This window comes from Pseudomonas sp. E1BtOHC1 (assembly GCF_058744285.1).
In genome coordinates this window covers 2491190-2606532 of the sequence record NZ_CP196023.1, presented here as the reverse complement: position 1 = coordinate 2606532, position 115343 = coordinate 2491190, and the positions used below count along the sequence as shown (strand labels likewise).

Genomic DNA, 115343 nt, shown 5'->3' with positions numbered 1-115343 from the left:
CAGCCGGGTGCCGGTTTACATGCCCTGCACCCTAGGTAGAATGGGCGCCCTTCTCATACCAGCCCGAGCGGAACACATGGCGTTGCCGACCTTAAGGATCATTGGTTTCATCATCGGCATCTTCCTCATCACCCTGGCCATCGCCATGGTGGTGCCGATGGCGACACTGGTGATCTTCGAACGCACCGGCGACCTGCCGTCTTTCCTCTGGGCCAGCATGATCACCTTCATCGCCGGCCTGGCCCTGGTGATTCCCGGCCGTCCCGAACATATTCACCTGCGCCCGCGGGACATGTACCTGCTGACGGTCTCCAGCTGGGTGGTGGTGTGTATCTTTGCCGCCCTGCCGTTCCTGCTGACCCAGCACATCAGCTACACCGACTCTTTCTTCGAAAGCATGTCAGGCATCACCGCCACCGGAGCCACCGTGCTCAGCGGCCTGGACAGCATGTCCCCGGGCATCCTGATCTGGCGTTCGATGCTGCACTGGCTGGGGGGCATCGGCTTTATCGGCATGGCGGTGGCGATCCTGCCGTTGCTGCGCATCGGTGGCATGCGCCTGTTTCAGACCGAGTCTTCGGACCGCTCGGAAAAGGTCATGCCGCGCTCGCACATGGTGGCGCGCCTGATTGTCGCCAGCTACGTCGGCATCACCATCTGCGGCAGCCTGGCCTTCTGGTGGGCCGGGATGAGCATCTTCGACGCCATCAACCACGCCATGTCGGCGATCTCCACCGGTGGTTTCTCCACCTCCGACGAGTCCCTGGCTCACTGGAAACAACCGGCGGTGCACTGGGTGGCGGTGGTGGTGATGATCCTCGGCAGCCTGCCCTTCGCCCTCTATGTGGCGACCCTGCGGGGCAACCGTCGGGCGCTGATCAAGGATCAGCAGGTCCAGGGATTGCTGGGCATGCTGCTGGTGACCTGGCTGGTGCTCGGCACCTGGTACTGGTGGACCACCGACCTGCACTGGCTGGATGCCCTGCGCCACGTCGCGCTGAACGTGACCTCGGTGGTCACCACCACCGGATTCGCCCTGGGTGACTACAGCCTGTGGGGCAACTTCTCGCTGATGCTGTTCTTCTACCTGGGGTTCGTAGGCGGCTGTTCGGGATCGACTGCCGGCGGGATCAAGATTTTCCGCTTCCAGGTCGCCTATATCCTGCTCAAGGCCAACCTCAATCAGTTGATCCATCCCCGGGCGGTGATCAAGCAGAAGTACAACGGCCATCGCCTGGACGAAGAAATCGTCCGTTCGATCCTGACCTTCTCGTTCTTCTTCGCCATCACCATCTGCATGATCGCCCTCGCCCTGTCGCTGCTGGGCCTGGACTGGATGACCGCCCTGACCGGCGCTGCCAGCACCGTATCCGGGGTGGGTCCGGGCCTGGGAGAAACCATTGGCCCGGCGGGCAACTTCTCCACCCTGCCCGACGCCGCCAAGTGGATCCTGTCCCTGGGCATGCTCCTGGGCCGGCTGGAAATCATCACGGTGTTCGTGCTGTGCATTCCGGCGTTCTGGCGTCATTGATCGAACCCGGCAACGCCAGCAACCGCGCCCGGTACTCACCGGGCGTGACATCGAACCAGCGGCGGAACGCACGGAAAAAATTGCTCGGATCGGCAAACCCCAGCAGGTAGGCAATCTCCAGCAAGGTCATGCGTGGCTGCGCCAGGTACTGCTCGGCCAGCTCGCGGCGGGTGTCATCGAGCAGGGTCTGGAAGCTGGTGCCCTCCTCCTGCAAGCGGCGTTGCAATGTACGCTGGGACAAGTGCAGGGTCTGCGCCACCATCTCGCGCTTGGGCTCGCCCTGCGGCAGCAGACGGCACAGCACTTGCCGTGCCTTGTGGGTCACCCGGCTCTCGGAGAAACGCGCCAGGTATTCGCCGGCAAAGCGATCGTGCAACAAAGCCATGGCCTCGTTGGCAGTAGGCAGGGGCGCTTCCATGTCGGCTCGCTCGAAAATCAGCGCATCAAAGGGCGCAGCGAACACCAGCGGCGCATGGAACATGTCTTTGTATGGCTGCACATCCTGCGGTTGCGGCCCTTGCAACAGCACTTTGCGCGGCTGCAGGGCGCGCCCTGTCAACCAGCCACACAAGGCCAGGGCGCAGGCCAGCGAGGCCTCGGAGCTTTGCCGGGTGGGGGGCAGATGATCGCCATGCACCGTCAGGATCAGCGCATACCCCTCAGGTAAAAGACGGAAACTCAGGTCAGCACTTTCGGCAATGATCCGTTGATAACGCACCAGGCGCTGAAAACCCTCGGCCAGGGTGCGACTCGACATCAGTGCATAACCGGCCACATGGAAGGACGCCGGGCGAACCACCTTGCCCATGTTCAGGCCAATCGCCGGGTTGCCGGACAACTCGACAGCCCGCTGCCAGAGCCGCGTCATCGAATCCTGGGTGAAACGCGCGTCGGGGTCGTCGAGGGCGCCATAGTCGAGCCCCAACTGCTTGAACAAAGCGCGGCAATCCAGGCCGTCCATCTCCAGGGCCTTGACTATTCCCAAGGCCCAGCTTGCAGAAGTCGTTCGTTCGCTCATGAGGATTTCTTACATGATGAGCCGCATGCTACGGCCAATTTTCCAAGGATACTAAAGTGGCGCCTATTGTCACTGGCCAGCGCCGCCAAGGACTCTAGACTCAAATAAGCTCCCCGCAGAACATCCGCTCACAGAACAACAAGCACAGAGATCGCGGCCATGGAAAACATCCGACAGTTCAATAGCTTCGCCGAGTTCTACCCCTATTACCTGAGTGAACACAGCGACAGCACCTGCCGTCGCCTGCACTTCATCGGCACCAGTCTGGTGATCTTTCTCCTGGCCTTGGCCATCGGCAAAGGCGCCTGGCTGCTACTGCTGGCCTTGCCGGTTGCCGGTTATGGCTTTGCCTGGGTCGGGCATTTCTTCTTCGAGAAAAATCGTCCGGCCACCTTCCAGCATCCGCTGTACAGCCTGCTGGGGGACTTCGTCATGTACCGCGACATGATTCTCGGCAAGGTCCCCTTCTAGGCCCGGCCGGACAACAAGCCGTCCCGCACAGCCACTGCGGTGGCGGGACGCAGGCATACGCTCCAGTCCAGCCCATAACAACAAGAGTCCGGCCGATGAATGTTCACGCGCGCTTCACCCACATGCAGGACGGCACCCAGGAAGACTGGTCGATCATCGCTGCGGATTTCACTGCCTACGCCAAACAACTGCCAGCGCGGATCATCACTCACCTGCAATTGCTGGAGGGCGACTTCGGCGGTTTTCCGGTGGACCGCCTGACCCATTCGCTGCAGACCGCCAGCCGTGCCTGGCATGACGGACGCGATGAGGAGTACGTGATCTGTGCCCTGCTCCATGACATCGGCGACACCCTGGGTTCCTACAACCACCCGGATATCGCCGCGGCCATACTCAAGCCCTTTGTCAGCCCGGAAAACCTGTGGATGGTGGAGAAGCATGGAATCTTCCAGGGTTACTACTTCTTTCATCACCTGGGCATGGACCGCCATCTGCGGGACCAATTCCGCGAACATCCGCTGTACCAGCGCACCGCCGAATTCTGCGCCAAGTACGATGCGGCAGCCTTTGATCCCAACTATGAAAGCCTGCCCCTGAGCTTCTTCGAACCCATGTTGCAACGGCTGTTCGCCCAGCCCCGAACGTCGCTGTACAAGGCCGCGATGGAGCAGTCCAGCCCCACCTGAAGCCTTATCGACAAGCTATCGCTCAGGCCGGCTCCGCCAACTTCATGCGCTCAGCCTTGAGCTGGGCTTCCCGGGCCTGGGCCTCGGCCAGGCGATAGAGCTCGATACTGCCGTCCCAGTGCTCGATCAAAGCCGTGCAGGACTCCACCCAGTCACCGCAGTTGAGGTAATCCACCTCCCCCACCTTGCGGATTTCGGCATGGTGAATGTGGCCACAAACCACCCCGTGCAACTCGCGCTTGACGCACTCGTGGGCAATGGCCTCCTCGAAGTCGCTGATAAAGCTCACCGCAGTCTTGACCTTGTGCTTGAGGTAGGCCGACAGCGACCAGTAACCGTAGCCATAGCGCGCTCGCCAATGATTGAGCCAACGATTGAGGGTCAGGGTGAACTCGTAGGCCGAGTCGCCAAGAAAGGCCAGCCAGCGGTGATATCGCGTGATGACGTCGAACTGGTCACCGTGGATCACCAGCAGATGGCGGCCGTCAGCGGTGACGTGCACGGCTTCGTCCACCAGTTGGATATTGCCCAAAATCAGCTTGGAGTAACGACGCAGGAATTCATCGTGATTGCCGGTGACGTAGATCACCTCGGTGCCGCGCTTGCTCATGGTCAGCAAGCGGCGGATCACATTGGTATGGGCCTGGGGCCAGTACATGCCGCCCCGCAGCTTCCAACCATCGATGATGTCGCCAACCAGGTAGATACGGTCGGCCTGATACCCCTTGAGAAACTGCGCCAGGTGTTCCGCCTGGCAATCCCGGGTGCCCAGATGCACATCGGAAATCCATAAGGTCCGTACCCGTTGCTTGCGGCTGGGTTTGGCGAGTTCGACATGGGTCATGGACGCTCTCCGGGATTTTTTGCGAGCTTGCGCCTCAGCGATTAATAGCCCATGACAAAAATGCGGCAGTGCGATGACAGCGCGAACCCTCCGACCGCCGGTGTAGACTGCGGGTCTGCCAAGGAGACCGTGATGGGATCTATCCTCACCCTGCGCCACTACAGCCACGACCTGATCGCCCACAGCCACGAGCATGCGCAACTGGTGTTCGGCCTTTGCGGCCAGCTCGATTTCGAAGTCGAGGGCCAGGGCAGCCAGGTCCAGCAACAGAGCTTCGTGGTGGTACCGGCCGGTGCCCGGCATGTCTGCGGCAGCCCCAGCGGAAGCCATTGCCTGGTGTTGGACATACCCGGTGAACACTGGGTGCAACAATCTTTGGGCGAACATGCCGAGGCCAGCCGGCGTTTGCTCGATGCCCCCCGACATCGGGTCCTGGGGCCGAGCCAGAGCCGCCTGGTCAACTGGCTGGCGGACAGCCCGGTGGACGACCCCTTGATTGCCCAGCAAGGCGCAGTCCTGCTGCTGGCCAGCCTCAACCATAGCGCCGACAGCCAGCCTGGCGAGCGCCGCCTGCCCTATGCCGCCCTGAATGCCCACATCGATCGTCACGCCGCCCACCCCTTGCAGGTGGCCGACCTGGCCCGTATCGCCGGGCTGTCCGCTGCCCGTCTGCATGCACGGTTCATCGCCGAGTGCGGGGCCAGCCCCATGGAGTATGTGCGGCGCCGGCGCCTGCACATGGCCCTGGAACTGTTGCGCGGATCAGCCTTGCCCATGGGCGAAATAGCCAGTCGCGTGGGTTACAGCTCCCAGAGTGCCTTTGCCGCGGCGATACTGCGCCAGTACGGCCACTCGCCGCGCCAACTGCGTCAAGGGGCAGACGCTAATCCCTCGACAAAAAACGCCAGGATCGCGACAGACCAACAGGTCGTCCGCCCGTAGACTGAGCCCGTTGCCGCCTAAGGCTCTGTACGAAAAGTTTTGAGACGAAGCTCAGGCAAGGCGAAAACGGTCGAGGAACGGCCGGGGTCGCGTTCGACTTTACGGGTTGTAAATGAGCATTCCGATCGGACTCGCGCACGAGACCGTTTTCAACGCAGCATCACCGAGTATCAAGGCTTTTCGTACAAAGCCTAAGGCCATTACTGCCCGTCTTGTGGCTAAGGATAGAGATGACTCCGCGTACCGCCCTTGGCGCCCTGCATATCGGCGCCCTGATGTTCGGCCTCACCGGCGTGTTCGGTAAGCTGGCCGCCGCTTCGCCTGCCGTTATCGTGTTCGGTCGCGCCGCCTTTGCCGTACTCGCCCTGGGCGTCTTCGCCCGTCTGGCCAGCAACACCCCCTGGCAGAAACTCGTCGCTACCGATTGGCGGCGCCTGCTGCTCAGCGGCCTGCTGCTGGCCGGCCACTGGGTGAGCTTCTTCGTCGCGGTAAAAGTTGCCGGGGTGGCCATTGCCACCCTGGGCTTCGCCAGCTTCCCGGCCTTCACGGTGATTCTCGAGGGCCTGATCTTCCGCGAGAGAATCCGCTTCAACGAGATTCTGCTGGTGATCCTGGTGAGCATCGGCCTGGTGCTGGTGACCCCGGACTTCGATCTGGCCAGCCAGGCCACCACCGGCTTGCTCTGGGCCGTGGGGTCGGGCCTGCTGTTCGCCCTGCTGTCACTGAACAACCGCGCCAGCTCCGGACGTATTCCAGCGGTGCAGGCAGCCCTCTGCCAGAACGTGGTGGTAGCCCTGTGCCTGTTACCGGTGGCGGCACCGGAGCTTGGCCAGGTCCGGGCCATGGACTGGCTGTGGATCAGTCTGCTGGGGATCTTCTGCACCGGTCTGGCCCACAGCCTGTTTGTCGCCAGCCTGGCAGTGATCAAGGCACGCACCGCGGCGGTGGTCTTCGCCCTGGAGCCTGTCTATGGGATTACCGTGGCCTGGCTGCTGTTCGGCGAGAATCCGACGCTGCGCATGCTGATGGGCGGGGCCTTGATCATTGTGGCGATCGTGGTGTCGAGCCGACTGTCCGCCGGCTCAGGCAACAAGACCGCGCAGGCGCCGGCCGGCTCTCACTGACGACGATCGTTGTGCCCCAGGTCGCGCTCCGGATCGATCTGATCGCGGACCCGTTGCTTCAGTACCTTGGCCTCGGGAAAACCGCCATCGGCCTTGCGCTCCCAGATCTGCACGCCATCACAGGTGATGCGGAACGTGCCACCGGTAGCAGGCTCCAGGGACACTTTGCCCAGGTCATCGCTGAACGTGCTCAACAACTCCTGGGCCAGCCAGGCAGCTCGCAACAGCCACTGGCATTGGGTGCAATAGGTGATGATCACTTCGGGTTTACGTTCAGTCATGGTACGGCCGACTCCTGAGTTCAAGGGCGTCGCTATAATAGCCGGCTTTATCGCCCGTCCCCGAGAACCACGATGCGCCGCCTGCTGTCCTGCCTGTTCCTCTGCCTGCTGCCCCTGCTTGCTCAATCCAGTGAAGCGCCGCGACCGAAAATCGGTCTGGTGTTGTCGGGAGGCGCCGCCCGCGGCCTGGCGCATGTCGGCGTACTCAAGGCCCTGGAGGAGCAAGGCATCCGCATTGACGCCATTGCCGGTACCAGCATGGGCGCAGTGATCGGCGGACTCTATGCCTCGGGCTACAAGATCGACGAGCTGGAAAAACTGGCCCTGAACATCGACTGGAGGCAGGCGCTGTCCGACGCCCCGCCCCGGGAAGACGTGCCCTTCCGGCGCAAGCAGGACGATCGGGATTTCCTGGTCAAACAGAAACTCAGCTTCCGTGACGACGGCAGCCTGGGCCTGCCCTTGGGGGTGATCCAGGGCCAGAACCTGGCGTTGCTCCTGGAAAGCAAGCTGGCGCACGCCAGCGATACCCGGGATTTCGACAAGCTGCCGATCCCCTTCCGGGCCGTGGCCACGGACATCGCCAGTGGCGAGAAAGTGGTGTTCCGCAAGGGCCATCTGCCCCAGGTGATCCGCGCCAGTATGTCGATCCCGGCGGTCTTCGCGCCGGTGGAACTCGATGGCCGGCTGCTGGTGGACGGCGGCATGACCGACAACATTCCTCTGGATGTGGCCCGGGACATGGGGGTCGACATCGCCATCGTGGTGGACATCGGCACGCCGCTGCGCTCACGCAAGCAACTCAACACCGTGGTGGATGTGCTCAACCAGTCCATCACCCTGATGACCCGGCGCAACTCCGAGGTGCAACTGGCGGCGCTGCACAAGGACGACGTACTGATCCAGCCAGCGCTGTCGAGCTTCGGCGTCACCGACTTCGGCCGTGCCCAGGAGGTGATCGACGCCGGTTATCGCGCCACCCGCATCCTCGATGCCCGCCTGGCACGCCTGCGCCCGGCCCATCCGCTGGATGCAGAGCTGACCGCCGCGCGCCAGCCCAGCCAGCGCACGCCGATCATCAGCGCGATCAAGGTGGAGAACGACTCCAAGGTCAGCGATGACGTGATCCGCTACTACATCCGCCAGCACATCGGTGAACCGCTGGACCTGGGCCGCCTGGAAACCGACATGGGCACCCTGTACGGCCTGGACTTCTTCGAACAGGTGCAATACCGCGTGGTGCACAAAGGCCAGGACAACACCCTGGTGATCAGCGCTCGGGGCAAGCGCAGCGGCACTGACTACTTGCGCCTGGGCCTGAACCTCTCCGATGACATGCGCGGCGACAGCGCCTTCAACATCGGCGCCAGCTATCGCATGAACGGTATCAACAGCCTCGGCGCGGAATGGCTGACCCGGGTGCAGATCGGCGACCAGCAGGAAATCTACAGCGAGTTCTATCAACCCTTGGATGCCGGTTCACGCTACTTCATTGCGCCGTTTATCGCGGCCGAAGCGCAGAATGTCGAGGCGGTGCTGGATAACGACCCGATCGCCGAATACCGCCTGGAGCGCTACGGCCTGGGCCTCAATCTGGGGCGGCAGATCGGCAACAGCGGCGAAGTACGTTTCGGTGTAGGAGAGGCCTGGGGCAAGGCCGATGTACGGATCGGCGACCACAACCTGCCCAGCGAGAACTTCAATGAGGGTTACTACCAGTTGCAGTACTCCTTCGACTCCCTGGACAACGTCTACTTCCCCCACTCCGGTGAAGACATCGGCCTGACCCTGCGCCAGTTCGAACCGAGCCTGGGTTCGGACAATCGCTACCGACAGTGGGAGTTCAAGCTCGACAAGGCCTTGAGCAGCGGCCCCAATACCTTCGTCCTGGGGGGGCGCTATGGCCGGACCCTGGACAACGCCGATGTCGTGACCTCCAGTTTCCTCCTGGGGGGTGCACGGCAGTTGTCCGGTTTCCGTCAGGACGCCTTGTCCGGGCAGAACATCACCCTGGCCCGCGCCGTGTACTTTCGCCGACTCACACCGCGCTCCTACCTGCCACTGGATTTCCCGCTTTACCTGGGCGGCTCACTGGAGCGCGGTCGGGTGTGGAACAACGACAACGCCTTCGACAGCGGTTATATCAATGCCGCGAGCATCTTCCTGGGCTTCGACACGCCGCTGGGGCCATTGAACTTCAGCTACGGCTTCAACGACGACAACCAGAAGGCCTTGTCGCTGAACCTTGGCCAGACCTTCTGACAGGCGCAAAAATGCCGCACCGGACGGCGCAATCAGCAGAATTCAGGGGGACGCGAAGACAGAACGAACCGGGGTCAGGCAACCCCGGCTGAAGGCATCAAGACTTTTCCAGATTAGCCAGGATGCGCCCATGAACGCGCATGCAGACCCGCAGGTCTTCATCGTCGACGCCAATGAACAACTCATGGCGCAAGGCAGTGGCGATGGTCTCGATCTGCTCGATCAAGGGCCGCGCGGAAGGACAGAGGACGATCTTCTTCGCCCGGCGATCTTCCACCACCGATTGGCGCTGAACCAGGCCCTGGGTTTCCAGGCTATCCAGCAGCCGAGCCAGGGTTGGCCCTTCTACGCCAACGCTTTGCGCCAGCTCCCGCTGGGTTGGCGCGTCTTCGAAACGGGCCAGGTGCAGCAGCACCAGCCAACGGGCCTGGGACAGGCCAAGCCCGGCCAGGCGGCGGTCCAGTTCGGCACGCCAGCCGCGAGACATATGCGCCAGCTGCATACCAAAACGGTGTTCATCGGTTAACGGCATAAAACACTCATGATCAGACTGAAAATGAAGAAAAACTAATTATTAGTCAGCTAAGCATGACCCTTGCCCGGAGGCAAGGCCTGTAAGGGACTGAATCGTTACAACATTGACGCACCCCTTCACATTTCAAACTCCGACTGCAGCGCGGCACGCACGCAATACAAAACGCCTTCGGGCACTCGTCCGGCGAACACTTCGCTGATCTCGGCCACGGGCGGCAGTTCGCCCTCGCCGTCGAGGAACGCGTCCTGGATTTCCCCCAGCAGGTCCTCCGGAAGATCCAGCGCCTGGTCCAGGGACAGTTGCTGCTTGCCAATGGCCTCGGCCAGCAAGGTATAGACGTTCTTTTCCGTGCACTGCAGTTGCCCGGCGATCTGCACCGGGGTCATCCCGGCACGGGCCAGGGTAATCAGCTCGTGGCGGATATCGGCGACCACTTTCGGCGCCTCGACACCGCCCCCCAGCACTTCGAGGAACGCCGCGCCATAACGCTCCAGCTTGCGCGCGCCGACACCGCTGACCTCGGCCATTTCCGCCATGGAGCCGGGTTGGCTACGGAGCATCTCCAGCAAGGTCGAGTCGGGGAAAATGACGTAGGGCGGCACCCCATGCTCTTCCGCCAGCTTGCGCCGCAGGGCTCGCAGCGCCTCCCATTGCTCGCGCTCCTCACCGCGTACCAGTTGGCTGGCCTGGCTGGTGCTGCTCTTCGGAGTGCTTTGCGGCTTGAGATCGCGTCGCAGCTCCAGGGTTACCTCACCCTTGAGCAAGGGCCGGCACGTGTCGCTCAGGCGCAGACCGCCGTAACCTTCCAGGTCGATGTCCGCCAGCCCGCGAGCCACCAGTTGGCGGAACAGAGAGCGCCACTCGCCTTCGCTGCGGGCCTTGCCGACCCCGAATACCGACAAGTGCTGATGACCGAAGCTGCGGACCTTTTCCGTATCCTTGCCCAGCAACACGTCCACCAGATGACCGACGCCATAACGCTGACCGGTGCGATAGATGGCCGACAGTGCCTGGCGCGCCGGCTCAGTGGCGTCCCAGGTTTGCACGCCATCGACGCAGTTGTCGCAATGACCGCAAGGCTGGGGCATGTCCTCATCGAAATAGGCCAGCAACGTTTGGCGCCGGCAACGGGTTTCCTCGCACAGGGCCAGCATCGCATCGAGTTTGTGCTGTTCAAGACGCTTGTGGCGTTCGTCGCCTTCGGAGTTCTGCAGCATCTGCTTGAGCATCAGCACGTCTTGCAGTCCATAGGCCATCCAGGCGTCCGCGGGCAGGCCATCACGGCCGGCACGACCGGTTTCCTGGTAGTACGCCTCCAGAGACTTGGGCAGGTCCATGTGGGCCACAAACCGCACGTTGGGTTTGTCGATGCCCATGCCGAAGGCGATGGTCGCCACCATGATCAGGCCTTCCTCATTGAGGAAGCGTTTCTGGTGATAGGCGCGCAATTCGTTGGGCAGGCCGGCGTGATACGGCAGCGCGGTGAAGCCCTGCTCACAGAGGAAGGCCGCCACTTCGTCGACCTTCTTGCGCGACAGGCAATAGACGATCCCGGCATCGCTGCGCCGCTCGTTGAGGAAGGCCTGCAACTGCTTGCGCGGCTGTTCCTTGGGCACGATGCGATAGAAGATGTTGGGTCGGTCGAAGCTGGAAAGAAAACGCTCGGCGTCCTGCAAGTGCAGGCGATTGACGATCTCTTCCCGGGTACGCTTGTCGGCGGTGGCAGTCAGGGCAATGCGCGGCACGTTCGGGAACATTTCCGCCAACTGACCCAGCTGCAGGTATTCGGGACGGAAGTCATGCCCCCACTGGGACACGCAGTGAGCTTCGTCGATGGCGAACAGAGCAATATCAAGGTTCTGCAGGAACGCCAGCATACGCGGCTGGACCAGGCGCTCCGGGGCCAGGTAGAGCATTTTCACCTCGCCGCGACGAATGCGCGCCGCCAGGTCACGCTGCTGCTCGGCGCTCAGGGTCGAGTTCAAGGCTGCAGCCGCAACACCGAGTTCCTCAAGGGTGGCCACCTGATCGTCCATCAGCGCGATCAACGGCGAGACCACCACCGCCAGGCCTTCGCGAAGCAGGGCCGGAACCTGGAAACACAGCGACTTGCCACCGCCGGTGGGCATCAGTACCAAGGCATCACCGCCGCTGGCCACGCGCTCAATGATCGCACCTTGGCGACCACGGAAACTGTCGTAGCCGAAGATGTCCTTGAGGACGCGTTGAGCCTGTTCGAGCATGAAAAACTCCAAAAATCGCCGATTTCCCTGGGTGCAGACTGGCCGAAAAGCCGGCGCGGTTCACCGACAAATGCGTTAGCGGACTTGTCCGCACTTGCTGCCGGGCCTGCAGGGCATCACAAAACGCGCGAGTATACCCGAGCCCTTCCCGGCAGAGGGCGCCGACAATGGACCGCTGGTAACCTTTAGAACCGCTCAAATCTGCCCCGTGGCTGGCTTGAGCGCTCAAGAAAGCCTAGAATTCAGCATCGTTTATTCCCCAAGGTAGCCCGTCAATGTCCTTCGCTGAGCAACTAACCCGCCTGCAAGTCTTCCTCGACGCAGATGATCTGCACGACGAGGCGCTGGACTACGTGGCCGCTCACGGCTACCTGACCGCGCTGTCAATCTGCTCGGAAAGCGTTCCTGATCGTGAATGGATCGACGCCCTGTTCGCCGAAGAGCCGCATTACCGCGACGACGCCGAGCGCGAAGCCATCGAGTCCACCCTGCTGGCCCTCAAGGCGCACATCGCGCGCCAACTGGCCTCCGACGAAGAGTTCGAACTGCCTTGCGAACTCGACCTGGGCGACGACCCGGACGACTCCGACCTGCGCGGCTGGTGCATCGGCTTCATGGAAGGCGTGTTCCTGCGGGAAGCGGCCTGGTTCGAAACCGCAGAGGAAGAAGTCAGCGAGATGCTGCTGCCGATCATGGTGGGTTCCGGCCTGTTCGACGAGCAGCCGGAGTTCTCCGACATCGCCAGCGATGCCAACCTGATGGACGACATGATCGTGCAGATCCCCGAAGCCCTGACCGCGTTGTACCTGCTGTGCAACGCCCCCGACGAAAAGCCGGCGCTGCTCAAGCCTCGCCACCACTGAGTCGGCGCCTATGGCCAAGCCCATAGGCCAACGCCCCCTGGTATTGCGTTACGTTCTGCTGGCCATCGGCTGGCTGAGCGTAGCGCTGGGGGTACTCGGCATCTTCCTTCCGGTATTGCCCACCACCCCTTTCCTGCTGCTGGCGGCCGCCTGTTTCGCCCGTAGCTCTCCGCGCTTCTACCAATGGCTGGTACAACACCCGCGCCTGGGCCCGTGGATCCGCGACTACCTGGATGGCAATGGCATTCCGCTCAAGGGCAAGGTGTATGCGATCGGCCTGATGTGGCTGAGCATTGGGCTCTCGTGCTACCTGGTGCCACTGCCCTGGGCCCGAGGCTTCATGCTGACCAGCGCCGTGCTGGTCAGCATTTACATCCTGCGCCAGAAAACCTTGCAGCGCCCCTGAGCTACCCCTGCAGCCGCTGCCTGGGCAGCGGCCTCAAGGACCATGACGACCATCAGACGGTATCCACCTTCAGCGAGTGATCGTTGAGCATGCCGTTGATGATGGTGGCCGTGTCCGCCCCTCCGGCAATCACCCCGCCCGCCCCCGGCGTGACTCCGTAATGGCTGGCCAGGTCGACTCCCGCCAGGTCAATGGTCTGGGTCGGCGTCGCCCCCGCCACCGCGCTGACATCAATGCTGGTGACCAGGGTTGCGCCACTGCCGGTGACCTTGAAGTGCAGGTAGTCATCCAGGGAAGCGGAAGTCGCATTCTCCCCCTGCAACAGCTGGGACAGGTCCAGCTTGTCGGTGCCCGGCGTAAAGTCGGTCACCACATCGTGCCCATTGTTGCCCTGCAGCCACTGGAAGGTATCGCTGCCACTGCCTCCGGTCAGGGTGTTGTTGCCCATTCCGCCGATCAGCAGGTCATCGCCACCACCGCCATTGAGCACATCGTTCCCAAGGCCGCCGGTAATGACGTTGGCGTTGCCATCACCGGTCAAGGTGTCGTTGTAGTTGGAACCCACCAGGTTCTCGATGCCGGTCAGGGTGTCGGTGCCCGCGCCCAGGGTGTTCTGCGCCCCTACCAGGCCGAGGCTGACCGTCACCGCCGCTGTGGCATGGGCGTAACTGGCGGTATCGATACCCGCGCCGCCATCCAGCAGGTCATTGCCCGGCCCGCTGAACAGCAGATCATTGCCGTTGCCGCCATACAGGGAGTTGTTGCCCGCGCCCGCGGTCAGCACATCGTTGCCATCGCCGCCATTGAGGATGTTGTCGCCACTGCCCGCCACCAGCACATCGTCACCGGAAGTACCGGTCAGGGTGTGTCCATCCTGGTAGGAGATGCTCACCGCCGCCACATCGCTGCCACCATGGCTGTCACTGGCGGTGTAGGTACCGTGGTAATCCGGGGTGACATTCTGCGCCCCGGAGTAATTCACGGTCATGGTCAGCTGGTAGCCTTCCGCGGCCGTGGTGTTGCTGCCGCTGGTGTTGGTGATGTTGACGATATGGATCTGGTAAGGCCCGTCCGCCGCCGCCGTGAAAGTGCCGCCATCGGCGATCGCCGTATAGGCACCGCCGTTGAAGGCGTACTCCATGGTGACGTGGCCGGCTACCAGGTTGTGATCCAGATTCAGGGTTTCCCCCTGCTTGAGATTGACGGTGATCACATCCTCATCGTTGGCATTGGTGTTGGTGACGGCTCCCAGGTAACCGCTGACCAGCACCACCGCGGTCATGGTGGCGGCGTTGGCATTGAACGAGGCGCGATCGATGGTGATGGCCTGGTTGGCGCCATTGTTGCCATTCCCGGCAAAACCGATGGTCTGCTGGCTGGCCGCCGTGAACTCCGCACCCCTGGCAGCCCAGCCGGTGTTGAAGGTGGTGGGCGCCGCGTTCAGAGGATCGCCATTGGCGTCGCTGTCGTTGGCCAGCAGCACATCCCCGGGAATCGCCACACTGCTGGACAGCACGTTGGTGATGACGTGGTCATCCCCGGCGACCGGAGGCGCATTGGGATTGACCTTGACCACCAGAGTCGAGCTCGCCAGATCACCGTCGTTGTCGCTCACCGAATAGCCGAAGGTCTCGGTGATCACCGAGCCTGTGACCTTCTGCGAGCTGTAGCTGAAGTCCCCGGTATCGAGGTTCACCACCAGGGTGCCGCCATTGCTGGTGGCAATGCTCACGCTGTTGTTGACGGTATTGAAGGTGCCGTTGTTGGTAGTGCCGCTGAAGGTCAGCGAACCCTGGTTGCTGTTGCCTTTGGGGTCGTAGGTGTAGGTACCGCCATCCACCACGATCGACTTGATGAACCCACCGTCGGCGCCAAAGCTGCCGCCATCCCCCAACAGGCTGCCGGTGACCGGATAGCCCTGCACCGTGCCGGCCAGCACCGAATTGAGCTGGTTCAGGTCGGTGACCACCACCGCATTGGTGTTGACGTGGGTACTGCCGTCATAGGCCAGCGGATCGAGGTTGGCATTGCTGACTCCAGTGCCCAGGCCGATCGCATAGTTCTTGATGCCATTGGCATCGAGGAAGGCTTTCCAGGCCGTCTCGTCCGCGGTGCCGATTTCCTGGCCCGAGGTCGGTGCGCCATCGGAGAAGAAGTAACCGACATTCTGCGCGCCACTGAGCTGGCCACTGGTGACAAAGGCCAGCTTCGCCGCCGCCACCGCCGCGTCGTAGTTGGTCCCGCCGCCTGCCACTAATGTGGCGACAATCGCCTTGGCCGTGGCCACGTCTACCCATACCGGAGTCCGGTCGGTAGCGGTGCTGCTGAAGGTGACGAGCTGGACTTTGACATCCCCCATGTTGTCGTACTTGTCGAGCAAGGCGCTGATGGCCTGCTTGGCCAGGTCCAGCCGCGTCAGCCCGGAGACACCGGAAGGATCAGCCATGCTGCCGGACACATCGATCACCAGCAGCAGGTTGGAATCTACCTCTACCGCTGTCACCGAGCGCTCGCTGGCCACCGCCTTGGGCACATCATCGACAATGCTCACCAGGATGCTGCCGGTGGTGCTGTTGCCCAGGGCATCGGTGGCCTTGTAGGTGAAGCTCTCGCTCAGGGTATTGGCGCCATCGTTGGCGTTGGGGGTGGTTTTCGGCGCCGACGTCAGGGTGTAGGTATAGGTGCCATTGGGGTTGAGCAGAATCTGCCCGTAACTGCCCGTTGCACTGCCCACCAGGCTGAAGGTGATGCCTCCGGAGCCGCCGGTGACCGATCCCACCAGGGTGCCGTTGGCGGTTTCCGCGGTGGAACCCGGATCGCTGCCGGTCACGGTGCCGGCGGCCAGGTCCTGGCCATCCTTATTCAGGTCCAGGGCTTTCTCATAGACAGTGACGTCCTGATCGGTCACCGCCTTGAGGCCGCTGTCGGTGACATTGATGGTCAGGGTGGTGGTGCTCTCATCACCATCGCTGTCGCGGATGGTGTAGGTGAAAACATCACTGGCTCCGGGCGGGCTCACCGAGTTCGGATTGCTGTGGTACACCGCGTTGCCGGCGGCATCCAGGGTCAGGGTGCCGTAGGTACCGGCGATGCTGCTGCCCAGCCCACCGATGGCCGAAGTGGCGGTATTGCTGCCGGCACGTACGCCGACCACCGCGCCCCCCACAGCTGCGCCATCGGCGCCCAGCACATCATTGCCCAGCACACTGACATTGATGGTGGCGCCTTCCATCCCGCTGGCAGTGTCCGCCACCGCGCCGGGCAGGTCGTCGACGATGTTGACGTCGATCACCCCGGACGCCGTACTGCCGTCGCCGTCGGTGGCCACCACATTGAAGTGTTCGGCAATGCTGTTGGCGCCCAGCGCCGTTGGATGGGCCTCGTTGTCCAGCAGGGTGTAGCTGTAACTGACCACGCCGGTAACGGCGTTGTAACCGGTGATGGTCAGGGTATTGCCCAGCGCCGTCGTTGCCGATTGCGGGAAGCCCGCGGCCACACCGCCACTGACCACATTGATGCCGCCCACGGTCAAGGTTTGCAGGCCGTCCAGGGCGGTCACCGTGAAGGTGCCACTCTGAGTCAGGGCCGGGGTATTGGGGCTGCTGCCATCGCTGAGGTTCTTCTCATAGACCGTCAACTCGCCACCGTTGACGTTAAGGCCGTTCAGGACCACCGGGTCGTCATTGTTATGGATCTGCAACACCAGATTGGCCGTGCTCGGGTCACCATCGGAATCGGTCAGGGTATAGGCAAAGGTTTCTGTGCCGTTGCCATTGCCGTGCAAGGCTTTGAAGTCGGCATCCGAGGTGTTCAGCGTGTAGGTGTAGGAACCGTTGGCATTGAGCACCAGGGTACCGTAGGTGCCAGTGAACGTACCCGCGGTGACTGGGCCGGAAACCACCCGATCCGCGCCTTGTACATCGTTGGTCAAGACGTTGCCAGTCAGGGTCAGTTGGCTCTCCGAGGCCGTGCCGGGGTTACTGTCGTTGACTGCGGTGGGCAGGTCATCCACCACGTTCACATCCAATGACCCCGTGGCGCTGCTGCCATCGGTATCGGTAGCCACCACATTGAAGTGCTCGCTGAGGCTGTTGGCGCCGTTGGCGGTCGGGTGGGCGTCATTGCCGTTGAGGGTGTAGCTGTAGCTGATGACTCCGGTGCCGGCGTTGTAACCGGTGATGGTCAGAGTGTTGCCCAGCGCCGTCGTTGCCGATTGCGGGAAGCCCGCGGCCACACCACCGCTGACCACATTGATGCCGCCCACGGTCAAGCTTTGCACGCCATCCACAGCCGTCACGGTAAACGTGCCGCTCTGGGTCAGGGCCGGGGTATTCGGGCTGCTGCCGGTGGTCAGGTCTTTCTCGTAGACGGTGAGTTCGCCACCGTTGACGTCCAAGCCGTTCAAGGTCACCGGGTCGTCATTGTTATGGATCTGCAGCACCAGATTGGCCGTGCTGGGGTCGCCATCGGAGTCGGTGAGCGTGTAGGCAAAGGTTTCTGTGCCGTTGCCATTGCCGTGCAAGGCTTTGAAGTCGGCATCCGAGGTGTTCAGCGTGTAGGTGTAGGAACCGTTGGCGTTGAGCACCAGGGTGCCGTAGGTGCCGGTAAACGTACCCGCAGTCACTGGCCCGCTGGGTACTCGGTCAGCCCCTTGAGTATCGTTGGTCAGCACGTTGCCCGTCAGGGTGAGTTGGCTCTCAGAGGCCGTACCCGGATTGCTGTCGTTGACCGCCGTGGGCAGGTCATCCACCACATTCACATCCAGAGTCCCGGTGGCACTGCTGCCATCGGTATCGGTAGCCACCACATTGAAGTGTTCGCTGAGGCTGTTGGCGCCGTTGGCGCTCGGATGGGCGTCATTGCCGTTGAGGGTGTAGCTGTAGCTGATAACCCCGGTGCCGGCGTTGTAGCCGGTGATGGTCAAGGTGTTGCCCAGGGCGGTGGTGACGCTTTGCGGGAAGCCCGCCGCGACGCCGCCGCTGACCACATTGATGCCGCCCACAGTCAGGGTTTGCAAACCGTCCAGCGCGGTCACGGTAAACGTGCCGCTTTGGGTCAGAGCCGGAGTATCCGGGCTGCTGCCGGTGGTCAGGTTCTTCTCGTAGACGGTAAGTTCGCCACCGTTGACGTCCAAGCCGTTCAAGGTCACCGGGTCATCATTGTTGTGGATCTGCAGCACCAGATTCGCTGTGCTGGGGTCGCCATCGGAATCGGTGAGCGTGTAGGCAAAGGTTTCTGTGCCATTGCCATTGCCGTGCAAGGCTTTGAAGTCGGCATCCGAGGTGTTCAGCGTATAGGTGTAGGAACCGTTGGCATTGAGCACCAGGGTGCCGTAGGTGCCGGTAAAGGTTCCGGCAGTCACTGGCCCGCTGGGCACTCGGTCAGCCCCTTGAGTATCGTTGGTCAGCACATTGCCGGTCAGGGTCAGCTGGCTCTCCGAGGCCGTGCCGGGGTTACTGTCGTTGACTGCGGTGGGTAGGTCATCCACCACATTCACATCCAGAGTCCCGGTGGCGCTACTGCCATCGGTATCAGTGGCCACTACGTTGAAGTGTTCGCTGAGGCTGTTGGCGCCGTTGGCGCTCGGATGGGCATCGTTACCGTTGAGGGTGTAGCTGTAGCTGACGACCCCGGTGCCGGCGTTGTAGCCGGTGATGGTCAGGGTATTGCCCAGCGCCGTCGTCGCCGATTGCGGGAAGCCCGCGGCCACACCGCCAGTGACCACATTGATGCCGCCCACGGTCAGGGTTTGCACGCCATCCACAGCCGTTACGGTAAACGTGCCGCTCTGGGTCAGGGCCGGGGTATCCGGGCTGCTGCCGGTGGTCAGGTTTTTCTCATAGACGGTGAGTTCGCCACCGTTGACGTCCAAGCCGTTCAAGGTCACCGGATCGTCGTTGTTGTGGATCTGCAGCACCAGATTGGCCGTGCTCGGGTCACCATCGGAATCGGTCAGGGTATAGGCAAAGGTTTCTGTGCCGTTGCCATTGCCATGCAGGGCTTTGAAGTCGGCATCCGAGGTGTTCAGCGTATAGGTATAGGAACCGTTGGCGTTGAGCACCAAGGTGCCGTAGGTGCCAGTGAACGTACCCGCGGTGACTGGGCCGGAAACCACCCGGTCCGCGCCTTGCACATCATTGGTCAAGACGTTGCCAGTCAGGGTCAGTTGGCTCTCCGAAGCCGTGCCCGGATTGCTGTCATTGACTGCGGTGGGCAGGTCATCCACCACGTTCACATCCAATGAGCCGGTGGCGCTACTGCCATCGGTATCGGTGGCCACTACGTTGAAGTGTTCGCTGAGGCTGTTGGCGCCGTTGGCAGTCGGATGGGCGTCATTGCCGTTGAGGGTGTAGCTGTAGCTGATGACCCCGGTGCCGGCGTTGTAGCCAGTGATAGTCAGGGTATTGCCCAGCGCCGTCGTTGCCGATTGCGGGAAGCCCGCGGCCACACCACCACTGACCACATTGATGCCGCCCACAGTCAGGGTTTGCAAACCGTCCAGCGCGGTCACGGTAAACGTGCCGCTCTGGGTCAACGCCGGAGTATCCGGGCCGCTGCCGGTGGTCAGGTTTTTCTCGTAGACGGTAAGTTCGCCACCGTTGACGTCCAAGCCGTTCAAGGTCACTGGGTCGTCATTGTTGTGGACCTGCAGCACCAGATTCGCTGTGCTGGGGTCGCCATCGGAATCGGTGAGCGTGTAGGCGAAGGTTTCTGTGCCATTGCCATTGCCATGCAGGGCTTTGAAGTCGGTATCCGAGGTGTTCAGCGTATAGGTATAGGACCCGTTGGCGTTGAGCACCAGGGTGCCGTAGGTGCCGGTAAACGTACCCGCGGTGACTGGGCCGGAAACCACCCGGTCCGCGCCTTGCACATCATTGGTCAAGACGTTGCCGGTCAGGGTCAACAGGCTTTCCGAGGCCGTGCTGGAGTTGCTGTCGTTGACCGCCGAGGGCAAATCATCCACCACGTTGACATCCAGGGAGCCGCTGGCGCTGCTGCCATCCACATCGCTGACCACTACATTGAAGTGCTCGCTGAGGCTGTTGGCGCCATTGGCACTTGGATGGGCATCGTTGCCATTGAGGGTGTAGCTGTAACTGACGACCCCGGTGCCGGCGTTGTAGCCGGTAATCGTCAGGGTGTTGCCCAGGGCGGTGGTGATGCTTTGCGGGAAGCCCGCCGCCACTCCGCCGGCAACCACGCTGATACCGCCGACGCTCAAACTCTGCACACCGTCCAAAGCCGTCACGGTGAAGCTCCCGCTCTGGGTCAGGGCCGGAGTATCCGGGCTGCTGCCAGTGGTCAGGTTCTTCTCATAGACGGTGAGCTCGCCACCGTTGACGTCCAGGCCATTCAAGGTCACCGGGTCGTCGTTGTTGTGCACCTGCAGCACCAGGTTCGCGGTGCTGGGGTCGCCATCGGCGTCGGTCAGGGTGTAGGTGAAGGTTTCGCTGCCGCTGCCCCCGCCCTTGAGCGCCAGGAAAGCCGGATCACTGGTGTGCACGCTGTAGGTGTAACTACCGTCCGCCGCCAGCACCAGGGTGCCGTAGGTGCCAGTGAAGGTGCCGGCAGTGATGGGGCCGGAAGCCACCCGATCGGCGCCCTGCACATCATTGGCCAGCACATTGCCGCTCAGGGTCAATTGGCTTTCCGAGGCGGTGCCCGCGTTGCTGTCATTGACCGCTGTCGGCACATCGTCCACCACGTTGACGTCCAGGGAGCCGCTGGCGTTGCTGCCGTCCACATCAGTGGCCAGCACACTGAAATGCTCGCTGAGGCTATTGGCGCCATTGGCCGTCGGATGGGCGTCGTTGCCGTTGAGGGTGTAGCTGTAGCTGACCACCCCGGTGCCGGCGTCATAACCGGTGACGGTCAAGGTGTTGCCCAGCCCAGTGGCGATGGATTGCGGGAACCCCGCAATCACCCCGCCGCTGATCACGCTGATGCCCCCCACGTTCAAGCTCTGCAGACCATCAAGGGCGGTCACCGTGAAACTGCCGCTCTGAGTCAAGGCCGGGGTATCCGGACTGCTGCCGGTGGTCAGGTTCTTCTCATAGACAGTGAGCTCGCCGCCGTTGACTTCGAGGCCGTTCAAGGTCACCGGATCGTCGTTGTTATGCACCTGCAGCACCAGGTTCGCCGTGCTGGGGTCGCCATCGGCGTCGGTCAGGGTGTAGGCGAAAGTTTCAGTGCCATTGCCGCCACCGCCCAGCGCCAGGAACGCCGGATCGGTGGGGTGCAGGGTATAGGTGTAGGAACCATCCGCCGCCAGCACCAGGGTGCCGTAGGTGCCAGTGAAGGTGCCTGCGGTAATGGGGCCGGAAGCCACCCGATCCGCGCCTTGCACATCATTGGTCAAGACGTTGCCACTCAGGGTCAACAGGCTTTCCGAGGCCGTGCTGGAGTTGCTGTCGCTGACCGCCGTGGGCAGGTCGTCCACCACGTTCACATCCAGTGAGCCGCTGGCACTGCTGCCATCCACATCAGTGGCCACTACATTGAAATGCTCGCTGAGGCTGTTGGCGCCGTTGGCGCTCGGATGGGCATCGTTGCCATTGAGGGTGTAGCTGTAACTGACCTCTCCGGTGGCCAGGTTGAAGCCGGTAATCGTCAGGGTATTGCCCAGGCCGGTGGTGATCGACTGCGGCACGGCGCTGGCACTGCCGCCGCTGACCAGGGTGATGCCGCCCACGGTCAGGGTTTGCAGACCGTCCAGGGCGGTCACCGTGAAGGTGCCACTCTGGGTCAGGGCCGGGGTATCCGGACTGCTGCCGGTGGTCAGGTTCTTCTCGTAGACGCTGAGCTCGCCCCCCTGGACTTCCAGGCCTCGCAGCAGCACCGGATCATCATTGTTGTGCACCTGCAGCACCAGGTTGGCGGTGCTGGCGTCGCCATCGGCGTCGGTCAGGGTGTAGGCAAAGGTTTCAGTGCCGTTGCCGCCGCCCTTGAGCGCCAGGAAGGCCGGATCAGTGGGGTGAACGGTGTAGGTGTAACTACCATCGGCCGCCAGCACCAGGGTGCCGTAGGTGCCAGTGAAGGTGCCGGCGGTTATGGGGCCGGAAGCCACCCGATCGGCGCCCTGCACATCATTGATCAGTACATTGCCGCTCAGGGTCAGTTGGCTTTCCGAGGCAGTGCCCGCGTTGCTGTCATTGACCGCTGTCGGCACATCGTCGGTGATATTGACGTCAAGGGAGTTGCTGGCCGAGTCACCGTTGCTATCGCTGGCGACCACACTGAAGTGCTCGCTCAGGCTGTTGGTGCCATCGCCCGCGGAATGCAGGTCATTGCCATTGAGGGTGTAGCTGTAGCTGACCACCCCGGTGGCCGCGTTGAAGCCGGTGATGGTCAGGGTATTGCCCAGGCCGGTGGCAATGGATTGCGGAAAGGCCGCCGCCACGCCGCCGCTGACCACATTGATGCCACCGACATTAAGGCTGAACAGCCCATCCGGGGCCGAGACACTGAAGGTGCCACTCTGGGTCAAGGCCGCCGGGTTGCTTGCCGAGCCCTGCTCCAGGTTGGCTTCATTGACCGTCAGCTCGCCGCCCTCCACCGAGAGCCCGCTCAGGCTCACCGGGTTATTGGGTGTCGCGCCATTGAGCTGCACCAGGCCATCGAGGCGTTCAGGGACAAACTCGGGAATGCCGTTGAAGCCGGCTGTCGGAAAGCCGATCACCGGCTCGACCCGGCCCCCGACCTCTTCCAGCAGGACGAAGCTGTGACCGCCGCCCTGAGCACCTGGAGCGCCACCGGTACCGGTGGGCCCCGCCGCCGTGGCTTCGGCGTTTTGGGTCGGGTCATCACCGGCGGCAATGGCCTTTTGCAGTTGTTCCACATCGCTCAGTTGCGCATCAGTGGGCGCCGGCACTTCGGGGGTATCGACATGGGTGGCCTGATGGTCGAGCAGTTGCGCCGTCAGTTGCTGACTGCTGTCGCGGCCCAGGGTCAGGTCCTGGCCATTTTGCAGATGCACCGCCACCGCGCCTTCGGCTCCAGTGACCAACTGCTCACCGACAAACAGCCGGTCCCCTTCCACCAGGGCCCGGCGGGCGCCATCCGCCGCTACCGCATAAACCTGCCCGATCACCTGGGTCACAATGCCGATTAACGTTGCCATGTGCACTCCTCCGATGCCGAGAACAATCGGCATCCGCTTGCTAGCGGCAGTGCAGACGGCGTTGACCCGTGGTTGAACAGACCCTGTGCCTGGCAGCGTCGCTCCCATGGCGAAGCGTGCCAGTCTTGATGTCCCGCCTTCCCTTGCTACCAGTCGGACGGCTGATACCGCAGCGCGCCGGACAAAACGGCCTCGTCCGCGCCTCGGATCGCTCACCAACTACGTTGTGTGGAACAGGTCAAAAAGCGGATTCGCCAAAAAAATGCCGCCAAGACCTGCTTCGCACCTCCGTCCTTGTAACCACTTCCCCGCCCTGAACTACCTGAAATTTGAACGTCCCCAGAAACTGCAGGAAATGCCTCAACACCTGAAAAATCTGGGCCTTCGCTTGGAACAATGTCTTGCTTTGACAAACATGCATAAGTTTTTTTTGGCATAAAACTTATGAGATTTTTTTCTTAGCTATCCTTCTGGATGTTCTTAGCTCTGTTGTAAACAAGATGAGACGGTTAAGTCTCAATTTTTTAGTCATATTTTTGACGAAAACACAGTTTCACTGGATCAGGGAGAGACACCCATGCGCGTTTTCACCCCCCTCAGCGGTGCAATTCTTTTGGCCTCACTCTGTGCCAACCCGGCCCAGGCCATGTCATTGACTGAAGCGATCCAGAGCACTCTGGACAACCACCCTGAACTTCGCGCCAGCCAGAACAACCGGCTGTCTGCCGACGAGGATGTGAAGGTAGCCAAGGGCGGCTTCTACCCCAGCCTGGACCTCAATGCCGGCTACGGCCGAGGCTACAGCGACAACACCACCACCCGCGGCTACGGTGTGGCACGCGGCACTGGCAACCACAACACTGAGACCCTGAACTACACCCAGTCGGAACTGCGCCTGCGGCAGATGCTCTTCGATGGTTTCAACACGGCCAATGAAGTGGGCCGCACCCAGTCGGTGGTCAACTCCCGGGCCTATTACACGCGCGGCACCGCCGAAAGCCTGGCCCTGCGCACCATCGAGGTGTACCTGGAGGTGCTCAAGCGCCGTGAACTGGTGACCCTGGCCAAGAACAACCTGCAGGCCCACCTGCGGGTCAACGACCAGATCGGCCTGCGCAGCCAGCAGGGCGTGGGCAGTACCGCCGACCTCGACCAATCCAAGGCCCGGCGTGCCCTGGCGGAAAACAACTACGACACCGCTCAGGTCGACCTGGCCGATGCCGAGGCCAACTTCTACAGCGCGGTAGGACGCCTGCCCGACGAGCTGGAAAGCCTGCCGTCGATCCGCGGCGAAGTCCCGCAGAACCTCAACGATGCCAAACAGAGCATGCTGCTGAACAACCCCTACCTGAAGTCCGCCCAGGCTGACATCCAGGCGGCGGAGAGTCAGTACGAGGTGGCCAAGTCGCCCTTCTATCCGCGCTTCGACGCCGAGGCCGCAGTCAACGCCAACGACAATGTGCAGGGCGACTTGGGCCACGACAATGAATGGCGGGTCGGGGTGATCATGAACTACAACCTGTTCCGCGGTGGCAGTGACAAGGCCCGCCTGCAGTCCGACGCGCACAAGATCAACCAGGCCATGGACATCCGCAACAACGCGCTGCGCATGCTCAACGAAAACATCACCCTGGCCTGGAACGCCATGCTCAACGCCAAGAAACAGACCCCCACCGCCCGGGAATATGCGGAAACCACCACCCGGGTGCGGGCCGCCTACCAGGACCAGTTCGGCCTCGGCCAACGCACCCTGCTCGACGTTCTGGACAGTGAAAACGAGCTGTACAACGCCAACCGCCGCTACACCGAAGTGCGCTACACCGAAGAGTTCTCCATGTACCGGGTCCTGGCCAACATGGGCGAACTGCTGAGCAAGGAAAAAGTCGTGGTGCCGGCCGAAGCCATCGCCCAGAGCGAAGTGAAAAGCGAGGCGCGCCTGCCGGAAATGAAGTAGTCCCGTGGAGGACTCGATTTGACCAGCCTCGAACCCGGGAGCCCGCACGCCGATCCGCGTGCCAGCTTCGATGACCCGCTGTTGGACGGATTACTGATCCTGTGCCGACTCCACGGCTGCAATGTCAGCCGCGGCAGCCTCAGCGCAGGCCTGCCCCTGGACAAGCAACGCCTGAGCCTGGACCTGCTACCCCGGGCCGCGGCCCGGGCCAGCCTTCAGGCACGCCTGCTGCGCCGGGAACTGGGGGCGATTTCCGCCCTCAACCTGCCGGTGCTGCTGATCCTCCACGACGGTCGTTGTGCGGTGCTCAGGCGCTGGGGCGAGGATGGCCAGGCCCTGCTCCTGCCCAGCGAGGCCGAAGGTGGCGAGCAGTGGGTCAGCCGCGAGGAACTGGCCCGGGAGTACAGCGGCCAGGCCCTGTTCGCCCGCCCCCGTCACGAGCTCGAAGACCTGCGTAGCCCCCTGGTGCCCAGGGTCGATGCCTGGTTTCGCGACACCCTGAAACTCTCCCGCTGGCTTTACAGCGACGCCATTCTCGCCAGCTTCCTGATCAACCTGCTGGGCCTGATGGTGCCGCTGTTCGTGATGCAGACCTACGACCGCGTGGTGCCCAACCAGGCCACCTCGACCCTCTGGGTCCTGACCCTGGGCCTGCTGCTGGGCACCGGCTTCGAACTGGTGTTGCGGGTGGTGCGGGCCCACCTGCTGGACCAGGCCGGGAAAAAGACCGACGTGATCCTCTCCGCCACCCTGTTCGAACGCATCACCGGCATGAACATGAAGGCCCGGCCGGCCACCATTGGCGGCTTCGCCCAAAGCATCCACGACTTCCAGGGCCTGCGCGAATTTCTGACGGCCGTGACCCTGACCAGCCTGATCGACCTGCCCTTTGCCCTGCTGATGCTGGTGGTGATCGGCCTGCTCGGGGGCTGGCTGGTGGTGATCCCGGTACTGGCGTTCCCCATCACCATCGTCTTCGCCATGCTGATCCAGGTGCGCCTGCGGGACACCGTGCAAAAAAGCCTGGCCCTGGGCGCCGAACGCCAGGCGCTGTTGATCGAGACCCTCGGCGGCCTGGAAACCCTCAAGGCCTGCAGCGCCGAAAGCGAACGCCAGCACAAGTGGGAAAGCACCCACGGCGCCCTGACCCGCCTCGACAGCCACGCCCGCAATCTCTCGGCCCTGGCCACCAACGGCACCCTGTTCATTCAGCAGTTGTCCGGCATGGCCACCATTGTCGCCGGGGTCTACAGCATCATCGCCGGCAACCTCAGCGTCGGCGCCCTGGTGGCCAGCTATATGCTCGGCAGCCGAGTCCTGGCGCCATTGGGACAGATCGCCGGGCTGATCACCCGCTACCAACAGGCACAACTGACCATGCGCAGCACCGATGCATTGATGGCCCTGCCCCAGGAACGCGATGCCCGCCAGCGGCCTCTGGAACGCACTCAGTTGCAAGGCGCCCTGGAAATCAGTCGAGTGAGTTTTCGCTACCCGGGGCAAAGCACCCCGGCGCTGAACAACATCAGTTTCAGCCTCAAGCCCGGAGAGCGAGTCGGCATCATCGGCCGCAGCGGCTCGGGGAAAAGTACCCTGGCCCGGCTGTTGATGGGCTTTCTCGCCCCGGAGGAAGGCCAACTGCTGCTGGACGGCCTGGACCTGCGGCAACTGGATGTGGCCGACCTGCGTCAGCAGATCGGCTACGTCGCCCATGACCTGCCACTGCTGGCCGGCAGCCTGCGGGACAACCTGACCCTGGGTGCGCGCTACGTCAGCGACGCCCGAATGCTCGAAGTCGCCGAGCTGACCGGGGTCACCGAGCTGGCCCGCCAGCACCCCCAAGGCTTCGACCGACCGGTGGGTGAACGCGGGCAACTGCTGTCCGGCGGCCAGCGTCAGGCGGTGCTGCTGGCCCGGGCCCTGCTGCTGGACCCGCCGATCCTGCTGTTGGACGAACCCACCAGCGCCATGGACAACAGCAGCGAAGACGCTCTGCGTCAGCGCCTGCACGCCAAGGTCCAGGGCAAGACCCTGCTGCTGGTGACCCACCGCACCTCGATGCTCAGTCTGGTGGACCGCCTGGTGGTTCTGGACGAAGGACGGATTGTCGCCGACGGACCGAAAGACGCGGTTATCGATGCACTGCGCAAGGGCCGTGTCGGCTCTGCAGCCGTCTAGGAGTGCCGAGCATGTCTACACCATCGTCGCCCCGGGGTTACCTGGGCAGTTTTCGCCGCAGCGCGGAAAGCGAATTCATGCCGGAAACCGCCGGAGCCTCCTTGCAGGACTCACCCCGCGGCTCACGGCTGACGGTCTGGATCGCCGCCGCGCTGATCCTCTGTGCCCTGGTATGGGCCAGGTTCGCGGTGCTCCAGGAAGTCACCATGGGCGAAGGCAAGGCCATTCCTTCGAGCAAGGTCCAGGTGATCCAGAATCTGGAAGGCGGCATTGTCACCGAGATCTTCGTCCGTGAGGGGCAGATGGTGGACAAGGGCCAGACCCTGCTGCGCCTGGATGACACACGCTTTCGCTCGAACAAGGGCGAGAGCGAGGCCGATCGCTTTGCCTTGATGGCCCAGGTCGAGCGGCTGTCCGCCGAAGCCGAGGGCAAACCGTTCAGCCCGTCCGCCGAGGTGGTGAGCAAGGCGCCGCAAGTCGCGGAAGACGAACGCTCGCTGTACGACCAGCGCCAGCGGCGCCTGGCCAGCGAACAGCGCACCCTCAGCGAACAACTACGGCAGAAGACCCAGGAACTGGCGGAATTTCGCTCCAAGCAGGGGCAATACAGCTCCAGCCTGGCCCTGCTCAATCAAGAGATGAATATGTCGACGCCGCTGGTGGGCACTGGCGCCGTGTCACCGGTGGAGATCCTGCGACTCAAGCGCAGCGCGGTGGAGATTCGCGGCTCCCTGGACGCCACCACCCTGGCCATTCCACGGGCCGAGTCGGCCATCAACGAGATCAAGAGCAAGATCGACGAATCGGTGCAGACCTTCCGCTCCGATGCCGCCAAGGAACTCAACGCGAAACGCACCGACCTGTCGAAGATCACCGCGTCGGGGATCGCCATCGACGACCGGGTCAACCGCACCACGGTGGTATCGCCCGTGCATGGCGTGATCAAGCAGCTCAAGGTCAACACCATCGGCGGCGTGGTCCAGCCCGGCAGCGACATGGTGGAAATCGTGCCCATGGAAGACAACCTGCTGATCGAAGCCAAGGTCCGGCCCCAGGACGTGGCCTTCCTCCACCCCGGTCAGAAAGCCATGGTCAAGTTCAGCGCCTATGACTACACCATCTACGGCGGCCTGAGTGCCAAGCTGGAACTGATCGGTGCCGACACCATCACCGACGACAAGGGCAACAGCTTCTATCTGATCCAGGTGCGCACCGACAAGAACCACCTGGGAGGCGACGTCAACCCACTGCTGATCATCCCCGGCATGGTGGCCACGGTGGACATCATCACCGGCGAGAAAAGCGTACTGGACTACCTGCTCAAGCCCGTGCTCAAGGCCCGCACCGAAGCCATGCGCGAACGCTGACTGCAGCGTAGGTCGGAAGCGGCTTGCCGGCGCAAGGCCCTCTGACTTTGCAGCAGGCTTGAGAGTGCTTGCGCGGGCAAGCTCGCTCCCACAGACAAGAGGTCAGGGTTTGGCGCCGTGGTTGCGTTGGTAGGTGTCTTCGCCCATCGCCGCGATCTGCCCTTCGATCAGAGCCTCGAAGGGGCGCAGCAAGGGCTCGAAGGAGGCCGGCGCCTCCAGTACCTGCAACGCCTGGACAATGGCTTCCAGGGTCGACAGCGCACCCGGCCCCGGGGCCTTGCGCAAGCGATAGCGCGAGGGCGTCGCAGCGGCCAGGGTCACCCGCGGCAGGGCCGCCAGCAGCGGATTGAGGTGCAACAGCTTGCGGGCCTTGCGCCAGGTGCCGTCGGGCACCACCAGCAGCAGCGGTTCATCCGTTTCGGCATAGGCCTGCAACGGCTGGGCATCGTCCGCCGGAAACAACAGGCGGGCCTGGTAGCCGGGGCGGTTGAGCAGCGCCGGCAGATCCTCGAACACCTCGCCCACCCGCAACTGCGCATTGTTCAGCCCCAAGGCCGCCAGCCGCGCCGTGTTCAAGGCGTGGTTGACCTCGCTGGGATGCTGCAACAACAGCACCCGGGTGCGGCTGGGCAAATCCGGGATCAGCGGGCACAAACAATGGCCTGTGGGACGCAGGCAACGCTCGCAGCGTGCTCTGGACATGGAAATTCCTTATGACTGGTTGAGCTGGGCCTTGAGCAGATCGCGAAAGGTCTGGATCAGGGGTTCACGACCACGGCCACGACGCATGATCATCGAGAAAGGCGCCTGGTAGCCGAAGGTCGCCGGCAGCAACACTCGCAGGTCGCCCTTGTCGGCCCAGGCCTGGGCGTAGTGTTCCGGCAGGTAGCCGATGTAGGCGCCGGATAGCACCAGGATCAACTGCGCCTCCATGCTCTCCACGGTCGCCGCGCTGTGCTTGAAACCATGCCGGGCCAGTTCTGCCTGGCTCCAGTAGCCTCGGCCGACCATGCGCTGTTGGGTGATGACCTGCTCCGGGATGCGCCGCTCGCTGTACAGCGGATGCCGGTTGCTGCAATACAGCCAGTGCTGCTCGCGGTACAGCGGCATGTACACCAGACCGCTCATGCGCGTGGAAAAGGCACCGATGGCCAGGTCCAGGCGGTTGTCCTGGACCCCCAGTTGCAGTTCATGGGGGCTCATCACCGACAGGTGCAGATGCACTGCGGGATGCTCCTGGCTATAGGCACCGATGGCCTCGGCGAACGGCAGGGCCTTGTCGCTGACGGTGGAGTCGATCACCCCCAGGTTCAGGGTGCCGCGCAACTCGCCCTTGAGGGCCGCGGCGTACTGTTCAAAGCCCTCCAGCTCCCCAAGAAGACGCAAGGTTTCCTGGTGGAACAGCTCACCCTTGCTGGTCAGGCTGAACCCGCCACGGCCACGGTGACAGAGCACCAGCCCGAGGGCGCCTTCAAGCTGGCTCATGTAGGTGCTGATGGCCGACGTCGAGAGATTGAGTTCGTGCTGGGCATTGGCGAACCCCTGATGTCGCACCACGCTGACGAAGATGCGCAATAGTTTCAGATCAGGTAAAGCGTTGGCCATGACAGGCTCCGATAACAGGCAAAACGACCACTTCCCTGTGCCAAGAGAGCTTGCTCCCGCCGGGCGGCCAAGCAACCTCGATGACCTCCATGCGCACTTTCAGTCTGACCCTGCAACCCGGATAACGGAGGCTACGCCACCGAGCGGGTGCTCGCTCCCTCGCCAGGCAGGGCCCTGGAAGCAGCGCGGAAGTCTAGCGCGAGCCCGACCATTAGTTTAGAAAAATCTGAACTAAGTATTTGTTCGTAGCGATTCTTTCCCCTCACTACATTTCGCAGAATCGGCTCCACTCGGTTGTACGGGCAGCTTGGGCTGTGCCGCCGACCCCATAAATATAAAACAACGATGAGGCCTATCCCGTGGACAAGATTCTCCACCAACCACTGGGCGGCAACGAAATGCCGCGCTTCGGCGGCATCGCCACCATGATGCGTCTTCCCCATCTGCAATCCGCTGCCGGCCTGGACGCTGCGTTCGTCGGCGTGCCCCTGGACATCGGTACCTCGCTGCGCGCCGGCACCCGTTTCGGCCCACGGGAGATCCGCGCCGAATCGGTGATGATCCGCCCATACAACATGGCCACCGGTGCCGCCCCGTTCGACTCACTGACGGTGGCCGATATCGGTGACGTGGCGATCAACACCTTCAACCTGCTGGATGCGGTGCGCATCATCGAAGAGGCCTACGACGGCATCCTCGAACACAACGTGATCCCCCTGACTCTGGGCGGCGACCACACCATCACCCTGCCGATCCTGCGGGCCATCCACAAGAAACACGGCAAGGTCGGGCTGGTGCACATCGATGCCCATGCGGACGTCAACGACCACATGTTCGGCGAGAAGATCGCCCACGGCACCACCTTCCGCCGTGCGGTGGAAGAAGGCCTGCTGGACTGCGACCGCGTGGTGCAGATCGGCCTGCGTGCCCAGGGCTATACCGCCGAAGACTTCAACTGGAGCCGCAAACAGGGCTTCCGTGTGGTCCAGGCCGAAGAGTGCTGGCACAAGTCCCTGGAACCTTTGATGGCCGAAGTCCGCGAGAAAGTCGGCAATGGTCCGGTGTACCTGAGCTTCGACATCGACGGCATCGACCCGGCCTGGGCTCCGGGCACCGGCACCCCGGAAATCGGCGGCCTGACCACCATCCAGGCCATCGAGATCGTCCGTGGCTGCCAGGGCCTGGACCTGGTGGGCTGCGACCTGGTGGAGGTCTCGCCACCTTATGACACCACCGGCAACACCTCGCTGTTGGGCGCCAACCTGCTGTACGAAATGCTCTGCGTACTGCCTGGCGTAGCCCATCGCTGAGTCCCGGCCATGAGCGAGCACGAGAACGTCCTCAACGCCGCAGCCGAACTGGTATCGGCCTTTGCCCGCAACGACCGCGAAGCCTACTTCGCGGCGTTCAGCAGCGATGCCAGCTTCGTCTTCTACACCCTTGCTCAGCCACTGCTGTCGCGCGATGCCTACCAGGCGTTGTGGGATCAATGGCGCGCCGAGCAGGGTTTCGAGGTGCTTTCGTGCACCTCGAGCAACGCCGTCGTCAGCCTGCAGGGTGACGTCGCCGTGTTTATTCATGACGTGGCCACACAGCTGCGCATGCAAGGGGAGCAACACTTCAGCCAGGAACGCGAAACCATTGTGTTTCGCAAACAACAACAAGGCCTATGGCTGGCCTGTCACGAACATTTGTCCGCTATGCCGGAAGGGCTGCCACCCCCTTAGCCAATGTGATCGGAGCAGATCATGAATAACAACAACAAAGAAAAAAGCCTTAGCAGCATTGAAACCAACGGGGTTGAACAGATCCCGGACCACGAGCGTGACGCCGGCCCCGGCGACCTGTTTCGCTTGATCTTCGGCGGCGCCAACACCTTCGCCACTGCGGTGCTGGGCAGCTTCCCGGTACTCTTCGGCCTGTCGTTCCAGGCCGGGGTCTGGGCCATTGTCCTGGGGGTGACCCTGGGCTCGCTGATCCTGGCCCCCATGGGACTGTTCGGGCCGATCAACGGCACCAACAACGCCGTGTCGTCCGGTGCCCACTTCGGTGTGCACGGACGGATTGTCGGTTCGTTCCTGTCGTTGCTGACCGCCATCGCCTTCTTCTCACTCTCGGTCTGGAGCTCGGGGGACGCGCTGATCGGCGGCGCCAAACGCCTGATCGACCTGCCGGAAACCGATCTGAGCCTGGGCCTGGCCTACGGCCTGTTCGCGATCCTGGTGCTGACGGTGTGCATCTACGGCTTCCGCTTCATGCTGTGGGTCAACCGCATCGCCGTGTGGGCCGCCAGCCTGCTGTTCCTGCTGGGAGTCTTCGCCTTCGCGCCGGCTTTCGATAGCCACTTTGCCGGCACCGTGGCCCTGGGCCAGGCCGGATTCTGGGCCGCCTTTATCGGGGCCGCGCTGGTGGCGATGAGCAACCCGATCTCCTTCGGTGCCTTCCTCGGCGACTGGTCGCGCTATATCCCCCGGGAGACCCCCAAGGGTCGAATCATGCTGGCGGTGATCGCCGCACAGTTCGCCACCCTGATCCCGTTCCTGTTCGGCCTGGCCACAGCCACCATCGTTGCGATCAAGGCGCCGGACTACATCGCCGCCAACAACTACGTCGGCGGCCTGCTGGCGGTGTCGCCGAGCTGGTTCTTCCTGCCGGTGTGCCTGATTGCGGTGATCGGCGGCATGTCCACCGGCACCACTTCGCTGTATGGCACCGGGCTGGACATGTCCAGCGTGTTCCCGAGGGTGCTGTCGCGGGTCAAGGCGACCCTGCTGATCGGGGTGCTGTCGATTGCCTTCATCTTCATCGGGCGCTTTGCGGCGAACCTGGTGCAGAGCGTGTCGACCTTCGCCGTGCTGATCATCACCTGCACCACTCCCTGGATGGTGATCATGCTCATCGGCCTGTGGGTACGTCGCGGCTACTACTGCCCGGACGACCTGCAAGTCTTCACCCGCGGCGAGCGCGGCGGCCGCTACTGGTTCCAGCACGGCTGGAACTGGCGCGGGCTGGGGGCGTGGATTCCCAGTGCACTGGTGGGCCTGTGCTTCGTCAACCTGCCGGGGCAGTTCGTCGGCCCCCTGGGCAACCTCGCCGACGGCATCGACATCAGCCTGCCAGTGACTCTGGGGCTTGCGTCCCTGGTGTACCTGATCCTGCTGAGCCTGTTCCCGGAACCGGCAACGGTGTACGGCCCCAACGACCCACGCAGTCAAACAACCGAGACAGCCCAGCGCCGTTCCCAGCGCCAAACCGCCTGATTACCGCAGGAGCCGGCTTGCCGGCGAACGGGCCTTGAACCTTGCACAAGGTTTGAAGACTCCTTCGCTGAACAGCCGGCTCCCACCCAAGCCCGCTTGACCTGTTTGTTTCACATAAAAAAGATAATCGGAGACACGCCACCATGGCTTTAGATCTATTTGTCGTACTCATCTATGCCGCCGGCATGCTCGTGCTCGGCTATTACGGCATGCGCAAGGCCAAGACCCACGAGGACTACCTGGTGGCCGGACGCAACCTGGGGCCGACCCTGTATATGGGCACCATGGCTGCCACGGTCCTGGGCGGCGCCTCCACCGTCGGCACCGTGCGCCTGGGCTACGTCCACGGCATTTCCGGTTTCTGGCTGTGCGCCGCCCTGGGCGCGGGGATCATTGCCCTGAACCTGCTGCTGGCCAAGCCGCTGCTCAAGCTGCGCATCTTCACCGTCACCCAGGTCCTGGAAAAGCGCTACAACCCCATGGCCCGCCAGGCCAGTGCGGTGATCATGCTGGCTTATGCGCTGATGATCGGGGTGACCTCAATCCTCGCCATCGGCACCGTGCTGCAAGTGCTGTTCGGCCTGCCGTTCTGGATCTCGGTCCTGCTGGGCGGCGGCGTGGTGGTGGTCTATTCGGCGATCGGCGGCATGTGGTCCCTGACCCTGACCGACATCGTCCAGTTCGTGATCAAGACCGTGGGGCTGATGTTCATCCTGCTGCCGATCTGCCTGTACCGCGTGGGTGGCTGGGATGAGCTGGTGGCCAAGCTGCCGGCGTCCAGTTTCAGCTTCACCACCATTGGCTGGGACACCATCATCACCTACTTCATGATCTACTTCTTCGGCATCCTGATCGGCCAGGACATCTGGCAACGGGTGTTCACCGCCAAGACCGAGAAAGTCGCGCAATACGCCGGTACCCTGGCGGGCTTCTACTGCATCCTCTACGGACTGGCCTGTGCCCTGATCGGCATGGCTGCCCACGTCCTGCTGCCGGACCTGGACAACGTCAACAACGCCTTCGCCGCCATCGTCAAAGCCTCGCTGCCGGACGGTATCCGCGGCCTGGTGATCGCCGCCGCCCTGGCCGCGATGATGTCCACCGCCAGCGCCGGCCTGCTGGCCGCCTCCACCACCCTGACCGAAGACCTGCTGCCACGACTGCGGGGCGGCAAACAATCGAGCCTGGGGATCAACCGCCTGTTCACCTTCCTCACCGGCATCGTGGTGCTGGGCATCGCCCTGGTGGTCAACGACGTGATCAGCGCCCTGACCCTGGCCTACAACCTGCTGGTGGGCGGCATGCTGATCCCGCTGATCGGCGCCATCTTCTGGAAACGCGCCACCACCGCCGGCGCCATCGCCAGCATGGGTCTAGGCTTCGTCACCGCCCTGGTGTTCATGTTCAAGGACGGCCTGGATGCCAACACGCCGATTTACTACAGCCTGGCCGTGGGCCTGGTGAGTTTCGTGGTGGTGAGCCTGGTTTCCCGGCGCTCGGCGCCTCTGGCCAACGCGATCTGACCTGAAGTCGGACGCCTGAAGCTTTTCTTCGACGGGTGCGGCGTCGGTGGCCGCATCCGTTTTTTTTCGTCCACGAAAAAGTGCCACAACGCCGGATGGCGTGGCCTGCAGCTCGATCCCGGAAGCCAGCCACTGGACGAGTGGTCACCACCGCCGGAAAAAACCTGTGCTGTAATCTGACTCAGCGACGACTGTTCCTGAACAGTACAAGGATCGCTGGCAGCCTCAGGGCACGCTATCGCTTCACCCTTGGACGGGGTCATAAAACAATAAGAACCTCTCCCCTGCCCCGAGGTGTTTATGGACCGTTTCGACATCCAGCAAAGCATCCGCCACGCCATCGAGACCCAGATGGCCCAGAAGTGGCCAATCCCCCCCTGCCAGGCCCGCGCCCGGAACACCTACTCCCTGGACCTCAAGGCCCTGCTCTACAGCCTGGAATGCGAGTTCAACATTCGCCTTGATCCGGAGCTTGATCTGTACCGGATCAACTCCATCAGCGAGCTCAGTCAGGTGATTCTGGAAAAGACCCGCGCCGACGCTGCCCGCCCCGCCTGACCCGCTAATCCCTCGGGAGCAACGCGATGAATCGGGCCGAAGCGCGCGTGGCCGTGCACCTGCTTATCCGCCGGGGACTGGGTGAACTCATCGACTTCGATGACCACAGCACTCTGCAGGCACTCGGGCTGGACAGGGAGGATATCGAAGCGCTGCTCTGGCGCCTGGAGGACAGGTTCGACCTCTGCATCTCCCCCCGGGAAGAGCAGCGAGCGCTCTGGCGCCTGGGAAAGGTCGGCGACCTGGTGCAATGGTTACTGGAAAAGTCCCGGCAAAATCAGGATTGACCCGATTGTCCCGGGTGGGTGGCCGAGCGACTGCCGGCCAGAAAACACTGACGAGAGCCGGAGTCTGCACTCCGCTCTCGCCTCGAGCTCAACGACGACGTTGCTGACGCCGCCGCAGTTCTTCGTCGGTAGGAATCGGCACCGGTTGCAGCGGTGGCTCGATCAGGCCCAGTGCGACGCCAAGGTCGTGAAGCCAGCTTTGCAGTTTGTCTTTCATAGTGCCCCCTCAGGGTCGTGCCGAGCGGCGATACTGCGCCGCCTCAAGCAGATAATAGTCCTAACTTTTCCCGCGCGCTGCCTCGCAATAGCAATGAACTGTTACTGGATTGAAGCGAATCGGCCAAGGCTATTCAGCCATTGGCCCGCAGCGCCTGTGGCGCCTGCCCGGCGGCCCCCTGCTGCAGTTCGATCCAGGCATTGAGGTTGGCCCCGAGCATGCCCTTACGCCACATCAGCCAGGTGGTGGTCTGGGCGAACGGCTCGGCCAGGGCATGCACTGCCACGCTTTCGCGCCCCGGCAGACTGTCGAGCATCGACTGGGCCATGAGCGCCACCCCGGAACCGGCGATCACACAGGCCAGCATGCCCTGGTAGGACTCGATCTCCATGGCCCGGCCCATCGCCGCGTGATAGTGGGCGAACCAGGACTCCAGGCGCATGCGATAGGCGCAACCCTGGCGAAACGTGAACACCGCACGCCCCTCCACATCCCGGGCGGTGCGCACCGGCGGGTGATCGGCCTCGCTGATCAGCACCAGGGTCTCATCGCACAAGGGCACCCCATCCAGCCCTGCCAATTCAAGGGGGCCATCCACCAGGGCCGCGTCCAGGCGCCCGCTGAGCAGGCCTTCCAGCAGCTCGCCACTGGGCCCGGACTGCACCTGCAGGTTCACCGCCGGATAGGTCCGGTGGTAACGCGCCAGCAGCGCCGGCAGATGAATCGCCGCCGTGCTGTACATGGTGCCCAGGACGAAATCCCCGGCCGGCTGACCGCCTTGTACCGCGGCATGGGCTTCATCGTGCAGAGCGAACAGCCGCGCGGCGTAATCGAGCAGCACCTTGCCCGCCGGCGACAGTTGCAAGCGCTGACGCTCGCGCAGGAACAGCTCGACGCCCAGTTGCTCCTCCAACTGCTTGAGCCGAGTCGAGAGGTTCGACGGCACCCGGTGCAGGCGCTCGGCGGCCCGGGTGATGGAACCTTCCTCGGCCACGGCCTGAAAGATGCGCAGTTGGCTGAACTCCATGACATTCTCCAAAACTGAACAAGTTACTCACTATTATTCATTTTTACAGAAAGTCAATCAGTCCTAGCCTGACGGTCATTGTCCTTGCCGATGGAACCCCCACCATGTCCCCGCTGCTGCGCCTGCTCGCCAGTTTCATTGCCCTGATGATGGCCATGGGCATTGGCCGCTTTGCCTTGACTCCTCAGCTGCCGCACCTGATCGGCGAAGGCCAGGTCGACCTGACCGCCGCCGGCCTGATTGCCGCCGCCAACTACCTGGGCTACTTCTGCGGTGCACTGGACGCCATGTTCGCCCGCCAGCCGAAACAGGTACGGGCACGGCTGCTGGGTGGACTGTGGCTGTGCGTGTTGCTGACCCTGGCCTCATTCTGGGCCCAGGGCTTCTGGCCGCACCTGCTGTTGCGCTTCGGCACGGGCGTGGCCAGTGCCTGGGTGCTGGTGATGATCACCGCCCTGAGCCAGCCCCTGGCGCTGGCGGCGGGCCGGCCACGCCTGGGAGCCCTGGTGTTCGCCGGTCCCGGGCTGGGCATCATGCTCACCGGCCTGCTGGCCCTGGGCTCCAACCTGCTGGGCCAAGGCTCCGCCAACCTGTGGCTGTTGTATGGGCTGGTGGCCCTGCTGATGCTGCTGGTGATCCTGCCGATCCTGCCACAGGCCTCGAAAAACCTCAGTCCGGCCGCCCAGGACTCGAGAGGCAATGAGCAGAGCGTGGGCCGCCTGGGGCTGGTCTATGGCTTGTACGGGGTGGGCTACATCATCCCGGCGACCTTTCTTTCGCAAATGGCCAGCGCGCGCTTTCAAGGTCAGTGGCAAGCCGATCTGTTCTGGCCCGGTTTCGGCCTGGCTGCCGCCCTGGGAGTGGCCCTGGTCAGCCTGCGCCGGCACACCCCGCACAGTACTCGCCAATGGTTGATGGCGACCCTGTGGCTGCAAGCCGCCGGGGTCTTTGCCTGCCTGCTGGACAGCGGCCTGGGGTTGGTCTTGGGCGTGTTGCTGTGCGGCACACCGTTCCTGGCTTGCATGCAGCTGGTGATGCAGCGTTCCCGGGAACTGGCGCCGCAGGCGGCCCAGCGCAACGCCGGTCTGCTCACCGCCTGCTTTGCCGCGGGGCAATTGAGCGGCCCGTTGCTGGCGGCCCTGAGCAGTCACTTCAGCGCCAGCCTGCAGTTGGCGCTGGTGACCGCCGGTTCCGGCTTGCTGATCAGCGGTGGCCTGCTCTGGCAACCGCGACCCGCGACACAGCGCTGCCCGGCGGTCTCCTAGGCAGCGGCGTTATAGAAAGCGCTTGATGCGCCGGCGCAACCATTGCTCGGCGCTGACAAAGGTGATGCCCAACAACACCAGCAGCGCCCCCAGCACGAAGTTGAGGCTCAAGGGTTCACCCAGCAACAACACGCCGAAGGTCACGCCAAACATCGGCGTCATGAAGGAAAACACCGCCAGGTTCGCCGCCAGATAGCGACGCAGCAGCCAGAACCAGGTCAGGTAGCTGAAGAACGACACCACCAGCCCCTGAAACAACACACTGGCCACGGCCACCGGGGTCAGGCTGACCTGGGTCACCTGGCCGCTGAGCACCGCAATCAGCAGCAAGCCGACGAAACCGACGATCAACTGATAGAACAGCGTCAGTGTGGCTGGCGCTTCCGACAGTCGCGAGGCACGTACCACCACCGTGGTCGCGCCCCAGGCCAGCCCCGCCAGCAGTCCCAACACATCGCCCAGGAGCATGCGCCGATCCAGATTGTCCAGGGAGATCCCTCCGGCAAAGGCGATGCTGATGCCAATGAAAGCGAGGATGATCCCCAACCATTGCAACGGCCGCAGCCGCTCACTGGGCAGCAACCAATTGACCCCAAGGGCGGTGAAGATCGGCGCGGTATAGAGAAACACCGACATATGCGCGGCGCTCGTCAGCTTCAGCCCCTCGGCAATGAACAGGAACTCCAGACCGAACAGGGCACCGGCCAGTAAACCGCCGCGCCAGGTACTGGAGACCTGGGACCAGCCCCCTTTCCAGCACATCAGCAGGGCCACCAGCAGCGCCGAAATCCCGGAACGCGCAGCCGCCTGCATCACCGGGGCAATATCCGCCGCCGCCCATTTGATCATCACCTGCTGCACGCCCCAGATCAGGCACAACCCCAGCATCACCTGCAGGGCAAAGCCATCGGCGTTGCGCCGCTCGATGCTCACCGCAGTCCCTCAGATTGATTCATCGACATGACAGCTACCCGCTGTGGAAAGGACAACGCCCCCAGGGACGCGGCCAGCCATCGTGCTGCAAGACGGGCCGCACCGGGAAAGACAAGTAACCCGAGACATAGAGAAGGTGGAGGTTTACACCCGTCCACCCCAGGGCGAAATGAGTATCAGCTTAGCTCGATACGATCCGCGTGAATGACAATCTGGCCCTGTTTATAGAGCGCGCCGATGGCCTTCTTGAAGTTGCCTTTGCTGACCCCGAACAAACTGCTGATCAATGCCGGATCGCTCTTGTCGCTGACCGCCAGAGAGCCATTGTTTTCCCGCAACTTGGCGAGGATCTTCGAGTTCAGGCTGGTGGCTGCTTCTTCACCCACCGGTTGCAGGCTCAGGCTGATCTTGCCATCGGCCCGTACTTCCTTGATGAAGCCTTTCTCTTGCATGCCGGAGCGCAGGAACTTGAACACTTCGTTCTTGTGAATCAGGCCCCAGTGCTTGTTGTTGATGATCGCCTTGAAGCCCATGTCGGTGGACTCGGCCACCAGCAGGTCGACTTCCTGGCCAACCTTGTAGTTGGCCGGAGTCTTGTCCAGGTAGCGGTCCAGGCGGGCCGTGGCGGTGATACGACGGGTGTGCTTGTCCAGGTAGACATGCACCACGCAGTATTCGCCAGCATTCATCTGGCGCTTTTCTTCGGAGTAGGGCAGCAACAGGTCCTTGGGCAATCCCCAATCCAGGAATACCCCGATACTGTTAACTTCGACGACTTTAAGGCTGGCAAACTCACCAACTTGAACTTTCGGCTTTTCGGTAGTTGCGATTAACTTGTCGGCACTGTCCAGATAAACAAAAACATTCAACCAGTCTTCATCTTCACTGGGAATGTCCTTGGGAATATAACGATTGGGCAGCAATATCTCGCCGTCCGCCCCTCCGTCCAGATACAAACCAAAGTTAGTGTGTTTAACCACTTGCAAACTGTTGTAGCGCCCGACTAAAGCCATTTCCAATACCCTCATTGCGTGGGCGGCATTCTACCTGTTTTCCAGGCACAGGTTGGCGCTCCTGAGTCCCGGACCAGAAAAATCCGTGAAGAGCCTTGGTTTTTCTAGCTTCACTGGCGATCAAGCGGCCATTCGTCAGGCAAACAGCGACCTACCGGGTAGGGGCAAACAGCCACCAGCCGGCATTTTCAGAAGCTGGTCTTTATTTAAAACAGCCACTTAGGAAGATGTCAGCGAGATCAACTTAGGAAAAAAGCCAAAAAAGCGACCTTCTGTTTCAGAGGATATTTACCAAGCAATTGTCAAGTATTTCTGATAAGATGCCTGGCCAAATTAATTTTCCAAAAGGTTAAATGGCCGCCATGCGAGTAAAAGCCTCCAACAGCAAAGCAAAACCAGCTCCCGCCGTTGAAACCAGCGAATCGATCAACGAACAAATCGCGGCCTTCCTGAAATCGGGCGGCGAAATCCAGCAAATTGCCAAAGGCGTCAGCGGCCAGACTTTCGGCCCATCCAAGCAGATCAGCCTCGGCAAGAAGTAATTCCCCCGCATTATCCTGGTCCCTTAGCGCTTTGCCCTCAAAGCGCTAGGACTGGCACCCTTCTTCCCTCCCCCTAGTACTAAAAGTCGACCAACGGCCCTTATCCGCTGTCCCTGGCCGCTATCCTTGCCGCTCTCTGGATCAATGGTTTCAGCCAACTCCCTGTTCATCACTGCCGACCTTCCACCCAGCGGCTGAACTGCCGGGGGCCTTCCGGGTTCAGATGCAGGAACCCGCACTCGCAAGGACTCGAATATGGCGCGCCGGTGGCCCCTGCTTATCCTGTTACTGATCCTCAGCCTGCTGCTAGGCGCCTGCAGCCGAGTCGGCCTGGCCTATCGCAACCTGGATGTGATCATCCCCTGGACCCTCAACGACTACCTGGACATGAACAGCGAGCAGAAAAGCTGGTTCAACCAGCGTCTGCAGCAGCACCTGAGTTGGCATTGCAGCACCCAGTTACCCGGTTATCTGGACTGGCTCGATCGCCTGCAACTGATGGTGCAGAACAATCAGGTCAGTGATCAGGACCTGCTGGCACGAACCCGGGAAGCCAAGCAGGCCATCGCCGAGACTGCACGGCAGATCACCCCTTCCGCTGTGGAACTGCTCCAGGGCCTGGACGACGGGCAAGTCAAAGAGATGAACAATGCCTTCGCCAAGGACCAGCAGGAACACCGGGAGCAATACCTCACGCCATCACTGGCGCAGCAGATCCAACAGCGCAGTCAGCGCATGAGCAAGCGCCTGAATGCCTGGCTCGGCCCCCTGAACCCCAGCCAACAACAACGAATAGAGCAATGGTCCGCCTCCCTGGGAGAGCAGAACCAGCAGTGGATCGCCAACCGCGTTCACTGGCAGGCGCAATTCAGCGCCGCGGTGGCGCAACGCCAAGACAGCGATTTCCCACAGCGCATCGAGCAGTTGCTGGTCAACCGCGAGAGTTTATGGACAGACGACTACCGCCAGGCCTACGCCCACACCGAACAGGCCGCACGCAGCCTGTTGGTGGACTTGATGGCCGCCAGCAGCCAGGACCAACGCCAACGCCTGCTGAAGAAAATCGACGGCGTACGCAAGGACTTCACCGCCCTGAAATGCCTGCAGAACGCCCGCCAGGGCTAGCGGCGCGAAACTAGGCGATCTGCGCCCTGGAGGCCACCTCGTCAAAGGTATCCGGATCCAGGGCATCAGCCTGTTCATCCAGCACCTGACGCGGGTGATCGTTGCCCGGAATACTGCTGTCGATCAGACACAGCAGGCTTGAGCCGCGGGGCGTCAGTACAAAGTTCTCGCCGTTGCCGCCCTCTTCCTCGGGCCTGGTTTCTATAAAACCCCGGTCCAGCAACAACTTTTCGTACTGGGTGGCGGTGACTTTCAGCTCATCCAGATTGCCGGTGGGCTCACCTTCCGCCTCCTTGGCCGCCGCATGCTGCTCGGCGTAGGGGCGAGGCGTGAAACTGTGGCCGGCGCCGTTCTGCACTTCGTGCAGCAGTCGTTCAATCAGATCCCAGTTATAAGTGGTCATTGCGGTTCAACCTCGAGACATGAGAATGAAAGGCCTTTCATAGGTTGTGACCGACCGGGTTTTCAGCCGTTCAGGAAATACGCCGCGCCAGCCAGACCCCTGATCGGAAAACCGCTGGGCAGCTTGTCGATCCCGCCCTGCGCCAAACGACTAGCGTGTGTAAGACCCATGCCCCCTGCCTTGAGGAGAAACGCCATGAGCACTACCGATCACCCCGTGGTCTCCCGGGAACAATGGCTGCGCGCACGCAAACAGCACCTGATCCATGAAAAGGCCTTTACCCGCCAGCGCGACCAGCTCAGTGCCGAGCGACGGGCGCTGCCCTGGGTCAAGATCGACAAGCCCTACCACTTTCAAGGCCCCGACGGGCCACTGAGCCTGGCGCAACTGTTCGGCGAGCGTAGCCAGTTGCTGGTCTACCACTTCATGTTCGGCGCCGGCTGGGAAGAAGGCTGCAAGGGCTGCTCCTTCCTTGCGGACCACTTCGACGGCGCCAACCAGCACCTGGCCCATCACGACGTGAGCCTGGTGGCTGTCTCCCACGCGCCCTATGCCCAATTCCAGAACTTCCGTCGACGCATGGGCTGGCGCTTCGACTGGTACTCCAGTGCCGGTGACGACTTCAACCAGGACTTCGGTGTCAGCCTCAGCGCCCAGCAACTGGCCGCAGGCACGGCGACCTACAACTATGAACAGGCCAGTGGCGATGAGGCCGAGTTGCCCGGCTTGAGCCTGTTCTATCGCAATGACCAGGGTGAGATTTTTCACACCTACTCCACCTATGCCCGTGGGCTGGACCTGCTGGTGGGGGCCTATAACTTCCTCGACCTGACGCCCAAGGGGCGCAATGAAGAGCAGATCATGGACTGGGTTCGCCTCCATGACCGCTACGAACAGACGCCCGAAGGCAAGGGAAGCCAGCATTGCTGTGGTGGCGCTTGATATCCTGTTCGCCGGTAAGCCGTCTCCCACAGGACATGTGTAGGAGCCGGCTTGCCGGCGAATCGTAGCGACCGACAGTACAAATCTGCGGCAAACTGCGTGCCCCCCCTCTACAGCCAACTAATCTGCAAACATGAGCGCCGCCTACCACAGCCTCCATGAATACACCCTGCGCATGAACCGGGTGCTGGAGCACATCGACCAACACCTGGACCAGCCCCTGGAGCTGGCGGATCTGGCGCGGGTGGCGCATTTCTCGCCCTACCACTTCCACCGCCTGTTCAGTGCCTGGGTCGGCGAGCCCCTGGGGGCCTACCTGCGGCGTCGGCGCCTGGCCTGCGGTGCCTATCTGATGGCCAGCCGACCCGAAGCCTCGATCCTGGAAATCGCCCTGGATGTGGGCTTCGGCTCCGGCGAAGCCTTCTCCCGGGCCTTCAAGCAACACTTCTCGGTGTCCCCCAGCACCTGGCGCGACACCGAACCGAAACGCTGGCACCGTCGCCTCGACGACATCCGCGAACGCCGCCTGCGTGAATTGAGCAATCCTGATCAGACCCACATCCCGGCCTTCGACGATCCTGACGCCTTCATTCATCTGAAGGAAACCAGCATGAACGTCACCCTGCAGCAACTGCCCGCGACCCGCGTGGCCTACCTGCGCTACATCGGCGCCTACGGCCCGGGCATTGGCGTTTTCTGGCGCGAAACCGCCGCGCCGTGGATGCTCGAACACCAGCTGTTCAACCACGTGCGCTACGGCATCGGCCACGACGACCCGGACCTCACCCCCGCCGAGAAATGCCGCTACGACGCCTGCGTCGAAGTGCCCGAAGACTTCAAGGCCAGCGCCCCCGCCGTCGTCACCACCCTGCCCGGCGGCCTCTACGCCGTGGCCCACTACCGCGGCCTGGGCCCGGCTATCGCCGACGCCTGGATCGAACTGTGCCGCGACTGGCTGCCCAAGAGCGGCATGCAGTTCGACCCGCGCCCGGCGTTCGAGCGCTATCCGGCGGATGCGTATTACGACGTCAAGACGGGAGAGCTGGAGTGTGAGATCTGCATTCCGGTGAAGAAGCTGTAACGCAGCACCGTCGCCAGCCAGAAACGACACGGGGGAGCCCATGCTCCCCCGTGCCTTGCGCCTTGAACCCTGCCCTGTGCTAGAGACTGTCGCTGGTGGAGAAGCCGCCACTGTCACGGGAGCGGGTGCTGCTGGAGGAACTGCTGGGCGAGCTACTAGACGAGCTGCTGGAACTGCCCCACAGACTGCTGGAGCCTGATGATCCGGAGCTGCGGCTACTGCTTGCCTGGGCAGCCGACAGCGCACCCTTCATGAACCCGACCATCAGCGAGTCGACATTGCTGCGGCTCGAAGCGTTCTGGCTGGCCCGACCGGCCTCGCTGGCCAACAGGCTGCGCTCCAACTGCTTGGCGCGCTCGTACTCGTTCTGCGCCTCCTCGCACTGGCCTTGCAGAAACGGCACACGCACCCGCAACTCATCCAGCTCCGCACGCAGCTCACGCACCTTGCGTACCAGCGCATCGTCCTCCTTGCCGGCGGTTTGTGCCGCCAGGCGCTCCAGTTTGTGGTCGCTCATCTCGGCCAATTGTTCAGCCAGCAACGTCGACGCCTGGGCCAGGTACTCGTCACGTTTTGAGCTGTAGGCATCCAGGCTCGCATGTACCTCGTTGGCCTGGGCCTTGGCCACCTCCACCGCCTGCAAGGCCGCTTGCAAACGCTGCTGAAGCACAATGAAGTCACCGCCGGTGGAAGCCTCCTGATAGAGCTTCGACAGCTTGGCCTGCTGCGCGGTTTCTTCTTTCTCCAGGCGACTGGCGGCGCTTTCGTTGGCCTGCTGAATGGCCAACAGGGTCTGCTCGGTGCGCCAGTTTTCCGTGAAGTTGCACAGCCTGGCGGCCCAGCGGTCCAATTGCCGCCATGGCGTCCAGCGCGGATAACCCTCGGTGCCGAACTTGCGACCTTTGAGGTACGTGTACAACCGGTCCACCTGGAAACCCTGCAGCTTGGTCCGGCATTCATCACGCAGCTCCTCATAGGATTCGGATGCCGCCACCCGCGCCGCCTCGGCTTCGCGCAGTGCCTGCACCTGGCGCTGATAGGCCGGGTCATCGGCCAGTTGCCGATCGATGCCCGCCACCCGGGTCTGCAACTCTCCGGACACGCCCATCGCCGCCTGCAACTGCTGCGCTACCGCGGCCTCGGCCGTGGCCAGGCGCTCGCGCAATTGCGCTTCGCCCTGGTTGCGCTGGTCAAGCAAGCGCTTGACCTCGGCCGACTGCTGGCCGCCGCCCTTGAGCTGGTGACCGGCAATCCGCGCCAGGGCGTCGCTGATGTCCTGCTCCAGACGCAATTCCCGCTCATGGGCGTTGGACAACTCCTGCTGCAACTTGCGCAGTTCATACTCGTAGCGCCGGGAGTTTTCACTCAGGGTCGCCATCATGCTGTTCGCGCTCATCACCACTCCAGGATGTAGTCAGGCTTGGCGGTGGTCCGCCCTTTGAGGAACTTGAAGCTCAAGGAATTGGCATCCTTGCTGCCCAGGCGCCGGTTATCCACATGGCCGTCGGCCAGCTTGTCGTTCTTGACCTCCTGATAGGTGGCCTGATTGACCCGCACGCCGAAGACACTGGCGTAGCGCTTCTCACCGGTCTCGATACTGGTGATCGGCACCGGCAGCACATTGCCGGCCGCATCGGTGGCCTCGGTCAGCAGGTACCAGCTCTTGCCCCCGGTGGCGTCGAAGTTGCGCTCGACCATGGATTTCTCACCGGCACGGCTGACGATGTCCAGGGTCAAGGGCGTCTTGGCAAACGCCAGCAACTGCTCGATCTCCTTGAGCCCACCGGTGGTAGTCGCCACATCCAGGGCCTGGATCGCCTGCTCCACCTTGCTCAACAGCGGCTGGAACTGCGCCGCATCCGCCTGGCTCAAGTTCATCTGGCGCACGCTGGCCCGAGCCGCCTCAAGGGTGGCGAGGTAGTTGGGGTTCAGGCTTTGCTGGTCAGTCAGCCTGATGGCCTGCTCGACCTTGGCCATGGCTACCGCCACGCCCCTGGTGTCAGCATCATCCAAGGCCCCTTGAGCCTCTTTGGCCGCCGCCGCAACCTCGGGCACGACCTTGCTGGCCACGAGAAACTCGCGACTGGCGGTCAGGCTCTTGAGTTTCTGCGCTGCCGTCAGAAGGGTGTCGATGTCATCCAGTTGCGCCCGCACATCCTTGAGCGAGGTGATGCTTCTTCTCAAGTCGGTCTTGGCATTGGAGACCATCACACCGTCGTTGAAACTACGCTGCTCCTCAGGCACGGCAAACTGCGGCAACTTGATCGTGGTCTGCTGGCGAGCCGTTGCCAACCGAGCCTTGGCCTTGTCCAGCAAACGCCCCGCTGACGCCACCTGGGAATTGGCGACCGCAGGCTCCAGCTGAGCGATCTGCTCCTGCAACAAAAACACCTGCTGGGTGCGCGAGTGCGCCTCGTTCTGCAAGCTCACCAGATCGGCATAGGTGTAACGGCGCTGCTCCTTGAAATCGATGATCACGTGGGTCCAGGCATACAGCGAATAGAGGACGATAGGCGTCCAGATCGCCACCCATTTCAGCCAGTGGTTACGACGCAGGTAACCGTCTGCCAGACGTTGCTCCCACCAGCGCAGCGTCGGCGCTTCGTAAGTCAGGCGAGTGGCAAAGTACTTGCGCACCCCCTGCTCCACCAGGGCGTCCTCGACCTCGACGCCCTGGGCCTTGTAGAACTCGCGAATACGCTCGGCCACCGCCTTGCGGTGCTTGGGCAGGTCCAGGTGCTTCTGGATCTCGGTCTGGTTGTGGCGCAGCTCATCGATCAGCGCCATGGCGCCCATCTGTTCGCTGATAGAAACCCCGCTCACCTCACACCCCCTTCTGCAGGAGCGCGGTGAAGCGGCGCTTGCTGTCCTCGGTCACCGACTCAATCTCGGCGGCGGCCGATGCCGACTCCTTGCGCAGCTCCTGAATCAGGCTCAGGCTGCTGGCCTGGAACTCCACCACCGCATCGGCCAAGGCCTTCACCGAACTGGCCTTGAGGCTGGAACCGTAACCGGCCTTGAGCGCCGCATTGAGCTGATCGCCACCCACCCGCGCCTGCACTTCAAGGCTGGTGTTGATGCCATCGGTCATGGCGTTCAGGGTCTGGGTGGTTTCCGCCAGACCGCCGGAAGAAGTGAAACCCGCCGCCAGCCCGGTGAGCACAATCTCGTTGGTAGCGAAGAAACTCACCGCCCGCTGATACAGGCGCTCCTTCACCGCGTGGTACTGATTGAGCCGGGCGAACACCAGCTCCGCCGCGCCATAGGCGGCCTTCAACTGATCGGCGATGTCAGTGATGATCTGAAAGCGCTTGTCCTCGTCCTGCAGATTGCGCAGGGCCACGTCCCGCTCAAGCTCCAGCTTGGGCTGATCCGCCGCCGCCAGCCCTGCCACTTCCAGGGCGGCACTGGCATCAGCCAGGGCCTTGCGCCCGGCGTCCATCTGCGCCTGGGCGATTTTCTGCACCTCACAGGCATCCACCTCGGCCGACTTCATGGCCAGGCGGTAATCCTGGTACGCCTCGAGGATCAGGGTTTCCAGCTGGATCTGCTCATTGGCCGACTTGGCCACCGCCAGGTAATTCTCGCGGATGCTCTCGAAGCGATCCGGAATCGAGCCGCGGCGCATGTTCAACCACGCCAGCTGTATGCGCTCGGAGAACTGCAACTTGCCGTCGGCCATCCACTCCATCATCTGCTGGGCATCGTTGCGGATCGAATCGAAGCTGGTGGCGATATCCGCATAGCGGGTGCTGATATCCATGCCCTGCAACTTGTCACGCACCGCGGCGTTGAACACCGTGGCCTGCTGCAGGGTGGCAGCGATCTGAGTCACCCGCTCAACGTCGTACACCGCCACCTTGTCCAGCAGCGCCAGGACCGGCATCTCCTGCTTGGGAAAGGTGATACCGATGGAGCGCAAGGCCGACATGGAGCGTTCGAGGTAATTCATGAGCATGGGCATATTCCCGGGGTGGAGCCACGACGCCGAGGCTCCATCATCCATTGACAGGTGAATAGGCGAAGGGGGCTTCCACCCCCCACTTTAAAATCGGTTGCAGCGTTGCCGGCAGCTTCTACGCAACGGCCGGGATGACCCGGAGCCCCTCATCGAACGGGGCCCAATACATCCGTGGCAGATAGCCAGCAACCTGGCGTGCGCGAGCATAACACCCGAGTTGGACAGAGAGAATTCATCGCCGCCCGCCCCTCCTCAACGAGAAGGAATGGCCGTGATATCACGAACGATGAACTTCGGCAGAGCGCGAATGTAGAAGTTCTCCACATCCGAATTACCGCTGTTGGTGATCACCCCCAGCATGCTCTTCATATTGCGCAACTGGCCCATGGCCCCGGCAGGCTGCAAACCATTGCGTTCCTGGGCGAAATGCAACACCTCGGCGCCGTCGCGCTTGACCTGAACCTTGTAACCGAAATCGACACTGGCAAGGATCGTATTGTCATCGACGACCATCGACACCAGCCCACCCTTGGAGTCACTGAGGCGGCGCTTGTACACCGCATTCACATCCAGCAGGTAGTCGGCGCTGTCCTTGGTGGCGGCGTAGCGATTGGCATTGCCCAATTGCCGGATCAACTCCATGCCCAGTTGCTGACGCAGCTTGTCCTCGGGCAGAAAACGCTCGCTCTCGCCGACCAACTGCAGGTTGAAGGTATCGATCCAGTAAGTGGCGGTAGCGGGAATCTGCACCGGCTTGGGCGAGATGTAATAGTCCGGGGTGGAGGCACAACCGGCGAGCAGAACGAGGGTGAACAGCAGAGACAACAGACGCATGACGGATCTTCCTTGAGAAGGTTTTCAACAACGCACCGCCACCTGAAAACCACCGGCGGCATGGTGATAAGCGGCGGCATTGTAAGCCAGGAAAATCGCGGCAGACCGGCTCGAAAAGATACTCTCGGCAAATTAGGAATTGCCTTACGGCAGAAGCAGACGATCCAACAGGAATGGGGCTTTAAGGACAGGGGGAGCGCTGGATATAGTCGAGGGGTCGTTGAAAGGACGACCGGGTTTGGCGACCTGATTTACAGAGTCCTCAGTCAAACTAAAGAGGCTCAATAAATGACGCGTTATCAAGCTATAACCGGCCACGACTGCAACATTCCCTCACTGCTGATCGATACCCAAGCCCCCATAGACGTCCTGCACGATGCAGCGGCGTATCGCATTCGCGCCGTGACTCAACTGCTGGAGAACTTCGCGGTTTCTGATGACGCGCCCAAAGGCGCAGTGGTGCTACAGGAACTGGCGCTGGTGTGTAGCATTTTGCTGCGCGATGGCTGTGATTTGATGGATGTGGCGGGGCGCCGGATGCAGGGGCAGCTATCGGCATAGGCAGACAGGGGGCGGTACAACGCCGCCCCTTTAGCCTGAGTACAGAGTGGGGAGATATTCATTGATACGTTCGTTGTGCAGCAGCCGATCAACTGTAAAGTCCAACTGATCCGAAACAGCGATGCCTCTGCGCAATGGTTGAGGAAAATCCTCGATCGACGCGAAAACTGTCGGGAGCAGATATCTAAAGTAGTCACCCATCACCGTGTTGCCATCGTACCCTACTGGATAATCCTCACCCTCGTAGCTACCTTCAATAGCGTGATAGACAAAAACCCCCTTATTGACGGGCAAATTCGCTTCACTGTAATGACCCATTTTCGCCAGACTACTTTCAAGACCACCTACAATAGACTTTTTGCACAAACAACTTCGGTGACGACAAGCGGAATACAGGTCCAAGTCAAAACCGCCATTTTTCGGTATTGGATAATCACAAAACTCTTTTGACTCCTCCCACATATATTCATTCATCCGATCGAGCAGTGACTCAACCGCAGCAACCTTGAGCAAAGCCTTGGGCAAATCACCGAAGCAGTTGTTCACCATCACGGCAATCCGCCCACATTTATCCATTGCAAACCAAGTGAGCATTGAACCAAATCTAGGTTGCCAATTGAGATCTAGAACAGACATATTTCCTTCACCTATTGAAATTTAGAAATCGATGCATGCACCTACCAACATATATTGCGAGATAATTACTTCCTTCCACTCCAGCAAGGCGCCTGCAAAATCTTCAAGAGTCACATCTGAGAAATCCGTCTCATCATATAAAATCACCTCTAACAACAACCACATTTTTCGCGCAACCTCCCTCAATCCGCGCCAGAGTACAAACCTCTATATCAAATGACTCCTCCCCATCGTCACCCAATGGACCAATAATCGCTTAAAGGAGAGAACAAAAGCTCGCTGCCGATTCCGGCTTATAATTTCGCATATCGTAAACATCCAAATCATGAAGCCACTTTAATCCTGCAGATATAGTTTGATCCGCCATTTTCATATAGCCATCCAACTGCCATCTCTTTGTTTATTAAGCGTCGCACCTTTCCACCTCCTTCGCACATCTACGGACTTTCCCGAAGCCCCCTAGATATCAAAATCCGCGTTAAATTATCGAAACCTCCCCCAGCTCCACCGAATTAAACTGAGATTTCTCTAGCACTGAAAAATCATCAGAATTGGCATGCAATCCGTGAGACACGATAAAACTCCTGCCTCCTGACAAATTAAAACGCAAGCCAACTTCACTGGAGCGCTGGAGCTCCTTCGCATTCATCTGCCCGCGCTTAAGTATTGTCACATCAATTACACAACAACCAATAAGCTGCTTCCAAAAAACAGTGGAAAACAATCCAGACTCAGAAATAGCGAACAGTTCCTCGTCTCGACCCAATGAATTCGGATCTTGACTAGCGGCCCTCGCACCCTCATCCCAAACAATGACGCTATTCAGAGAGGGGTCACTCGAAAGACCAAGGATTATGCCTCCCTCAAAATAGATAGCTAAAGGTCCTGCCGTCAATGAAAATGCCAAACTATCCTCAATACCACATTGAGCGGCAACTTCCGAAGCTGGCCACCAGCTATATCTAACAAGCTTGACGACCTGTTTGCCTCTGAGACGTCGAAGAAACTCAACCTCCATAGACGGCACCATTAAATCCATATATTTATCGCTCATTAAAATGATCAATATCTAATTACTCCCCCTCCCCCCCCGCATAATTTTTCATATAGATATCCCTCAAGCCCTCAACCAACTCAAGAGCACTTTCAACATCATAAGCCTTATATCCACTTCTATTTATACATTCAAATGGATAAGCATCACCAGAACGCAAGGCACTTATAGCAAAATCAAAAGTCCTCAAATAATCATCATGAAACCCAGGATAACAAAAACTCAACGACGCCATATCTTCCGCAGCCTCTTCAAGCGTCTGCTGATTCACGGTAGCCGCAAACATATCAAGAAATCGCTCTTTCCACTCAAACTCAGCCATATTGACCTCCATCAAAACTCAGGATGCGCCGTATGAATCACATAACCACCTTTACCATCAGACTTAAGTACCAAATTAACATTAGGCATAGGTTTAACTATTTTAGAAACCGGACCACCCTTATTAAGGACTTCAAATCCGCGCCCCAAGTTCCCTAACCCTGGATCAGCAAGGAAAGGCCTAGTTACACCCGCAGGAGGTGAGGAAGCCAACCACAACCTCACTTCCTGACCCTTGATTAATAATGTTTTGGCTATGGCATCCTCCATTTGCGCCCGATCATTGAATGCTGTTCGCGAACCTATGCGATTGCTATTAATCAACTCATTTTTAACTCTATCTTTAAGGTATGCATCGCTAGCATCAGGCCCGTGCTTTTCTAATGGGTGAGTGGGGTTAGACAACTTTCCGTTTGGCTTAACCACTTGACTCCCCTCAGTAGATGCCAGCCCTCCTGGTTGAGACAACTCTGAGTGCGGCGGGTTTGCACCCACTCCATGGAGCGAGCAACTACCATTATTACAGCTATTATCCAGAGTGATGTCCTTGCCGCTCTCCAGCTTGGCAACCTGATACCTCTGGTCACCGTCGCTCTTGAGCGTCAAGTTGCCACCAGCACTGATTTCGCTGCCGATATGTGTGGTGCGGGTGACTTCGTCACGCTGGGTCTGCAGGTTGCCCTAGCCTCCCTTCTTCATGTCATACAGCGAATGCTCACTGTCCTGCTCCGCCAGCAGGTTCAGTTCGCCACCAGCCACCAGATAGGCTTCATCCCCGGCTTTGACCTTGCTGGAAATCAGGGTCATGTCCTGGCCGGACTTGAGCATCACATCCCCGCCCGCCGTCACCGTGGTGGCTTGTTGGTGGACGCGATCCTCTTCGCTCTTGGTGGTACCGGTCTTGCTGGCCCAGTGTTGTTCATTGGCGGCCGAGGCCAGGGTCAGGTGGTCCTTGGCCGTCATCGAGACGTCGCCCTTGGCGCCGATCTGGCTGGCAACAGCGGTGACGTTGCCTCCGGCCTCAATGCTCAGGTCGCCTCCGCTCTCCAGGGTGGCGCCGTGCTGGGTTTTGCTCTGGTCGAGGTTGCCGATGCCGCGGTCGTTGCTGACCACTTGCTCGACGGCGTTGAGGCTGACGTTGCGACCGGCCTTGAGGCGGGTGTCGCCACCGCTGTGCAGGACGCTGCCGTTGCTGTCGAAGTCCCGTTCGGCATCGATGCTCAGGCTGTTGCCGGCTTCGATACGGGCGGCGCTGTCGAGGAAATCGCGACGCTGCTCGCGGACGTAGTCTTCGCTGCTGCTTTGGTGGGTGGTCAGGGTGCGGTCGTTGATCACGTCGCCCTGGGTGGTGGTCAGGGTCACACAAAGGCTTACTTGCTTTCTTTGGCAATAGTGCCCTGACCTGCATCCTTGACTAGATAACGCCCCTCCACATCACTTAACACCTTCAAGCTGTTGCGAGCCATCATCACGCCAACTTTCACTTCTTACTTGATGTAGATAAACTTGCCTGCCTTATCAGGAAAATAACAATACGCCTCATTAATCACAAACCCACACTTATTAATTATTTCCTCTACACCATCCAACAAGCATCCTGATAGATTCAGAGAGTTGAAAAAGCTTTCAACATCCACTCAATATCAATATCACAGCCTATTTCATCAAAAACATACTCACCCATCACCTTACAAACTGAATAACCTACTTCACCACCAAAAACCTGCACCAACTCCAAACCAAAAAACGAAACCCAAACAACACTTAATTAACCCCATTTAAACTCAGGACTAACAACACAACAAAGCCCAGCAGAAAGAAGAATATTTTTAACTCGCAATACATCCACAGCCTGCCCGACAAATACTAAAGAAGAATCTTTCTTTAGAATTTCCCTAGACATTATAAAATTACAGCCCACCACCTCAGATACTGCTTTTATGTGATCTTTATTCTTATAGTCACCACCACACCGAACCTCATATTTTGCTTCATCAATTTTAATACCTGAAATATTTGTCGTCACTACAGACCAGCCGCACTCAGGGCATCTTAGCCCTTTAGTGCTATTCTCGTTGAAGATTTCCAGCCCCCCTCCACATCGCTCACATAACATAGAATCGAACCTCTTCATTCTGGCTTAACAGGAGTAAATATTTTAAACGTTCCTAGATTCGATAGATCAGGCAAATTCTGATTCAACGAAGACCTCGGAGCAACTACCATTTTACCGTCACCATAAGCCCAAACCAAATTAGTCGGTGCCTTCACCGCCACCCCCATTTTGTTTGCCAAATTCTGAGCGAATCCAGCGTCACAAGCTCCCGTATCACACGACAACAATCGAATTGGTTGACCATTATAATTAGGATTATTTTCGATAAGCTTTGAAACTACTCTTTGATCAGCCATAACCGTGCCATTAGGTGTAACAATTTCTATTTTCTGTTTACTTCCATGAGCTACCACATCAAAAAAGCCGTCAGCATCAATATCAGATCTCTTAGAAGCATTTTTGAAGAACTGATCAGCGTCACCCATAAAATTAATTGGTCCGGGAGTCACCTTACCTGTTGAGACACCTATCTCTTTTGCAGCGTTGGCACCAGCTTGCTCCTTAAGTAAAACAGAAGCTCCCGTCCCATTCGCGAGCTTAGCCGCGCCCTTGAAGAGGACAATCTCAAGCGCCGCCCTAGCCGCAGCAGTCCCATAGTCGCGCATCGGGCTGACATCGCCAGGATAGTTCTCTGAGCTAAACGAATTGAGGACTTTACTGCCTTGAGTGTATTCGTACGGAGCAAACAACTGGCCCGTCGCCTGCCATCCATCATGGAACGAGAGCGTACCCCCCAATGCAGAGAAAGTAGGCAGTGCGCAACCTAAACCCGTGACGCAGGCCGGAGTAGTCAATATCGCACCGCCGAATCCGGCAGCTGCACCAACCGCTCCCAAGACTGCTCGGCTAGCATTACCTGAGCGACTAAGCTCTTTGTCGTTTCTTAGAAGTTCATCATTCGCCTTGTCCCATGCTCCATACTCATCAAAAGCTCCGGTGCCCATGAGCTTGGCTTGCGCATCCTTGAAGTTACGCCCATCCGCCTCAAGCTGTGCAACGGCGTTATACAAGGGATCATCAGGAGGAACCGAAGACAAGCAGTTTACCAAGGCACAGGCAGCGGCCCGAAGCTGGTAGGCATTCTCTGGGTCTTCGCGCTGTAGTTCCTCAAGGGCAAGGGTTTCTTTCTGGTGCAGTTGGCGATTGTATTCATCGGCCATCTGCGCAACCCATGAAGCCTTGTTGACATCACCTCCAGCAGCACCCGCTACCGCCAATCCAACAATTTGTGAGAATCCCTGCCTCAAAGCAGGCTGCTGATCAAAGATGTCATTCAACACTTGCGCCATGGCCTGACTGGCGCCAGCGGCGATAGCTCCTGTCTTGAAGTCACCTCCTGTAGCACTAGACACCGCGCCACCAAACAAGGCATGCATCGCGACTCTGGCTGCGCCCCCCTCAGCCCACATAGCCATCCCCGTTGTATCACCAGCATTCTTTGCAGCTTGCCAATGCTCTTGCGCATACCCCCCAACGAAGTTAAACGCAGTAGCGGCGACTACGTTTCCAGCTTGAGAAACCAGGCTTGCATTCAGGTTCTGAGTAAAACTACCTCCATCAATGGCGGTTTTAATCGCCCCTGCTGCCACCCCCTGAGCTCCCGCATGTGCTGCGAAACCACCAATACCCTCCAGTGTTCTGAGATCAAATCCTTTGGTGAGACCATTAAAGGGTTTGGTTTGTCCCCCTAGCTGAGGATCTATAACTCCCGTGGTGAATCCAGCGGTCAGGCTCGATATTGCAGCGCCTTTCAAGCTGTCACTGCTGAAAGTTTCCTTGAACGCTGCGCCAAGATTGCCCTTGTTGTTGATGACACTGACAGCCCCGGTGCTGGCCATTGAAGTCAGGCCGGCCGTAACCATGGCGTTGCCCCAACCGGCAGCAACAAAGGTGCCTGCAGAAGCCCCAACGGTGGAAACCCCGCCAGCCGCCATAACGGTGCCACTACCTGCAGAACCGGCACCCGCAAATGCCGTACCCACCGCGCCACTCGCCGCGCCTGCGGTCAAAACGGTCACGATGATAATGATGGCCAGCATCGCCCCTTGGCCAAGCCCGGAATGGCTGTATTTGTAACTGTCATGGACCTCTTTCACCCTGCGCCAGTCCACATCGCCGCGCTTCTCGGCCTCCTTGAGCCAGGCCAGTTGCGGATCGGCTTGCACCATGGCGTCGATGGTCTGACTGATGGACTTTTGGTCGATTTGCTTGAGGTCGATCTTCAAACCATCGGTGGCTTTGATGATCAATTCGCCCTTAGCCACCAACTGACTCTGACGCAAAGTCTCATCGGTGTTGCCCTTACCCTTGGCACTGGTCCAGGCGAGGCTGTTACTGCTCTTCTCATGACTCTCCTGATGCAGGTCCTTCACCCCTTCAAAGGTGATAGCGCCACCACTCTCCAAGGTCAGGTCCTTGCCACTCTCCAGCTTGGCGACCTGATACCTCTGGTCACCATCGCTCTTGAGCGTCAGGTTGCCACCAGCGCTGATCTCACTGCCAACATGGGTAACCCGGGTGACTTCATCGCGCTTGGTTTCCTTGCTGCCCCAGCCCCCCTTCTTCTTCATGTCATACAGCGAGTACTCACTGTCCTGCTCCGCCAGCAGGTTCAACTGACCACCAGCCACCAGATAGGCTTCATCCCCGGCTTTGACCCGGCTGGAAATCAGGGTCATGTCCTGGCCAGACTTGAGCATCACATCCCCGCCCGCCGTCACCGTGGTGGCTTGTTGGTGGACGCGATCCTCTTCGCTCTTGGTGGTACCGGTCTTGCTGGCCCAGTGTTGTTCATTGGCGGCCGAGGCCAGGGTTAGGTTGTCCTTGGCCGTCATCGAGACGTCGCCCTTGGCGTCGATCTGGCTGGCGACGGCGGTGACGTTGCCTCCGGCCTCAATACTCAGGTTCCCACCGCTCTCCAGGATGGCGCCGTGCTGGGTTTTGCTCTGGTCGAGGTTGCCGATGCCGCGGTCGTTGCTGACCACTTGTTCGACGGCGTTGAGGCTGACGTTGCGACCGGCCTTGATGCGGGTGTCGCCACCGCTGTGCAGGACGCTGCCGTTGCTGTCGAAGTCCCGTTCGGCATCGATGCTCAGGCTGTTGCCGGCTTCGATACGGGCGGCGCTGTCGAGGAAGTCGCGGCGCTGCTCGCGGACGTAGTCTTCGCTGCTGCTCTGGTGGGTGGTCAGGGTGCGGTCGTTGATCACGTCGCCCTGGGTGGTGGTCAGGGTCACATCACGCCCAGCGATGATGCCGCCGGCGCGGTTGACCAGATGGTTGCCCGCCAGCAGATCCTGGCGATTGCCCGCCTCCGCCAACCCACTATTGACCAGGTTCTGCCCCGCCACCGCCGACAGGTCATTGGCCGCGCGCAGGGTGCCGACGTTGTTCAAGTCCTTGCCGGCAATCAGGCTCACGTCCTTGCCCGCGATCAGCGCGCCGTTGGGCGCCAGGCGGTTGTTGGCCTGGGCCAGGTACAGCACTGGCACCAGCACCTGTTCGCCGTTCACTTCATGGCTTTCCAGCCAGACGATGTCGTGGGTCAGGGCGGCGACTTGTTCGGAGGTCAGGGTCACGCCCACCGACAGGTCAAGCTGTTGCTTGCTCTGGAGGGCGTTGTCCATCAGGTGCTTGAAGAGCTTTTCGTTGCTGTCCTGGCCGTCGATAAAGCGCTGGCCGGTGCGGGCCACCATGGCTTGCTGGATGAGTTTCTGTTCGTAGAAACCGTCCCCCAGGCGCTTGGCGCTTTGGTCCGGGTTGTAGCCGAGGTGGGACAGCAGGTAGTCCGAGCTCATGAACTGCTTGAGGTTGGTCAGCGCCGGGTTGGTTTCGATCAGGTACTTGTGCGGCCGGGACAGGCTTGCGGCGTCCGGTAGGCCGGCGATCTGCGCAGGGGTTGGGGCCTGGGCCAAGGTGCTGCCCTGGCCGCTGAGGCGGAACAGGCCGTTGCCGCTGGTGGGCAGGGTGAAGCCCGGCAGTATCAGGGGGTTGACCTGTTGCTGGGCCAGTTCCGGGGGCAGTTGCGGGTTGATCCGGATCGGCGTCGAGTAGCCGTTGCCAACGCCGGTGTCGGTCAGGGTCTTGCCGGCGCCGACGTACTCGTAGAAGGAGCGGATCACGCTGTTGTCGAGGGTTTTGTCAGCCTTGAGGTTGACCTTGCCACCGGCCTGGAGGGTGGCGGCGAAGGATTGGTCGCCGTCCACCACTTTGCTGCTGGAGCCCAGCATCACCCCGGTCCAGCCGATAAAGCCGCTGAGGTCGGAGGCAAAGCTGGCCGAGGGCGTCGGGTTGTTGCGGGCGTTGAACGCGGCGGCATGGGCGGCGGCGTTGCCGGTTTCGTTGACGAAGCTCCAGTAGCGCCGCAGGGTGGTGATTTCCTGGGGTTGCAGGCCCTGGTTGTGGACGGTCTCGGCCTGGATGTTGAGGTCGCCGGCCGCGGTGATCAGGCTGCTGGTGTTGGTCAGGGTCTGGGTGTCGATCTGCAAGTCGGCGCCGCTGTTGAGGCTGGCGGCGGCGCTGCTGTTGGTCACACGCAAGCGGTCGGTCTCGGCCACTTCCCACAGGCCATTGATGCGACCGCCCCCGCGATCGTCGCAGCCGGCGCCGGGAATCAGGGTGCAGGACAAGCGGGTGATACTGGCCGCACTCTTTTCGTGCTCGGTGTACTGCAGCACGTCCATGACGTTGTTGACAGTAGTGGCGGCGATGCTCAGCTTGCCGAGGCTTTCGATATCCCCGGAACGGTTGTCCAGCAGGTCGGCGCGGGTTTGCTGGTCGTCCTTGGCGATCAGCGCGGTGCCCAGGCTGTACACCTGGGCGTAGCGGTTGGTGAAGCTGGTGGTTAGCAGCTGCATATTGCCGCCGCTGGAGATCAGGCCGTGGTCGTTGACCAGGGTGGCGGCGTTGAGGTTCAGGTCTTCGCCGCTGCCCAGGGTGCCAAGGTTGTGGATGCTGGCGGCGTTCAGTTGCAGTTTCTGGCTGGCGGTGATGCGCCCGGCGCTGTTCAGCGCGCCGTCGACCTTCAGGGTGCTGTTGGCGCCGCCGGCGATGCTGGCGCTGTCCGCCAGATCCAGTTGGGCGGCATGCAGGTCCAGTTGACCAATGCTGCTCAGGCGGCCCTTGCCGCTGTAGTTGCCGCTCAGGTCGAGGTTGAGCGCGGCGTCACTGCCGATCAGGCCGTCGTTGCTCCAGTGGCTGCCGCTGCCGGTCAGGCCGTTGCCCGCCAGGAGCTGGCCATCGGCGGTCTGGGTCAGGTGGTCGACCTTGACCAGCAACTGGTCGGCCTGGATTGCACTGCTGTTGGTCCAGCGCTCGGCTTCCAGGGTCAGTTGGCCGGCGGTCTTCAGGCGGCCGCCGACGTCTTCGAGGTTGGCCATGGAGATGCCGAACATGCCGCTGCCGCTGTGCAGCAGGCTGCCGCCGCGGTTGTTGAAGCCGCCGGCGTCGAAGGCCAGGTCGTGGTTGGCGGTTTCCAGGAAGCCGTCGCGGTTGTCGAAAGTGCCGCCGATATCGAAGCGGGTTTTGCTCGCCAGACCCAGGGCCCGCAGTTGCCCGCGCTGGTTGTCCAGGCTGGCGGCGGCGGTGGCCAGGGTGCTGCGGCTTTCGATCAGGCCCTGGCGGTTGTCCAGGGCGCCAGCCAGTTCCAGCTCGATCTGCCGGGCGCTGATCTGGCCGGCGCTGTTGTCCAGGTCCTTGGCGCTGATGTGCAGCGCCTGCTGGGCGAAGAGTGCGCCGTCGCGGTTGTCGAGGCGGCCATCGGCGGCGGTTTCCAGAGTGGCGCCGCCGTTGAGGGCCGAGACCTTGCCCGCGCGGTTGTCGAGGTGGGCCGCCTTGAGCGTCAGGTCGCCCTGCTGGGCAATCACTTGCCCGCCTTGGTTGCCGGCGGCGGCCGCCACATCGAGGCCCAGGTTGGTCTTGGCCTGCAGGAGGCCCTTGGCGTTGTCCAGACGCTCGGCATTGAGTTGCAGGTCGGCTTCGCGACTGAGAATCTCGCCGCCGTCGCTGTTCTGTACTTCGCCACTGGCGCTGATCAACACTGAATCATTGGCCGCGACCCGGCCCTTCTGGCGGTTGTCCAAGTGTTCGGTGAACAGCCGCAGCCACTGCTGGCTGGAGAGTTCGCCGCCCTGGTTCTCAACCTTAGTGCTGCGCTTGAGCAGCAAGGGGCCGGCGGCAGACAGCGTGCCCTGGTTGTTGATCAAGTGTCCCAGCAGGTCGAGGGTGACGCCCTGCTTGCCGGTGAAGGTGCCGTGGCTGTTGTCCAGGTCACCACCAATGAATTCCAGGTCGCCGCTGGCGTTGACTGTGCCGCCCTGGTTGCCCAGGGCCATGGCCTGCAGGGTCAGGGTGGTGGCGCTGTCGAGGGAACCGTCCTGGCTGTTGTCCAGCCGCTCGCTGAGTTTGAGGCTCTGTGCACCCGCGCTGGAGATCATGCCCTTGAGGCTGTTGTCGAGGCTGGCGGCCTTGACGTCCAGGGCCTGCTGGCTGACCAGGCCACCGCCCTGGCTGTTGTTCAAGGCGTTGCTGAGGGTGATGTCGACACCGCCCTTGAGGCTGGAGACGGTGCCTTTGTTGCTGTTGTTCAGGCCGATGCCCTTGAGGGTCAGGCCCTGCCAGCCCGACAGCAGCCCGCCCTGGTTGTCCAGCTCAGCGCTGCCGGTGATGGTCAGGGTCTGTTGCGCCAGTACCACGCCGGTGAGGTTGTCCATGCCGGCCAGCACCAGGGTGCTGCTGCCCTGGCTCGACAGCTCGCCGCCGCTGTTGCCCAAGTGGCCCAGGGTGGCATTGAGGGACTGCTGGCTCTTGATCAGACCGCCCTGGCCGTTGCGCACCTGATCGGCATTGAGTTGCAGGCGCTCGGCGCTCAGCAGCTTGCCCTGATGGCTGTTATCCAGAGTCCCAGCGCTGACCGTTACCTGGCGCTGCCCACTCAGGGTGCCGCCCTGGTTGTCCAGGGTCTGGGTGGTCGTGACCGTCAGATCACGGCTGGCCACCACGCTCTTGCCAGTGTTGTTCAGGTTTTTCGCCGTCAGCGTGACATCGCCGTTTACGTTACGGCTGTTGTCGGCATTGACCCCGGCTTCGATGATGCCGTGGTTGTTCAGTTGCCCGCCGCTGCCCAGATTGATGCTGTTGGCCGCCGCCAGGGTGCTGTGGTTGTTCAGGTCGTCTTGAGTTTGCACCTTGAGATCGGTGCCGGCGTAGACCGCGCCCTGAGCATCGAGGCTTTGCGCCTTGATCGCCACCGCGCCCTTCTCGGCAGTGGCTTCGGCCATGCGTAACTGGCCATTGGCATCCAGTTGGATATCACCGCCACTGGCGATCAGCTTGCCGTCGAGTTTCACCCCGACCCCGGCTTCAGTGCCCACCAGCTTAATGGCCCCGGCGTACATGCCGCCCAGGGCAGATGAGTCGATCGCCAGTTGCGGCGCATCCGCTGGGTTGGCGGAGCGGGCTGTGGCATTGAGGGTCTTGGCATCGACATCGTTGGCCCCGGCGATCACCGCCAGGTGCTTGGCCTGGATCTCGGCGTTGATTTTCGCGCTACGGGTGATGATTTCGAACTGGTCGATATTGCTCGCATTGAGCCCCGCGCCTTCAATGGCGACGCTGCCTTGATCCACCTGGTAACGCTGGAGCTGGCCGTTCTCGATCACCGGTTTGCCGGTGGTCAGGGTGGCTTTCGGGGTGTTGATAAAGCCGCAGCCGTTGCAGCTCACGCCGTAGGGGTTGGCAACGATGACATGGGCCGATTGCCCGGCCACTTCGGTGTAGCCCTTGAGCTGGCTGGGGCTGCCGCCGTTGACCTCGTTGAGGATGACATTGGCCGCGCGGCCACCCAAATTGGGGTTGCCGAGGATGATCCCGCCGAGTTGGGTTTCCTGGGTGCGGTTGATGGCGTTGTTGAGGATCACGCCCTGCTGGCCGACGTTGTAGTCGCTGAACTGGTTATGGGACAAGCCACCGCCATTGGGGGCGGCGATGTTGACGATGGGCACGCCATTGCCGGCCTGACCGAGACTGGTGCCGCTGCCGTTGACCACGATGCCGTCGGCCATCGCCACCACGGGCTGCCAGAACATCATGTTGGCCAGGATGAACGCCAGTCCGCGTTTGGACAGCCCCCAGAACGTATCCCGCGCTTGCAGGGTGGCGGAAGGCTGGCGGGCCAGAAAGGCAAACTGACGAGCGTCCATGTCATGTATCTCGGGTAATGAGCGCAATTAAAGGAACAGGTCCAGACGGAAATAGATCGGTGCTTCGCGTTCACTCAGGGCTTCGGGCCGTTCGAGGGAATGGGCAAAGGTCACGCTGGCGGCGAGGTTCTTGCCCCGGGCAAAGAACTCGATGGAGTCGCTGGAGACCCGGCCATGCTGCTCAGCGTTGTAGCGGTCGTTGCGGATCGCGCCGAGGTCATAGCCCAGCCCCGTGCCGTACTCGGCGAATACCGGGCGCAGCCAGTCCCAGCCCACCGGGCGACTCCAGCGCAGGTCGTTGCGCCAGTAGTAGCCGCTGTCGCCATTGAGGCTCTGGTCCTTGTAGCCACGGATCGAGGACTGGCTGCCCAGGCTCATGCGTTGCGAGCTGAACAGCACATCCTCGCTGCGCTGGCCGGTGACCAGGCTGCTGAACACCAGGGACTCTTCCCACAGCTTGAACGGCTGCAGGTAGCTGGCGGTGGCGGTGTACTTGCGGTAGCGGGCGTTGGCCTGGCGATTGCCGTATTTGTCGCGCTGGTTTTCGCGCTGGGCATCGAAGGCGCCAATACCGTCCTGCAGCCCCAGGTCGAGGTTGAGGAAGGCACTGCCGATGCGCCGGCCGTGGTTGATGCCGAACTGCGCTTCGCTGAGGCGGTTGCTGCTGTTACTCAGCTTGCTGTCTTCGATGTAGTTGTTGGTGCGCAGGTAGCTCAGGCCGCTGTTCAGCGAGGTCTTGCTCACGGCGTCGCGATGAATCACCCGCTCCACCCGCAGTTGATGGTTCTGGCTGTCGCCGGTCTGCTTGAAGTTGAAGCCAACGGCCTGGGCCAGGGAGCGGTATTCACTCTGGCTGTAGCTGTAGCTGAGGTTCCACCAGCCAAACGGCAGGTTGTAGTAGAGCATGGCGTTGCGCGAGGTTTTCTGGTGGTCGCTGACGGCGTCGTGGCCGCCGCGCAGCACCAGTTGGTCGGCCAATCCCAGGGGGCTGTCCCATTCCAAAGAGCTGCCCCACTGCTGCTCGCCGGTGCTCTTCTGGCCCTCGTTGCTGCGCGACAGGCCGACGCGCCAGGGCTTTTGCGCATTGTTCTTGACCAGCACCTGACTGCCGCCCACGGCCTGCCCCGGGGCCAGTTCCATCTGCGCCTGGTTCGACGGCAGGCGGTTGAGCTGGTCGACCATCTGCTCGATCTGCCGCAGGTTGAGCAGCTCACCGCTGCTGCCGGGAAAGGCCATGTTCAACTCGCGGGCGCTGAGCTTGCTGTCTTCCGCGGCCTTGAGCCCTTCGAGCTTGCCCTCCACCACCAGCACTTGCAGGTGGCCGCTGGACAAGTCCTGTTGCGGCAGGTAGGCACGGCTGGTGACCAGGCCCTTTTCGATATAGCGGTTGGTGATGACCTTGAGCAGCTCGTTGAGCTGGGCCACCCCCAGGCACTGGCCGATGTAGGGCTTGAGCAGGCTCTCGCGTTCGCTGGCGGACAGCGAATCGGCGCCTTTGAGCTGGATGTCCTGAATCGGGAAGCAGCGGCTATCGCTGGGCGCGCTGGGCGCCACAGGCGCGGTGCTCTTGCCGGGCAGGTCCTTGAGTTCTTCGAGACGCCGCAGCTGTTCTTCCAGCAGGCGATTCTGCCGATCGCGGATCAGGTCCTGGTCGCCGGGGTTGAAGGTCGGTGCGGGCAAGGGAGAGGCAACAGCCATGTGCACGGTGCCGACTAGCAGCAGGCAAGACAAGGCACAGCACAACCTCATCCCGAGGGTGGGGATAGACATATTCGGTCCTTCGAAAGGGCAGCAAGGGTCAAGACAGGGCGGGCGATGTTAATGTGCCACCATGTTGGCGTCAAATAAGCGCTGAACGCCCCGACAAACTGCGTACACCCCCGGAATCCGGGCCTTGCAGTGGGTGCCGATACTGGATTAACCCCAATAACCGACACATCAGACACTTCTGAATCTTCAGGAAAGGTTTCTTGGTAGCGGACTGTTGATCCGCCAGAAGCGTCTCTTCGAACTTGGACTACTTAGCCAAAACTCAGGGCATGACCCAGATTGCCCGGGATGCCGGAATGGGCCGGGAAACCCAAGGCCAGTTGAGCCATCGAGGCCCGGAGTAGCTCTGAAAGCCAGCCCAAAAAAAACCCGGACCAGGTCCGGGTTTTTCGTTTACCGCTGGCGGCAGGCTTATTCGGCTGCCGGCGCCTGTGGCTTGCGGCGCTTGAGCGGCGCCAGACCGTCCTGGCTGACCAGGCTGTCGCTTTTCGGCCGATTGGCGGTCTTGCGCTTGGTCGGCGACTTGGCCACGGACTTTTTCTTGTCGCCCTTGGCGTCGGTCTTTTTCTTCTTCACCCCAACGGCCTTGCCGGACGCCTTGACCTTTTTCGGGCCGCTGTAGGTGCCTTTGACTTCCTTGATGGTGCGGCGCTCGAAGCTCTGCTTGAGGTAGCGCTCGATGCTCGACATCAGGTTCCAATCGCCGTGGCAGATCAGCGAGATGGCCAGGCCATCGTTGCCGGCGCGGCCGGTACGGCCGATGCGGTGCACGTATTCGTCGCCGCTGCGCGGCATGTCGAAGTTGATCACCAGATCCAGGCCATCAACGTCCAGGCCACGGGCGGCGACGTCGGTGGCCACCAGAATCTTGACCCCGCCCTGCTTCAGGCGGTCGATGGCCAGCTTGCGGTCCTTCTGGTCCTTCTCGCCGTGCAGGACGAAAGCCTTGTAATCCTGGGCCACCAGGCGGCCGTAGATGCGGTCGGCCATGGCCCGGGTGTTGGTGAAGACGATGGCCTTCTGATAGGTCTCGTTGGCCAGCAGCCAGTTGACGATCTGTTCTTTGTGCTGGTTGTGGTCGGCGGTGATGATCTGCTGACGGGTGGTTTCGTTCAGCTGGCTGACGCTGTTGAGTTGCAGGTGCTCAGGGTTGTTGAGGACCTTGGCAACCATTTCCCGCAGGCCGGAGCCGCCGGTGGTGGCGGAGAACAGCATGGTCTGCTGGCGGTTCGGGCATTCGTCCACCAGGCGCTGCACGTCTTCGGCAAAGCCCATGTCGAGCATGCGGTCGGCTTCGTCGAGCACCAGAACTTCGACTTCTTTGAGGTCGAGGTTGCCGGCATTGAGTTGTTCCAGCATGCGCCCCGGGGTGCCGATGAGGATGTCCGGCACTTTGCGCAGCATGGCAGCCTGGACCTTGAAGTCTTCACCGCCGGTGATCAGGCCGGACTTGATGAAGGTGAACTGGGAGAAACGCTCGACTTCCTTGAGGGTCTGCTGGGCCAGTTCCCGGGTCGGCAACAGGATCAGGGTCTTGATGCTGACGCGGATCTTCGCCGGGCCGATCAGGCGATGGAGGATCGGCAGGACGAAGGCGGCAGTCTTGCCGCTGCCGGTCTGTGCCGTCACCCGCAGGTCACGCCCTTGCAGCGCGAGCGGAATAGCCGCTGCTTGCACCGGCGTCGGCTCGACAAATTTAAGCTCGGCCACGGCTTTGAGCAGGCGTTCGTGCAGGGCGAATTGGGAAAACACGGGTGCTACCTCGAAGATATGCAAAAAAACAGCTGCATAGGGTAACGGTTTCGAGCGCGAAGGCCGAGTTTCTTTGTGCAAACGGTCGCAAAGAGTTGGTTTTTTGTTAACCGATTTGTCCTTAACCGTAACTTTGCCAGGGTTAAATGCTCTAATCCCCCCCTTGTTCCATATAGAAGAATCGTTTTAGCCCATGGATTTCAAACAGCTCTGGCTCGATACCCAGGATCTCTGGGGAGCCCTCGATCAACACCCTCTCCTGCACGCCGGCATCGGCCTGGCCCTGTTACTGGTGGTCGCCCTGGTACTCGGACGAGTGGCCCGCTACCTGGTCCTGCACGCCGTCAGGCTGCTGGGGCGCCAGCCGGCCTTGCACTGGCTCAATGACCTGCGCCACAACAAGGTATTCCACCGCCTGGCGCAGATGACCCCGTCCCTGGTGATCCAGTTCGGCCTGCACCTGGTGCCGGAGCTGAGCAAGACCAGCCTGCTGTTCCTCGGCAACCTGGCCATGGCCTTCACCATCCTGTTCCAGCTCCTGGCCCTGAGCGCCCTGCTCAACGCCCTGCTGGACATCTACGCCCGCACCGAACACGCCCGCACCCGCTCGATCAAGGGCTATGTGCAACTGGCGAAGATGGTGCTGTACGTGTTTGGCGCGATCATCATTGTCGCCACCCTGATCGACCGCTCGCCGCTGTTGCTGCTGTCCGGTCTGGGCGCGATGTCGGCGGTGATCCTGTTGGTCTACAAGGACACCCTGCTGTCCTTCGTCGCCAGCGTGCAGTTGACCAGCAACGACATGCTGCGGGTCGGCGACTGGATCGAGATGCCCCAGGTGGGCGCCGACGGCGACGTGGTGGACATCACCCTGCACACGGTCAAGGTGCAGAACTTCGACAAGACCATCGTTTCCATCCCGACCTGGCGCTTGATGAGCGAGTCGTTCAAGAACTGGCGCGGCATGCAGCAATCCGGCGGCCGGCGGATCAAGCGCAGCCTGTACATCGATGCCAGCGGCGTGCGCTTTCTGCATGACGACGAAGAGCAGCGGCTGAGCAAGGTGCGCCTGCTCACCGACTACATCGGGCGCAAGCAGGCCGAGCTCAAGAGTTGGAACGAAGCCCAGGGCAACGTCGCCGCACTGTCGGCCAACCGTCGGCGCATGACCAATATCGGCACCTTTCGCGCCTACGCCCTGGCGTACCTGAAGAGCCATCCCGAGATCCAGCCGAACATGACCTGCATGGTGCGTCAGATGCAGACCACGGCCCAGGGCATTCCGCTGGAGATCTACTGCTTCACCCGCACCACGGCCTGGGTGGATTACGAGCGCATCCAGGGGGACATCTTCGATTACCTGCTGGCGGTGATGCCGGAATTTGGCCTGAGCCTGTACCAGCAACCCAGCGGCACCGACCTGCGGGCCGGGTTGTTGCCGGCGGTACTGGGGGCCAGCCACGTGCCGCAGATCGAAAAACAGGCGCTGTAACCTCGTAGGAGCTGGCTTGCCAGCGAAGGCGTCGGCCCGTCAGGTGCAAGGCTTGCGGACCCTTTCGCCGGCAAGCCGGCTCCTACAGATCAGCGAAGGCGTCGGCCGCTCAGGCGCAGGACTTGCGGGCCTCTTCGCCGGCAAGCCGGCTCCTACGGGTCAGGTTGTCAGGCGGGACGGGACGCCGCGGCGGCTGATCCATACCGCGGCGAGGATCACCAGCCCACCCAGCATCAGCCGACCCAGGTCTTCATGCTGGTTCCAGATCAGCAGGTTGATCAGTAGGCCTATCGGCACATGCAGGTTGTTCATCACCGCCAGGGTGGCACCGGTCACCAGGCACGCGCCCTTGTTCCACCAGTACATCCCCAGTGCCGTGGACACCAGCCCGAGAAACAGCAGCACGGCCCATTGCAGCGGTGCATCTGGAAGGAAGTGGGCCTTGCCGAATAGCAGGAACGCCGGCAGCACCACCAGCAACGCCCCCAGGTAGAAGTAGCCGAAACGCCGGTAATGCGGCAGGTCGCTGGGGTAGCGCGCCACCAGGTGCTTGTACAGCACTTGTCCGGCGGCATAGGTGAAGTTGGCCAGTTGCAGCAACAAGAAGCCGATGAAGAAGTCCGGGTTGACGCTGTCGTAGCGAATCACCACCGCGCCCGCCACCGCCACCAGCGCCGCCAGCAGCCCCCAGGGATTGAAGCGTCGGTTCAGGGCGTCTTCGATCAGGGTCACGTGCAAAGGCGTGAGGATGGTGAACAACAGCACCTCCGGCACCGTCAGCACCCGAAAGCTCAGGTACAGGCACACGTAGGTGATGCCGAACTGCAGGGCACCGATCAGCAGCATGCCGCGCATGAAGGCCGGTTCCACCCGGCGCCAGCGAGTCAGCGGGAGAAATACCAGTCCCGCCAGCAGCACCCGCACCAGCACCGCGAAGTAACTGTCGACATGACCGGCCAGGTATTCGCCGATCAGGCTGAAGGAAAACGCCTGGATCAGGGTGACAAAAAGTAGATAGCCCATGTTCGCCTCATCTTGAATGGCGGCGACGATAGCGGTTTTGCCGGTACAGATGAAATCCCGGGCAAAAAAAAGCCCGATCTCGCTAGGCGTGCAATCGGGCGTCGGCACTGAAGGAGCAACCAGTGCAAAGGGAGGTTCGATGCGCGAACCGGCTTGAAGGGGATCCGCAGGCGCTACTTGAACACCGGGGGATTATCTGCGGATTAACGCCGCTGATTACCGCGTCGCGAGCCTGCGCCAGAGCGACGGCATCAATTCGCCAGCGGCGATTCAGGCCACCTGGGCCAGCTTGGCGTTGGCCTGGTTCAGGCCCTTCTCATGGAAGTCGCCGCCCAGGTTCAAGCCTTCGGCGTGGATGAACTCGACGTCGTGGATGCCGATAAAGCCCATGACCTGACGCAGGTAGGGTTCCTGGTGGTCCGCGCTGCTGCCGGCGTAGATACCGCCCCGAGCAGTGAGCACATAGGCACGCTTGCCAGTCAGCAGGCCTTGTGGCCCGGTGTCGGTGTACTTGAAGGTCACCCCGGCGCGCAACACATGGTCGAGCCAGGCCTTCAGGGTGCTGGGAATGGCAAAGTTGTACATCGGCGCGGCCATCACCAACACGTCGGCGGCCAGCAGTTCCTCGGTCAGCTCATTGGAGCGCTGCAGGGAATCCTGCTCGGCGGCGCTGCGCTGCTCGGCAGGTTTCATCCAGCCACCCAGCAGATTGGCGTCCAGGTGCGGCACCGGGTTGCGGGCCAGGTCACGGACGCTGATCGAGTCGCCAGGGTGGGCGGCCTGCCATTGCTGGATAAAGGTCTGGGTCAGTTGCCGGGATACGGAATCCTGCTGGCGAGCGCTGCTTTCAATGATCAGGACGCGGGACATGGCTGAAGCCTCCATCGGGGTATGCGTAAGTCGATGGAGCGCAGATTAAACAGAGTGATATCGATGAAAAAGCGCAAATAACTGCTATAACCAATCAACAAATTCGTTTATAAGCGGAGCCAGCCCCAGCGCAGTATGCCGGGCCGGCCCAGGGTCTATCACTTGGCCTGACAGTTCAGGTCCAGGCGCAGCTTGATGATCTTGCGATTGAACTTGGCGGTGACGTTCTTGCTCTTGCCGGCCGCCACTTCCACCTTGCGGGTGCGGGGCGCCTCGGGGCCATTGCGAAACACCACCGAACACACGGCGTCGTTCTTGCCGTAGTTGTTCAACTGGATGGAGCCGATGTCTTCATCGGTATCGAAGGTGGTGTAGTCGATGCTCTGGCCGTTCAACTGCTTCTCGACATCGATGGGATAGGCCCAGGCGCTCAGGGGCAGTAGAGCCAGCAACACACAACAGAATTTTCTCATTCGGCAGTCTCCAATAAGGAGCGCCAGCTTAGGACAAGAGGAGTCCCTCATGAAAGCGCCCCGCGTGACCCTGGATCAATGGCGAACCCTGCAGGCGGTGGTCGATCACGGTGGCTTCGCCCAGGCCGCCGAAGCCCTGCACCGTTCGCAATCCTCGGTCAGCTACACCGTGGCGCGCATGCAAGACCAGCTCGGCGTGCCGCTGCTGCGCATCGATGGCCGCAAGGCGGTACTCACCGAAGCCGGCGGCGTGTTGCTGCGCCGCTCCCGGCAGTTGGTCAAGCAGGCCAGCCAGCTGGAAGACCTGGCCCACCATATGGAACAAGGCTGGGAGGCCGAAGTACGGCTGGTGGTGGACGCCGCCTACCCCAATGCGCGCCTGGTCCGCGCCCTGACCGCCTTCATGCCGCAAAGCCGTGGCTGCCGCGTGCGCTTGCGCGAAGAAGTGCTGTCCGGGGTCGAGGAAGTGCTGCTCGAGGGGGTCGCCGACCTGGCCATCAGCGGCTTCAACATTCCCGGTTACCTGGGCACCGAGATGAGTTCAGTGGAGTTCGTCGCCGTGGCCCACCCGGAACACGCCCTGCACCGCCTGCAACGTGAACTGCATTTCCAGGACCTGGAAAGCCAACTGCAAGTGGTGATCCGCGACTCCGGCCGCCAGCAACCGCGGGACGTGGGCTGGCTCGGCGCCGAACAACGCTGGACCGTGGGCAGCCTGGCCACCGCCTCGACCTTCGTCAGCAGCGGCCTGGGTTTTGCCTGGCTGCCCCGGCACCTGATCGAACGGGAGCTGCGCGAAGGCCTGCTCAAGGTCCTGCCCCTGGACCAGGGCGGCAGCCGCCATCCGACCTTCTTCCTCTATTCCAACAAGGACAAACCCCTGGGCCCGGCGACGCAGATCCTCGTGGAACTGCTGCGCACCTTCGACACCGCGCCCCTGGATGCGCCCTTTGCCGCACCCGAGCAAGCCTGACGTCCCACTCATCAGAACAGGAGTTCTGCCATGGCGTATTTCGAGCATGAAGGTTGCACCCTGCACTACGAGGAATACGGCCGGGGCGACCCCCTGCTGCTGGTTCACGGCCTGGGCTCCAGCGCCCTGGACTGGGAAAAACAGATCCCCGAACTCTCGGCCCGCTACCGGCTGATCATCCCGGACATTCGCGGTCACGGACGTTCCGACAAACCCCGGGAGCGTTACAGCATCCCGGGCTTTACCGCCGACATCGTGGCGCTGATCGAGCACCTGAACCTGGGCCCCGCGCACTACGTCGGGCTGTCCATGGGCGGCATGATCGGCTTCCAGCTGGCGGTGGATCAGCCGCAACTGCTCAAGAGCCTGTGCATCGTCAACAGCGCCCCCGAGGTCAAGCTACGCAGCGCCAATGACTACTGGCAGTGGTTCAAGCGCTGGAGCCTGGCCCGAGTGCTGAGCCCGGGCGCCATCGGCAAGGCCCTGGGGCCGCGCCTGTTTCCCAAGCCGGAGCAGGGCGAGCTGCGGCAAAAGATGGCCGAGCGCTGGGCAAAAAACGACAAACGTGCTTATCTCGCCAGCTTCGACGCCATCGTCGGCTGGGGAGTGCAGGAACGTCTGGGCCGGATCACCTGTCCAACCCTGGTCGTCAGCGCCGACCGCGACTACACCCCGGTGGCGGTCAAAGAGGCTTATGTCAAACTGCTGCCGGATGCACGGCTGGTGGTGATCGAGGACTCCCGACACGCCACGCCGCTGGACCAGCCGCAGCGCTTCAACCACACCCTGCTGGACTTCATAACCACAGTCGACACCACCACCCAGGATCACTGAACCATGCTGAAAAAAATCGCCCTCGTCGCCGGCTCCGTGCTGTTCGCTGCCAACCTGATGGCCGCCCAACCGGCCAAGGCGCCTCACGTCCTGCTGGATACCAGCTTCGGCAAGATCGAAGTCGAACTGGACCCGGTCAAGGCACCGATCTCCAGCAAGAACTTCCTCGACTACGTCGACAGCGGTTTCTACACCAACACCATCTTCCACCGGGTGATCCCGGGGTTCATGGTCCAGGGCGGTGGCTTCACCGCACAGATGGTGCAGAAAGACACCCGCGACCCGATCAGGAACGAAGCCTCCAACGGCCTGCATAACGTACGCGGCACCCTGTCCATGGCCCGCACCTCGAACCCCAACTCGGCCACCAGCCAGTTCTTCATCAACGTCGCCGACAACGCCTTCCTCGACCCGGGCCGCGACGCCGGCTACGCCGTATTCGCCAAGGTGGTGAGCGGCATGGACGTGGTGGACCAGATCGTCAACTCCCAGACCACCACCAAGCAAGGCATGCAGAACGTGCCGATCGACCCGGTGCTGATCAAGTCGGCCAAGCGTATCGACTGAACCCAGCAGCCTGTCCCGACGGCGGCGCCCTACCCGGCGCCCCGTCCGCTTTCAGAACAGGAGAGCCCGCATAACGGGCTTCAGACCCCATGCTCTATCGTCGTTTTGAACAACTGATCGATATCTTTCGCGACGCTCCCAGCGCCACCCCACCCAATCGGGTCCTGCCCTTCTACTTCCACTACATCAAGCAAGTCTGGCCCAGCTTCGTCGCCCTGCTGGTGGTGGGCCTGTTCGTGGCCCTGATCGAGGTGTCGCTGTTCAGCTACCTGAGCACCATCATCGACCTGGCCCAGGGCACGCCCAGCGTCCAGGTGTTCACCGACCACGGCCTGGAACTGGCCTGGATGGCGGTGGTGGCCTTGCTGTTCCGGCCGCTGATGGTCGGCCTGCACGACCTGCTGATGCACCAGACTATCAACCCCGGCATGACCAGCCTGATCCGCTGGCAGAACCACAGCTACGTGCTGCGCCAGAGCCTGAACTTCTTCCAGAACGACTTCGCCGGGCGCATCGCCCAGCGCATCATGCAGACCGGCTATTCGCTGCAGGACTCCTCGGTGCAGGTGATCGACGCCCTGTGGCACGTGACCATCTATGCCATCGGTTCTTTGGTGCTGTTCGCTGACGCCGACTGGCGCCTGATGATCCCCCTGCTGCTGTGGATCGCCGGTTTCATCGGCGCCATGCGCTACTTCGTGCCACGCATCCAGAAGCGCTCGGTGGACGCCTCCGACGCCCGCTCCAAACTCATGGGGCGGATCGTCGACGGCTACACCAACATCACCACCCTCAAGCTCTTTGCCCACACCCATTTCGAGCAGAGCTACGCCCGCGAAGCCATCGCCGAGCAAACCGAGAAAAGCCAGCTGGCGGGTCGTGTGGTCACCGCCATGGACGTGACCATCACCAGCCTCAACGGCCTGCTGATCGTCGGCACCACGGGCCTGGCCCTGTGGCTGTGGAGCCAATCACTGATCAGCGCCGGGGCCATTGCCCTGGCCACCGGCCTGGTGATCCGTATCGTCAACATGTCCGGCTGGATCATGTGGGTGATCAACGGCATCTTCGAGAACATCGGCATGGTCGAGGACGGCCTCAAGACCATCGCCCAACCGCTGCAACTCACCGACCGCGAGCAGGCGCCGAAGCTGGCGGTGGCCAAGGGCGGCGTGCGCTTCGAGCATGTGGAGTTCCATTACGGCAAGGCCAACAAGGTCATCAGCGACCTCAACCTGGACATTCGTCCCGGGGAGAAGATCGGCCTGATCGGCCCGTCCGGGGCCGGCAAATCAACCCTGGTCAACCTGCTGCTGCGCCTCTACGACCTGCAGGGCGGACAGATCCTCATCGACGGCCAGAACATCGCCGAGGTGACCCAGGAAAGCCTGCGCGAGCGCATCGGCATGATCACTCAGGACACCTCGCTGCTGCACCGTTCGATCCGTGACAACCTGCTCTACGGCCGCCCCGATGCCACCGACGAGGAACTCTGGGAAGCGGTGCGCAAGGCTCGCGCCGACGAGTTCATCCCGCAGCTTTCCGACGCCCAGGGCCGCACCGGCTTCGATGCCCACGTCGGCGAGCGCGGGGTCAAGCTGTCCGGCGGCCAGCGCCAGCGCATCGCCATTGCCCGGGTGCTGCTCAAGGACGCGCCGATCCTGATCATGGACGAAGCCACCTCGGCCCTGGACTCGGAAGTGGAGGCGGCGATCCAGGAAAGCCTGGAAACCCTGATGCAGGGCAAGACCGTAATCGCCATCGCTCACCGCCTCTCCACCATCGCCCGCATGGACCGCCTGATCGTCCTGGAACAGGGGCGCATTGCCGAGGCCGGCACCCACGCCGAACTGCTGGCCCATGGCGGTTTGTACGCGCGCCTGTGGCAGCACCAGACCGGAGGTTTTGTCGGTATCGACTGATAGCGCAAAAACCTTCGTCCCACGCCCACCAATAAACGCCAGGGCCCTGTTTCCAGGGGCCCTGGCGTTTTTATAGACGGGCTGGAATTGCGCCAAAAGCCTGCTGTACTGAGCCTAGGTTCCGGGACAGAACCTGTAGTTAACCCGCGGGATGCATAACAGTTGTATCGCGTTGATAGGTTGACCTATCAAGGACTCACTCATGTCTTTGTTCAAACGTTCCATGACTGAATTGCTCGGGACCTTCTGGCTGGTTCTCGGCGGGTGCGGCAGCGCTGTGCTGGCGGCGGCGTTTCCCAATGTCGGCATCGGTCTGCTGGGGGTGGCCCTGGCATTCGGCCTGACGGTACTGACCATGGCGTTCGCCATCGGCCATATTTCCGGCTGCCACCTGAACCCCGCCGTGTCCGTGGGCCTGGTGGTGGGCGGACGCTTTCCGGCCAGGGAACTGCCGGCCTATGTCGTGGCGCAAGTGATCGGTGGAGTCATCGCCGCAGCGCTGCTGTATTTCATTGCCAGCGGCAAGCCCGGCTTCGAGCTGGCCTCGGGGCTGGCCTCCAACGGCTATGGCGAACACTCACCCGGCGGCTACTCGATGGCCGCGGGGTTTGTCTGTGAGCTGGTGATGACCGGAATGTTCGTGGTGATCATTCTGGGCGCCACCGACAAACGCGCCCCGGCGGGGCTGGCGCCCATCGCCATCGGCCTGGCCTTGACGCTGATCCACCTGATCTCGATCCCGGTGACCAACACCTCGGTCAACCCGGCCCGCAGCACCGGACCGGCGCTGATCGTCGGCGGCTGGGCCCTGCATCAGCTGTGGCTGTTCTGGCTGGCGCCGATCCTCGGCGCGGTGATCGGCGCCGTGCTCTACCGCTGGCTGGGCAAGGAAGACAGCTGAGCAAAGGCGGCGAGGATCACGCCTGCCGATAGGGCAAGGCGTCCCTCGCCTCCTCGGCATAAGCGCGAATCCCGGCCCGCTCCTGTTGCAGGAAATCCTTCACCGCGGCATTCAGCCCGGGGTGACGCAGGTAATGCCAGGAGCGGGTGATCACGGGCTCGAAGCCCCGAATCAGTTTGTGCTCGCCTTGGGCCCCGGCGTCGAAGCGCTGCAGCCCCTGGGCGATGGCGTACTCCATGCCCTGATAGAAACAGGTCTCGAAATGCAGGCGGTCAAACTCCGCCAGGCAGCCCCAATAGCGGCCGTAGAAGCTGTCGCCCCCCACTAGGCTGAACGCCATGGCCACCGGGCGGCCGCCCTGCTTGGCCAGGACCACGCGAATCGCCTCGGGCATGCGCTCGGCCAGCAGGCTGAAGAAGGCCCGGGTCAGGTACGGCGCCTGGCGCCGCACCGCATAGGTATTGGCGTAGCAGGCATAGACGAAATCCCACTGGGCTTCGTCCAGTTCATGGCCTTCGAACCACTGGAAATCAAAGCCCTGCCCCGCCACCTGTTCGCGCTCCTTGCGCATCTGCTTGCGCTTGCGCGAGCTCAAGGCGTCGAGAAAATCCTGAAAGTCCCGGTAGCCGCGATTCTGCCAATGGAACTGACAGCCCAGGCGCTGCAACCAGCCCGGTTGCTGTTCCAGGGCCTGATCGCTGAAGTTATCGGTGAAGTTGATATGGGCGCTGGAAAGCCCTTCGATCTCCAGGTAGCCGGGCAGGCTTTTCAGCAGCTCGAAGGCATCCGCCTGGGTCGCCGCCAGCACCCGGGCGCCGCTGACCGGGCTGAACGGCACCGCCGTCAGCAGCTTGGGGTAGTAGTCGATCCCGGCCCGCGCGCAGGCATCGGCCCAGCCGTGATCGAACACATATTCACCGTAGGAGTGCCATTTGCGATAACTGGGCAGGGCCGCCAGCAGCCGGCCGTCTTCCACATGCAGCAGGTGCTCGGCCTGCCAGCCGGAGCGCGGGCCCAGGCTGCCACTGTCTTCCAGGGCACTGAGAAAGGCGTGACGGACAAAGGGTTGCCCGTCCTTGAGCAGGCCATCCCATTGCACAGGATCGACGGCAGACAGACTGTTCAAGGATTGCAGCGGCATTGGGGTCCCCGGGATTCAGATCGGACAACCCGGCGAGTATCCCCCATCCCCGGACTCACCGAAACAGCCACGGCCCTGGCGCGAGCTCAACGCCCCAGATGCTCCGCAAGAAAATCGATGAACACCCGGGACTTGCGCGGCAAGTGGGCGCTGTTGGGAAACAGCACATGCACCGGCTGCGGCGCCAGGCTGTACTGCGCCAGCACCCGCACCAGGCGCCCATTGGCCAGGTCGTCGAGCACCAGCCATTCCGGCAGCACCGCCAGCCCCAGGCCGGCCAGGGCCAGGGCGCGAATCGCCGTTGCCGAATTGGACTCGTGCCCAGGGTTGACCCGCACCTCCACCTCGCCCCGACGCGGATGATTGAAGGTCCAGCTGGGCGGCCCCGCCAGATTGCTGTTGCCGATCCACGGCAAGCGGCTCAGATCCTCGGCCTGCAGCAGTTCCTGGCCATGGAGCAGGTCCGGGCTGGCCACCAGGGCGATGCCATAGTCCGCCAGCTTGCGGCCCTTGAACCCCGAGTCCGCCAGGTGGCCGAGGCGAATCACCAGATCGAGCTTTTCCGCCACCAAGTCATTCAACGACGAATTGAAGTGGTAACTCAGGCGCACTTCGGGGTAGCGCGCCGTGAACAACGGCAGGATCGGCAGCACGAAAGTCTCTGCGTACTCCGCCGTGGAGCTGATGCGCAATTTGCCCGAAACCCGGTTACGCCCATGCAGTACGTTGTCAAAGGCCGTATCGATATTGGCGACAATCCCTTTGAATTCGTCATACAGGTCCTGGCCGCTTTCCGTCAGGGCGATATGCCGTGTGGTGCGGATCAGCAAGGTACTGGCCAGGGCCTGCTCCAGCGCCTTGATATGCAGGCTCGCCATGGCCTTGCTGATGCCCAGATACTGCGCGGCGCGGGTGTAGGAGCCAAAGTCCACCACCGCGAGAAAGGTCTGCACCCGATGCAATTGGCCGTGAAAGGTCTCGCTCACTGTCAAATCCTATTAAACAATGCGTCAAGTATAGGCTTCTCGACAGTCTCAGCCCAGGCTCCCTATGCTGCGGGCAAAACGGAGGCGGCATGACCTACAGATACAAAGTGGCGGTGGTATTTCTTCTCGGATTCTTTATCGACTGCGTGAACATCTTCATGTCAGCGGTGGCCCTGCCGAGCATCGCCGCGCACTGGCAGGTATCCAGCGCCAGCGTGGCCTGGGTCGCCAACGCCTACATGCTCGGCCTGACCCTGGTGATTCCCATCAGCACCTGGCTGGCAGGACGCTTCGGCAGCCGGGAGATCCTCAGCGCCTCGATGCTGCTGTTCAGTGGCGCGGCCCTGCTCTGCGGGCTGGCCGACGACTTCAGGTGGCTGGTGTTCTGGCGACTGGTGCAGGGCATGGCCGGCGGCCTGCTGATTCCCCTGGGGCAGGCCTTGACCTTCAACCTGTTCCAGGGCCCGCAACGGGCACGCATCTCGACCCTGATCATGGCCGTGGCATTGCTGGCCCCGGCACTCTCGCCGACCCTGGGCGGCGCGATCGTCGACCACAGTTCCTGGCGCTGGGTGTTCTTCGCCAGCCTGCCGTTGTCATTGCTGGCGGCGCTGCTGTCCTGGCGCTGGGTCCGCAGCGAACGCACGGCGCATCCGGCCCCACCGGACCTGCGCGGCCTGCTGCTGGTGAGCGCCAGCCTGGGCAGCCTGCTGCTGGGCATGTCGCTGTACGGCAGCGGCTACCCGGCCTATCAGGCCCTGCTCTGCCTCGCGGCCGGCCTGCTGTTCGCCGCGCTGTACCGCAGGCACTGCCAGACTTGCCCACAGCCCATCGTCGATCTGCACCTGCTGAACAATCCCCGCCTCGGCCTGTCGGTGGGCATCTACCACGCAATTCCCGGGATCTTCACCGGCGTCAACCTGCTGAGCCTGTTCTTCCTGCAGGACAGCCTGCACCTGAGCGCGCAACACAGCGGCATGTTCATGTTGCTGTATGCCGCCGGCGCGCTGCTGGCGATGCTGGCCTGCGGGCGTTACTACCACCGCATCGGCGCCCCGCGACTGTTCGCCATCGCCCTGGTGCTGCACAGCGCCGGCATCGTCACGCTGTGCTGGGTCAATGCGACGTCCGACCTGCCGCTGATCATGCTGGCCTACCTGCTGATGGGCCTTGGCGGCGGCGCCGGCGCCAATACCGCCCAGACCACCGCCCTGCTGGACTTCAGCGGCAGCGACACGCACAAGGCCAGTGTGATCTGGAACATCAACCGGCAGATGGCCTTCAGCCTTGGCGCGGCCTTGCTGCTGATGCTCTACAACCTCCTGCTCAGGTACCTGGACGCTCTCGCGGCCTATCACCTGAGCCTGCTGCTGGCCGCCCTGGCCGGCCTGCTTCCCTTGCCGGCCCTCGGCAGACTCAACCCACAAAAGGCCTCCCATGCCCAACTCGATCATTAAACAGGCGCAGTACAGCGTGCACTGGATTCATCAACTGATTCACAGTGTCTTCACCGATCAACGGGGGGATGGCGCAGCCTGCATCGAACAACTGCTGCCGTTGTTCGCCGAAGATTTCCAGATGGTGACCACCAGCGGCGCGATAGTCGGCCGGGAACAGGTGGAGCAGCTGTTTCGCGGCGCCCTGGGCACCCGAACGGGGCTGGAAATCATCATCAGCGATCTGCACTGCCTGTGGCACGAAGGCCACAGCGCGGCGATCCGCTACAAGGAAACCCATTGCCTGAACCAGAGCCAGACCTCGCGCCTGTCACTGGCGATCATCCGGGTCCGGGACGATTCGGTGCAGTGGCTGTACCTGCACGAAACCGCCTGTCCCTGAGCCCTTTGCCCGAGGCGAGGCACCCGCCCCGCCTTGGCCACGCTCAGGGCATCACATGGTGTCGACCACCTCGATCCCCAACAGCCCCAGGCCCTCCTTCAGGGTGCGGGCGGTCAACTCACAGAGTTTCAGCCGCGAACCATCGACGCGCTCGTCAGCAATCACCGGGCAGGACTCGTAGAAACGCGAAAACACCGTGGCCAGCCCATACAGGTAGGCACAAAGCACATGGGGCAGGCTTTCACGCAGCACTTGCAACATCACATCCTCGAAACGCAGCAGCTCGATGGCCAGGCTGTGCTCATGGGGCTCGATGATCTGCAGGCCTTGTTCCTTGACGCTCCCGGCCCGGGTCAGCACGCGGTTGGCCCGAGTGTAGGCGTATTGCAGGTAAGGCGCGGTATTGCCCTCGAAGGACAGCATCGCGTCCCAGTCGAACACATAGTCGGTGTTGCGATGACGGGACAGGTCGGCGTACTTCAGCGCGCCGATGCCCACCACCCGGGCCACGTGCTGACGGGCCTGGGGGTCCAGCCCATTGTTCTTCGCGGCGATCAGCACCTCGGCCCGCTCCACCGCCTCGGTCAGCAACGCGTCGAGCTTGACCGACTCGCCGGACTTGGTCTTCAACGGCTTGCCATCGGCGCCCTTGATCGTGCCATGGCTGACATGCTCGAAATCTGCCTGGGGCGGCAGGAAGCCGGCCTTGCGCGCCACCAGGAACAACTGCTGGAAATGCAGGGACTGGCGCACATCCACCACATACAGGCAGCGGTCGAGCTTGAGCTGACGAATGCGAAAACGGATCGCCGCCAGGTCCGTGGTGGCATAGAGAAAGCCACCGCCCTGCTTCTGCACGATAAAGGCCGCCTCCTGGCCCTCCTTGTTGGCGTACTCCGCCAGCATGACCACCCTGGCGCCCTGGCTTTCGGTCAGCAGGCCCTTGTCCTGCAGGGCCTGGACCAGGGGCTGCAGGTCATCGTTGTAGAAACTCTCGCCACGGATGTCCGACTGTTTGAGCAACAGGCCCAGGCGCTGGAAGATATCCAGGGAGTGGGACAGCGACACCTCGACGAAGGTGTGCCACATGCGCAGCACCTCGGCATCTCCCTGTTGCAGCCGGACCACATAATCCCGGGCACGGCGGGCAAAATCCTCCGATTCGTCGAAGCGCAGCTTGGCCTGTTGGTAGAAGCGGTTCAGGTCCCGCAGTTCGTAGTCCTGCCGGCAGGTGTCGGTGGCCTCCTTCATATAAGCCAGGAGCATGCCGAACTGGGTGCCCCAGTCGCCGACATGACTCTGCAGGATCACGTCCTGGCCCATGAACAGATTGATCCGCGCCAGGGCGTCGCCAATGATGCTGCCGCGCAGGTGCCCGACGTGCATTTCCTTGGCCAGGTTGACCGAGGCGTACTCCACCATCACCCGCTTGGCCGGCTGCGGCTCGACTCCCAGGTTGCGGGTCAGCAGCGCATGCTCCAGGCGCTCGCGCAGGAAGTCCTTGTCGAGGGAAATATTGATGAAGCCCGGCCCGGCGATCTGCAGGTGCTCGGCGATGCCCCGCAGGTCCACCCGCTCCACCAGTTGCAGGGCCAGTTCGCGCGGCGCCAGGCCCAGCTTCTTGGCCGCGGCCATCACTCCACTCATCTGGAAATCGCCGAACTCGGGACGGCTGGCCAGCTGGATCACCGGCGGACTGTCAGTGGCGCCCAGGCCGTTGAGGGCGGCCGCGAAACGTTGGTCCAGAATGCGCATTACAGACATGTCGGATACACCTCATCCTTGAAGATTTCGAACCTCAGGCGGCAACCCTGCCCTTTACCTGACGGCGTAATTTTGTACCACCATGACCAGCCCGCACAACGCGGCCAGCCCTATGAACATCCATTGCCCCCCCACCAGATCGAGCATGCCGCCACCGTAGATCGGCGACAGGGCGATGCCCACCCGATAAAGGCTGGAGACCCCGAAATAGGTGCCGCGCAGGCTCTCCTGAGCCAGCCGGTCGACTTCGATGCTGAAGATCGGGAACACGATCAGCTCGCCCACGCTCAACAGCAGCGTGGCCAGCGCCAGCCCCCAGAACAGTGTCACCGGCGAGCCGGCGAACACCAGCTGCGAGGCTAGCATCAGGGCCATGCCCCAGAACAGCCGACAGCGAGTGGAATAGGCCTCCAACAAGCGCAACAGAGGAAACTGAGTAAAGACCACAATCAGCGAGTTGAGGGTGATCAGGATCACCAGCAGGGTCACTGGGTCCTGCACTTCGCTGCGCGCCAGGTACTGCGGCAGGGTCGAATCGAACGAGGCATAGACAAAGGCCGCCACGGTGTTGCACAGCATCAGCAGGGTAAATCGCCGATGCTTGAGCACCGCACCGAAGGCCACCAGGAAGTTGGGGGTCGGAGCGCTGGTATGCCGCTGCGCCCGGGCCTCCTTGTCCCGCAGCAGACGCCACAGCAGCAGGCCGAAAATCGTGTACACCAGGGCGCAGGCGGCGAACACCAGGGAGCGCACGCTGGACAGCAGCAACATGCCGATCAACGGCCCGATGGAGCCACCGACGTTCACCAGGAAATAGTTGGCATACAGCGCCAGTTCCCGGGACTGCAGATCCTCCACGTAATCGCCGATCAGCACTTTGCAGGTCGACTCCAGCAGCGAACAGCCCACGCTCACTCCGGCCACGGCCACGCCGAACCAGAACACCGAGCCGGCCTTGATGAACAGCAGGAACGACAGCGCGCTCAACAAGGCGCCCGCCAGAATCAAGCGCCGTCGCCCGAAGCGGTCCGACAGCCAGCCGGTGTAGATACTGCTCAGCGCGCCGCCCACCATGGCCACCGCCAGCAGGGTGCCGATCAGCGTCGCGCTCAGGTGATAGTCCTGGTACAGGAAAATCGCCAGGAACGGCCAGATCATGAAGAACGCGCCGCGGGTCAACAGGGTGCCGAACAGCACCACATGGACCTCCCTGGGCAGGGTTGCGTAGCGCGTCCAACTGAAGGTTCTTTCAACCATGGGCCGGCCCACGTCTCCCGCCCGGGGGAGCCTGCCCCCCCAGACCCTGGTTCATTGCGCTAAGGGGCACGACTCATGCTCCTGTATCTTGAGTTCCGCCAGCAGCAACCGGTGCTCCTGGTCGGTGATCGGCAGCGCCCAGCCCGGCATACCGCCGGACAGTACATTGACCGCCCTGGAGCGACCGTTGCAGCGAAAATACAGACCCGACATCTGCTGATTGATGTAGTACAGGCCAAACACCACGAACTGCTCCACCGGCCGGTTCCAGAAGGCCTGGGGCAAGCCATAGGAGCGCTGGCGGATAGTGGCCTGGGCAATCCATTCACCGTGTCTTGGACCGATGCTGGCGCGGATCAGTTCGTCAGTGGCTTCCTCACCGAGGATCACCCCCTTGCCACCGGTGGAGTTGCACGGTTTGAACACCAGCTCTTGGCGCCGCTGCAGCAGGCCCTCAAGGTTTTGCGCACTGACCCGCACCGTCAGCGGTATCCGGCGATCGATGGCGGCGCGCTGCTCTTCGTCCAGCACCGCCCGCAGCGCCGGCTCATGAAACAGCGAAAACCATGACTTGCAGCCGCTCACGTAGTTTTCAAAGGTGTTGAGCAGCAAGGCACCCGAGCCGCAGATACGCCGCACCAGATCGCCGCCATCGACGATTTCCTCCTCCAGGAACAGGCGATAGACCAGGGTTCGCGCGCCCTCTTCGGCGCTCAGCCACTGCGCCTGGTACTGATGCTCCTTGATCAGCACCACCTCCAGGTCCGGACAGGCCTGACGCACATGGCGCAACAACGGCTGGTAGGCCGAGGCGCCTCCCCAATGGTCATAGGCTTCAAGATCCAGGAGCACCACCCGGCTGCGCCGCTGCTCCTTGCACAAGCGCTGGATCAACCGCGCCAGATCGACATAAGGCGATTGCCCGTGTTCGAACCCACTGAGCTGCACCCCTCGCGACTCCAGAAAGCGCGAGCAGAATTCGTGCAACTGCGGGCCTTCGATGGCCGGGCCGATGTTCAGCTCGCACAGCTGGTACTGGCCGTCCTGGCTCAGCAGCACGTCCGCCCGGCCGATCAACCGTCCGCCCTTTTCCAGCAGCGACCAATCCACCAGGTCACGGACCTGGACCGGCACATTGAACAGTTCGAGGATGTCCTCGCGACTGTGCAGGGTCAGCAAATGGGCGAGTATCCGCGACTGCGCCGCCAGAATCAGACGCAAGTCAGCGGCCACCGCCTTGAAGGCCGCAGCGGGAAACAGCGCCAGGGGAAAGGGGGTCGCCTTGAACCCCTGAGGCTTGATCAACTGCGGATTGCGCTGGCCAAACACATCGAACAACGGGCGATTGAGCTCTTCAAAATTCATGGATCGCGCTTCCTGATGGGAATGAGGGACAAGCCCTCGGTGGGGGTGAATCAGAGGGTCGCTTCGCCGCCATCGATCACGATGTCGGCGCCGGTCACCCAGGCGGCTTCGTCACTGGCCAGAAACACCGCCGCGCCGGCGTGATCCTGGGGAGTGCCGGCCCGGCCCATGGGAATGTCCTTGCCCCGTTCGCGCCACAACTGCGGATCGTTCTGCCACTGGTTGCGGTTGCCCTGGGTGGCGGTCAGCCCGGGCGACAGGGTATTGACCCGAATGCCCTGGGCGGCGAACTCATAGGCCAGGCTCTTGGACAGCATCGACAGCCCTGCCTTGGACGACTGGTAGTGAGCCATCTGGCTGATGGCCTTGAAGGCGCTGATGGAAGACACGTTGATCACGCTGCCGGCGATCCGCCGTTCGAGCATATGGGCGATCACCGCCTGGGTCAGAAAGAACGGAAACCGCAGGTTGGCATTCATCACCTTGTGGTAGTCCTCGACACTGGTTTCGAGAAATCCCGTGCGCGTGGTGATGCCGACATTGTTGACCAGCACATGCAGCTCATCGAACACAGCGAGGACCTGCCCGGCCAGTTGCGACGCGGCACTGGCCTCCCCCGCATCCACCTGGAAGGCCTGGCACTTCACTCCCAACTCCTGCAGTTGACCCAGCACCTGGGCCGCGGCGGCTTCATCGCGCTGATAGGTGAACGCCACATTGGCCCCTTCTCGCGCCATGGCCAGGGCAATGGCCTGGCCAATGCCATGACTGGCGCCGGTGATCAGCACGTTCTTGCCGGACAATCGTTGTTCTGCCATGTATTCATCCTTGTCGTGCCTGGACTCCAGGCACTGTGGTTTCAGAGGCTGATGCGTGTGCCCAGCCCCTTGGTCCGTGCCGCGCGCAGCAAGGCTGCCGCCACCGCCACATCCTGGATCGCCGTGCCCACTGACTTGAACAGGCTGCTGCCGATGCGCCGAGGGTCGGCGGCCCCGCCCAGCAGGCTGGCGATTTCCTGCACATCGCCAGGCATCAGCACCCCCAGGCGCAGGCTTTGAATCAGCTCGCCGGCCTCACGCAGGGCAGCATCGCGCTCCTCGACATACACCGCTGCCTGTCCCAGCAACAGCGGATCGATCTCGCAGGCAATTTCATCGACCCCGCCGATGGCATTGATATGGGTCCCGGGGCGCACATCCGCGGCCCGCACCAAAGGCTCTGCGCTGGCCGTGGAGGTGGCGGTGCAGATCACGTCCGCCGTGCGCACCGCCTGGGCCACGCTGTCGGTCACCATGACCTGCGTGCACAGCCCGCGATCGCTGACCCAGGCCGCCAGGGCCCGGGCCTTGTCGAGGGACCTGGAATGCAGCAACAGCTGTTCGATGGGCCGCACCGCACAGACCGCCTCGATCTGGCTGCGGGCCTGGACCCCGGCGCCGATCACCGCCAGTACCCGGGATTCGGGCCGCGCCAGCAGGTCGGTGGCCAGCCCGGCCATGGCCCCGGTACGCAGGGCCGTCAGCTGGGCGCCTTCCATCAGCGCGAGGATTTCCCCGGTCTGGCTGCTGAGCAGGATCACCAGGGCATGGATCAGCGGCCGGCCGCTACCAGGGTTGTCCGGGGTGATGGTCGAGACCTTGACCGCCACGGCCTGGGCCAGTGGCAGGGCTGCCGGCATCACCAGCACTTGGTTGCTGTCGGCACTGGCGCCCAGGGTCATGATGGTTCGCGCCGGCACTTGCACGCCATCCGCCATGGCCGGTGCCAGGGCCTGGCGCAGGGCCTCGATGGCCTCGTGCATGGACAGTGCCCGGGCCATGGCCTGGCGATCGAGACTGAGAAAATTCATGGGGCCTCCTGTTCCACCGCAGGCAGCGCCAGAGGCTCGCGCCGCGGCACCAGGAATGAACGCTGGTAACTGAGCACCACGCTGCCATCGGCCTTGAAGCCTTCGGTCTCGATGGTGGCGATCCCCTGCCCCGGCCGTGAACGGCTGGGACGGATGGCCAGGACCTTCGACTTGGCGTAGAGGGTGTCGCCGATGAACACCGGGGCCGACAGCCGCACCTGATCCCAGCCCAGATTGGCCAGGGTGCGAAAGCTCATGGTCTGCACCGACATGCCATTGATGATGGCGAAGGTCACCACGCTGTTGACCAGGACCTTGCCGAACTCCGTGTCCTTGGCGTACTCCTGATCGAAGTGCAGAGGGTGATGGTTCATCGACAGCAGGGTCAGCCAGGTGTTGTCGGTTTCCAGCACGGTGCGCCCGGGCCAGTGACGAATCACGTCGCCGGGCTTGAAGTCCTCGAAGAACATCCCCGGCGACTCCAGGTACTCACCGTTGTCCAGCCGTTGCAGGGTCGAGATCATGGATGTGGCTCCTGGGTGAAATTGTTCAGCAGCTTGCGGGCCTTCTTGATGAATGGAGGACCGATCATGTCGCCATCCAGGGTGAAGATTTCGCCCTGGCTGTGCTCCGCCCGACGCAGGATCTCCCGGGCCCGTTCCAGCTCGCCGGGGCTGGGGCTGAACACCTCCATGACCGTGGCCAGCTGGCGTGGATGGACGATGGCCTTGCCATGGAATCCCAAGGCCTTGACCGCCCGGCTTTCCTGCAGCAACAGCTGCGGGTCGTCCAGGTGATAGCAGGCGGTGTCGATGGCGGCGATGTCGTAGCGCGCCGCCGCGTTGGCGATGCGCTGACGGGCGTAGAGCATGTTTTCCCAGCCGATTTCCACCCCCAGCTCGGCCGCAAAGTCCGCCGAGCCGAACACCAGCCCCGAGCACTGGCTGGCAATCCTGTCGATGGCGTCGATGGCCTCCAGGGTCTCCACGGTGACGTACAGCTGCACCGGGTGCTCCAGGCCGCTGAGCTGGGCACGAACGATCTCCAGTTCGCAGGCATCGCGGACCATGGTCAGCATCACGATGTCCGGCGCCACGCCATGGCGGATGAAGGCCTCAAGGTCCAGCAGGCCTTGGGGCGAGCGCAGTTCGTTGATCCGCACCGCCACCCGGGAAGCAGACGCCGGGGCCTTGAGCAGTTGCAGGCAATGCTCCCGGGCCTGGGCTTTCCTGGCCGGGGGCACCGAATCTTCCAGGTCGATCAGGCAGACATCGGCCCCCGCCTCCCGAGCACCCTGCAGCCGCTCGAGGTTGAAGGCCGGGGTGTAAAGGATTGAACGGGGCAACCGGGGAATGGGGGCAACCGAATAACCACGGGTTTGCATAACCGGACACTCGCAGCAATGGATGGGGGTTCAGGACTCGATGCAATCACGCAGCAGGCCGCACATGGACAGCACCTGCTCCTCACTGATGGTGGAGCGCAACATGACCCGCAGCCCGGCGTTGTCCTTGGCCACGATGGGGAAGAACACCGGCGACACATAGAAGCCGTTTTCGAACAGCAATCGGCCGCTACGGATCACCTTGTCGTTGGGCAACTGCACCAGGCGGATCGGAAAGGCATTGCCGGCCTGCTCGGTACGGATGAACTCGTCGAACAGCTGGATGTTGCGCGACAGGGCGTTCTGCCGCAGCGCCAGCTCGGGGCCGCGATGCAGCTCGGCGGATGCCAGGGAAGCGCCGATGGCCGCGGTGTTCATCGGCTGCGACCAGGCCATCGGCCCGCCGAAACGGGTCAGGATGTCCTCCACCTGCTTGCCCTTGGGACCGAACATGATGGCCGCGCCACTGGTGCCGAACGCCTTGTTCAGGGTGGCGACAATGATGGTGTTCTCATTGACCTGATCGATGTGTGAACGGACATAGCCCTCGCCGTGCCGACCGACGATGGACAGCGAGTGAGAGTCGTCGAGGTAGAGGAACAGGCCGTACTTTTCCTGCAGGGTCAGCAGGTCCCCAAGGGCTGCGTGGCCGCCCATGCTGTAGGTGCCGTCGGCGACGTAGGCGACCTTGCGGTATTTGCGGCACAGGTCTTCCAGGGCATTCATGTCGTTGTGGCCGATGGTGAACACTTCGGTCTCGTCGCCGCACACCGGCTTGTACAGGCTCATGGAAAAGTGCGCGAACTTGTCAAAAGCCATCACCGGGCGCACGCCCTGGGTCAGGTGCCCGGACGCCAGCAATGGGAGAATGCCCGCCGTGGCCGCGCCTGCGGAAATGGCGGTGATGACCTTGGCCTCGAACAGCTGCGAGAGCGACGCCTCCAGCTCCAGCAGCGCCGGAATCTGGATGCGGATCCGGGAAATGCAGTGGTCCAGCACACCGTAGCGATGCAAGGCGTCAATCGCACCCTGGACAATGCTCGGATGGGAATCCAGGTCCAGATAGGAACAGCAACTGACGTTGATGAATCGATGGCCATCGGCCGTTTCCAGGCTGCCGTCCCCCACCAGATTGGCGACGATGCCCGCCAGGCCGTTGCGTTCGGATTCGTCCCAGAACTGGTTGCCGTAATCGAAAGCCTTGAGGTTGTTACGGTACTTGTTGGTGGCCTGAGGTTGAGTGTTGTCGGTCATGATGCTCTCCGGAATTCGAGTAAGTAGGGGCCTGTCAGGTAGGCATGACGTCGAGGGCCTGGGCTTCGAACACCGCCAGCCGCCGCTTGAAATCGCTGTCGGTTTTCCACACTGCGAAGATGTCGCCACTGGCGCCGACCATGATCAGTGCGTCCATGCCCTTGGCCCGTTTGAGGGTCTGCAGGGCATGAGCCGGGGTCTGGGCGATCGGGCTGCCGACGTTCAGCGAAGTGTTCACCGAGGCCTCGACTCCGCACTGTTTCCCCATCTGCTTGAGGTAGGCGTGGATCAGCGGGTTGAGGGACTGGCGCACGATCTGCAGGCGACTGGTGCCGTCCACATGGACCACCGCCGGAACCCGGCTGCGGGCCTCGGGGCGCGCCCGGGCGGTGAGCACCATGTAGTTGTAGGCCGAGTAATCGTCGGTCTTGGCCCCTTCATCGAGCTCGAACAGCCGGTGGGCTTCTTCCAGGGTGACCATGGGCGCCAACGGCCGGATCTTCTCCCGGAACTTCACTTTCGAGTTGAGCAGTTCCAGGGTGTTGGGATTGCACGGGTTGGCCAGGATGCTGCGATTGCCCAAGGCCCGCGGACCGGTTTCCGCCGGCCCCTGGAACACCCCGATCACCGCGTTATTGCACACCAGGCTGGCCATGAAGCGCGCCACCTCGGCCAGGGAATCCGCCTGGTTCAGGGAGCCGATCTTGCGGGCCTCGACCCCCTGCTCCTCGACCACCGCGCGCTGGATCTGCGCAGTGGACGGTGCCAGGCCACACAGGTACGGGCTGGCGAAATCGTTGCGCGCCGCGGCGCCATTGCGCATGGCGAACTGTAGCGCCGCGCCCAGGGCCACACCGCAGTCGCTGGGGATCGGTGGCACCCAGATCTTCAGGCACTGGTCCTGACCCAGGTAGCGCTTGAAGTAGTCCCGATCGAAGTGCTGGACCAGGTGCATGTTGGCAATGCAATTGAGCGCCGTGCCGCCGGTGAGCACCAGCTTGTGGGCGCCGGTCTTGCGGATCAGGTGGTCGACGATATGGAACAGCGCGTCCTCGAACACCAGTTGCAGGGCCTGGGCCTTGTCGACCCGATCCTGGGTGATGTCCGAATGCTCGATGTCATCGACGCTGAGCACGCTGTCCGGGTTCCACATGTCCCCCGGAGCGATGGGCGCGCCGAGGATGTCGATCAACGGCTGGCCATAGGGTTCGGTGTGGCTCTTGATGTGCCAGTTGACCATGGTCCGGTTGACGTGGATGTTGCCTTCCTCGGCGAAATACAGGATCTGCCGCAGGCGCTTGTAATAGGGATTGGTCAGGCGGCTGGCATTGCCCCAGGCGGCGGCCCCCATGTAGCGCCCTTCGGAGCTGAGGAAACTCCAGCCGCCCTGGGTCGAGCTGATATAGCCATACAGGTAGCCCAGGGAGTCGATGGTGCTCTGATTCTGCCGGTGGCAGATGACCTGGCCGTCGCGGACTTCGTACAGCGAAATGGCGCCGTTGTCGCCGGTGCCGTCGAGCACCGTGAGAATCACCGGCTCAGGCTCCCGGGCGAACGGCGACAAGGCGTAGGCCAGGTAGGCGTGGTTGTTGTGGTGATGCATGCCGATCAGCGGCTGGGTGGTCTCCAGGCCCAGGCTGTGGGAGATCCGCTTGGGCGCTCCCAGGCCCTTGACCAAGTGGCTGAGGTTGAAGTTCGGGTCGTGCCGCGGGTTGAGCAGGGTCAGGCTGCTGGGGGCATGCTCGAAGATGATTTTCAGGTCAAAGCCCAGGGCGCGGATGTAGTCCCAACTGCCAAGAATGCAGAAGATGTCCTGCGCGCTGATCTTGCGGTTGGCCATGATCAGGCGGATCTCCGCCAGGCTGTGTTCGGGAAACTTGTTGGAGTGCTTTTCCGCGCTGAAGCGCTCCTCCTCGTTGTTGGCGATGATGTTGATGCCATCCTTGGCACTGACCTTGATCAGGGCCACGCCGGTGTTGTGCCCAAAGGGGCCGACCCCCAGCAGGTACAGGCTCTCGCCCTGGGCCAGACGCCGGGCGAACTCCGCTCCGCGCTCCTGGGCGAAGGCGCTTTCACCGCTGTAGAAATGCTGACGTCGGCCCAACTTCTCGTAGACGAAGTCGGTCACGCGCTTGACCCACTCGGGCAGTCGCTTGAGCTTCGGCCCGTAGGTTCCATATACCGTGGTCATGTCGACACTCTCCTGAGATAAACCTCGAACCCGTCCTGGGTTCAGTTCCGGTAACGATCTTCGGCGGCCCGGACTGCCGCACTGGTGATGATGTCCAGATTGCCCGCATAGGCCGGCAAGTAATCCCCTGCCCCCCTGGCCCGGACCATGGTCACCACTTTGCCGTCGATCAGGCTGGGCTCCATGATCAGCGAGTAGCCGGGCATGTACTGGCGCACCTGATCGAGCATCACGCGGGCACTGTGCCGCAGCTCGGACATGTCCGGCTTGTCTATCAGGGCGAAGATCGTGGTCTGCATGTCCACCGGCGGATCGGCCGGGTTGATGTTGAGGATCGACTTGACGCTCGGGGCGCCGGAAAAATGCTTGAGGGCCTTCTCCGTGGTGCACAGGTACTCGTTCACATTCAGCCGGGTTGCGGCGCCGGCACTGCGGGCGGAAATCGACGACACCGCCTCCACGTAGTTCAGGTGCTGCCCGGTGCGCCGCAGCGCGTGCACGATCGGCAGGGAGGCCTGGCCACCGCAGGTGACCATGTTGAGGTTCTCCACATCCCGCAGTGTGTTCGAATTGATCGTCGGCACACACCAGACGCCGGTATCCGCCGGGGTCAGGTTGATCAGCAACTTGCCTTGCCCCTCCAACACTTGGGCATGTTGCAGATGGGCCTGGGCACTGCTGGCATCGAACACCACATCAACTTCATCCAGATGTTCAACTAACTTATCAATACCGCGATGATCGCAACGCACTCCCAGTTTCGCCGCATACTCCAGCCCCGCCGAGTGTTCATTGCGCCCTATAAAATAATCACATTGCAAATAAGGGCTGCGCATGACCTTCAATAAAAGATCACAGCCAATATTACCGCTGCCTAATATCGCGACTCTAAGTACCATAAAGCGCTCTCCTTGCTTATGGGAAGTCAGTTGAATTCACAGCGCCTTGGCCAGATTCATCGCAACTTCAATAATCAGGTCTTCCTGACCTGCCACTACTCTTCTTTTCCCCAGCACGCGATATATATCCACCGCTTCGACACCATGTTGTTGTGCCGCCTTCAACACCGGTTTTTCAAAGCCCGAGAACACCCCGTACAAACCGCTGACAATGTTCATGGCGCTGATATGGGGCTGAGCGTTCTTGATCCGGTCGGTGGTCTGCTCCGAGGCAGCGATCATGGCAAAGGCCCGGGCCTCGTCCAGCAGACCGAGCTTCATCAGCGCCGCGCCCAATACTTCCAGGGGGGTATTGCCGGCACCGGCGCCGAGGCCATTGATGGTGCCGTCGAGCAACCGCGCACCGGCCCTGGCAGCGCTCAGGCTGTTGGCCACCGCCAGCCCCAGGTTGTTATGCCCGTGAAAACCGATGGGCACCGGCAACTCCTGGGCCAGCAGCGAGACCTTTTCAAAGGCGTCCTGCTCCATGTAGGCCCCGGCGGAATCCATCAGCACAATGGCGTCGGCACCATAGCCGACCTGCAGTCGAGCCTGTTCCAGCAGGGTCCGGGCACTGGCCATGTGGGTCATCATCAGCACGCCCTGGGCCTCGGCGCCCCGTGACTTGACGAATTCGATGTAGCGCGCGGTGGTATCGGCTTCGGTGCAATGACAGGCGATGCGCAGCACATCCACACCCTGCTCGATGGCCATGTGCAGATGATCGAGCTTGGCGAACCCGGGAATCGCATGAATCCCCAGGCGGGTCTGCTGCAAGGCTTCCCGGGCGGTGCTCAACATCGCCTCATCACTGTGGGGAGCCAGCCCCAACTGCAGGGAGGAAGCCCCCAGGCCGTTGCCATGGCCGACCTCCACGCAATAGAGCCCGCAGGCATCCACGGCGCGGCAATAGGCACTGATGTCCTCCAGACCAAGGCGGTGCCCGAGCGCGTGATTACCGTCCCGCAGTGTCGGGTCGTAAAGTTCAACTTTCGTCATGTCAGCAATCCCTTGCGACCCCCGGTACAGGGGTACTTAATTACTCTGCCCTGCCCTTCACTTCCTTGAAGGGTTTATCGGGCCCGGGCATGAGCAAACAAATCAGCCCCGGCCACCAGCGTATTAACAATCCGGTTAAAACTCTAACTTCCCTGGCAACAAGCAGCCTGACCAGTTCTACAAAACTCCGTGTAGAACACTATCTGCCCGGCAACTTTTTCAACATTTTACCTGCGATCTTTTTTGATACTTCCATAGCCTTTCAGAGGCTGTCAACCGCACTAGTTTCGCTCTAAGAAACCGTAATATTTTTTAAGAAAGAAAATCACTCAAGAAAAAAAACCGTCTCGACGCCCTCGCTTTATCCACCATTCCCCCGCATCGACTGGCCCATGAGCACCTTTGCCAACAGCTGCGGCGAGGGCAATTTACGGCGAATTTCAACAGCGAAAAAAATCTCGACGGGAACTATCCAGACATTATTTGTTTTTTAAATTTGACGCCTGCCAAGGGGGTAACTAGCGTCCTTCGGTCGCTGTCACCTTCACTGCAAAAACAGCGTATTGCCGTGCTCAGGCATAAAAAAACCCCGCCGTAGCGGGGTCAAAACGAGAGGAGCTATAACGGATGAGAAAGAGCTCTACCTGGATGTTGCAACAGCCTTAGAACACGTACTGCACTCGAGCCACCAGGGCATCACCGCTGTCATCGCCAACGTTGTTGGTGATCTTGTCGGTGCTGACCTTGATGTAGTTGGCGGAAATCTTGATCGCCTCGTTGGCGTACCAGTTGACCCCGATGGTGTTCATGTTGGCCTTGGCATCACCGACTTCACGGGTAGCGGTGGCGGCGACGATGTTCTTGTCATCGACCTTGATGTTGTCGTAGCGGTAGAACACTTCCCAGGCACCGTACTGCTTGTTCTCGGGCTTGATGGTGTCGAACTTGGCGCCGTCGAGTTTGTAGACCCGGGATTCGCCGGTCAGGGTGTAGGCCAGTTGGCCGTAGAAACCGCTGGCCTTGACGTCCTTGTAAGCGTTGCTGTCGGCTTTGAGCTTGCGAGTCAGGTATTCCGCCTGGGCCGAGAACGGGCCGCTGGCGAAGGCGAACTCACCGCCGAACACTCGGTCATTGTCATAAGCACCTGCTGCCGTCAGGTTCGAGGCGTTCAGGCCGGCGCCGCCGCCAAAGGTGGCACGGTTGCCGTTGGTGCCGGCATCGTTGCCGCCGTTGGTGGCGATGCCACGCACGCCCAGGCGAGGACGAATCCGCGAGTCGAAGGCGGTGTCACTGAGGTCGCGGCTGGCGAAGTCCAGGCCGAAGTGCAGGACGTTGCCGGTTTCATGCAGCGGGGCAAACACGGCACGGGCGTTGAACTGCTTGACGCTGTCGCCATCGCTGTCGTTGATGTCCTTGGCCGAGACGCTGCCGGACAGGTAAGCCATGTCGGCCACCACCGAGCTGACCTGCAGCCCCATGCCGTTCTCGTGGGAGTTGATCCAGTCGGCCAGCTCGTAGGCGGCGTTACGCTCCATGGAGGTGACCCACTTGGAGCTGGTGGCCTTCTCCAGACCGAAGTCGGCATCGAAACGACCGGCACGAATGGTCACCGGCTTGAAGCCCACATAGGAGATGGACGCCTCGTCGAAGTAACCGTCATCGGCGGTGCCCGAGTTGTGGGAGAAGTCGTAGTTGATCTGGTATTTCCAATCCTTGTAGGCGGTGCCGCCCAATTCCAGATAGGCGCGGCGGAAGTAGGCGCCGTCGCCGGTGTCACCATTCTTGGTGTAGAACCCGTCGAAACGGCCATAGTCGGCTTGCAGACGACCGCCCAGCTTGAAGCTGAATGCGGAGTCGGTGGTAGCAACCTCAAGGCCGCCCTTGGTTTTGACTACGATATCGGCGCCGTCGGTGGTGACGGTGCCAGCGAAAGCCTGGGCGGTTACTGCCAGGGCCAGGGCGCTGGCGGCAAAACCGGCGAAGTGCTTACGGATCATCGAAGAGTTCCCCTAATTGGTGGTCTGTAGCGTTGGAAAACACGCGGGGTTGGCCCGCTGGTGTTGGGTGGGAATCTTGGCGATGGGTTATTTCAGCCGGGTTGCTGATAGATAAAGATTTAATTACAGGGGAACTTTTTTACTTCGAAATGAAATAAGACGAGAAGCCCGTGCTAGAGCGCTTTCGTGAGGATTTGCGGGGGGATGGGGGGACATTGCAGCACTGTCACCTTCGATCGGATGACAGATTGATGGCAGATGCGGATGCACAGCGGCATCCGCATGGAGGGAAGGTCAGAGGTCGCGCTTGTTCTCGGCAGCCAGGCGTTCGGCCAGTTCGTCCAGGCCTTCCAGAGGCGGCTCGGGAAGCACCCGCAACGTGGCCTGGAGCAGGCGCATCTGACGAATGAAACGCCGGCAATTGGGGCAGAACAGCAGATGATGGCGAACCATCAGGCGCTCGCGAAAACTCAGCTGGCCATCCAGGTAGTCGCTGGAACGTGCCACTTGTTCCTTACAGGTCAGCATTGGCCGGTTTCCTCAAAATGCTCCACGGTGGCGAAGACTTTCAAGCGCGCCCGGTGCAACAGCACCCGGACATTGGAGAGCGTAAGCCCGAGAAGATTACAGATCTCTTCCAGCTCCAGGCCCTGGCGCTCGCGCAGCAGCAGGACACTGCTTTGCAGTTCCGACAGGCTGAGCAGCGTGTGCTCCAGGCACTCGCGCAACTCGGATTCGGTCAGCAGGGCTTCGGGGGTGTCTTCGTGCCAGGCAAAAGGCGCCACCAGCCAGTGACCGTCGGAAGAGGAGAAGCGCTCGTCGCCCACGGTGCCGTGAGGGGCAGGCAAGTCATCCATCAGCACTTCCCGACGATTCTGTTTGTAACGGCCCTTGGCGGCGTTGGCGGTGATGGTCAGCAGCCAGGTCTTGAGGCTGGAACGCCCCTGGAACCCTGACAAGTTGCGCACCACCGACAGCCAGGCGTCCTGCACCACTTCATCGGCGTGGCGGTTGCCGACAATGGCATATGCCACGGCGCGCATGGCGCTCTGGTAAGTGCTCACCAGTTCCTTGTAAGCCTTTTGTTCGCCCGCCAAAAGGCGTTCTAGCAGTTGCGTGTCATCAGCAGCGGCCATTCATGCCTCGTTCATCATGCGGGTTTGAATGGGGTGTGACGCGCCAACCAGACCTCGCGCCACACCTCGACTCAGCCTAGATCAACGCTTGCGCAGCAGTACGCTACCGATGGAATAACCCGCGCCGAAGGAACTGAGCACGGCCAGGGAGCCGCTGGCCAGATCATCCTGGTACTTGTGGAAGGCAATCACCGAGCCCGCCGAACTGGTGTTGGCGTAAGTGTCGAGAATCACCGGCGCCTCTTCCACCGTGGCTTCGCGGCCCAGGAGTTTCTTGACGATCAGGTGGTTCATGCTGAGGTTGGCCTGGTGCAGCCAGAAGCGCTTCACGTCGCCAACATTGAGCTGGTTTTCTTCCAGGTGGGCCGCGATCAGTTCGGCGACCATCGGGCATACGTCACGGAATACCTTGCGGCCTTCCTGGACGAACAGCTTGTCCCGGGCACCCACGCCCTCTTCCGCCGCGCGGTTGAGGAAACCGAAGTTGTTGCGGATGTTGTTGGAGAACTGGGTCAGCAGCTTGGTGCTGACGATCTCGAACTGGTGCTCGGAGGTAGCCAGGTCAGCCCGCTCGACGATCACCGCGGTGGCGGCGTCGCCGAAGATGAAGTGGCTGTCGCGGTCACGGAAGTTCAGGTGCCCGGTGCAGACTTCCGGGTTGACCATCAGGATCGCCCGGGCCTGACCCAGTTGCACACTGTTGCAGGCGGCCTGAATGCCGAAGGTCGCCGAAGAACAGGCCACGTTCATGTCAAAACCGAAGCCCTGGATGCCCAGGGCAGCCTGGACTTCAATGGCGATGGCCGGATAGGCACGCTGCAGGTTGGAACAGGCAACGATTACCCCGTCGATGTCGGCGGCGGTCTTGCCGGCTCGTTGCAGGGCCTGTTCGGCGGCGGCGACCGCCATCTGGCAGAGCACCGACCACTCGTCGTTGGAGCGTTCCGGCAGGCGCGGGGCCATGCGTTGCGGGTCGAGAATGCCGTCCTTGTCCATGACGAAGCGGCTTTTGATCCCCGAGGCTTTTTCGATGAAAGCGGCGTTGGATTCCGTCAGGGCCTGCACTTCACCGCGCTCGATGGCGGCAGCGTTGTCGCTATTGAACTGGTGGACGTAGGCATTGAAAGACTCCACCAGCTCTTCGTTGGAAATGCTGTTGGCCGGGGTAAACAGGCCGGTGCCGCTGATGACGACGTTATGCACGGTCGTTCCTCTAGTGTGATGAGGCAAAAGGTCTTGGCACCGTCGTGCCAAACCGTAAAGGGACGGCCCCCGGCGGGGAGCAGTCCCTGGCATCGCTTTATTCCGATCCGCCCGGGCTGCCTGTGGTGCAGATAACCGGGGCCGGCATTTATGACGGCGGAGTTTGCCATAACCTCCGATATTTCGCCGCAACTGCAAGATCGGCGGGACCGCCCTCCCTACCGGGGCGTCCTGCGGCAGCTACTACGAGGGGGCATTGGGTCAGACGTCTACCTGGCTCCATTGCTTGCTCAGGCGCTTGTCGGAAATCGGCACCTTGGTCCCCAGTTGCTGGGCAAACAGGGACACCCGGTATTCCTCCAGCCACCAGCGATACAGTTCCAGTTGCGGGTCGCGCTTGCCTTCCTGGGCATGCTTCTGGGCCCGGGTCTGGTACTGGCTCCAGAGGCCGGCCAGTTCGCTGCTCCAGACTCGATCCTTCTGCACCTGACTGCCGAGCTTCTCGAAGCGCAGCTCCACCGCCTTGAGGTAGCGCGGCACTTCCTTGAGCCACAAGGCCGGGGTTTCCCGTACGAAGCCGGGGTACACCAGATGCGCCAGCTGGGACTTGATGTCGTTGAGGGCCACGGCCTGGGCCAGGTCGATCTTGCCCTTGAAGCGTTTTTGCAGACCGTGCCAGAGCTTGAGGATCTCCAGGGTCAGGCGCGCCAGGCGCTCGGCATGCTCGGTCCAGGCGCCGCGCTTGCGCTCGGCCAGGGACGCCAGGCCCGCGCCATCCCGAGGCAGCGTGGCTTCGCCGTCGAGGATGCAGCTGTCGAGGCTGGCCAGGAGGATGTCTTCCACCAGCGCATCGATCCGGCCCAGCTCGCGGTACAGCAGGCCCAGCTCGGTGAGCCCCGGCAGCTTGCCGCGCAGGAACTTGGCCGGCTCCGCCAGTTGTTGCAAGAGCAGGCGCTGCAAGGCCCGGCGGTGCTGGAACTCAGCCTCGGCGGCGGTGGAGAAGCGCCCTTCCTTGACGGTCCCGGCCTCCTCGACCAGCGCCGGATACACCGTCATCGACAGCCCGGCGATCTTCTGCTGGGTCTTTTCTGCGACCGCGGCGAACACCTTGGCTTCCACCGGCTGCTGGCCCTTGGCGGTCTGCGGCACCGCCAGGGCAGCCTGGCTGGCTTCGGCGAACCGCGCCGTCAGCTCGGCCAGGTCCCGGCCTTCGCCGAGGAACTTGCCCTGGGCATCAACGATTTCCAGGTTCATCCGCAGGTGGCTTTCCACCTGTTGCTCAGCTTCGCTCCAAGCCTCGTCGCTGACTCGGGCACCAGTCATGCACAGCAGTTCGCGGCCCAGGGCCTGGGGCAGCGAGCCCTCGGCGAAGACCATGCGCTGCAGGGCCGCCTTGACGAAGTCCGGCACCGGCACGAAGTTCTTGCGCAGGGCCTTGGGCAGGTTGCGCACCAGGGCGATGCACTTGGCCTCGATCAGCCCCGGCACCAGCCACTCCAGGCGTTCGGCGGGCAGCGCCGGCAGCAAGGGCGCCGGCACCCGCAGGGTCACGCCGTCCCGGGGGTGGTTGGGCTCGAAGTGATAACTCAGGGCCAGCTCCAGGTCGCCGATATGCAGGGTGTCCGGATACTGCTTGGCGGTGACTTCACTGGCCTCGCGGGCCAGCACGTCTTCCTCGCGCATGATCAGCAGTTGCGGGTTCTTCTGGCTGTGGACCCGGTACCAGCTGTCGAAGGTCGCGGTCTGGTGAATCTCCGCCGGCAAGCGCTCGTCGTAGAAGGCGAACAGGGTTTCCTCGTCCGCGAGGATGTCCCGGCGCCGGGCCTTGGCTTCGAGAGCGTCGAGCTGTTCCAGCAACTGGGTGTTGGCGCTCAGGCACTTGGCCTTGGACTGGATCTCGCCGCGCACCAGGGCTTCGCGGATAAACAACTCGCGGGACACCACCGGGTCCACCGGACCGTAATGCACCGGCCGGCGACCGACCACGATCAGCCCGAACAGGGTGATCTGCTCGTAGGCCACCACCTGGCCACGCTTCTTCTCCCAATGGGGCTCGAAGTGGTTCTTCTTCACCAGATGGCCGGCCAGGGGCTCGATCCAGTCCGGCTCGATCTTGGCCACCATGCGCGCATAGAGCTTGGTGGTTTCCACCAGCTCGGCGGTCATCAGCCATTGCGGGCGTTTCTTGCCCAGGCCCGAGGACGGGTGAATCCAGAAGCGCCGCTGACGGGCGCCGAGGTAGTCGCCGTCTTCGGTCTTCTGGCCGATCTGGCTCAGCAAACCCACCAGCACCGCCTTGTGCAGTTTCGGGTAGTCCGCCGGTTCCTTGTTCAGGCTCAGTTGCAGGTCACGACAGATCAGGCTCAGTTGCCGGTGCGAGTCGCGCCACTCCCGCAGGCGCAGGTAATTCAGGAAGTTCTTGCGGCACCAGTTGCGCAGCGGGCTGGCGGTCAGGGCCTGGCGTTGCTCTTCAAAGCCGCGCCACAGATTGACCAGCCCGGCGAAGTCCGAGTCCACGTCCTTCCACTGTGCGTGAGCCTGGTCGGCGGCTTGCTGGCGCTCCGGCGGACGCTCGCGGGGGTCCTGGATCGACATCGCACTGGCAACGATCAGCACTTCCTGGAGGCTGCCGAGCTTGGCCGCTTCCAGCAGCATGCGGCCCATGCGCGGGTCCACCGGCAGGCGCGCCAGCTGCCGGCCCAGCGGCGTCAACTGGCTGTTGCGGTCCACTGCCGAGAGCTCTTGCAACAGGTTGAAACCGTCGCTGATGGCCTTGCCATCCGGCGGTTCGATAAACGGAAACGCGGTGATTTCACCCAAGCGCAGATGCAGCATCTGCAGGATCACCGCCGCCAGGTTGGTGCGCAGGATCTCCGGATCGGTGAACTCCGGCCGACCGAGGAAATCCTCCTCGCTGTACAGGCGCACGCAGATCCCCGGCTCGACCCGGCCGCAACGGCCTTTACGCTGGTTGGCACTGGCCTGGGACACCGCCTCGATGGGCAGGCGCTGGACCTTGGCCCGGTAGCTGTAGCGACTGATGCGTGCAGTACCGCTGTCGATCACATAACGAATGCCCGGCACGGTCAGCGAGGTTTCGGCAACGTTGGTCGCCAGCACCACCCGGCGACCGGGGTGAGACTGGAAGATCCGCTGCTGCTCCGCCGGCGACAGGCGCGCGTACAGCGGCAGGATCTCGGTGTGCTTGAGCTGGGCCTTGCGCAGCATTTCCGCGGCATCGCGAATTTCCCGCTCCCCCGGCAGGAACACCAGCACGTCTCCAGGGCTGCGACGTTCGCTGCGCTCATAGGCAGCGATCTCATCCAGGGTGGCAAGGATCGCCTGATCCACGGTCAGGTCGTCCTCGACCCGGTTGCCCTCCTCGTCCTGCTCCAGGGTCAGGGGGCGATACCAGGTGTCCACCGGGAAGGTGCGGCCGGAGACTTCGACGATGGGGGCATCATCGAAATGCTTGGAGAAGCGCTCCAGGTCGATGGTGGCCGAGGTGATGATGACCTTGAGATCCGGGCGCCGTGGCAACAGGGTCTTGAGGTAGCCGAGGAGGAAGTCGATGTTCAGACTGCGCTCGTGGGCCTCGTCGACGATGATGGTGTCGTAGCGTTCCAGGTAGCGGTCGTTCTGGGTTTCCGCCAGCAGGATGCCGTCGGTCATCAGCTTGATCAGGGTGCTGGAATCGCTCTGGTCCTCGAAGCGCACCTGATAGCCCACCAGCGAACCCAGGGGCGTGGCCAGTTCTTCGGCGACCCGGCTGGCGACGCTGCGGGCGGCAATCCGCCGGGGCTGGGTATGGCCGATCAGCCCCTGCTGGCCACGGCCGATTTCCAGGCAGATCTTCGGCAACTGAGTGGTTTTGCCCGAGCCGGTCTCACCGGCAATGATCAGCACCTGATGCTTGAGCAGCGCCTCCTTGATCTCGTCGCGCTTGGCGGCAATCGGCAGGCTGTCGTCATAGCGAATCGGCGGCACGCTGTCGCGCCGCGCCGTCACCAGGTTGCAGGACGCCTGCATCCGCTCCAGCCATTGGGCGAGCTTGGCCTCGTCGGGCTTCTTGCGCAGTTCGAGCAGCTGCCGGCGCAACCGGTGGCGGTCGGCGAGCATGGCTTGATCGAGGTTTTTCAACAGTTGGTCGATTGCAGGCGATTCGGAAGTCATCAGGTACGCAAAATGTCGTCTATTTAGGCAGGCCGCGATTGTCGCAGAAAAGTCCAGGCAATACGTAGGAGCCGGCTTGCCGACGAAAGGGCCGGTGAGGACGCCTTCGCCGGTGAGCCGGCTCCTACACGTCTATTCGTCTTCCAGGCCTTTGCGCCGGTAAGGGAAGACATCGATGATCTTGCCGGCGCGGATGGCGTCCTGCAGGCCCTTCCAGTAGTCGGCGTTGTACAGCTCGCCGTGCAGTTGGTCGAACAGCTTGCGCTGGCTGGCATCGGCGAACAGGAACGGCGGGAACTCCTCGGGGAACACGTCGTGGGGGCCGATAGAATACCAGGGCTCGGAAGCCATCTCGTCTTCCGGCGTACGTGGCGCCGGAATGTGACGGAAGTTGGCTTCGGTGAGGTAGCAGATCTCGTCGTAGTCGTAGAACACCACCCGACCGTGACGGGTCACGCCGAAGTTTTTCAGCAGCATGTCGCCGGGGAAGATGTTGGCGGCCGCCAGTTGCTTGATCGCCAGGCCGTAATCCTCCAGGGCCTCGCGTACCTGATCCGGGTTGGCGTGCTCCAGGTAGAGGTTGAGCGGGGTCATGCGGCGCTCGGTCCAGCAGTGGCGGATCAGCACCGTCTGCTCTTCCACGGCCACAGTGGACGGCGCCACTTCCAGCAGTTCCTCAAGGCAGGCCGGGTCGAACTTGCTCAGGGGAAAACGGAAGTCGGCAAACTCCTGGGTATCGGCCATGCGCCCGACCCGGTCGACGCTTTTCACCAGGCGATATTTTTCGATCACCGTGGCCCGGTCGACGTTCTTCGACGGCGAGAAACGGTCCTTGATGATCTTGAACACGGTGTTGAAGCCCGGCAGGGTGAACACGCTCATGACCATCCCGCGCACACCGGGGGCCATGATGAAGCGGTCGTCGGTGTTGGCCAGGTGGTTGATCAGCGCCCGGTAGAACTCCGACTTGCCGTGCTTGTAGAACCCGATGGAGGTGTACAGCTCGGCGATGTGCTTGCCCGGCAGGATGCGCTTGAGGAAGCCGATGAACTCCGCCGGCACCGGCACATCCACCATGAAATACGAGCGGGTGAAGGAGAAGATGATCGAGACATCGGCTTCGTCGGTGATCAGTGCATCGATCTGGATGCCCCGGCCTTCACGATGCAGCAGCGGGATCACCAGCGGCCACTGTTCTTCGTGGGTGAAGATGCGCCCCACCAGGTAGGCGCCCTTGTTGCGATAAAGCACCGAGGAAAACAGCTCCAGGGTCAACTCCGGGTCCTTGCACACCCAGTCCGGCAGGTTCTCCCGCAGTTGCGCCTCCAGGCGCCGCAGGTCGCCCGGCAGGTCGGCATAGCCCTCGCTGAAGCGGTAGTCGGCGAATACCTGTTCGAGCATGTTGGCCAGTTCGCCCGCTGGCTTGTAGCTGCGTGTCTGCGCGGCCCGGGCCCGGCGCAGGCTGGGCCGGGTGGTGTGAATGAACATGCAGCCGTCGCTGATCAGGTCATGGCTGAACAGCCCGCAAAAGATCGAGTTGTACCAGGTCTCGGACAGCTCATCGTCGAAGCGCAGGTCGATCAGGCTGATGTAGGCGCTTTTCACCAGTGGCCACTGGCTGACATCCATCAGCGAATCGTCACTGAAGGCCTGGTGCAGCCGGGCTACGGTCTCCCCGACCTTTTCCTCATAGAGGTTGATCCGCGCCGCCGAGGCCTTTTGCGCTTCCTGCCACTGCGCCTGCTCGAAGCGTTGCCGGGCACCATCGGTAATCTGGCGAAAGTGCTCGCGGTAGTCGTCGAAGCCATCGAGGATCATTCGAGCGATATCGGCGGCTGGCCATGGCTGCGGCATAAGTAGACCTCTGCGGGAATTTACGATGCCAGAGCTTAGCCAGTGAAACGGCTTGAGGAGAAGCGTATTTTTGTGATCAAGCGTACGCCGGAAAATGACCCGGCAGTCGCCCTGCTCCCCAAGCTTGGGTGGCGGATCATTGATCGCAACAAACGGAGTGTCGGGCTTCGTCGCCCTGTGCGCCAATAAGGTTTGCCATGCCCGCCAGTGCTGGGCAAGATCCCCGCCTTCAAACCGAAGGATCCTTCCGTGAGACTTGTCGATCTCCTGCGTCTGTTGTCGCTGGCCGCCATCTGGGGCGCGAGCTTTTTATTCATGCGCATCATCGCCCCGGTGCTGGGCAGCGTACCCACGGCGTTCTTCCGGGTGTCGATTGCCGCTGCCGGCTTGCTGGTGATGCTGGCACTGATGCGGATCGATTGGGATTTTCGCGGCAAGTTCAAGACCGTACTGCTGCTCGGGGTGATCAACTCGGGGATTCCGGCAACGATGTACTCAGTGGCGGCCCTGGTGCTGCCGGCGGGCTATTCGGCGATCTTCAATGCCACCACGCCGTTGATGGGGGTGTTGATCGGCGGCTTGTTTTTTCACGAGCGCCTGAGCTTGAGCAAGATGGCCGGGGTCTGCCTGGGCTTGTTCGGCGTGGGCGTTCTCACCCGCGCCGGCCCCGTGGCCTTCGACCATGAACTGCTGCTGGGCGCCCTGTCCTGCCTGATGGCCACCACCTGCTACGGCTTCGCCGGCTTCCTTGCGCGGCGCTGGCTGGATCAGGCCGGCGGCCTGGACAGTCGCCTCTCGGCACTGGGCAGCATGCTCGGTGCCACCCTGCTGCTGTTGCCCCTGTTCGTCTACAACGCCATCAGCCAGCCGCCGGCCAGTTGGGGTGGCTGGAGCGTGTGGCTGTCGCTGCTGGGCTTGGGCCTGGGCTGCACGGCGTTTGCCTATGTGCTGTATTTCCGTCTGCTCAGCGCCATCGGACCGGTGCGGTCAATGACCGTGACCTTCATGATTCCGCCGTTCGGCGTGTTATGGGGGGCCATGCTGCTGGATGAGCCATTGTCCATGGCTCATCTGTATGGCGGCGCGCTGATTGCCGCCGCCCTGTGGCTGGTGCTGCGGCCGGCGGTGAAAACGCCGGTTTGAAGCCGGTGTCTCGACCTGGATGAACCCGGCATGAACACCGCCAGAGGTCTTATGGAACGTTCAGGGTAATCAGGTAAGTGCCGGAGGTTACGGCCTTCCCGGCCTGGTCGACAAAGGCATAGTGCTGGTCGTAATAGCGTCCCTGGGAACCGCTGTCGGTCAGGAGCTTGAGCTTGACGGCGGAATGATCCAGAGCGCTGACGCTGGCCACTGCTCCCACACGTGCTACGTCGATCGCGGCGCCGCGGGAGCCTTGAGGACACTGGCGCAGGCTAAGCCCGGTACTGGCGGCGCTGGAGGTGCAATTGCTCTCAACGATACTGCCGGTAAAACGGATGATCCCCTGTGCGATTGGAGCAGCAGCAAAGCAGCTGCTCGATAGTCCCAAAAGCAAGCCGAAAGCGGTGGAAGCGAACGCTGCGTTCATACTGACTCTCCTTTGTATAAGGAATATGTCGTCAGTCTAGGTACCGGCTTTAATTTTTAAGGTTTATCTGATGGACTAATTTGGAATACACCAAAGAAAGTCCAAACATCTGGTTATCAAAAGAACCTTGAAAGCTCGTTCAGCACACTTCGAATCACCTTCAAGGGATTGAAAACGAGCTTTTTTTCACCGGTCAGAGACCTTCATCAACATAATGGCACATGGCCAGCAGTTGGCGCTATGGTTGTTTGCTCATGCTGCCGATGAATCCAGTCACCGACCGGGCATTGCACCCGGCCGGCGTAGTCGGCAGTCGTCGGGGAGACAACTGCCTGGGTGGATCAAGCGCTCTTACGGAACACAAATACCAGCCCGACAATGATCAGTCCCATGCCGATCAGACTCAGCAATGCCAGACGGTTGCCGAAAAAGACATAGTCCATCAGCGCCGTCACCGCCGGCACCAGATAGAACAGACTGGTGACATTCACCAGATTGCCCTGGGCGATCAGCCGATACAGCAGCAGCGTGGCCAGCACCGACACCACCAGCCCCATCCACAGCACGGAAACCAGCAGTCCGGCGCTGTACTCGAAGTGAAACGGCTGGAACGGCACGAACAAGGAACACAGCAACAGCCCCGCCAAGTACTGCACTGGCAGTGTGCCCAGAGGGTTGTCGGTGATGCGTTTCTGCATGATCGAGCCAGCGGTCATGCTCACCAGCGCCAGCAGGCCGCAGAGCATCCCGGAGATGGAGATCCCCGCCAGACCGATGCCCTGGTAGACCACCATGATCAACCCCGCCAGCCCCAGGCTCAGGCCGAACAGGCGACGCCAGGAACGCTGGCGCTCCATCAGCACCACGGTGAGGATCGGCTGCACCCCCATGATGGTGGCCATGACGCCGGGTGTGACCTTCAGGTCCAGGGCCAGGATGTAGAAGATCTGATAAGCACCCAGCAGCACCAGGCCTGTAGCCACGGCAAATCCCATGGCCCGACGCCCCCGGGGCAGGTGGAGCTTGAGCAGGGGCATCAGCAGCACCAGGCCCATCAGGGCGATGATGAAGCGCAGCAGCAGGAAGGCAAAGGGCGAAGCCTGGGTGAGGCCCCATTTGGAGAAGATGGCGCCACTGCTCCAGAGCAGGACGAACAGGCTCGTGGAAGCCGCCGCAAGCGCGGACTTTTTGGAAATGAGCAACATGAAAACCACCTGTAATCAGGCAAGAAGCCAATTCAGCCAAGGCTGAAGTTCAGTAGTGTTTGGTTCAGGCGGGCACAGGGAACAGCAGCGATTGCTGATCAGCCCGAAAAGCCAACGCCCGGCGGTGATACGACTGCGTACACCGGCGTGCTACTGACAGGTGGGGGGTACTGACCGATCTGCACAGGCTGCTGATTCCCACACGGCACGACGCCAGCGTTGACCGCTGAAAGCACTACCGCGTTGAGGGGGGAAAAGGCCATGTGCTGATCTTTCTTGAAGGGAAAAACCATGAGTCGGCTGACTCATCGAGCGCCGAATATAACCAGCGCCCGATATTCATTGCAAGATTTATCCGAACAGCCACTTCCACAAGACCACCAGCACCACCACCGCCAGCACCGGGCGCAGGATGCGGTAGAGCTTGGGATTGCGACGCTTCCACTGCTTGACCACACCACTGAAGCTGTCGCTGAAACGCTTGCTCCAGGCATAGGCCTGGTTGATCCCACCGACGCGCTCGTCGTCGAGGTTCTGCGGCGCAGTAGCACGACCCAACTGGGCGCTGACCCAGCGATTGATACGGGTCATCAGGCGGCTGCTCAGCGGACGCTCGATGTCGCAGAACAGGATGACCCGGGTGACGTCGGTTTCGTTCTTTACCCAGTGCACGTAGGTCTCGTCGAACATCACGTCTTCACCGTCACGCCAGGCGTATTCCTCGCCATCGACAAAGATCCGGCAAGCGTCGGAGTTGGGGGTCGACAGCCCCAGGTGATAACGCAGGGAGCCGGCAAAGGGGTCGCGGTGCGGGTTCAGGTGGCTGCCACCGGGCAGCAGGGCGAACATCGCGCCCTTGACGTTGGGAATGGCGCTCACCAGCTCCACGGTCTTCGGGCACAGGGCCTCGGCCGAGGGCAGTGGCTTGTCGTACCACTTGAGGTAGAAACGCTTCCAGCCCTTCTTGAAGAACGAGCCGAAGCCGGCGTCGTTGTTCTTCTCGGCAGCGCGGATGTAACCCTCGTCGAACAGGTGCATGGCCTCTTCGCGGATCACTTCCCAGTTGTCCCGCAGGATATCCAGCTCGGGGAACTTGCTGCGGTCCAGGTAGGGCTTGGAGGGCACCCCGGAGAACAGGTACATCAATGCGTTATAAGGGGCGAACAGCGCCGAATGGTTGACGAACTGGCGCAGTACCGGCAGACGCGCCTTGCCGCGCAGGTGCACGTAGAGAATGCTGCCGACGAACAACGACAACACCGCGACCTTGGCGGTAAAGGAAAAGCTCATGCAACGACTCCTAGGAAATAGGTACCTGTAGGGGAATGTTCACCCGACCTGGCAGCCGGCAATGATAAACACTCCTGGGCCCTGGAAAAACCCGCACAACCCAACATTCAGCGTTAACGGTTATGCAACAAAGGCGTTAAGTAGCATAAGCAGCCAGGCCCTGGCCTGATATGGGTCAGCATTCGCCGGCAAGCCGGCTCCTACGGGCGAATGCCTGACCCGCGCTTACTGTTGGTTTTCCTGCTCGGTGAACAGATCGCTGAAGAGCATGCTCGACAGGTAGCGTTCCCCGGAATCGGGCAGGATCACCACGATGGTCTTGCCCTGCATTTCCGGGGTTTCCGCCAGGCGCACCGCCACCGCCATTGCCGCTCCGCAGGAGATGCCGCAGAGGATGCCCTCTTCCTGCATCAACCGCAGGGCCATGGCCTTGGATTCCTCATCGGTCACCAACTCGACCCGGTCGACCATTTCCAGGTCCAGGTTCTTCGGCACGAAACCGGCGCCGATACCCTGGATCTTGTGGGGGCTGGGCTTGATTTCTTCACCGGCCAGTTTCTGGCTGATCACCGGCGAAGTGGCCGGCTCCACCGCCACCGAGAGAATCGGCTTGCCCTGAGTCTTCTTGATGTAGCGCGACACGCCGCTGATGGTGCCACCTGTACCGACCCCGGCCACCAGCACGTCCACGGCGCCGTCGGTGTCGTTCCAGATTTCCGGACCGGTGGTTTTCTCGTGGATCGCCGGGTTGGCCGGGTTATCGAACTGCTGTGGCATGAAGTACTTGGACGGATCGCTGGCGAGAATTTCCGCGGCCTTTTCAATCGCCCCTTTCATGCCCTTGGCCGGCTCGGTGAGCACCAGTTCGGCGCCCAGGGCCTTGAGCACCTTGCGCCGCTCGATGCTCATGGACGCCGGCATGGTCAGCATCAGTTTGTAGCCACGGGCGGCCGCGACGAAGGCCAGGCCAATCCCGGTATTGCCCGAGGTGGGCTCGACGATGGTCATGCCCGGCTTGAGCTTGCCGCTGCTTTCCGCGTCCCAGATCATGTTGGCGCCGATCCGGCATTTCACCGAGTAGCCCGGGTTACGCCCTTCGATCTTGGCCAGGATGGTCACGCCACGAGGGGCGATGCGGTTGATCTGCACCAAGGGCGTGTTGCCGATGGAATGGGCGTTGTCAGCAAAAATTCGGCTCATGGCTGGGTCCTTATGCAGCAGTGAAGAAGTCCTCAAGGGTATGCCTGGTGCCCTTGAGCGTCCAGTCGCGCCGAACGACTGCGGCCCCAGGCAGTCAATGCCTTTATACGGCTGGAGACTGCTGATCATGAAACGTCGTTACCGTTGGCCCCTATGGACCCTGGCCGGCCTGCTGGTCCTGCTGCTGGCCCTGCACTTCACCCTGCCCTATCTGGTGCGCGACTACCTGAATGACAAACTGGCGGACATGGGCGACTACCGTGGCCAGATCAGCGATATCGACCTGGCCCTGTGGCGCGGCGCCTACCGCATCAACGGGCTGGAGATCGTCAAGGTCAGCGGCAAGGTGCCGGTGCCCTTCGTCAAGGCGCCGCTGATCGACTTGGCGGTGAGCTGGCATTCCCTGTGGTACGACCACGCCGTGGTGGCCAAGGTACAGTTCGTCCAGCCGGAGCTGAACTTCGTCGATGGTGGCGCGGACAAGCAAGCCTCGCAGACCGGTGAAGGCACCGACTGGCGGGCCCAGTTGGGCAAGCTGTTGCCCATCACCCTCGACGAGGTGCGGATCAGCGACGGCAAGATCCACTTTCGCAACTTCAGTTCCACCCCCCCGGTGAACATCGGCGCCACCCAGGTCAATGCCAGTTTCTACAACCTGACCAACGTGGTGGATACCCAGGGCAAGCGCGATGCGCGCTTCGACGGCAAGGCCCTGCTGCAAGGCCAGGCCCCCATGGAAAGCACCGCCACCTTCGATCCCCTGAGCAATTTCGAGGACTTCGAATTCCGTCTGCGGGCCCGGGATATCGAACTCAAGCGCTTCAACGACTTCGCCTCGGCCTACGGCAAGTTCGACTTCAATGCCGGCCACGGCGACGTGGTGATCGAAGCCCAGGCCGAGAAGGGCCAACTGCACGGCTATATCAAGCCGTTGCTGCGGGACGTGGAAATCTTCAATTGGCAGCAGGATGTGCAGAACCGCAACAAGGGGATATTGCGCTCGGTATGGGAAGCCCTGGTGGGAGCCGGGGAAAACCTGCTGAAGAACCAGCGCAAGAACCAGTTCGCCACCCGGGTCGAACTCAGCGGCAGCGTGCACCAGCAAGATATCAGCGCATTCCAGGCGTTTTTGCAGATTTTGCGCAACGGGTTCATCCAGGCCTTCAATGCCCGTTACGAACAACCCAAGCCCTCGACTGACTGAGTCACCCCGTGACGCTCCATTCAGAGACTGAATGGGGCGTCCACGTTCACAGTCGACCGGGCAGCGCGTTATAGTCGCGCCATCACTCCCCATTCAATCGACCTGCCCCGGGCAGCTCGCCGTCACCGTTCGAGGAATTGCAGATGAAGTTCGAAGGCACCCGTGCATACGTCGCCACCGATGACCTGAAGCTGGCAGTCAATGCCGCCATCACCCTGGAGCGGCCGTTGCTGGTCAAGGGCGAACCCGGCACCGGCAAGACCATGCTCGCCGAGCAACTGGCCGAATCCTTTGGCGCCAAGCTGATCACCTGGCACATCAAGTCCACCACCAAGGCCCACCAGGGCCTCTACGAGTACGACGCGGTCAGCCGCCTGCGCGACTCCCAGCTGGGGGTGGACAAGGTCCACGACATCCGCAACTACCTGAAAAAAGGCAAGCTCTGGGAAGCCTTCGAGTCCGAGGAGCGGGTGATCCTGCTGATCGACGAAATCGACAAGGCGGACATCGAATTCCCCAACGACCTGCTGCAGGAACTCGACAAGATGGAGTTCTACGTCTACGAAATCGACGAGACCATCAAGGCCAAGCAGCGGCCGATCATCATCATTACCTCCAACAACGAGAAAGAGCTGCCGGACGCCTTCCTGCGTCGCTGCTTCTTCCACTACATCGCCTTCCCCGACCGCACCACCCTGCAGAAAATCGTCGACGTGCACTACCCCGACATCAAGAAAGACCTGGTCAGCGAAGCCCTGGACGTGTTCTTCGACGTGCGCAAAGTGCCGGGCCTGAAGAAGAAGCCCTCGACCTCGGAACTGGTGGACTGGCTCAAGCTGTTGATGGCCGACAACATCGGCGAAGCGGTGCTGCGCGAGCGTGATCCGACCAAGGCCATCCCGCCCCTGGCCGGCGCCCTGGTGAAAAACGAGCAGGATGTACAACTGCTGGAGCGCCTGGCATTCATGAGCCGTCGCGGAAATCGCTAGGCTCTGCCCAGAAGCGGCCTGCGCGTCGATCATGCTGCGTTAAAAACAGGTTCGGAATGCTCATTTAGCAGGCTAAACTCCGCTTCCTCTCCTGTTTTTGCCTTGCCTGATCGCCGCTCGGCGAGCTTCTGAACAGACCCAAAGATTATTAGAGAGCGATAGACATGCTGCTCAACCTGTTCAATGAAATGCGCGCGGCCAAGGTGCCGGTGTCGGTGCGCGAGCTGCTGGACCTGATCAACGCGCTCAAGCAGCGCGTGACCTTCGCCGACATGGACGAGTTCTACTACCTCGCCCGGGCGATCCTGGTGAAGGATGAACGCCATTTCGACAAGTTCGACCGGGCCTTCGGTGCCTACTTCAACGGCCTGGAAAAACTCGATGACCACCTGCAGGCGCTGATCCCCGAGGATTGGCTGCGCAAGGAATTCGAGCGCTCCCTGAGCGATGAAGAACGGGCGCAGATCCAGTCCCTGGGCGGGCTGGACAAGCTCATCGAAGAGTTCAAGAAACGCCTGGAAGAACAGAAGGAACGCCACGCCGGCGGCAACAAGTGGATCGGCACCGGCGGCACCAGCCCCTTCGGCTCCGGCGGTTTCAACCCGGAAGGCATCCGCGTCGGCGACGCCGGCAAGCGCCAGGGCAAGGCGGTGAAAGTCTGGGACCAGCGCGAATACAAGAACCTCGACGACTCGGTGGAGCTGGGCACCCGCAACATCAAGGTGGCCCTGCGCCGGCTGCGCAAGTTCGCGCGCCAGGGGGCGGCGGAGGAGCTGGACATCGACGGCACCATCGACCACACCGCCCGCGATGCCGGGCTGCTGAACATCCAGATGCGCCCGGAGCGACGCAATAGCATCAAGCTGCTGTTGCTGTTCGACATCGGCGGTTCCATGGATGCCCACGTGAAGATCTGCGAGGAATTGTTCTCGGCCTGCAAGACCGAGTTCAAGCACCTGGAGTACTACTACTTCCACAACTTCATCTATGAATCGGTGTGGAAGAACAACATGCGCCGCGGCTCCGAGCGCACCTCGACCCAGGACCTGCTGCACAAGTACGGCGCCGACTACAAAGTGATCTTCGTCGGTGACGCCGCCATGGCGCCCTACGAAATCACCCAGGCCGGCGGCAGCGTCGAGCACTGGAACGAAGAAGCCGGCTACGTGTGGATGCAGCGCTTCATGGAAAAGTACAAGAAGCTCATCTGGATCAATCCCTACCCGAAAGACACCTGGGGCTACACCGCTTCGACCAACATCGTCCGCGATCTGATCGAGGACCAGATGTACCCGCTGACCTTGCGCGGCCTGGAAGAAGGCATGCGCTTCCTGTCCAAATAAACCCGTTCGCCAGCCAGCTGGCTCCTACACAACCCTGTAGGAGCCGGCTTGCCGGCGAAGCTCTTCAGCCCCTCACCCGAACCGGCGCAGGAACGCCACCTGCTGCCGATGCGCCGTCTCTTGCACCACCGGCGTCAAACGCAGCTCACTGCCCGGCAAACACTGCGCCAGGCGCGCCAGTGACAGCGGCGTCAACGCCCCTAATCGCGGATAGCCGCCAATGGTCTGCCGATCATTGAGCAGGACGATTGGCTGGCCGTCCGGCGGCACCTGGATCGCCCCCAGGGGAATGCCCTCGGAAATCATTGGCCGGCCCTGATACTGCAAGGTCGGCCCCAGCAAGCGAGCTCCCATGCGATCCGCCCGGCTGTCCAGGGTCCAGGTGCTGTTGAAGGCGTCGAACAGGCTCAACCCGCTGAACTGGCCGATCTGCGCACCCAGGATCACCTCCAGCGGTGCAGCGGATTGCAAATCCGGCAACTGCGCAGCCGACAGACTCCTGAGCGCACCACCGGTTCCCGAATAGCTCAGTACTCCCCCCTCACTCAGCGCCCGACCGTAACCATCAAGCCCACCGAGAGCCTCGCGCAGCACACTGGCGCAACTGCCCAACACCTTGGGCGCATCGAAACCGCCAGGGGCCGCCAGATAGGCCCGAGCCCCAAAGAACGGCTGGGTGAATCGCAGGCGCTGGCCTTTTTGCAGGATGAAACTGCGCCCCGGGGTCAAAGGCCGCTCATCGACATAGGCCCCAAGATCGGCCCCGGCCAGGGCCAGCAGGCAATAATCCTCGGCCAGCAGGGTGAAACCGCCCAGGGTGATTTCCACCACGGGTGCATCCAGGGCGTTGCCCAGCAGCCAGTTGGCCCAGGACATGGACACCCAGTCCAGCGCCCCGCCCTGGGTCACCCCCAGGTGGCGCACGCCAAAGCGTCCGCCATCCTGCAGCAGGCACAAAGGCGTGCTGGCCTCGATCGACAGGCGACTCATGCCGGCACCTCCAGCGGCGTGTCATCGCCCCCCAGGCGGATGAACTCGGCATGCTCCACCGGGGTAAAACGCACCCGATCCCCAGGTTGCATCAGGCTGTAGCCATCAAGCTCGCGATCGAACAGTCGACTCGGGGTGCGACCAATCAGGTTCCAGCCCCCCGGCGACACCACCGGATAAGCCGCCGTCTGGCGCTCGGCAATGCCGACGCTACCCGCTGCCACACGCTTGCGCGGGGTGTTCAGCCTGGGCGCCGCCAACCGCTCCTCCACCAGCCCCATAAAAGCGAACCCGGGAGCGAAGCCCAGGGCAAACACCTGGTACTCACGCTGGCTGTGACGCTGGATCACTTCGGCCACCGACAGCCCGCTGCGCCGGGACAGCAGCGCCAGTTCAGGCCCTACACTGGGGTCGTACCACACCGGCAATACATGCTCGCGCCCAGCCTGAGCGCTACCGGGCGCCAGATCGGTCAAGGCCAGCTCGATCCGCGCGCGGGCCTCGGACGGGCTCAAGGCCTGTAGGTCGTAATGCACCATCAGCGTGGTGTAGGACGGCACCAGATCGATCAGTTGTTCACCGAAAGCCTGGCGCAGGCCCTCGGCGGCGGCCAGCATCCAGGGCATGTTGTCCTCGGCGATCACCTCGAACAGCCGCACCATCAGGCAGTCGATGGCGACTACTTCAACCTGTGGCTTCATAGGCCGGACTGCTGGTTCAGGGCTTCGCGAATGCGCTGCACCGCCGCCACCGAACTGGCGTTGTCGCCATGCACGCACAGGGTGTTGGCGTGCAGCAGCAAGGCGCTGCCGTCACTGGCGGTCAAGGTTTCGCCCCGGGCAATGGTCAGGGCCTGCTGGAGAATCGTTTGCGCTTCATGGTGCACCGCCCCCGGCAACTGCCGCGACAGTAGATGCCCGGCGTTGTCGTAGGCACGGTCGGCAAAAGCCTCGAACCACAGGGTCACACCGTATTCATCGCCCAAGGCCTGGGCCGCGCTATTGTCGCGAGTGGCCATGAGCATCAATGGCAGCTGCGGGTCGTAGGCCGCCACCGCCTGGATCACCGCCCGCAACTGGGCGGGCTTGGCCATCATGTCGTTGTACATCGCGCCGTGGGGTTTGACGTACTCGACCCGGCCGCCCTGGGCCCGGCAGATGCCATCCAGCGCACCGATCTGATAGTGCAGCAGGTCCTGGATTTCCTGGGGCGAGTAGCTCATGGAGCGGCGGCCAAAGCCTGCCAGGTCCTGATACGCCGGGTGGGCGCCAATGCGCACGCCGTTGGCCAGGGCCAGGGCCACGGTCTTGCGCATGATGCCTGGGTCGCCGGCATGGAAGCCGCAGGCAATGTTGGCGCAGTCGATAAAAGGCATCACCTCGGCATCCAGCCCCAGGGTCCAGTTGCCAAAGCTTTCGCCGATGTCGCAATTCAATAACAGGCGGCTCACGGTCAGTGCTCCTGTGGTTCTTATAAGGTTCGGTTGCGGGGCGGTCGCGCAATGCTCCCGCAGATTATCAGTTAGCGGGCCTCGAGTTCCTTGCCACGAGTTTCCGGCAGGCTCAGGGCCGCCAGCACCACTACGCCGTAGGACACCGCGGCAAAGGTGCCAATGGCCACGCTCAGCGGCACATGCTGGCTCAACAGGCCGATCAGCAGTGGGAACAGCGCCGCCAGCGCCCGGCCGCTGTTGTAGCAGAAACCCTGGCCGGAACCGCGGATGCGCGTGGGGAACAGTTCCGTCAGGAACGCCCCCATGCCGCTGAAAATGCCCGAAGCGAAAAAGCCCAGGGGAAAGCCCAGCCAGAGCATCACTGCGTTGCTCACCGGCAACTGGGTGTAGAGCAGGACAATGGTGAAAGAACCGGCGGCGAACAGCACGAAGTTCTTCTTGCGGCCGAGAATATCCGTCAGGTAGGCGCTGATCACATACCCCACGTAGGAGCCGGCGATCACCATGGCCAGGTAGCCGCCGGTACTGAGCACGCTCAAGCCGCGCTCGGTCTTGAGGAAGGTCGGCAGCCAGAATGTGATGGCGTAGTAGCCGCCCTGGGCCCCTGCCGCCAGCAAGGAGGCGCGCAAGGTGGTGCTGAGAATCCCCGGGGCGAAGATCTCGTAGAACCGCGCCGGGTTGCTTGGCACTTCACGCGCCTTGGTTTCCCGGTAGACCTCGGGGTCCTTGACCAGGCGACGGACAAAGATCACGAAAATCGCCGGCAGGATGCCCAGCAGAAACAGCCCGCGCCAGGCATCTTCCGGCGGCAAGAGGGAGAACAGCAGCGCATACAGCAGCGCCGTCAGCCCCCAGCCCAGGGCCCAGCCGGATTGCACCATGCCCACCGCCTTGCCACGGTTCTTGGCGCGGATCACTTCGCCGATTAGCACCGCTCCGGCAGTCCACTCGCCGCCGAAGCCGAACCCCATCAAGGTGCGGGCGATCAGCAACTGTTCGTAGTTCTGCGCAAGACCGCAAAGAAAGGTGAAGACGGCGAACCACAGCACCGTGAGTTGCAGGGTGCGTACCCGGCCGATGCGGTCGGAAAGAATTCCGGCGATCCAGCCGCCCAGGGCGGAGGCCAGCAAGGTGCTGGTATGGATCAGGCCGGCTTCGGCGGAAGTGATGCCCCACAGCGCGATCAGGGTCGGGATCACGAAGCTGAGCATCTGGGTGTCCATGCCATCCAGGCCATAACCAATCTTGCAGCTCCAGAATGTCCGGCGTTCCTGCTGGTTGATGTCCCGGTACCAGTCAAACGGGCCGGCGCGGCGCGGAGCCTCGGCGGCCAGTGTTTCGGGCGCACTCATGGCGATCTCCAGGGTAGTGTTGTTGGTATTGTTCTGGGCCCCGACGACGCATATCGTGGGTTGGGCCATTCTTCGGTTCAGGCACAACCGGCGTCCAACTAATAAAAACCGCCCCAAGGCATAAGAAAAGTTGATCCCATGAATCTCAAGTTTCTCGAAACCTTCGTCTGGGTGGCGCGGCTCAAGAGCTTCAGCCTCACCGCGGAAAAACTCTTCACCACCCAGGCGGCGATCTCCAGCCGTATTGCGGTGCTGGAAGGCGAACTGGGGGTGAAGCTGTTCCTGCGCGACTCGCGGGGCGTCAGCCTGACCCCGGAAGGCCTCAAGGTGCTGGAGCACGCCGAGCAGATGCTCGACACCCTGCACGTGTTGAAACAGTCCATCGAGGCGCCGTCGAGCAAGGTCGGACGGATTCGCATCGGGGTCATGGACACGGTGATCCACACCTGGCTCAGCCCCCTGGTGGCGGAAATGATGGACCACTACCCGCAAGTGGACATCGAACTGGTGGCCGACACCTCGCTGAACCTGTGCGACCAGCTGCAAAAAGGCTTTC

At 61.9% G+C, this 115343-nt stretch carries 92 protein-coding genes and 2 pseudogenes (1 of these 94 cut by a window edge); 36 read left to right on the top strand and 58 right to left on the bottom strand.

Annotated elements, in window-relative coordinates:
- Positions 1 to 76 precede the first annotated feature (76 nt).
- Positions 77 to 1531, top strand: coding sequence for a TrkH family potassium uptake protein (locus ACSSVC_RS11925; RefSeq protein ID WP_346632029.1), 1455 nt, complete (start codon positions 77 to 79; stop codon positions 1529 to 1531).
- Here ACSSVC_RS11925 and ACSSVC_RS11920 read toward each other — a convergent pair.
- Entirely contained in the window at positions 1488 to 2549 is a 1062-nt protein-coding gene (locus ACSSVC_RS11920; RefSeq protein ID WP_404938693.1) for an AraC family transcriptional regulator, read from the bottom strand. The genes ACSSVC_RS11925 and ACSSVC_RS11920 overlap by 44 nt on opposite strands.
- 159 nt (positions 2550 to 2708) lie before the next feature.
- On the opposite strand from ACSSVC_RS11920, the gene ACSSVC_RS11915 reads away from it, so the two are divergent.
- Positions 2709 to 3020, top strand: coding sequence for an Mpo1-like protein (locus ACSSVC_RS11915; protein WP_346632031.1), 312 nt, complete (start codon positions 2709 to 2711; stop codon positions 3018 to 3020).
- 95 nt (positions 3021 to 3115) lie between these two features.
- Positions 3116 to 3706 (top strand): HD domain-containing protein, encoded by a 591-nt coding sequence (locus tag ACSSVC_RS11910; protein ID WP_492612321.1) that lies wholly within the window; start codon positions 3116 to 3118, stop codon positions 3704 to 3706.
- 22 nt (positions 3707 to 3728) lie between these two features.
- Here ACSSVC_RS11910 and ACSSVC_RS11905 read toward each other — a convergent pair whose 3' ends face one another.
- Positions 3729 to 4550: a UDP-2,3-diacylglucosamine diphosphatase gene (locus ACSSVC_RS11905; RefSeq protein WP_346632033.1), complete on the bottom strand. Its 822-nt coding sequence runs from the start codon at positions 4548 to 4550 to the stop codon at positions 3729 to 3731.
- Between the two features lie 132 nt (positions 4551 to 4682).
- Between ACSSVC_RS11905 and ACSSVC_RS11900 the strand changes: the two genes are divergently transcribed.
- A complete protein-coding gene (locus ACSSVC_RS11900) occupies positions 4683 to 5492 on the top strand; it encodes an AraC family transcriptional regulator (protein WP_346632034.1) in 810 nt (269 codons plus the stop codon).
- Between the two features lie 230 nt (positions 5493 to 5722).
- Positions 5723 to 6616, top strand: a complete 894-nt coding sequence (locus ACSSVC_RS11895; protein ID WP_346632035.1) for a DMT family transporter — start codon at positions 5723 to 5725, stop codon at positions 6614 to 6616.
- On the opposite strand, the gene ACSSVC_RS11890 is transcribed toward ACSSVC_RS11895, so the two are convergent.
- The gene (locus tag ACSSVC_RS11890) at positions 6610 to 6897 is read right to left on the bottom strand and encodes an Rdx family protein (protein WP_346632036.1); all 288 of its coding nucleotides are present in this window, start codon (positions 6895 to 6897) and stop codon (positions 6610 to 6612) included. The two genes, ACSSVC_RS11895 and ACSSVC_RS11890, sit on opposite strands and share 7 nt — an antisense overlap.
- Before the next feature lie 72 nt (positions 6898 to 6969).
- On the opposite strand from ACSSVC_RS11890, the gene ACSSVC_RS11885 reads away from it, so the two are divergent.
- A complete protein-coding gene (locus ACSSVC_RS11885) occupies positions 6970 to 9159 on the top strand; it encodes a patatin-like phospholipase family protein (protein ID WP_346632037.1) in 2190 nt (729 codons plus the stop codon).
- A gap of 97 nt (positions 9160 to 9256) precedes the next feature.
- Here the strand turns inward: ACSSVC_RS11885 and ACSSVC_RS11880 are convergent, their stop codons facing one another.
- Together ACSSVC_RS11880 and recQ are read right to left on the bottom strand one after the other, a co-directional pair.
- On the bottom strand, positions 9257 to 9691 hold the full coding sequence (locus tag ACSSVC_RS11880) for a MarR family transcriptional regulator (protein ID WP_102864082.1): 435 nt from the start codon (positions 9689 to 9691) through the stop codon (positions 9257 to 9259).
- A gap of 119 nt (positions 9692 to 9810) precedes the next feature.
- Entirely contained in the window at positions 9811 to 11937 is a 2127-nt protein-coding gene (gene recQ, locus ACSSVC_RS11875) for a DNA helicase RecQ (protein WP_346632038.1), read from the bottom strand.
- Positions 11938 to 12212: 275 nt separating this feature from the next.
- On the opposite strand from recQ, the gene ACSSVC_RS11870 reads away from it, so the two are divergent.
- Together ACSSVC_RS11870 and ACSSVC_RS11865 are read left to right on the top strand one after the other, a co-directional pair.
- Entirely contained in the window at positions 12213 to 12800 is a 588-nt protein-coding gene (locus ACSSVC_RS11870; RefSeq protein ID WP_041116614.1) for a UPF0149 family protein, read from the top strand.
- Positions 12801 to 12810: 10 nt separating this feature from the next.
- Positions 12811 to 13206 (top strand): YbaN family protein, encoded by a 396-nt coding sequence (locus tag ACSSVC_RS11865; protein WP_123723905.1) that lies wholly within the window; start codon positions 12811 to 12813, stop codon positions 13204 to 13206.
- A 52-nt stretch (positions 13207 to 13258) separates the two neighbouring features.
- Here ACSSVC_RS11865 and ACSSVC_RS11860 read toward each other — a convergent pair whose 3' ends face one another.
- Positions 13259 to 23326, bottom strand: a complete 10068-nt coding sequence (locus ACSSVC_RS11860; protein ID WP_492612320.1) for a retention module-containing protein — start codon at positions 23324 to 23326, stop codon at positions 13259 to 13261.
- Positions 23327 to 23903: 577 nt separating this feature from the next.
- Between ACSSVC_RS11860 and ACSSVC_RS11855 the strand changes: the two genes are divergently transcribed.
- Genes ACSSVC_RS11855 through ACSSVC_RS11845 form a run of 3 tightly spaced genes read left to right on the top strand, consistent with a single transcriptional unit; the run spans position 23904 to position 28825 of the window.
- Positions 23904 to 25280: a TolC family outer membrane protein gene (locus ACSSVC_RS11855; protein WP_346632040.1), complete on the top strand. Its 1377-nt coding sequence runs from the start codon at positions 23904 to 23906 to the stop codon at positions 25278 to 25280.
- 18 nt (positions 25281 to 25298) lie between these two features.
- Positions 25299 to 27458, top strand: coding sequence for a type I secretion system permease/ATPase (locus ACSSVC_RS11850; protein ID WP_404938687.1), 2160 nt, complete (start codon positions 25299 to 25301; stop codon positions 27456 to 27458).
- An 11-nt stretch (positions 27459 to 27469) separates the two neighbouring features.
- On the top strand, positions 27470 to 28825 hold the full coding sequence (locus ACSSVC_RS11845) for an HlyD family type I secretion periplasmic adaptor subunit (RefSeq protein WP_346632042.1): 1356 nt from the start codon (positions 27470 to 27472) through the stop codon (positions 28823 to 28825).
- A gap of 102 nt (positions 28826 to 28927) precedes the next feature.
- On the opposite strand, the gene ACSSVC_RS11840 is transcribed toward ACSSVC_RS11845, so the two are convergent.
- The gene (locus ACSSVC_RS11840) at positions 28928 to 29527 is read right to left on the bottom strand and encodes a tRNA-uridine aminocarboxypropyltransferase (protein ID WP_346632043.1); all 600 of its coding nucleotides are present in this window, start codon (positions 29525 to 29527) and stop codon (positions 28928 to 28930) included.
- Positions 29528 to 29536: 9 nt separating this feature from the next.
- Positions 29537 to 30430 (bottom strand): LysR family transcriptional regulator, encoded by an 894-nt coding sequence (locus ACSSVC_RS11835; RefSeq protein ID WP_102878817.1) that lies wholly within the window; start codon positions 30428 to 30430, stop codon positions 29537 to 29539.
- Positions 30431 to 30789: 359 nt separating this feature from the next.
- On the opposite strand from ACSSVC_RS11835, the gene speB reads away from it, so the two are divergent.
- The 6 genes from speB (at position 30790) to ACSSVC_RS11805 (ending at position 36058) form a co-directional block, all read left to right on the top strand.
- Positions 30790 to 31740: an agmatinase gene (gene speB, locus ACSSVC_RS11830; RefSeq protein WP_492612319.1), complete on the top strand. Its 951-nt coding sequence runs from the start codon at positions 30790 to 30792 to the stop codon at positions 31738 to 31740.
- Positions 31741 to 31749: 9 nt separating this feature from the next.
- Positions 31750 to 32157 (top strand): YybH family protein, encoded by a 408-nt coding sequence (locus ACSSVC_RS11825; protein ID WP_404938685.1) that lies wholly within the window; start codon positions 31750 to 31752, stop codon positions 32155 to 32157.
- 21 nt (positions 32158 to 32178) lie between these two features.
- A complete protein-coding gene (locus tag ACSSVC_RS11820; RefSeq protein ID WP_346632045.1) occupies positions 32179 to 33690 on the top strand; it encodes a purine-cytosine permease family protein in 1512 nt (503 codons plus the stop codon).
- Positions 33691 to 33833: 143 nt separating this feature from the next.
- The gene (locus ACSSVC_RS11815; protein ID WP_346632046.1) at positions 33834 to 35213 is read left to right on the top strand and encodes a sodium:solute symporter family protein; all 1380 of its coding nucleotides are present in this window, start codon (positions 33834 to 33836) and stop codon (positions 35211 to 35213) included.
- Between the two features lie 300 nt (positions 35214 to 35513).
- The gene (locus ACSSVC_RS11810) at positions 35514 to 35771 is read left to right on the top strand and encodes an acyl carrier protein (protein ID WP_346632047.1); all 258 of its coding nucleotides are present in this window, start codon (positions 35514 to 35516) and stop codon (positions 35769 to 35771) included.
- A 26-nt stretch (positions 35772 to 35797) separates the two neighbouring features.
- Positions 35798 to 36058 (top strand): acyl carrier protein, encoded by a 261-nt coding sequence (locus tag ACSSVC_RS11805; RefSeq protein WP_492612318.1) that lies wholly within the window; start codon positions 35798 to 35800, stop codon positions 36056 to 36058.
- Between the two features lie 88 nt (positions 36059 to 36146).
- Here ACSSVC_RS11805 and ACSSVC_RS11800 read toward each other — a convergent pair whose 3' ends face one another.
- Together ACSSVC_RS11800 and ptrR are read right to left on the bottom strand one after the other, a co-directional pair.
- A complete protein-coding gene (locus ACSSVC_RS11800; protein ID WP_011059908.1) occupies positions 36147 to 36275 on the bottom strand; it encodes a PA1414 family protein in 129 nt (42 codons plus the stop codon).
- Between the two features lie 133 nt (positions 36276 to 36408).
- Positions 36409 to 37302, bottom strand: a complete 894-nt coding sequence (ptrR, locus tag ACSSVC_RS11795) for a putrescine utilization regulator PtrR (RefSeq protein WP_346632049.1) — start codon at positions 37300 to 37302, stop codon at positions 36409 to 36411.
- 104 nt (positions 37303 to 37406) lie between these two features.
- Here ptrR and ACSSVC_RS11790 point away from each other — a divergent pair, with 104 nt between their 5' ends.
- Entirely contained in the window at positions 37407 to 38567 is a 1161-nt protein-coding gene (locus ACSSVC_RS11790; RefSeq protein ID WP_346632050.1) for an MFS transporter, read from the top strand.
- Positions 38568 to 38576: 9 nt separating this feature from the next.
- On the opposite strand, the gene ACSSVC_RS11785 is transcribed toward ACSSVC_RS11790, so the two are convergent.
- Both ACSSVC_RS11785 and ACSSVC_RS11780 read right to left on the bottom strand, forming a co-directional pair.
- Entirely contained in the window at positions 38577 to 39500 is a 924-nt protein-coding gene (locus tag ACSSVC_RS11785) for a DMT family transporter (protein WP_102878814.1), read from the bottom strand.
- 176 nt (positions 39501 to 39676) lie between these two features.
- Complete coding sequence (locus ACSSVC_RS11780; protein WP_060838083.1) at positions 39677 to 40513, bottom strand: CvfB family protein; 837 nt, start codon at positions 40511 to 40513, stop codon at positions 39677 to 39679.
- A 353-nt stretch (positions 40514 to 40866) separates the two neighbouring features.
- On the opposite strand from ACSSVC_RS11780, the gene ACSSVC_RS11775 reads away from it, so the two are divergent.
- Complete coding sequence (locus tag ACSSVC_RS11775) at positions 40867 to 41055, top strand: PFL_1563 family small protein (protein WP_016962619.1); 189 nt, start codon at positions 40867 to 40869, stop codon at positions 41053 to 41055.
- 255 nt (positions 41056 to 41310) lie between these two features.
- Entirely contained in the window at positions 41311 to 42180 is an 870-nt protein-coding gene (locus ACSSVC_RS11770; protein ID WP_492612317.1) for a DUF6279 family lipoprotein, read from the top strand.
- Positions 42181 to 42190: 10 nt separating this feature from the next.
- Here the strand turns inward: ACSSVC_RS11770 and ACSSVC_RS11765 are convergent, their stop codons facing one another.
- The gene (locus tag ACSSVC_RS11765) at positions 42191 to 42583 is read right to left on the bottom strand and encodes a transcriptional regulator (RefSeq protein WP_346632052.1); all 393 of its coding nucleotides are present in this window, start codon (positions 42581 to 42583) and stop codon (positions 42191 to 42193) included.
- A gap of 195 nt (positions 42584 to 42778) precedes the next feature.
- Here ACSSVC_RS11765 and ACSSVC_RS11760 point away from each other — a divergent pair, with 195 nt between their 5' ends.
- Entirely contained in the window at positions 42779 to 43525 is a 747-nt protein-coding gene (locus tag ACSSVC_RS11760) for a DUF899 domain-containing protein (RefSeq protein ID WP_492612316.1), read from the top strand.
- Positions 43526 to 43658: 133 nt separating this feature from the next.
- Complete coding sequence (locus tag ACSSVC_RS11755) at positions 43659 to 44606, top strand: AraC family transcriptional regulator (protein WP_492612315.1); 948 nt, start codon at positions 43659 to 43661, stop codon at positions 44604 to 44606.
- Between the two features lie 79 nt (positions 44607 to 44685).
- Here the strand turns inward: ACSSVC_RS11755 and ACSSVC_RS11750 are convergent, their stop codons facing one another.
- The 4 genes from ACSSVC_RS11750 to ACSSVC_RS11735 all read right to left on the bottom strand — a co-directional run bounded on the left by ACSSVC_RS11750 (position 44686) and on the right by ACSSVC_RS11735 (position 49401).
- Positions 44686 to 46002: a hypothetical protein gene (locus ACSSVC_RS11750; RefSeq protein ID WP_492612314.1), complete on the bottom strand. Its 1317-nt coding sequence runs from the start codon at positions 46000 to 46002 to the stop codon at positions 44686 to 44688.
- Complete coding sequence (locus ACSSVC_RS11745; RefSeq protein WP_446438895.1) at positions 46002 to 47429, bottom strand: DUF6384 family protein; 1428 nt, start codon at positions 47427 to 47429, stop codon at positions 46002 to 46004. The genes ACSSVC_RS11750 and ACSSVC_RS11745 overlap by 1 nt, the downstream gene beginning before the upstream one ends.
- A gap of 1 nt (position 47430) precedes the next feature.
- Positions 47431 to 48558, bottom strand: a complete 1128-nt coding sequence (locus ACSSVC_RS11740; RefSeq protein WP_404939941.1) for a merozoite surface protein 3b — start codon at positions 48556 to 48558, stop codon at positions 47431 to 47433.
- A 261-nt stretch (positions 48559 to 48819) separates the two neighbouring features.
- On the bottom strand, positions 48820 to 49401 hold the full coding sequence (locus tag ACSSVC_RS11735; RefSeq protein ID WP_492612313.1) for a hypothetical protein: 582 nt from the start codon (positions 49399 to 49401) through the stop codon (positions 48820 to 48822).
- 288 nt (positions 49402 to 49689) lie between these two features.
- On the opposite strand from ACSSVC_RS11735, the gene ACSSVC_RS11730 reads away from it, so the two are divergent.
- The gene (locus ACSSVC_RS11730; RefSeq protein WP_492612312.1) at positions 49690 to 49962 is read left to right on the top strand and encodes a hypothetical protein; all 273 of its coding nucleotides are present in this window, start codon (positions 49690 to 49692) and stop codon (positions 49960 to 49962) included.
- Positions 49963 to 49992: 30 nt separating this feature from the next.
- Here ACSSVC_RS11730 and ACSSVC_RS11725 read toward each other — a convergent pair whose 3' ends face one another.
- The 11 genes and pseudogenes from ACSSVC_RS11725 to ACSSVC_RS11675 form a co-directional block, all read right to left on the bottom strand.
- Positions 49993 to 50598: a hypothetical protein gene (locus ACSSVC_RS11725; RefSeq protein WP_492612311.1), complete on the bottom strand. Its 606-nt coding sequence runs from the start codon at positions 50596 to 50598 to the stop codon at positions 49993 to 49995.
- 478 nt (positions 50599 to 51076) lie between these two features.
- Positions 51077 to 51652 carry a hypothetical protein gene (locus ACSSVC_RS11720; RefSeq protein WP_492612310.1) on the bottom strand — a complete coding sequence of 192 codons (576 nt, stop codon included), beginning with the start codon at positions 51650 to 51652 and terminating at the stop codon, positions 51077 to 51079.
- Between the two features lie 19 nt (positions 51653 to 51671).
- A complete protein-coding gene (locus tag ACSSVC_RS11715) occupies positions 51672 to 51974 on the bottom strand; it encodes a hypothetical protein (protein ID WP_492612309.1) in 303 nt (100 codons plus the stop codon).
- Between the two features lie 11 nt (positions 51975 to 51985).
- Positions 51986 to 52579 carry a hypothetical protein gene (locus ACSSVC_RS11710; protein ID WP_492612308.1) on the bottom strand — a complete coding sequence of 198 codons (594 nt, stop codon included), beginning with the start codon at positions 52577 to 52579 and terminating at the stop codon, positions 51986 to 51988.
- 75 nt (positions 52580 to 52654) lie between these two features.
- Complete coding sequence (locus ACSSVC_RS11705) at positions 52655 to 53335, bottom strand: hemagglutinin repeat-containing protein (protein WP_492612307.1); 681 nt, start codon at positions 53333 to 53335, stop codon at positions 52655 to 52657.
- Positions 53336 to 53343: 8 nt separating this feature from the next.
- Positions 53344 to 53490 (bottom strand): annotated as a pseudogene (locus tag ACSSVC_RS11700) (DUF2846 domain-containing protein); the annotation flags it as partial.
- A gap of 9 nt (positions 53491 to 53499) precedes the next feature.
- Positions 53500 to 53610: pseudogene (locus ACSSVC_RS11695) on the bottom strand (hypothetical protein); the annotation flags it as partial.
- Between the two features lie 131 nt (positions 53611 to 53741).
- Complete coding sequence (locus tag ACSSVC_RS11690) at positions 53742 to 53999, bottom strand: hypothetical protein (protein WP_492612306.1); 258 nt, start codon at positions 53997 to 53999, stop codon at positions 53742 to 53744.
- Between the two features lie 104 nt (positions 54000 to 54103).
- Positions 54104 to 62284 (bottom strand): two-partner secretion domain-containing protein, encoded by an 8181-nt coding sequence (locus ACSSVC_RS11685; protein WP_492612305.1) that lies wholly within the window; start codon positions 62282 to 62284, stop codon positions 54104 to 54106.
- Positions 62285 to 62311: 27 nt separating this feature from the next.
- Positions 62312 to 64054, bottom strand: coding sequence for a ShlB/FhaC/HecB family hemolysin secretion/activation protein (locus tag ACSSVC_RS11680; RefSeq protein WP_492612304.1), 1743 nt, complete (start codon positions 64052 to 64054; stop codon positions 62312 to 62314).
- A gap of 411 nt (positions 64055 to 64465) precedes the next feature.
- Entirely contained in the window at positions 64466 to 65806 is a 1341-nt protein-coding gene (locus ACSSVC_RS11675) for a DEAD/DEAH box helicase (protein WP_346634816.1), read from the bottom strand.
- A 193-nt stretch (positions 65807 to 65999) separates the two neighbouring features.
- On the opposite strand from ACSSVC_RS11675, the gene ACSSVC_RS11670 reads away from it, so the two are divergent.
- Positions 66000 to 67298, top strand: a complete 1299-nt coding sequence (locus ACSSVC_RS11670) for a mechanosensitive ion channel family protein (RefSeq protein WP_492612303.1) — start codon at positions 66000 to 66002, stop codon at positions 67296 to 67298.
- Between the two features lie 159 nt (positions 67299 to 67457).
- On the opposite strand, the gene ACSSVC_RS11665 is transcribed toward ACSSVC_RS11670, so the two are convergent.
- From ACSSVC_RS11665 to ACSSVC_RS11655, 3 genes are all read right to left on the bottom strand, one after another.
- Positions 67458 to 68321: a carboxylate/amino acid/amine transporter gene (locus tag ACSSVC_RS11665; protein WP_346634818.1), complete on the bottom strand. Its 864-nt coding sequence runs from the start codon at positions 68319 to 68321 to the stop codon at positions 67458 to 67460.
- A 270-nt stretch (positions 68322 to 68591) separates the two neighbouring features.
- Positions 68592 to 69191: an FMN-dependent NADH-azoreductase gene (locus ACSSVC_RS11660; protein ID WP_346634819.1), complete on the bottom strand. Its 600-nt coding sequence runs from the start codon at positions 69189 to 69191 to the stop codon at positions 68592 to 68594.
- A 158-nt stretch (positions 69192 to 69349) separates the two neighbouring features.
- Complete coding sequence (locus tag ACSSVC_RS11655) at positions 69350 to 69664, bottom strand: 3-phosphoglycerate kinase (protein WP_346634820.1); 315 nt, start codon at positions 69662 to 69664, stop codon at positions 69350 to 69352.
- A gap of 49 nt (positions 69665 to 69713) precedes the next feature.
- Here ACSSVC_RS11655 and ACSSVC_RS11650 point away from each other — a divergent pair, with 49 nt between their 5' ends.
- The 5 genes from ACSSVC_RS11650 (at position 69714) to aqpZ (ending at position 74861) form a co-directional block, all read left to right on the top strand.
- The gene (locus tag ACSSVC_RS11650) at positions 69714 to 70637 is read left to right on the top strand and encodes a PA3225 family LysR-type transcriptional regulator (protein ID WP_123726405.1); all 924 of its coding nucleotides are present in this window, start codon (positions 69714 to 69716) and stop codon (positions 70635 to 70637) included.
- A 30-nt stretch (positions 70638 to 70667) separates the two neighbouring features.
- Positions 70668 to 71471, top strand: coding sequence for an alpha/beta fold hydrolase (locus ACSSVC_RS11645; protein ID WP_404938663.1), 804 nt, complete (start codon positions 70668 to 70670; stop codon positions 71469 to 71471).
- A gap of 3 nt (positions 71472 to 71474) precedes the next feature.
- A complete protein-coding gene (locus ACSSVC_RS11640) occupies positions 71475 to 72038 on the top strand; it encodes a peptidylprolyl isomerase (RefSeq protein WP_123726407.1) in 564 nt (187 codons plus the stop codon).
- Between the two features lie 89 nt (positions 72039 to 72127).
- Positions 72128 to 73960 (top strand): ABC transporter ATP-binding protein, encoded by a 1833-nt coding sequence (locus ACSSVC_RS11635; protein ID WP_123726408.1) that lies wholly within the window; start codon positions 72128 to 72130, stop codon positions 73958 to 73960.
- A gap of 202 nt (positions 73961 to 74162) precedes the next feature.
- Positions 74163 to 74861: an aquaporin Z gene (gene aqpZ / locus ACSSVC_RS11630; RefSeq protein ID WP_346634822.1), complete on the top strand. Its 699-nt coding sequence runs from the start codon at positions 74163 to 74165 to the stop codon at positions 74859 to 74861.
- Positions 74862 to 74877: 16 nt separating this feature from the next.
- On the opposite strand, the gene ACSSVC_RS11625 is transcribed toward aqpZ, so the two are convergent.
- Positions 74878 to 76002, bottom strand: a complete 1125-nt coding sequence (locus ACSSVC_RS11625) for a GNAT family N-acetyltransferase (protein ID WP_346634823.1) — start codon at positions 76000 to 76002, stop codon at positions 74878 to 74880.
- Between the two features lie 86 nt (positions 76003 to 76088).
- The gene (locus ACSSVC_RS11620) at positions 76089 to 76994 is read right to left on the bottom strand and encodes a LysR family transcriptional regulator (RefSeq protein WP_446438904.1); all 906 of its coding nucleotides are present in this window, start codon (positions 76992 to 76994) and stop codon (positions 76089 to 76091) included.
- Between the two features lie 83 nt (positions 76995 to 77077).
- Between ACSSVC_RS11620 and ACSSVC_RS11615 the strand changes: the two genes are divergently transcribed.
- Both ACSSVC_RS11615 and ACSSVC_RS11610 read left to right on the top strand, forming a co-directional pair.
- Positions 77078 to 78445, top strand: a complete 1368-nt coding sequence (locus ACSSVC_RS11615) for an MFS transporter (protein WP_492612302.1) — start codon at positions 77078 to 77080, stop codon at positions 78443 to 78445.
- Entirely contained in the window at positions 78426 to 78827 is a 402-nt protein-coding gene (locus tag ACSSVC_RS11610) for a DUF4440 domain-containing protein (RefSeq protein WP_404938655.1), read from the top strand. Before ACSSVC_RS11615 ends, ACSSVC_RS11610 begins: the two co-directional genes overlap by 20 nt.
- A gap of 51 nt (positions 78828 to 78878) precedes the next feature.
- On the opposite strand, the gene argS is transcribed toward ACSSVC_RS11610, so the two are convergent.
- The 17 genes from argS to aceK form a co-directional block, all read right to left on the bottom strand.
- Complete coding sequence (gene argS / locus ACSSVC_RS11605; RefSeq protein ID WP_492612301.1) at positions 78879 to 80591, bottom strand: arginine--tRNA ligase; 1713 nt, start codon at positions 80589 to 80591, stop codon at positions 78879 to 78881.
- Between the two features lie 54 nt (positions 80592 to 80645).
- Positions 80646 to 81848, bottom strand: a complete 1203-nt coding sequence (locus tag ACSSVC_RS11600; RefSeq protein WP_404938651.1) for an MDR family MFS transporter — start codon at positions 81846 to 81848, stop codon at positions 80646 to 80648.
- A gap of 51 nt (positions 81849 to 81899) precedes the next feature.
- Positions 81900 to 83213, bottom strand: a complete 1314-nt coding sequence (locus tag ACSSVC_RS11595; RefSeq protein WP_404938649.1) for a hypothetical protein — start codon at positions 83211 to 83213, stop codon at positions 81900 to 81902.
- A 50-nt stretch (positions 83214 to 83263) separates the two neighbouring features.
- Complete coding sequence (locus ACSSVC_RS11590; protein WP_346634830.1) at positions 83264 to 84031, bottom strand: SDR family NAD(P)-dependent oxidoreductase; 768 nt, start codon at positions 84029 to 84031, stop codon at positions 83264 to 83266.
- 41 nt (positions 84032 to 84072) lie between these two features.
- On the bottom strand, positions 84073 to 85062 hold the full coding sequence (locus ACSSVC_RS11585) for an ornithine cyclodeaminase family protein (protein WP_404938644.1): 990 nt from the start codon (positions 85060 to 85062) through the stop codon (positions 84073 to 84075).
- Complete coding sequence (locus tag ACSSVC_RS11580; RefSeq protein WP_402889127.1) at positions 85059 to 85586, bottom strand: MaoC family dehydratase; 528 nt, start codon at positions 85584 to 85586, stop codon at positions 85059 to 85061. Before ACSSVC_RS11580 ends, ACSSVC_RS11585 begins: the two co-directional genes overlap by 4 nt.
- Positions 85583 to 86446, bottom strand: a complete 864-nt coding sequence (locus ACSSVC_RS11575) for an HpcH/HpaI aldolase/citrate lyase family protein (protein ID WP_446438906.1) — start codon at positions 86444 to 86446, stop codon at positions 85583 to 85585. Before ACSSVC_RS11575 ends, ACSSVC_RS11580 begins: the two co-directional genes overlap by 4 nt.
- A gap of 30 nt (positions 86447 to 86476) precedes the next feature.
- The gene (locus ACSSVC_RS11570; protein ID WP_346634834.1) at positions 86477 to 87700 is read right to left on the bottom strand and encodes an 8-amino-7-oxononanoate synthase family protein; all 1224 of its coding nucleotides are present in this window, start codon (positions 87698 to 87700) and stop codon (positions 86477 to 86479) included.
- Positions 87701 to 87734: 34 nt separating this feature from the next.
- Positions 87735 to 89891 carry a carbamoyltransferase C-terminal domain-containing protein gene (locus ACSSVC_RS11565; protein ID WP_492612300.1) on the bottom strand — a complete coding sequence of 719 codons (2157 nt, stop codon included), beginning with the start codon at positions 89889 to 89891 and terminating at the stop codon, positions 87735 to 87737.
- Positions 89892 to 89932: 41 nt separating this feature from the next.
- Complete coding sequence (locus ACSSVC_RS11560; RefSeq protein ID WP_446438907.1) at positions 89933 to 90790, bottom strand: acetaldehyde dehydrogenase (acetylating); 858 nt, start codon at positions 90788 to 90790, stop codon at positions 89933 to 89935.
- 36 nt (positions 90791 to 90826) lie between these two features.
- A complete protein-coding gene (gene dmpG, locus ACSSVC_RS11555; protein WP_404938642.1) occupies positions 90827 to 91828 on the bottom strand; it encodes a 4-hydroxy-2-oxovalerate aldolase in 1002 nt (333 codons plus the stop codon).
- Positions 91829 to 92490: 662 nt separating this feature from the next.
- A complete protein-coding gene (locus ACSSVC_RS11550) occupies positions 92491 to 93825 on the bottom strand; it encodes an OprO/OprP family phosphate-selective porin (protein WP_346634838.1) in 1335 nt (444 codons plus the stop codon).
- Between the two features lie 294 nt (positions 93826 to 94119).
- The gene (locus ACSSVC_RS11545) at positions 94120 to 94353 is read right to left on the bottom strand and encodes an anti-sigma factor family protein (RefSeq protein WP_123726423.1); all 234 of its coding nucleotides are present in this window, start codon (positions 94351 to 94353) and stop codon (positions 94120 to 94122) included.
- Positions 94347 to 94961, bottom strand: a complete 615-nt coding sequence (locus ACSSVC_RS11540) for an RNA polymerase sigma factor (protein ID WP_346634839.1) — start codon at positions 94959 to 94961, stop codon at positions 94347 to 94349. Before ACSSVC_RS11540 ends, ACSSVC_RS11545 begins: the two co-directional genes overlap by 7 nt.
- 81 nt (positions 94962 to 95042) lie before the next feature.
- Positions 95043 to 96164 carry a beta-ketoacyl-ACP synthase III gene (locus tag ACSSVC_RS11535; protein WP_492612299.1) on the bottom strand — a complete coding sequence of 374 codons (1122 nt, stop codon included), beginning with the start codon at positions 96162 to 96164 and terminating at the stop codon, positions 95043 to 95045.
- Between the two features lie 261 nt (positions 96165 to 96425).
- The gene (hrpA, locus tag ACSSVC_RS11530; protein ID WP_492612298.1) at positions 96426 to 100337 is read right to left on the bottom strand and encodes an ATP-dependent RNA helicase HrpA; all 3912 of its coding nucleotides are present in this window, start codon (positions 100335 to 100337) and stop codon (positions 96426 to 96428) included.
- Between the two features lie 132 nt (positions 100338 to 100469).
- Positions 100470 to 102191, bottom strand: coding sequence for a bifunctional isocitrate dehydrogenase kinase/phosphatase (gene aceK, locus ACSSVC_RS11525; protein WP_346634842.1), 1722 nt, complete (start codon positions 102189 to 102191; stop codon positions 100470 to 100472).
- 249 nt (positions 102192 to 102440) lie between these two features.
- Between aceK and ACSSVC_RS11520 the strand changes: the two genes are divergently transcribed.
- A complete protein-coding gene (locus ACSSVC_RS11520; RefSeq protein WP_346634843.1) occupies positions 102441 to 103334 on the top strand; it encodes a DMT family transporter in 894 nt (297 codons plus the stop codon).
- A gap of 49 nt (positions 103335 to 103383) precedes the next feature.
- Here the strand turns inward: ACSSVC_RS11520 and ACSSVC_RS11515 are convergent, their stop codons facing one another.
- The 4 genes from ACSSVC_RS11515 to cysK all read right to left on the bottom strand — a co-directional run bounded on the left by ACSSVC_RS11515 (position 103384) and on the right by cysK (position 107456).
- Positions 103384 to 103761 carry a type 1 fimbrial protein gene (locus tag ACSSVC_RS11515; protein ID WP_346634844.1) on the bottom strand — a complete coding sequence of 126 codons (378 nt, stop codon included), beginning with the start codon at positions 103759 to 103761 and terminating at the stop codon, positions 103384 to 103386.
- A gap of 341 nt (positions 103762 to 104102) precedes the next feature.
- Positions 104103 to 104966 (bottom strand): DMT family transporter, encoded by an 864-nt coding sequence (locus ACSSVC_RS11510; protein WP_346634845.1) that lies wholly within the window; start codon positions 104964 to 104966, stop codon positions 104103 to 104105.
- Between the two features lie 351 nt (positions 104967 to 105317).
- On the bottom strand, positions 105318 to 106256 hold the full coding sequence (locus ACSSVC_RS11505; RefSeq protein WP_346634846.1) for an aspartyl/asparaginyl beta-hydroxylase domain-containing protein: 939 nt from the start codon (positions 106254 to 106256) through the stop codon (positions 105318 to 105320).
- A gap of 225 nt (positions 106257 to 106481) precedes the next feature.
- Positions 106482 to 107456 carry a cysteine synthase A gene (cysK, locus tag ACSSVC_RS11500; RefSeq protein WP_221809074.1) on the bottom strand — a complete coding sequence of 325 codons (975 nt, stop codon included), beginning with the start codon at positions 107454 to 107456 and terminating at the stop codon, positions 106482 to 106484.
- Positions 107457 to 107583: 127 nt separating this feature from the next.
- On the opposite strand from cysK, the gene ACSSVC_RS11495 reads away from it, so the two are divergent.
- The 3 genes from ACSSVC_RS11495 to ACSSVC_RS11485 all read left to right on the top strand — a co-directional run bounded on the left by ACSSVC_RS11495 (position 107584) and on the right by ACSSVC_RS11485 (position 110992).
- A complete protein-coding gene (locus ACSSVC_RS11495) occupies positions 107584 to 108660 on the top strand; it encodes a DUF748 domain-containing protein (RefSeq protein WP_346634847.1) in 1077 nt (358 codons plus the stop codon).
- Between the two features lie 143 nt (positions 108661 to 108803).
- Positions 108804 to 109649 (top strand): AAA family ATPase, encoded by an 846-nt coding sequence (locus tag ACSSVC_RS11490; RefSeq protein ID WP_346634848.1) that lies wholly within the window; start codon positions 108804 to 108806, stop codon positions 109647 to 109649.
- A gap of 164 nt (positions 109650 to 109813) precedes the next feature.
- On the top strand, positions 109814 to 110992 hold the full coding sequence (locus tag ACSSVC_RS11485; RefSeq protein WP_123726433.1) for a vWA domain-containing protein: 1179 nt from the start codon (positions 109814 to 109816) through the stop codon (positions 110990 to 110992).
- 72 nt (positions 110993 to 111064) lie between these two features.
- On the opposite strand, the gene ACSSVC_RS11480 is transcribed toward ACSSVC_RS11485, so the two are convergent.
- The 4 genes from ACSSVC_RS11480 to ACSSVC_RS11465 form a co-directional block, all read right to left on the bottom strand.
- Positions 111065 to 111982 (bottom strand): 5-oxoprolinase subunit C family protein, encoded by a 918-nt coding sequence (locus ACSSVC_RS11480; RefSeq protein WP_492612297.1) that lies wholly within the window; start codon positions 111980 to 111982, stop codon positions 111065 to 111067.
- A complete protein-coding gene (gene pxpB / locus ACSSVC_RS11475) occupies positions 111979 to 112683 on the bottom strand; it encodes a 5-oxoprolinase subunit PxpB (RefSeq protein ID WP_346634850.1) in 705 nt (234 codons plus the stop codon). The genes ACSSVC_RS11480 and pxpB overlap by 4 nt, the downstream gene beginning before the upstream one ends.
- On the bottom strand, positions 112680 to 113432 hold the full coding sequence (locus ACSSVC_RS11470; RefSeq protein ID WP_492612296.1) for a 5-oxoprolinase subunit PxpA: 753 nt from the start codon (positions 113430 to 113432) through the stop codon (positions 112680 to 112682). Before ACSSVC_RS11470 ends, pxpB begins: the two co-directional genes overlap by 4 nt.
- A 71-nt stretch (positions 113433 to 113503) precedes the next feature.
- Positions 113504 to 114787: an MFS transporter gene (locus ACSSVC_RS11465; RefSeq protein ID WP_492612295.1), complete on the bottom strand. Its 1284-nt coding sequence runs from the start codon at positions 114785 to 114787 to the stop codon at positions 113504 to 113506.
- A 138-nt stretch (positions 114788 to 114925) separates the two neighbouring features.
- On the opposite strand from ACSSVC_RS11465, the gene ACSSVC_RS11460 reads away from it, so the two are divergent.
- Positions 114926 to 115343, top strand: the start of a protein-coding gene (locus tag ACSSVC_RS11460) for a LysR family transcriptional regulator (RefSeq protein ID WP_346634853.1). Its footprint extends 503 nt past the window's final position; only the first 418 of its 921 coding nucleotides appear in the window; its start codon is at positions 114926 to 114928; its stop codon lies beyond the right edge, outside the window.

What these genes read in the sequence shown, in the direction of transcription:
- ACSSVC_RS11595 (WP_404938649.1), bottom strand. Translation starts at nt 83,213, where the DNA reads ATGAATTTTGAAGAGCTCAATCGCCCGTTGTTCGATGTGTTTGGCCAG.
- ACSSVC_RS11585 (WP_404938644.1), bottom strand. Translation starts at nt 85,062, where the DNA reads ATGAATTTTCTCAGTCTCGATCGCCAGGCCATGGCCCGGGCACTGTCC.
- ACSSVC_RS11560 (WP_446438907.1), bottom strand. Translation starts at nt 90,790, where the DNA reads ATGGTACTTAGAGTCGCGATATTAGGCAGCGGTAATATTGGCTGTGAT.
- ACSSVC_RS11650 (WP_123726405.1), top strand. Translation starts at nt 69,714, where the DNA reads ATGAAAGCGCCCCGCGTGACCCTGGATCAATGGCGAACCCTGCAGGCG.
- ACSSVC_RS11490 (WP_346634848.1), top strand. Translation starts at nt 108,804, where the DNA reads ATGAAGTTCGAAGGCACCCGTGCATACGTCGCCACCGATGACCTGAAG.
- ACSSVC_RS11655 (WP_346634820.1), bottom strand. Translation starts at nt 69,664, where the DNA reads ATGAGAAAATTCTGTTGTGTGTTGCTGGCTCTACTGCCCCTGAGCGCC.
- ACSSVC_RS11615 (WP_492612302.1), top strand. Translation starts at nt 77,078, where the DNA reads ATGACCTACAGATACAAAGTGGCGGTGGTATTTCTTCTCGGATTCTTT.
- ACSSVC_RS11870 (WP_041116614.1), top strand. Translation starts at nt 12,213, where the DNA reads ATGTCCTTCGCTGAGCAACTAACCCGCCTGCAAGTCTTCCTCGACGCA.
- ACSSVC_RS11730 (WP_492612312.1), top strand. Translation starts at nt 49,690, where the DNA reads ATGACGCGTTATCAAGCTATAACCGGCCACGACTGCAACATTCCCTCA.
- ACSSVC_RS11810 (WP_346632047.1), top strand. Translation starts at nt 35,514, where the DNA reads ATGGACCGTTTCGACATCCAGCAAAGCATCCGCCACGCCATCGAGACC.
- ACSSVC_RS11685 (WP_492612305.1), bottom strand. Translation starts at nt 62,284, where the DNA reads ATGGACGCTCGTCAGTTTGCCTTTCTGGCCCGCCAGCCTTCCGCCACC.
- ACSSVC_RS11815 (WP_346632046.1), top strand. Translation starts at nt 33,834, where the DNA reads ATGGCTTTAGATCTATTTGTCGTACTCATCTATGCCGCCGGCATGCTC.
- dmpG (WP_404938642.1), bottom strand. Translation starts at nt 91,828, where the DNA reads ATGACGAAAGTTGAACTTTACGACCCGACACTGCGGGACGGTAATCAC.
- ACSSVC_RS11590 (WP_346634830.1), bottom strand. Translation starts at nt 84,031, where the DNA reads ATGGCAGAACAACGATTGTCCGGCAAGAACGTGCTGATCACCGGCGCC.
- ACSSVC_RS11760 (WP_492612316.1), top strand. Translation starts at nt 42,779, where the DNA reads ATGAGCACTACCGATCACCCCGTGGTCTCCCGGGAACAATGGCTGCGC.
- argS (WP_492612301.1), bottom strand. Translation starts at nt 80,591, where the DNA reads ATGTCTGTAATGCGCATTCTGGACCAACGTTTCGCGGCCGCCCTCAAC.
- ACSSVC_RS11865 (WP_123723905.1), top strand. Translation starts at nt 12,811, where the DNA reads ATGGCCAAGCCCATAGGCCAACGCCCCCTGGTATTGCGTTACGTTCTG.
- ACSSVC_RS11565 (WP_492612300.1), bottom strand. Translation starts at nt 89,891, where the DNA reads ATGACCACGGTATATGGAACCTACGGGCCGAAGCTCAAGCGACTGCCC.
- aqpZ (WP_346634822.1), top strand. Translation starts at nt 74,163, where the DNA reads ATGTCTTTGTTCAAACGTTCCATGACTGAATTGCTCGGGACCTTCTGG.
- ACSSVC_RS11925 (WP_346632029.1), top strand. Translation starts at nt 77, where the DNA reads ATGGCGTTGCCGACCTTAAGGATCATTGGTTTCATCATCGGCATCTTC.
- pxpB (WP_346634850.1), bottom strand. Translation starts at nt 112,683, where the DNA reads ATGAAGCCACAGGTTGAAGTAGTCGCCATCGACTGCCTGATGGTGCGG.
- ACSSVC_RS11575 (WP_446438906.1), bottom strand. Translation starts at nt 86,446, where the DNA reads ATGCAAACCCGTGGTTATTCGGTTGCCCCCATTCCCCGGTTGCCCCGT.
- ACSSVC_RS11465 (WP_492612295.1), bottom strand. Translation starts at nt 114,787, where the DNA reads ATGAGTGCGCCCGAAACACTGGCCGCCGAGGCTCCGCGCCGCGCCGGC.
- ACSSVC_RS11625 (WP_346634823.1), bottom strand. Translation starts at nt 76,002, where the DNA reads ATGCCGCTGCAATCCTTGAACAGTCTGTCTGCCGTCGATCCTGTGCAA.
- ACSSVC_RS11775 (WP_016962619.1), top strand. Translation starts at nt 40,867, where the DNA reads ATGGCCGCCATGCGAGTAAAAGCCTCCAACAGCAAAGCAAAACCAGCT.
- ACSSVC_RS11880 (WP_102864082.1), bottom strand. Translation starts at nt 9,691, where the DNA reads ATGCCGTTAACCGATGAACACCGTTTTGGTATGCAGCTGGCGCATATG.
- ACSSVC_RS11665 (WP_346634818.1), bottom strand. Translation starts at nt 68,321, where the DNA reads ATGGGCTATCTACTTTTTGTCACCCTGATCCAGGCGTTTTCCTTCAGC.
- ACSSVC_RS11910 (WP_492612321.1), top strand. Translation starts at nt 3,116, where the DNA reads ATGAATGTTCACGCGCGCTTCACCCACATGCAGGACGGCACCCAGGAA.
- ACSSVC_RS11750 (WP_492612314.1), bottom strand. Translation starts at nt 46,002, where the DNA reads ATGAGCGCGAACAGCATGATGGCGACCCTGAGTGAAAACTCCCGGCGC.
- ACSSVC_RS11540 (WP_346634839.1), bottom strand. Translation starts at nt 94,961, where the DNA reads ATGGCCGCTGCTGATGACACGCAACTGCTAGAACGCCTTTTGGCGGGC.
- ACSSVC_RS11890 (WP_346632036.1), bottom strand. Translation starts at nt 6,897, where the DNA reads ATGACTGAACGTAAACCCGAAGTGATCATCACCTATTGCACCCAATGC.
- ACSSVC_RS11915 (WP_346632031.1), top strand. Translation starts at nt 2,709, where the DNA reads ATGGAAAACATCCGACAGTTCAATAGCTTCGCCGAGTTCTACCCCTAT.
- ACSSVC_RS11755 (WP_492612315.1), top strand. Translation starts at nt 43,659, where the DNA reads ATGAGCGCCGCCTACCACAGCCTCCATGAATACACCCTGCGCATGAAC.
- ACSSVC_RS11725 (WP_492612311.1), bottom strand. Translation starts at nt 50,598, where the DNA reads ATGTCTGTTCTAGATCTCAATTGGCAACCTAGATTTGGTTCAATGCTC.
- ACSSVC_RS11640 (WP_123726407.1), top strand. Translation starts at nt 71,475, where the DNA reads ATGCTGAAAAAAATCGCCCTCGTCGCCGGCTCCGTGCTGTTCGCTGCC.
- ACSSVC_RS11670 (WP_492612303.1), top strand. Translation starts at nt 66,000, where the DNA reads ATGGATTTCAAACAGCTCTGGCTCGATACCCAGGATCTCTGGGGAGCC.
- ACSSVC_RS11720 (WP_492612310.1), bottom strand. Translation starts at nt 51,652, where the DNA reads ATGAGCGATAAATATATGGATTTAATGGTGCCGTCTATGGAGGTTGAG.
- ACSSVC_RS11660 (WP_346634819.1), bottom strand. Translation starts at nt 69,191, where the DNA reads ATGTCCCGCGTCCTGATCATTGAAAGCAGCGCTCGCCAGCAGGATTCC.
- ACSSVC_RS11485 (WP_123726433.1), top strand. Translation starts at nt 109,814, where the DNA reads ATGCTGCTCAACCTGTTCAATGAAATGCGCGCGGCCAAGGTGCCGGTG.
- ACSSVC_RS11570 (WP_346634834.1), bottom strand. Translation starts at nt 87,700, where the DNA reads ATGACCGACAACACTCAACCTCAGGCCACCAACAAGTACCGTAACAAC.
- ACSSVC_RS11765 (WP_346632052.1), bottom strand. Translation starts at nt 42,583, where the DNA reads ATGACCACTTATAACTGGGATCTGATTGAACGACTGCTGCACGAAGTG.
- ACSSVC_RS11820 (WP_346632045.1), top strand. Translation starts at nt 32,179, where the DNA reads ATGAATAACAACAACAAAGAAAAAAGCCTTAGCAGCATTGAAACCAAC.
- ACSSVC_RS11480 (WP_492612297.1), bottom strand. Translation starts at nt 111,982, where the DNA reads ATGAGTCGCCTGTCGATCGAGGCCAGCACGCCTTTGTGCCTGCTGCAG.
- ACSSVC_RS11840 (WP_346632043.1), bottom strand. Translation starts at nt 29,527, where the DNA reads ATGTCCAGAGCACGCTGCGAGCGTTGCCTGCGTCCCACAGGCCATTGT.
- ACSSVC_RS11825 (WP_404938685.1), top strand. Translation starts at nt 31,750, where the DNA reads ATGAGCGAGCACGAGAACGTCCTCAACGCCGCAGCCGAACTGGTATCG.
- ACSSVC_RS11770 (WP_492612317.1), top strand. Translation starts at nt 41,311, where the DNA reads ATGGCGCGCCGGTGGCCCCTGCTTATCCTGTTACTGATCCTCAGCCTG.
- ACSSVC_RS11680 (WP_492612304.1), bottom strand. Translation starts at nt 64,054, where the DNA reads ATGTCTATCCCCACCCTCGGGATGAGGTTGTGCTGTGCCTTGTCTTGC.
- aceK (WP_346634842.1), bottom strand. Translation starts at nt 102,191, where the DNA reads ATGCCGCAGCCATGGCCAGCCGCCGATATCGCTCGAATGATCCTCGAT.
- ACSSVC_RS11835 (WP_102878817.1), bottom strand. Translation starts at nt 30,430, where the DNA reads ATGGCCAACGCTTTACCTGATCTGAAACTATTGCGCATCTTCGTCAGC.
- cysK (WP_221809074.1), bottom strand. Translation starts at nt 107,456, where the DNA reads ATGAGCCGAATTTTTGCTGACAACGCCCATTCCATCGGCAACACGCCC.
- ACSSVC_RS11740 (WP_404939941.1), bottom strand. Translation starts at nt 48,558, where the DNA reads ATGAATTACCTCGAACGCTCCATGTCGGCCTTGCGCTCCATCGGTATC.
- ACSSVC_RS11800 (WP_011059908.1), bottom strand. Translation starts at nt 36,275, where the DNA reads ATGAAAGACAAACTGCAAAGCTGGCTTCACGACCTTGGCGTCGCACTG.
- ACSSVC_RS11510 (WP_346634845.1), bottom strand. Translation starts at nt 104,966, where the DNA reads ATGTTGCTCATTTCCAAAAAGTCCGCGCTTGCGGCGGCTTCCACGAGC.
- ACSSVC_RS11505 (WP_346634846.1), bottom strand. Translation starts at nt 106,256, where the DNA reads ATGAGCTTTTCCTTTACCGCCAAGGTCGCGGTGTTGTCGTTGTTCGTC.
- ACSSVC_RS11515 (WP_346634844.1), bottom strand. Translation starts at nt 103,761, where the DNA reads ATGAACGCAGCGTTCGCTTCCACCGCTTTCGGCTTGCTTTTGGGACTA.
- ACSSVC_RS11905 (WP_346632033.1), bottom strand. Translation starts at nt 4,550, where the DNA reads ATGACCCATGTCGAACTCGCCAAACCCAGCCGCAAGCAACGGGTACGG.
- ACSSVC_RS11715 (WP_492612309.1), bottom strand. Translation starts at nt 51,974, where the DNA reads ATGGCTGAGTTTGAGTGGAAAGAGCGATTTCTTGATATGTTTGCGGCT.
- ACSSVC_RS11645 (WP_404938663.1), top strand. Translation starts at nt 70,668, where the DNA reads ATGGCGTATTTCGAGCATGAAGGTTGCACCCTGCACTACGAGGAATAC.
- ACSSVC_RS11780 (WP_060838083.1), bottom strand. Translation starts at nt 40,513, where the DNA reads ATGGCTTTAGTCGGGCGCTACAACAGTTTGCAAGTGGTTAAACACACT.
- hrpA (WP_492612298.1), bottom strand. Translation starts at nt 100,337, where the DNA reads ATGACTTCCGAATCGCCTGCAATCGACCAACTGTTGAAAAACCTCGAT.
- ACSSVC_RS11600 (WP_404938651.1), bottom strand. Translation starts at nt 81,848, where the DNA reads ATGGTTGAAAGAACCTTCAGTTGGACGCGCTACGCAACCCTGCCCAGG.
- ACSSVC_RS11550 (WP_346634838.1), bottom strand. Translation starts at nt 93,825, where the DNA reads ATGATCCGTAAGCACTTCGCCGGTTTTGCCGCCAGCGCCCTGGCCCTG.
- recQ (WP_346632038.1), bottom strand. Translation starts at nt 11,937, where the DNA reads ATGCTCGAACAGGCTCAACGCGTCCTCAAGGACATCTTCGGCTACGAC.
- ACSSVC_RS11855 (WP_346632040.1), top strand. Translation starts at nt 23,904, where the DNA reads ATGCGCGTTTTCACCCCCCTCAGCGGTGCAATTCTTTTGGCCTCACTC.
- ACSSVC_RS11610 (WP_404938655.1), top strand. Translation starts at nt 78,426, where the DNA reads ATGCCCAACTCGATCATTAAACAGGCGCAGTACAGCGTGCACTGGATT.
- ACSSVC_RS11845 (WP_346632042.1), top strand. Translation starts at nt 27,470, where the DNA reads ATGTCTACACCATCGTCGCCCCGGGGTTACCTGGGCAGTTTTCGCCGC.
- ACSSVC_RS11920 (WP_404938693.1), bottom strand. Translation starts at nt 2,549, where the DNA reads ATGAGCGAACGAACGACTTCTGCAAGCTGGGCCTTGGGAATAGTCAAG.
- ACSSVC_RS11495 (WP_346634847.1), top strand. Translation starts at nt 107,584, where the DNA reads ATGAAACGTCGTTACCGTTGGCCCCTATGGACCCTGGCCGGCCTGCTG.
- ACSSVC_RS11805 (WP_492612318.1), top strand. Translation starts at nt 35,798, where the DNA reads ATGAATCGGGCCGAAGCGCGCGTGGCCGTGCACCTGCTTATCCGCCGG.
- ACSSVC_RS11735 (WP_492612313.1), bottom strand. Translation starts at nt 49,401, where the DNA reads ATGCGTCTGTTGTCTCTGCTGTTCACCCTCGTTCTGCTCGCCGGTTGT.
- ACSSVC_RS11900 (WP_346632034.1), top strand. Translation starts at nt 4,683, where the DNA reads ATGGGATCTATCCTCACCCTGCGCCACTACAGCCACGACCTGATCGCC.
- ACSSVC_RS11860 (WP_492612320.1), bottom strand. Translation starts at nt 23,326, where the DNA reads ATGGCAACGTTAATCGGCATTGTGACCCAGGTGATCGGGCAGGTTTAT.
- ACSSVC_RS11635 (WP_123726408.1), top strand. Translation starts at nt 72,128, where the DNA reads ATGCTCTATCGTCGTTTTGAACAACTGATCGATATCTTTCGCGACGCT.
- ACSSVC_RS11580 (WP_402889127.1), bottom strand. Translation starts at nt 85,586, where the DNA reads ATGATCTCGACCCTGCAACGGCTGGACAACGGTGAGTACCTGGAGTCG.
- ACSSVC_RS11885 (WP_346632037.1), top strand. Translation starts at nt 6,970, where the DNA reads ATGCGCCGCCTGCTGTCCTGCCTGTTCCTCTGCCTGCTGCCCCTGCTT.
- ptrR (WP_346632049.1), bottom strand. Translation starts at nt 37,302, where the DNA reads ATGGAGTTCAGCCAACTGCGCATCTTTCAGGCCGTGGCCGAGGAAGGT.
- ACSSVC_RS11545 (WP_123726423.1), bottom strand. Translation starts at nt 94,353, where the DNA reads ATGCTGACCTGTAAGGAACAAGTGGCACGTTCCAGCGACTACCTGGAT.
- ACSSVC_RS11895 (WP_346632035.1), top strand. Translation starts at nt 5,723, where the DNA reads ATGACTCCGCGTACCGCCCTTGGCGCCCTGCATATCGGCGCCCTGATG.
- ACSSVC_RS11790 (WP_346632050.1), top strand. Translation starts at nt 37,407, where the DNA reads ATGTCCCCGCTGCTGCGCCTGCTCGCCAGTTTCATTGCCCTGATGATG.